The 109,267-nt window shown below is 71.5% G+C and carries 87 protein-coding genes, 1 pseudogene and 2 riboswitches; of the genes and pseudogenes, 65 read left to right on the forward strand and 23 right to left on the reverse strand.

All coding sequences use genetic code 11. From position 1 onward, the window contains the following. The 3 genes from ABEB00_RS29480 to ABEB00_RS29490 all read left to right on the forward strand — a co-directional run. The coding region (locus tag ABEB00_RS29480) for a thioesterase domain-containing protein (RefSeq protein ID WP_345623568.1) at positions 1–1,231 on the forward strand (1,231 nt) is incomplete at its 5' end. 10 nt (positions 1,232–1,241) lie between these two features. After that, positions 1,242–2,579, forward strand: coding sequence for a lysine N(6)-hydroxylase/L-ornithine N(5)-oxygenase family protein (locus ABEB00_RS29485; protein WP_345623569.1), 1,338 nt, complete (start codon positions 1,242–1,244; stop codon positions 2,577–2,579). Positions 2,580–2,619: 40 nt separating this feature from the next. Next, positions 2,620–2,847 carry an MbtH family protein gene (locus ABEB00_RS29490; RefSeq protein WP_345623570.1) on the forward strand — a complete coding sequence of 76 codons (228 nt, stop codon included), beginning with the start codon at positions 2,620–2,622 and terminating at the stop codon, positions 2,845–2,847. Positions 2,848–2,947: 100 nt separating this feature from the next. Here ABEB00_RS29490 and ABEB00_RS29495 read toward each other — a convergent pair whose 3' ends face one another. The 6 genes from ABEB00_RS29495 to ABEB00_RS29520 form a co-directional block, all read right to left on the reverse strand. After that, positions 2,948–4,150, reverse strand: coding sequence for a cytochrome P450 (locus tag ABEB00_RS29495; RefSeq protein ID WP_345623571.1), 1,203 nt, complete (start codon positions 4,148–4,150; stop codon positions 2,948–2,950). Between the two features lie 41 nt (positions 4,151–4,191). Further along, positions 4,192–5,562, reverse strand: coding sequence for a DoxX family protein (locus ABEB00_RS29500; protein WP_345623572.1), 1,371 nt, complete (start codon positions 5,560–5,562; stop codon positions 4,192–4,194). A gap of 382 nt (positions 5,563–5,944) precedes the next feature. After that, complete coding sequence (locus ABEB00_RS29505) at positions 5,945–6,736, reverse strand: ABC transporter permease (protein ID WP_345623573.1); 792 nt, start codon at positions 6,734–6,736, stop codon at positions 5,945–5,947. Further along, positions 6,733–7,713, reverse strand: a complete 981-nt coding sequence (locus ABEB00_RS29510; RefSeq protein ID WP_345623574.1) for an ATP-binding cassette domain-containing protein — start codon at positions 7,711–7,713, stop codon at positions 6,733–6,735. Before ABEB00_RS29510 ends, ABEB00_RS29505 begins: the two co-directional genes overlap by 4 nt. A 52-nt stretch (positions 7,714–7,765) precedes the next feature. Beyond that, positions 7,766–8,638, reverse strand: a complete 873-nt coding sequence (locus tag ABEB00_RS29515) for a DUF4097 family beta strand repeat-containing protein (RefSeq protein WP_345623575.1) — start codon at positions 8,636–8,638, stop codon at positions 7,766–7,768. 35 nt (positions 8,639–8,673) lie between these two features. After that, the gene (locus ABEB00_RS29520) at positions 8,674–9,201 is read right to left on the reverse strand and encodes a hypothetical protein (RefSeq protein ID WP_345623577.1); all 528 of its coding nucleotides are present in this window, start codon (positions 9,199–9,201) and stop codon (positions 8,674–8,676) included. 255 nt (positions 9,202–9,456) lie between these two features. Here ABEB00_RS29520 and ABEB00_RS29525 point away from each other — a divergent pair, with 255 nt between their 5' ends. From ABEB00_RS29525 to ABEB00_RS29555, 7 genes are all read left to right on the forward strand, one after another. Then, on the forward strand, positions 9,457–10,656 hold the full coding sequence (locus ABEB00_RS29525) for a cytochrome P450 (protein WP_345623578.1): 1,200 nt from the start codon (positions 9,457–9,459) through the stop codon (positions 10,654–10,656). 12 nt (positions 10,657–10,668) lie between these two features. Continuing rightward, positions 10,669–12,960: a S9 family peptidase gene (locus ABEB00_RS29530; protein ID WP_345623580.1), complete on the forward strand. Its 2,292-nt coding sequence runs from the start codon at positions 10,669–10,671 to the stop codon at positions 12,958–12,960. Between the two features lie 21 nt (positions 12,961–12,981). Continuing rightward, on the forward strand, positions 12,982–13,758 hold the full coding sequence (locus ABEB00_RS29535; protein ID WP_345623582.1) for a thioesterase II family protein: 777 nt from the start codon (positions 12,982–12,984) through the stop codon (positions 13,756–13,758). Positions 13,759–13,896: 138 nt separating this feature from the next. After that, a complete protein-coding gene (locus ABEB00_RS29540; RefSeq protein ID WP_345623584.1) occupies positions 13,897–15,477 on the forward strand; it encodes an amino acid adenylation domain-containing protein in 1,581 nt (526 codons plus the stop codon). A gap of 27 nt (positions 15,478–15,504) precedes the next feature. Next, positions 15,505–15,816 (forward strand): acyl carrier protein, encoded by a 312-nt coding sequence (locus ABEB00_RS29545; protein WP_345623586.1) that lies wholly within the window; start codon positions 15,505–15,507, stop codon positions 15,814–15,816. 2 nt (positions 15,817–15,818) lie between these two features. Then, complete coding sequence (locus ABEB00_RS29550; RefSeq protein WP_345623588.1) at positions 15,819–16,766, forward strand: chlorinating enzyme; 948 nt, start codon at positions 15,819–15,821, stop codon at positions 16,764–16,766. Positions 16,767–16,799: 33 nt separating this feature from the next. Then, on the forward strand, positions 16,800–18,008 hold the full coding sequence (locus ABEB00_RS29555; protein ID WP_345623589.1) for an alpha/beta fold hydrolase: 1,209 nt from the start codon (positions 16,800–16,802) through the stop codon (positions 18,006–18,008). On the opposite strand, the gene ABEB00_RS29560 is transcribed toward ABEB00_RS29555, so the two are convergent. Then, a complete protein-coding gene (locus ABEB00_RS29560) occupies positions 18,003–19,178 on the reverse strand; it encodes an IS701 family transposase (protein WP_345623591.1) in 1,176 nt (391 codons plus the stop codon). The two genes, ABEB00_RS29555 and ABEB00_RS29560, sit on opposite strands and share 6 nt — an antisense overlap. Positions 19,179–19,834: 656 nt before the next feature. Between ABEB00_RS29560 and ABEB00_RS29565 the strand changes: the two genes are divergently transcribed. The 3 genes from ABEB00_RS29565 to ABEB00_RS29575 all read left to right on the forward strand — a co-directional run bounded on the left by ABEB00_RS29565 (position 19,835) and on the right by ABEB00_RS29575 (position 22,479). Then, on the forward strand, positions 19,835–20,494 hold the full coding sequence (locus tag ABEB00_RS29565) for an LmbU family transcriptional regulator (RefSeq protein WP_345623593.1): 660 nt from the start codon (positions 19,835–19,837) through the stop codon (positions 20,492–20,494). A 41-nt stretch (positions 20,495–20,535) separates the two neighbouring features. Beyond that, complete coding sequence (locus ABEB00_RS29570; RefSeq protein ID WP_345623594.1) at positions 20,536–21,216, forward strand: FMN-binding negative transcriptional regulator; 681 nt, start codon at positions 20,536–20,538, stop codon at positions 21,214–21,216. A 114-nt stretch (positions 21,217–21,330) separates the two neighbouring features. Further along, on the forward strand, positions 21,331–22,479 hold the full coding sequence (locus tag ABEB00_RS29575; protein WP_345623595.1) for an acyltransferase family protein: 1,149 nt from the start codon (positions 21,331–21,333) through the stop codon (positions 22,477–22,479). Between the two features lie 63 nt (positions 22,480–22,542). Here ABEB00_RS29575 and ABEB00_RS29580 read toward each other — a convergent pair whose 3' ends face one another. From ABEB00_RS29580 to ABEB00_RS29595, 4 genes are all read right to left on the reverse strand, one after another. Then, positions 22,543–23,910, reverse strand: a complete 1,368-nt coding sequence (locus ABEB00_RS29580) for an L-serine ammonia-lyase (RefSeq protein ID WP_345623596.1) — start codon at positions 23,908–23,910, stop codon at positions 22,543–22,545. A gap of 103 nt (positions 23,911–24,013) precedes the next feature. Then, a complete protein-coding gene (gene glyA / locus ABEB00_RS29585; protein ID WP_345623597.1) occupies positions 24,014–25,276 on the reverse strand; it encodes a serine hydroxymethyltransferase in 1,263 nt (420 codons plus the stop codon). A gap of 14 nt (positions 25,277–25,290) precedes the next feature. Further along, positions 25,291–25,668: a glycine cleavage system protein GcvH gene (gcvH, locus tag ABEB00_RS29590; RefSeq protein ID WP_345623598.1), complete on the reverse strand. Its 378-nt coding sequence runs from the start codon at positions 25,666–25,668 to the stop codon at positions 25,291–25,293. 223 nt (positions 25,669–25,891) lie between these two features. After that, on the reverse strand, positions 25,892–27,211 hold the full coding sequence (locus ABEB00_RS29595; protein ID WP_345623599.1) for a glycine cleavage system aminomethyltransferase GcvT: 1,320 nt from the start codon (positions 27,209–27,211) through the stop codon (positions 25,892–25,894). Then, positions 27,195–27,306, reverse strand: a riboswitch (glycine riboswitch). Its footprint overlaps the gene before it by 17 nt. Next, positions 27,307–27,402: riboswitch (glycine riboswitch) on the reverse strand. Between the two features lie 177 nt (positions 27,403–27,579). On the opposite strand from ABEB00_RS29595, the gene ABEB00_RS29600 reads away from it, so the two are divergent. From ABEB00_RS29600 to ABEB00_RS29645, 10 genes are all read left to right on the forward strand, one after another. After that, the gene (locus tag ABEB00_RS29600; protein ID WP_345623601.1) at positions 27,580–28,248 is read left to right on the forward strand and encodes an AAA family ATPase; all 669 of its coding nucleotides are present in this window, start codon (positions 27,580–27,582) and stop codon (positions 28,246–28,248) included. Between the two features lie 105 nt (positions 28,249–28,353). Then, entirely contained in the window at positions 28,354–29,145 is a 792-nt protein-coding gene (locus ABEB00_RS29605) for an enhanced serine sensitivity protein SseB (RefSeq protein ID WP_345623603.1), read from the forward strand. 127 nt (positions 29,146–29,272) lie between these two features. Beyond that, positions 29,273–30,070 (forward strand): enhanced serine sensitivity protein SseB C-terminal domain-containing protein, encoded by a 798-nt coding sequence (locus tag ABEB00_RS29610; protein WP_345623604.1) that lies wholly within the window; start codon positions 29,273–29,275, stop codon positions 30,068–30,070. Positions 30,071–30,381: 311 nt separating this feature from the next. After that, positions 30,382–31,389, forward strand: coding sequence for an ABC transporter permease (locus tag ABEB00_RS29615; RefSeq protein WP_345623605.1), 1,008 nt, complete (start codon positions 30,382–30,384; stop codon positions 31,387–31,389). Between the two features lie 71 nt (positions 31,390–31,460). Then, the gene (locus tag ABEB00_RS29620; protein ID WP_345623606.1) at positions 31,461–33,254 is read left to right on the forward strand and encodes an ABC transporter substrate-binding protein; all 1,794 of its coding nucleotides are present in this window, start codon (positions 31,461–31,463) and stop codon (positions 33,252–33,254) included. 140 nt (positions 33,255–33,394) lie between these two features. After that, positions 33,395–34,393: an ABC transporter permease gene (locus ABEB00_RS29625; protein WP_345623607.1), complete on the forward strand. Its 999-nt coding sequence runs from the start codon at positions 33,395–33,397 to the stop codon at positions 34,391–34,393. Further along, positions 34,390–35,487 carry an ABC transporter ATP-binding protein gene (locus tag ABEB00_RS29630; protein WP_345623608.1) on the forward strand — a complete coding sequence of 366 codons (1,098 nt, stop codon included), beginning with the start codon at positions 34,390–34,392 and terminating at the stop codon, positions 35,485–35,487. Before ABEB00_RS29625 ends, ABEB00_RS29630 begins: the two co-directional genes overlap by 4 nt. Positions 35,488–35,510: 23 nt before the next feature. Then, complete coding sequence (locus ABEB00_RS29635; RefSeq protein ID WP_345623610.1) at positions 35,511–36,938, forward strand: dipeptide ABC transporter ATP-binding protein; 1,428 nt, start codon at positions 35,511–35,513, stop codon at positions 36,936–36,938. A gap of 164 nt (positions 36,939–37,102) precedes the next feature. Beyond that, the gene (locus ABEB00_RS29640) at positions 37,103–37,762 is read left to right on the forward strand and encodes a trimeric intracellular cation channel family protein (RefSeq protein WP_345623611.1); all 660 of its coding nucleotides are present in this window, start codon (positions 37,103–37,105) and stop codon (positions 37,760–37,762) included. Between the two features lie 59 nt (positions 37,763–37,821). Beyond that, positions 37,822–38,682: a thioesterase family protein gene (locus ABEB00_RS29645; protein WP_345623612.1), complete on the forward strand. Its 861-nt coding sequence runs from the start codon at positions 37,822–37,824 to the stop codon at positions 38,680–38,682. A gap of 99 nt (positions 38,683–38,781) precedes the next feature. Here the strand turns inward: ABEB00_RS29645 and ABEB00_RS29650 are convergent, their stop codons facing one another. Then, positions 38,782–39,408, reverse strand: a complete 627-nt coding sequence (locus ABEB00_RS29650; RefSeq protein WP_345623613.1) for a TetR family transcriptional regulator — start codon at positions 39,406–39,408, stop codon at positions 38,782–38,784. Positions 39,409–39,528: 120 nt separating this feature from the next. Between ABEB00_RS29650 and ABEB00_RS29655 the strand changes: the two genes are divergently transcribed. The 3 genes from ABEB00_RS29655 (at position 39,529) to ABEB00_RS29665 (ending at position 41,446) form a co-directional block, all read left to right on the forward strand. Beyond that, positions 39,529–39,702, forward strand: coding sequence for a hypothetical protein (locus ABEB00_RS29655; protein ID WP_345623615.1), 174 nt, complete (start codon positions 39,529–39,531; stop codon positions 39,700–39,702). Positions 39,703–39,787: 85 nt separating this feature from the next. Then, positions 39,788–40,054, forward strand: coding sequence for a DUF4190 domain-containing protein (locus tag ABEB00_RS29660; protein ID WP_345623617.1), 267 nt, complete (start codon positions 39,788–39,790; stop codon positions 40,052–40,054). 222 nt (positions 40,055–40,276) lie between these two features. Then, positions 40,277–41,446: a cysteine desulfurase family protein gene (locus ABEB00_RS29665; RefSeq protein ID WP_345623619.1), complete on the forward strand. Its 1,170-nt coding sequence runs from the start codon at positions 40,277–40,279 to the stop codon at positions 41,444–41,446. A gap of 86 nt (positions 41,447–41,532) precedes the next feature. On the opposite strand, the gene ABEB00_RS29670 is transcribed toward ABEB00_RS29665, so the two are convergent. Continuing rightward, positions 41,533–42,282 (reverse strand): N-acetylmuramoyl-L-alanine amidase, encoded by a 750-nt coding sequence (locus tag ABEB00_RS29670; protein WP_345623620.1) that lies wholly within the window; start codon positions 42,280–42,282, stop codon positions 41,533–41,535. Between the two features lie 60 nt (positions 42,283–42,342). On the opposite strand from ABEB00_RS29670, the gene mnmA reads away from it, so the two are divergent. Beyond that, entirely contained in the window at positions 42,343–43,476 is a 1,134-nt protein-coding gene (gene mnmA / locus ABEB00_RS29675; RefSeq protein WP_345623621.1) for a tRNA 2-thiouridine(34) synthase MnmA, read from the forward strand. A gap of 36 nt (positions 43,477–43,512) precedes the next feature. Here mnmA and ABEB00_RS29680 read toward each other — a convergent pair whose 3' ends face one another. Next, the gene (locus ABEB00_RS29680) at positions 43,513–43,836 is read right to left on the reverse strand and encodes a DUF427 domain-containing protein (RefSeq protein WP_345623622.1); all 324 of its coding nucleotides are present in this window, start codon (positions 43,834–43,836) and stop codon (positions 43,513–43,515) included. Positions 43,837–43,928: 92 nt separating this feature from the next. Here ABEB00_RS29680 and ABEB00_RS29685 point away from each other — a divergent pair, with 92 nt between their 5' ends. The 11 genes from ABEB00_RS29685 (at position 43,929) to ABEB00_RS29735 (ending at position 56,072) form a co-directional block, all read left to right on the forward strand. Continuing rightward, the gene (locus ABEB00_RS29685; RefSeq protein ID WP_345623623.1) at positions 43,929–44,468 is read left to right on the forward strand and encodes an LOG family protein; all 540 of its coding nucleotides are present in this window, start codon (positions 43,929–43,931) and stop codon (positions 44,466–44,468) included. Positions 44,469–44,546: 78 nt separating this feature from the next. After that, complete coding sequence (locus tag ABEB00_RS29690; protein ID WP_345623624.1) at positions 44,547–45,245, forward strand: SDR family oxidoreductase; 699 nt, start codon at positions 44,547–44,549, stop codon at positions 45,243–45,245. Positions 45,246–45,277: 32 nt separating this feature from the next. Then, complete coding sequence (locus ABEB00_RS29695; RefSeq protein WP_345623625.1) at positions 45,278–46,282, forward strand: methionine synthase; 1,005 nt, start codon at positions 45,278–45,280, stop codon at positions 46,280–46,282. Between the two features lie 16 nt (positions 46,283–46,298). After that, the gene (ligA, locus tag ABEB00_RS29700) at positions 46,299–48,494 is read left to right on the forward strand and encodes an NAD-dependent DNA ligase LigA (protein ID WP_345623627.1); all 2,196 of its coding nucleotides are present in this window, start codon (positions 46,299–46,301) and stop codon (positions 48,492–48,494) included. 260 nt (positions 48,495–48,754) lie between these two features. Further along, positions 48,755–50,992, forward strand: a complete 2,238-nt coding sequence (locus tag ABEB00_RS29705) for a putative bifunctional diguanylate cyclase/phosphodiesterase (RefSeq protein ID WP_345623628.1) — start codon at positions 48,755–48,757, stop codon at positions 50,990–50,992. Between the two features lie 201 nt (positions 50,993–51,193). Next, positions 51,194–51,490 (forward strand): Asp-tRNA(Asn)/Glu-tRNA(Gln) amidotransferase subunit GatC, encoded by a 297-nt coding sequence (gene gatC, locus ABEB00_RS29710; protein WP_055421830.1) that lies wholly within the window; start codon positions 51,194–51,196, stop codon positions 51,488–51,490. Positions 51,491–51,495: 5 nt separating this feature from the next. Beyond that, positions 51,496–52,989 (forward strand): Asp-tRNA(Asn)/Glu-tRNA(Gln) amidotransferase subunit GatA, encoded by a 1,494-nt coding sequence (gene gatA / locus ABEB00_RS29715; RefSeq protein ID WP_345623629.1) that lies wholly within the window; start codon positions 51,496–51,498, stop codon positions 52,987–52,989. Then, complete coding sequence (locus ABEB00_RS29720; RefSeq protein ID WP_345623630.1) at positions 52,986–53,225, forward strand: hypothetical protein; 240 nt, start codon at positions 52,986–52,988, stop codon at positions 53,223–53,225. Before gatA ends, ABEB00_RS29720 begins: the two co-directional genes overlap by 4 nt. A gap of 16 nt (positions 53,226–53,241) precedes the next feature. Beyond that, on the forward strand, positions 53,242–54,756 hold the full coding sequence (gene gatB, locus ABEB00_RS29725) for an Asp-tRNA(Asn)/Glu-tRNA(Gln) amidotransferase subunit GatB (protein WP_345623631.1): 1,515 nt from the start codon (positions 53,242–53,244) through the stop codon (positions 54,754–54,756). Between the two features lie 93 nt (positions 54,757–54,849). Then, complete coding sequence (locus ABEB00_RS29730; RefSeq protein WP_345623680.1) at positions 54,850–55,425, forward strand: GNAT family N-acetyltransferase; 576 nt, start codon at positions 54,850–54,852, stop codon at positions 55,423–55,425. Positions 55,426–55,460: 35 nt separating this feature from the next. Beyond that, entirely contained in the window at positions 55,461–56,072 is a 612-nt protein-coding gene (locus ABEB00_RS29735) for a hypothetical protein (protein WP_345623632.1), read from the forward strand. A gap of 73 nt (positions 56,073–56,145) precedes the next feature. Here ABEB00_RS29735 and ABEB00_RS29740 read toward each other — a convergent pair whose 3' ends face one another. Further along, positions 56,146–57,312, reverse strand: a complete 1,167-nt coding sequence (locus tag ABEB00_RS29740) for a PQQ-dependent sugar dehydrogenase (RefSeq protein WP_345623634.1) — start codon at positions 57,310–57,312, stop codon at positions 56,146–56,148. Between the two features lie 81 nt (positions 57,313–57,393). Next, positions 57,394–58,392: an aldo/keto reductase gene (locus ABEB00_RS29745; protein ID WP_345623635.1), complete on the reverse strand. Its 999-nt coding sequence runs from the start codon at positions 58,390–58,392 to the stop codon at positions 57,394–57,396. Positions 58,393–58,470: 78 nt separating this feature from the next. Between ABEB00_RS29745 and ABEB00_RS29750 the strand changes: the two genes are divergently transcribed. The 9 genes from ABEB00_RS29750 to ABEB00_RS29790 all read left to right on the forward strand — a co-directional run bounded on the left by ABEB00_RS29750 (position 58,471) and on the right by ABEB00_RS29790 (position 77,836). After that, entirely contained in the window at positions 58,471–59,424 is a 954-nt protein-coding gene (locus tag ABEB00_RS29750; RefSeq protein ID WP_345623636.1) for a 2-hydroxyacid dehydrogenase, read from the forward strand. A gap of 546 nt (positions 59,425–59,970) precedes the next feature. After that, positions 59,971–63,132 carry a putative bifunctional diguanylate cyclase/phosphodiesterase gene (locus ABEB00_RS29755; RefSeq protein WP_345623638.1) on the forward strand — a complete coding sequence of 1,054 codons (3,162 nt, stop codon included), beginning with the start codon at positions 59,971–59,973 and terminating at the stop codon, positions 63,130–63,132. Positions 63,133–63,429: 297 nt separating this feature from the next. After that, a complete protein-coding gene (locus ABEB00_RS29760) occupies positions 63,430–65,277 on the forward strand; it encodes an acetolactate synthase large subunit (RefSeq protein ID WP_345623639.1) in 1,848 nt (615 codons plus the stop codon). Positions 65,278–65,298: 21 nt separating this feature from the next. After that, positions 65,299–65,823 (forward strand): acetolactate synthase small subunit, encoded by a 525-nt coding sequence (gene ilvN / locus ABEB00_RS29765; protein ID WP_345623641.1) that lies wholly within the window; start codon positions 65,299–65,301, stop codon positions 65,821–65,823. A 127-nt stretch (positions 65,824–65,950) separates the two neighbouring features. Beyond that, a complete protein-coding gene (gene ilvC, locus ABEB00_RS29770; protein WP_345623642.1) occupies positions 65,951–66,949 on the forward strand; it encodes a ketol-acid reductoisomerase in 999 nt (332 codons plus the stop codon). A 265-nt stretch (positions 66,950–67,214) separates the two neighbouring features. Then, a complete protein-coding gene (serA, locus tag ABEB00_RS29775; protein WP_345623643.1) occupies positions 67,215–68,804 on the forward strand; it encodes a phosphoglycerate dehydrogenase in 1,590 nt (529 codons plus the stop codon). A 219-nt stretch (positions 68,805–69,023) separates the two neighbouring features. Next, on the forward strand, positions 69,024–72,806 hold the full coding sequence (locus ABEB00_RS29780; protein ID WP_345623645.1) for a hypothetical protein: 3,783 nt from the start codon (positions 69,024–69,026) through the stop codon (positions 72,804–72,806). Beyond that, positions 72,803–76,999, forward strand: coding sequence for a hypothetical protein (locus ABEB00_RS29785; protein WP_345623647.1), 4,197 nt, complete (start codon positions 72,803–72,805; stop codon positions 76,997–76,999). The genes ABEB00_RS29780 and ABEB00_RS29785 overlap by 4 nt, the downstream gene beginning before the upstream one ends. Before the next feature lie 36 nt (positions 77,000–77,035). After that, positions 77,036–77,836, forward strand: a complete 801-nt coding sequence (locus tag ABEB00_RS29790) for a chymotrypsin family serine protease (protein ID WP_345623649.1) — start codon at positions 77,036–77,038, stop codon at positions 77,834–77,836. A gap of 13 nt (positions 77,837–77,849) precedes the next feature. Here ABEB00_RS29790 and ABEB00_RS29795 read toward each other — a convergent pair whose 3' ends face one another. After that, the gene (locus ABEB00_RS29795; RefSeq protein ID WP_425586589.1) at positions 77,850–79,067 is read right to left on the reverse strand and encodes a PucR family transcriptional regulator; all 1,218 of its coding nucleotides are present in this window, start codon (positions 79,065–79,067) and stop codon (positions 77,850–77,852) included. Between the two features lie 134 nt (positions 79,068–79,201). Between ABEB00_RS29795 and ABEB00_RS29800 the strand changes: the two genes are divergently transcribed. The 4 genes from ABEB00_RS29800 (at position 79,202) to ABEB00_RS29815 (ending at position 82,405) form a co-directional block, all read left to right on the forward strand. Beyond that, positions 79,202–80,128: a proline dehydrogenase family protein gene (locus ABEB00_RS29800; RefSeq protein ID WP_345623654.1), complete on the forward strand. Its 927-nt coding sequence runs from the start codon at positions 79,202–79,204 to the stop codon at positions 80,126–80,128. Then, positions 80,121–80,261, forward strand: coding sequence for a hypothetical protein (locus tag ABEB00_RS29805; RefSeq protein WP_345623655.1), 141 nt, complete (start codon positions 80,121–80,123; stop codon positions 80,259–80,261). Before ABEB00_RS29800 ends, ABEB00_RS29805 begins: the two co-directional genes overlap by 8 nt. Positions 80,262–80,312: 51 nt before the next feature. Next, a complete protein-coding gene (gene pruA, locus ABEB00_RS29810; RefSeq protein WP_345623657.1) occupies positions 80,313–81,944 on the forward strand; it encodes an L-glutamate gamma-semialdehyde dehydrogenase in 1,632 nt (543 codons plus the stop codon). Between the two features lie 329 nt (positions 81,945–82,273). Then, entirely contained in the window at positions 82,274–82,405 is a 132-nt protein-coding gene (locus ABEB00_RS29815) for a hypothetical protein (protein ID WP_345623658.1), read from the forward strand. A gap of 10 nt (positions 82,406–82,415) precedes the next feature. Here ABEB00_RS29815 and ABEB00_RS29820 read toward each other — a convergent pair whose 3' ends face one another. Further along, positions 82,416–84,014, reverse strand: a complete 1,599-nt coding sequence (locus ABEB00_RS29820) for a purple acid phosphatase family protein (protein ID WP_345623659.1) — start codon at positions 84,012–84,014, stop codon at positions 82,416–82,418. 130 nt (positions 84,015–84,144) lie between these two features. Between ABEB00_RS29820 and ABEB00_RS29825 the strand changes: the two genes are divergently transcribed. The 9 genes from ABEB00_RS29825 to ABEB00_RS29865 all read left to right on the forward strand — a co-directional run bounded on the left by ABEB00_RS29825 (position 84,145) and on the right by ABEB00_RS29865 (position 97,675). Then, positions 84,145–85,197 carry a 3-isopropylmalate dehydrogenase gene (locus ABEB00_RS29825; RefSeq protein ID WP_345623661.1) on the forward strand — a complete coding sequence of 351 codons (1,053 nt, stop codon included), beginning with the start codon at positions 84,145–84,147 and terminating at the stop codon, positions 85,195–85,197. A gap of 260 nt (positions 85,198–85,457) precedes the next feature. Beyond that, positions 85,458–86,618, forward strand: coding sequence for a branched-chain amino acid aminotransferase (locus ABEB00_RS29830; RefSeq protein ID WP_345623662.1), 1,161 nt, complete (start codon positions 85,458–85,460; stop codon positions 86,616–86,618). A 190-nt stretch (positions 86,619–86,808) separates the two neighbouring features. Next, positions 86,809–87,630, forward strand: a complete 822-nt coding sequence (gene ureA / locus ABEB00_RS29835) for an urease subunit gamma (RefSeq protein ID WP_425586590.1) — start codon at positions 86,809–86,811, stop codon at positions 87,628–87,630. Beyond that, a complete protein-coding gene (locus ABEB00_RS29840) occupies positions 87,627–89,339 on the forward strand; it encodes an urease subunit alpha (protein ID WP_345623663.1) in 1,713 nt (570 codons plus the stop codon). The genes ureA and ABEB00_RS29840 overlap by 4 nt, the downstream gene beginning before the upstream one ends. 53 nt (positions 89,340–89,392) lie before the next feature. Continuing rightward, complete coding sequence (locus tag ABEB00_RS29845; RefSeq protein ID WP_345623684.1) at positions 89,393–90,400, forward strand: agmatine deiminase family protein; 1,008 nt, start codon at positions 89,393–89,395, stop codon at positions 90,398–90,400. Positions 90,401–90,415: 15 nt separating this feature from the next. Beyond that, positions 90,416–91,015: a TetR/AcrR family transcriptional regulator gene (locus ABEB00_RS29850; protein ID WP_345623664.1), complete on the forward strand. Its 600-nt coding sequence runs from the start codon at positions 90,416–90,418 to the stop codon at positions 91,013–91,015. Positions 91,016–91,395: 380 nt separating this feature from the next. Further along, positions 91,396–93,000 carry a citramalate synthase gene (cimA, locus tag ABEB00_RS29855; RefSeq protein WP_345623665.1) on the forward strand — a complete coding sequence of 535 codons (1,605 nt, stop codon included), beginning with the start codon at positions 91,396–91,398 and terminating at the stop codon, positions 92,998–93,000. 198 nt (positions 93,001–93,198) lie between these two features. After that, on the forward strand, positions 93,199–96,222 hold the full coding sequence (locus ABEB00_RS29860; RefSeq protein ID WP_345623666.1) for a glycoside hydrolase family 3 N-terminal domain-containing protein: 3,024 nt from the start codon (positions 93,199–93,201) through the stop codon (positions 96,220–96,222). Between the two features lie 91 nt (positions 96,223–96,313). Then, complete coding sequence (locus ABEB00_RS29865; RefSeq protein WP_345623668.1) at positions 96,314–97,675, forward strand: hypothetical protein; 1,362 nt, start codon at positions 96,314–96,316, stop codon at positions 97,673–97,675. Between the two features lie 5 nt (positions 97,676–97,680). On the opposite strand, the gene ABEB00_RS29870 is transcribed toward ABEB00_RS29865, so the two are convergent. Together ABEB00_RS29870 and ABEB00_RS29875 are read right to left on the reverse strand one after the other, a co-directional pair. Then, a complete protein-coding gene (locus ABEB00_RS29870) occupies positions 97,681–97,986 on the reverse strand; it encodes a DUF397 domain-containing protein (protein ID WP_345623669.1) in 306 nt (101 codons plus the stop codon). Then, complete coding sequence (locus tag ABEB00_RS29875) at positions 97,983–98,804, reverse strand: helix-turn-helix domain-containing protein (protein ID WP_345623670.1); 822 nt, start codon at positions 98,802–98,804, stop codon at positions 97,983–97,985. Before ABEB00_RS29875 ends, ABEB00_RS29870 begins: the two co-directional genes overlap by 4 nt. Positions 98,805–98,916: 112 nt before the next feature. On the opposite strand from ABEB00_RS29875, the pseudogene ABEB00_RS29880 reads away from it, so the two are divergent. Continuing rightward, a pseudogene (locus tag ABEB00_RS29880) lies at positions 98,917–99,324 on the forward strand (ATP-binding protein); the annotation flags it as partial. Here ABEB00_RS29880 and ABEB00_RS29885 read toward each other — a convergent pair. Next, entirely contained in the window at positions 99,245–100,207 is a 963-nt protein-coding gene (locus tag ABEB00_RS29885; protein WP_345623671.1) for a DMT family transporter, read from the reverse strand. The pseudogene ABEB00_RS29880 and the gene ABEB00_RS29885 sit on opposite strands and share 80 nt — an antisense overlap. A gap of 75 nt (positions 100,208–100,282) precedes the next feature. Here ABEB00_RS29885 and ABEB00_RS29890 point away from each other — a divergent pair, with 75 nt between their 5' ends. Continuing rightward, positions 100,283–100,891: a TetR/AcrR family transcriptional regulator gene (locus ABEB00_RS29890; protein ID WP_345623672.1), complete on the forward strand. Its 609-nt coding sequence runs from the start codon at positions 100,283–100,285 to the stop codon at positions 100,889–100,891. Positions 100,892–101,008: 117 nt separating this feature from the next. On the opposite strand, the gene ABEB00_RS29895 is transcribed toward ABEB00_RS29890, so the two are convergent. Continuing rightward, positions 101,009–101,623: a YceI family protein gene (locus ABEB00_RS29895; protein WP_345623685.1), complete on the reverse strand. Its 615-nt coding sequence runs from the start codon at positions 101,621–101,623 to the stop codon at positions 101,009–101,011. A 177-nt stretch (positions 101,624–101,800) separates the two neighbouring features. Here ABEB00_RS29895 and ABEB00_RS29900 point away from each other — a divergent pair, with 177 nt between their 5' ends. The 3 genes from ABEB00_RS29900 to ABEB00_RS29910 all read left to right on the forward strand — a co-directional run bounded on the left by ABEB00_RS29900 (position 101,801) and on the right by ABEB00_RS29910 (position 106,165). Next, complete coding sequence (locus ABEB00_RS29900; RefSeq protein WP_345623673.1) at positions 101,801–104,200, forward strand: polysaccharide lyase 8 family protein; 2,400 nt, start codon at positions 101,801–101,803, stop codon at positions 104,198–104,200. 154 nt (positions 104,201–104,354) lie between these two features. After that, positions 104,355–105,950 (forward strand): acyl-CoA carboxylase subunit beta, encoded by a 1,596-nt coding sequence (locus ABEB00_RS29905; protein ID WP_345623675.1) that lies wholly within the window; start codon positions 104,355–104,357, stop codon positions 105,948–105,950. A gap of 20 nt (positions 105,951–105,970) precedes the next feature. Further along, a complete protein-coding gene (locus ABEB00_RS29910) occupies positions 105,971–106,165 on the forward strand; it encodes an acyl-CoA carboxylase subunit epsilon (protein WP_345623677.1) in 195 nt (64 codons plus the stop codon). 1 nt (position 106,166) lies between these two features. Here the strand turns inward: ABEB00_RS29910 and ABEB00_RS29915 are convergent, their stop codons facing one another. Beyond that, a complete protein-coding gene (locus ABEB00_RS29915; RefSeq protein ID WP_345623678.1) occupies positions 106,167–109,172 on the reverse strand; it encodes an NACHT domain-containing protein in 3,006 nt (1,001 codons plus the stop codon). Between the last annotated feature and the right edge of the window lie 95 nt (positions 109,173–109,267).

Below are 109,267 nucleotides of genomic sequence, written 5' to 3' on the forward strand. Positions count from 1 at the left end.
GCATCCCGATGTCGCGCAGGCCGCCGTCATCAGCCACGACGTGCGCGACACCGGAGCGCAACTCATCGCCTACGCGGTCGCCCCCGCGGGCGACCCGACAGAACTGCGCGGCTATCTCGCCGAGCGGCTGCCGGGCTACCTGGTCCCCTCGGCCGTCGTGCTGCTGGACCGCATGCCGTTGACACCGCACCACAAGGTGGACCGGGCGGCCCTCCCGGAACCCGTGTTCGCGGAAAGGGCCTACCGAGCCCCGCGGACCGAGGACGAGACGGTACTGGCCGAGCTTTTCGAAGAGGTCCTCGGCACGGACCGCGTCGGGATCGACGACGACTTCTTCGCTCTGGGCGGCCATTCGCTCCTGGTCGTACGGCTGGTGAGCAGGATCGCCGCGGCCACGGGGGTCCCGGTGCCGATCCGGACCGTGTTCCAGCACTCCACCGTGGCCGGTCTCGCCACGAGATTCCGCGGCGCGGCCGGCCCGGCCGCGGCTGAGGACCCGCTTGCCCCCGTGTTCCCGCTCCGGACGGAAGGGCAGTACCCCCCACTGTGGATGATCCGCCCGGGAGCCGGACTGTGCTGGGCGTATCTGGGTTTCGTCGAGCACCTGCCGGAACGGCAGTTGTACGGCATCCAGGCGCGCGAGTACGACCCGGCGAAACCGCCGACGCGGTCCGTCCGGGAAATGGTCGACGACTACCTCGCCCACCTTCTGGAGATCCAGCCCGAAGGGCCGTACCACCTCCTCGGCTGGTCCGCCGGCGGGACCATAGCCCACGCCATGGCTGTCGAACTGCAGCGGCGCGGACACGAGGTGGCACTGCTGGCCATGCTGGACTCCGCGACGTCCGGCGGCCGTGGCGCCGAGAACGTCATCGAGGTGAACGACATCCTCGAAGACGTCAAGACGCGGGAACTCGTCAGGAACGTTCTCGGCGAGCGGAACCACGACAGTGCCTACCTGCCGCTTCTGCGGACCATGGCGACCATCACGGTCGAGCACGCCGCCTTGCTCGACCGCTTCACCACTCCCGTGTTCGACGGTGACCTGCTGTTCTTCACCGCCACGGTGAACAACCACAAGTTCGCGGCGCAGTGGACCCCGTACATCAGCGGCGCCGTCCACGAACACGAGATCCCGTGCGAGCACCGTGACATGGTCCAACCGGCGCACGCGGCCCTGATCGGGGCAGTGATCACCGCGGCGCTCGCTGACACCGAGAACTCACACTGAGAGGTGTTCCGTGGGCACGAACGATCCAGGCAGCTACGACGTGGTGGGCATCGGCTTCGGTCCGGCCAACCTGGCCTTGGCCATCGCCCTGGAGGAGCGGCAAGACGCCTTGACCGCGCGCTTCTTCGAGCGCAAGGCCGCCCTCGGCTGGCATCGGGACATGCTCGTTCCCTCGGCCAAGATGCAGGTCTCCTTCCTCAAGGACCTCGTCACGTTCCGCAACCCCGCATCACGCTTCAGCTTCGTGTCGTACCTGCACGCGAAGAACAGGCTGGCGCGCTTCGCGAACAAGCACGACTTCTTCCCCACGCGCATGGAGTTCCACGACTACCTGGAATGGGCCGAAACCCAGTTCCGGGACCGAGTCGTCTACAGCGCCGACGTACTGGGCCTGCGGCTCCCGGAGCGGGCGGAGCCGGGCGGGCCCGTCGACCGGCTCCGCGTCGACGTGCGCCGGAACGGACCGGACGGACCCGTCTCCACCGAGTACGCGCGCAACGTGGTCATCTCCACCGGACTGGTGCCCCGCATGCCGCTCGCCATCGAGCGCGACCGAAGCGTGTGGCACAGCTCCGAATTCCTCAGCCGGTTCAACGGCCGGGACAGGGCGTCGCTGCGGCGGGTGGCCGTTGTCGGGGCGGGACAGAGCGCCGCCGAGCTGACGCGTTTCCTCTACGACGAGCTGCCCGACTCCACCGTCTACGCCCTCATGCCGTCGTACGGCTACGCGATCGCCGACAACACCCCCTTCGCCAACGAGGTGTTCGACCCGGCGGCCGTCGACGACTACCACGCCGGCTCCCGGCGAGCGAAGGAGGCGACCTGGCGCTACCACAGCAACACCAACTACTCGGTGGTGGACGACGAGGTACTCGCTTCCCTGTATGCGCGCGCGTACGACGACGAGGTGAGTGAGCGGCACCGGCTCAGGTTCCTGAGGCTCAGCCGGGCGACCGGTGTGAAGCAGGTCGCCGACACCGCCGTGGTCACCTACCACTCGCTGGAGACCGAGCGGAGCGCTGATCTCACCGTCGACGCCGTGGTCTTCGCGACCGGGTACGAGGCGATGTCTCCGGAGCGCATCCTCGGGGAGGCCGAACCCTACTGCCTGCGCCATCCGGACGGCAGTCTGCTCGTCGGGCGGGACTACCGGCTGGTGACCTCGCCGGAGCTGCGCTGTGGCATCTACCTGCAAGGCGGCACGGAACACACCCACGGCCTCGCGTCGTCCCTGCTGTCGAACCTGGCCATGCGCGGGGGAGACATCGCCGAGTCCCTCGTCGAGCACTCCGCGCACCGCTCGCTCTCGGCGTCCCCCGGCCAGGCCGTGCCCAGCGGTCGACCGTGACCGCTGCTGCCATCCGATCGATACGAGGAGGAAGAGAAGAATGAGCACGAACCCGTTCGATGACAACGACGGTGAGTTCTACGTCCTGGTCAACGACGAAGAGATGTACTCCCTGTGGCCGTCTTTCGCCGAGGTGCCTGACGGGTGGCGGACGGTGCTCGGTCCGGACAGCCGTCAGGTCTGCTTCGACTATGTGGAGGAGAACTGGACCGACATGCGGCCCAAGAGTCTGCGACAGCAGATGGCGGCGGAGGCCGCGGCCGGCTGAGCGCGGCTTCCCGCGCTGCGGGGCGGTCCTTCTGGGACCGCCCCGCTTCCCGCGACGGGGTGCACCGCGGCACATGCCGTGGATCATGCGACAGGGCGTGTCACGCCCGGTCCCAGGCGACGGGGAGCTGCTGGACGCCCCGCACGATCCCGGTGCGCGGGAGCACCTCCTCGGGCGGCACGGCCAGGCGGAGCGTGGGGAACCGGGTGATCAGCGCGCGGTAGGCGACCTGCATCTCGACCCGCGCCAGTTGCTGGCCCAGGCACTGGTGGATGCCATGGCCGAAGGCCAGGTGACCAGTGGCGATACGGCGCAGGTCGAGGGAGTCCGGGGCGTCGAAGCGCCGCGGGTCGCGGTTGGCGGCGTGCAACGCGAGTGTCACCGAGTCGCCCGCCTCTATCCGATGTCCGCCCAACTCCACGTCGGCGGTCGCGGCCTTCACCGCGATGTCGACGACGCTCAGGTAGCGCAGCAGCTCCTCGACGGCACGGTCGGCAAGGGCCGGGTCGGCGCGCAGGGCGTCCCACTGGGCCGGGTTCCGCAGCAGAGCGTAGACGCCGAGGGCGAGCATGTTCGCGGTGGTGTCCAGGCCGGCGGCCAGCAGCACGGCTCCGATGCCCTCGATCTCCTCGTCGCTGAGGTCGCTGCCGACCAAGTCGCTGAGCACGTCATCGGTCGGCTCGGCACGCTTGGCCGCGATCAGACCGCGCATGTGTTCCTGGAGCGCGGTCATCGCGGCCATCACCTCCTCCTCGGAGGCGTCCAGCGAGTTGGTGGTCAGCACCTCCTGCTGGAACAGACCATGGTCCTCGCCGGGCACACCGAGCAGTTCGCAGATGGTGAGCGCGGGAAGGGGAAACGCGAAGGCCTGCACCAGATCGACCGGCGGGCCTGCCGCTTCCATGGCGTCGAGGCAGCGGGTGGTGATGCCTTCGATCCTCGCCGCGAGCAGGTTCATCCGGCGCACCGTGAACTTCCCGGCCAGCAGCTTCCGGTAGCGGCTGTGCTCGGGCGGGTCCATCGCGGTGAAGAGCCCCGGGGTCGCGGGGCTCAGCTTGACGTCACCCATGCCCGGGAAGGGGATGTGCATCAGCTCACGGCGTGAACTGAAACGCCGGTCGGCGAGCACCTCCCGTGCCAGGGCGTGGCCGGTCACCAGCCATCCCCGGTGCCCGTCGGGATAGGACATCCGGCTGATCGGGTGCTGGTCGTTCAGCTCTCGGAACTTCGGCGGCGGGGCGAAGGGGCAGCCGTCGGGCCGCTCGATGGGCAGTTCCGTCACGTGGGGGGAGGCGTCCGTCATGGTGTTCCTCACGGTTGACAGGGCGAGTGCGGTCGGCTGACTCAGCGCGCGGTCCGTGGTTGGTACGGCTCTTCCTGGACCCAGTGGAATCCCGGCCTGAGCACGGGGAAGTCATCGGCATTCGCGGCCTTCAGGTGCATCCGGACCTGGTGGCCGTCGACTTGGCCGGACAGACTCAGGCGCCCGGGTCCGGGCCGGCGGAAGGCCAGCGTGGCGGACCAGGTCGGGTCGTCGGCCTTGGCCAGCGTGATCACGGCCTGTCGCGGGTCGACAGCCGCGACGTAGTCGACGATGGAGCCGTCCATCCGCTGCGAGGACACCGTGTTGAGCTGGTACGCGTGTGTCGTGTCGACGATGAGGCGCCGCCAGCGGTCGGCGTCGTCGATCCGTGGCGGGAGGTCCTTCCCGTCCCGGGTGAACGCGGTGACGTCCCACAGGCCGTACAGCGGTGGCTTGGGGCCGGGGTCGCCGATCTGGTTCCAGAGCTTCCAGTCCTGGTGCACCTGGGAGCCCGCGAGCCACAGACCGAAGACGATCTGCGCGCACAGCGCGATGCGCGACGCACGGCGACCGCGGGCCAGGGGCGGCTGCGTCGAGGGGCCGACCTCGCGGTCGGAGACGAAGAACCGCGCCAGCCTGGAGGCGTCCGGGGCGAGCAGGACGGCGGCGAGCAGGAGCAGATGGAACGTGAGGATCTTCAGCGGTACGTCGTAGGCCAGGTTCAGGATGAAGACCTGGGTCATCTCGACGAGGGCGAGCAGGGCTCCCAGCGTCGTCGTGCGCGGGAAGATCAGCAGGAAGCCGGCACAGACCTCGGCGCAGCCGAGCAGTATCTCGTACGGCTGGGAGAGCCCCACCTGTGTCCACAGCACGTTCATGGGACTGAAGTCACCGAACGGCTCGACCAGCCTGGTCAGAGGAAGGGACATCTGCAGGGGGAGCACCTTGGCGAATCCGAACGCGAAGAGCTGTCCGGCGAGGCAGAACCGGACGACGAGCCGCAGCCAGGCGTGCACCGTCACGTATTCCGGGCGCCTGCGGTCCACCGCCGACCACAGCACCGTCGCCAGGACCGCCGCCACGAGCAGGCAGAACGTCAGCACCCAGAAGAACTTCTGGTCGCCGCTCTGGATGGGCTCCCGCAGCGTGGCCTCGGTACCGAAGACGTGTGTCGCCGTCCAGTCGACGACCGGCTGGACGGTGTGCTGCTGCCATGTCCAGGCCTCAGGCGGTAGGTGTTTGCCGATGACCCCCAGCGGCGCCAGCGTGACCCGCGGCTCGGTGAGGAAGAACAGGCAGCAGTACGAGAAGGTGAACCTGAACGCCACGCGGGTGAGGAGCTGCCGGCGGGGGGAATCGACGGCGGTGTCGGTGCTGGGGGGATCGACGGTCTGCACAGCGTCTGTGGCCATGTCTACTCCTGCCGGATGTGGCCGACGCGCCCTTGACGGCGCTGTCGGGCCGGCCGGCCCGCGCACAGCGAAAGGACGTGGAGCCCCGGAGCCGGGGCGAGGTGCGGCGGGCGGCACGACGGTGAAGTCCGAATGAGGTGGCTGCCCGGACCGGCGGCTGTGGGTGTCCTGGCGACGGGACAGCTATGACGCGGCCACGGACATCGTCCATGGCTCCACGGCGGGCATGGTGCCACAGCGTAGCGTCTTGCGCCCCGTGTCACATGGGACAGACCCTACGAGGGTGGAGCATGCCGGATCCGCTTCGACGGAGCCGGCGACACGGGCCCGCGGACCGAGGTCGATGCGTGCCCGTGCGACGGCCGACCCGCCCCGAGTCGTGTCACGTGGTGCGTGGGTCGCGTCGGAAGAGCCGCTGGGCCCACAGGAAGCCGACCAGCGCGAGACCGAGGCACCAGGCGACCGCGGTGATCCAGTCGTGGCCGGCGGTGGTGCCCAGCAGCAGCCCGCGGAGGGTGTCCGCGATCGGGGTGAAGGGCTGGTACTCGGCGAACCAGCGCAGACCTGACGCCATCGAGTCGGCCGGGACGAAACCGCTGGACAGGAAGGGCAGGATCTGAAGGATCATGGGGGTGTTGCTCGCCCCCTCGACGGTCTTGGCCAGCAGGCCGAGGGCCACGGCGATCCAGGTCAGGGCGAAGCTGAGGAGTGCCATCAGGCCGATGGCAGCGAGCCAGTCCGCGACGCCGGCGGACGGCCGGAACCCGGCGAGGAGAGCGACGGCGAGCACCACGGCGACGCTGACCATCGCCTGGATCACGCTGCCGAAGACGTGTCCGGTGATGACGGACGTCCGGGAGATGGGCATGGTGCGAAACCTGTTGATGATGCCCTTGGTCATGTCCATCGCCACCGCGATGGAGGTGGTCATCGCGCCCATGACCAGCGCCAGGAGGAAGATGCCCGGTGCCAGGTAGTCGACGTACGCCATCCCCTCGTGGCCGGCGGTGAGGCCGCTGCCCAGCGTTCCGCCGAAGGCGAAGACGAAGAGCAGCAGAAGCATCGACGGCATGACGACGGTGCCCAGAGCCATCGAGGGGTAGCGCGTGGCATGCCGCAGGTTTCGGCGCAGCATGGTGACCGAGTCGTTCAGGGCGTACGAGAGCGAGCTCATCGGGCGTCCTCGCTCTCCGGCTGCGTCGAGTGCTGTTCCCCGGTCGGGGCCTGACCGGTGAGGGTGAGGAAGACGTCGTCCAGGTCGGGGGTGTGGACAGCGAGGTTCTGCGGGGCGATCGCCTCCCGGTCCAGCTCGTCGAGAAGCCCGCGCATGGACTGGAGACTCCCGTCGCTCGGCACGCGCAGGGAGAGGGCCGGGTCGTCAGGTGCGGAACCGTCGAGCAGTCGTGCGGCGGCGTGCAGAGCCGACGCGCTGTCGAACTTGAGCACGATGTGCGCGCCGGGGACGAGGCGCTTGAGTTCGTCGGGTGTGCCCTCGGCGACCAGTCTGCCGTGATCGAGCACGGCTATCCGGTCCGCGAGCTGGTCCGCCTCTTCGAGGTACTGCGTGGTGAGGAAGATCGTCACCCCGTCGGCGACCTGTTCGCGGATCATCGACCACATGGCGTGCCGGCTGCGCGGATCGAGCCCCGTCGTGGGCTCGTCGAGGAAGATGATCTTCGGCCTGCCGACCAGGGTCATCGCCAGGTCGAGCTTGCGGCGCATGCCCCCCGAGTAGGTGCCGGCGACCTTCCGCGCGGCGTCGACGAGGTCGAACTGCGCCAGCAGTTCACGGACGCGCGCTCTGCTCGTGCGGCGGTTCAGATGGTGCAGGTCGCCCATCAGGAGAAGGTTCTCCTCGCCCGTGAGCATCTCGTCCACCGCCGCGAACTGCCCCGTCACTCCGATCGCCCGCCGGACGGCGTCGGCTTCCCTCGTGAGGTCATGGCCCGCGACCTCGACGGTCCCGGCGTCCGGGCGGATGAGGGTGGACAGGATCTGCACGGCGGTGGTCTTGCCGGCGCCGTTCGGGCCCAGGAGCGACCAGACCTGACCTGCCGGTACCTCTAAGTCGATGCCGTCGAGGACGAGCTTGTCGCCGTACGACTTGCGCAGTCCGGTGACTTTCACCGCTGGTTCAACGGTAGTCGTCATCGCTCCCTTCCCTTCGTGAGTGCGGTGCGGTGCGGAGGGGGATTCCAGGTGGTCACTCCTGCTCGGTGCCGGGCCGGCCCGCACGGTGGACCACCACATCGCCGGAGTGGGTGTGGGCGCGCACCTCGACGGTCCGCTCGAAGTCGCCGGGACCGTCGTGCACCGCGAGGGAGTTGCGGACGCTGCCGGTCTTGCTCTGGGCGTCGATCCAGGCCGCGGAGCCCTCGGCGATGCCGACCTCGACGTTCCCGGTGGCCGTCATGAGTTCGGCCTTCCCCTGCCGCAACCGGCCGATACGGATGCTGCCGTCCGCCGTCACCGCCGAGACGCCGGCATCCGCGCGGTCGACCAGAATCTCGCCGTTCGCCGTGCTGAGGTTCAGCTCTCCGGCCGCGTGACCGATCCAGAGCGCGCCACTGGCGCTCTGGATCGCTCCACCGCCGTCGATCCGGTGGATACGGATGCTGCCCGAGGCTCCGTCGATGTCGGCACCTCCCGCCACGTGCCCGACGACGAGGTCGCCTTCGGACGTCGCCGCCTGGAGTGTGCCGGTGCGGTCGAGTTCCACCCGGCCTCCCGCGGTCTCCACCCGGCATTCGCCGAGTGCGCCCTCGGCGCGCAGCGCGGCGTGCGTGGCCGTGGCGGTCAGACTGGAACCGGCCGGCAACTCGATCCGGATCGCGACCGAGCCGACCGCTCCGACCAGGCCCTTCAGCCCGTGGAGCTGAGGAGTTCGGACGAGCAGCTCTCCGTCGGTGAAGTCGACCTCGGTCCGTTCCACGGCCTTGGTGTCGGCGGAGTTCGAGGTGTCGGCCGGGCCGACCCGGACCGTGGTGTCGGCACGGTCGCCGGCCGCGATCACCACCTGGTCTCCAGCGACCTCAAGGGTGACGGCGATGGGCTCTGGCGTTGCGTACGTGGGCATGTGACGCCTCTCGTGGTGGCCTGATGGCTGGGTGGTCAGCCGACCCAACCGGTGAAATGTCCGCCGCGCCCGGCGTCCCGGCGTCCCCTGCGGGGGCTCCGGCCGCCCTCGACGGCGGCACTGGACGCCCGGATCAGCCAGGCGTTCACGGACAGTCCCTGCTCGGCGGCGACCGTTTCGATGCGGTCCATCAGATGCTGCGGCGGTCGGAAGTTGATCCGTGCCACGGGACCGCTGTCCTTGCCGAGGAGAGGAAGCGGGGAGGGCGCGCCGCTGCCGCTGCCGGGGGGCTCGGTGTCCTCCGCGGCATCGGACTCGTCGTGGGAGCAGGGGGATACGACCACGAAGTGGGGATCGCGGCCGCGCAGGCGGACCTCCACCGAGCCGGGAGCGAGGTCCCTGGTGATCTCTTCGGCCGCGTCTGTCAGGGCTTCGAGGAGGGTCAGCCGGGTCGCGGACGTCAGGGTGGCGGAGAGGCGTTCGGCGACAGCCGCCGCGTCGCCCGTGTCCGCAGCGGTGACCAGTTCCCGCCGGAGGCTCTCGACATAGGGGTTGAGGTCCATGGCTCTCATCGTGGCGCCACTGTGGCGCCACGTCAAGCCAGTGTGGCACCAGAACGAGCCAGGGTGGGACGGAGTTGCGGCCGGTCATATGCGGGTGTTGTCCCGTCGCCGGGACAAGGCCGTCCCGCCAAAATGAAGGCACCGCAAGGCGGGCTGACTCCGCTTGCCCCGCCGTATTGCGGAGGATTAAAGTTCCGGCTGAGTTTCATGAAATCATTTCCGCGCACTGTTGGGTCGTTGACTGCGGGAGTCGCCATGTCTGCGTTGGCTGAGCGATGGAATCTGGATGAGCGACGTTTCTCCTGGCTGTACGGAGAAAAGCACTCCGAGGAACGTGTCACGTTCGATGAGAAGACAGGTTTCTGGAACGTCCACACATATGCGGATGCACTCCACGTCCTGAACAGTCCGCATGTTTTTTCTTCCGGAACCGGTCGTCTCATACCCGAGCGGAGCGAATTCGACGAGGGCACCATTACGCAGTTGGATCCGCCTCGGCACACCGCATTGCGGAAACTCGTCAGCAGCGCCTTCAGTCCCCGTGCGATCAACGATCTCGAACCCCGGGTGCACGCCATCGTGGACCACCTGTTGGACAAGCTTGCAGGTGCCCGGGAATTTGATGTGGCGACCGAGTTCGCCTACCCGCTCCCCATCACCCTGATCACGGAGATGCTCGGCGTTCCCGCGAGCGACCACTCCGTGATAAACGGCTGGGTGGACCAGATGCTGAGCGGTACCACGGAGTACTCACTCGTGGACCGTGACGGTGTGGACGAGGAACTCGGCGATGTCATGGCAGCGGCCCGGCACCTCACCGACTACCTCCGGGATCTCGTGCGGGAGCGGCGCGGCAGGTCCGGAGACGATCTCCTGACCCGCTTGACCGAGGCGGAGGTCGACGGTGAACGGCTCACCGAGAACGAAACCGTCAACTTCGCGAACACCATGCTGGTGGCGGGCCACATCACCACCACACTCCTCATCGGCAGCACCGTCCTGTGCCTGGACGCCTTCCCCGACGCACAACGAGCAGTACGCGAGGACCGCTCCCTGGTGCCGTCGCTGCTGGAGGAGTCGCTTCGCTATCTCCCTCCCATCGCGTCCGCGGTCCGGGTGACCAACAGCCCGGTCGAACTGGCCGGCACCACCATCGGGGCCGATCAGATGGTGGGCGTGTGGATCCCGTCGGTCAACCGCGACGAGGCCGTCTTCACCGACCCCTACACCTTCGACCCCGCCCGCCAGCCCAACCCGCACCTCTCCTTCGGGCACGGCATCCACTTCTGCATAGGTGCGGCGCTGGCGCGGCGCGAGGGGGTCATCGCCGTGAACGCCCTGCTGGACCGCTTCCCCGACCTGCGGTGCGACCCGGGTACCCCTCCCACGTTCATGACCAGCCCGAACCTCAACGGCGTGACGCGCCTTCCCGTCGTCGTCGGCCAGCCCCACTAGGAGGTGAGCACGGTGAGTCCGACCCACCTCGACGCCGCCGCCTACCGGACGGCGGAGCGGCTGTTGCGGCACAACCGGGGCAAGCTCGTGCGCGGAGGCGACGTCCGCCCCCGTTGGCTCCACGACGGAGCGCGCTTGTGGTACCCGCTCGACTCGGCGGCCGGCCGCCAGTTCGTCATGGCCGACCCGGCTGACGGGACCAGGGCGCCCGCGTTCGATCACCCACGGCTCGCCGCCTCACTGGCCGCGGCGTCCGGCACCGACGTCGACCCGGCCGGGCTTCCCTTCGCGGCCATCGACGTGACCGACGGGTCGGTCGAGTTCGACGCGTGGGGCGCACGGTGGCGGTGCGGGCTGGACGACTACACCTGCGTACGCGTCGGGAGTCCGCCTGCCCGCGGTGTGCTCGACGTCGTCGCTCCGGACGGCGCGCACGCGGTCTTCCGGGAAGGCCACGACATCCGGGCCCGCTCCCTGGCGGACGGCCGGCACTGGCCGCTGACCGAGGACGGCACCTACGACCGCGACTACGGCGCCAATCCCGACTACTTCATGTACTCCACGATCCTGCCCAGGTTCGGACTTGAGCAACTGCCCCCGGCGGCCGTGTGGTCCCCCGACTCCTCGCGCGTACTCACCCACCGCACGGACCAGCGAGACGTACGCCGGACCCATCTGGTGGACGCGGTGCCCGCCGACGGCGCGGAGCCCCGGCTGCACACCCAGCGCTTCGCCCACCCGGGCGACCCGCGGCTTCCCCTCGCCGAGTTCGTCGTCCTGCACATCGCCTCCGGAAAGGCGGTCTTCGCCCGGTCCGAGGCCGTCGAGATGCCGATGATGTCCCCCGTCAACCGGCGGTGGGCCTGGTGGGCACAGGACGGCTCGGCGGTGTACTACCTGGCGCAGGCCAGGGACATGCGGACGCTGAGCCTGCGCCGCATGGACCCGGAGACCGGAGAGGTACGCACTCTCGTGTCGGAGACGGGCACCACCCGGGTGGAGCCCGCCCAGCTCTTCACCCAGACGCCCATGGTCGAGGTGCTGCCGGGGGAGCGGGAGGTGGTGTGGTACTCGCAGCGCGACGGCTGGGGCCACCTCTACCTGTACGGAACCGAGAAGGGCGAACTACGCGGACAGATCACGTCCGGCCCCTGGGCCGTGCAGCGAATCCTGCACGTCGACGAGGCCCGCCGCACGGTGTACTTCCTGGCGTCCGGACTCTTCGCGGACGATCCCTACCGCCGGAGCGTGTGCCGGGTGGGGCTGGACGGCTCCGGATTCGCCCGCGTCACCGACGACGACCTCGATCACGTCGTCACCGTGCCGCCCGGGGCCGCGTACTTCGTCGATGCGGCCTCGGACAACGCCACCCCACCGGTGACGACAGTGCGCGGCTGGGCCGGCGAGGTGCTCGTCGAGCTGGAACGCGCCGACGCCACGGGGCTCGTGGCATCGGGCTGGAGCCCGCCCGAACGCTTCCGCGTCACGGCCGCCGACGGACGGACGCACGTCCACGGCATGCTCTACCGCCCCCATGGGTTCGACCCCGCCCGCCGGTACCCGGTGCTCGACCACCCGTACTGGTTCCCGAACGCACACCGCGTCAGCCCGTCCTTCGACCCCGGCCACTACGGCTATGAGGCCGAGGCCCTTGCCGCCCTGGGCTTCGTGGTGATCGCCGTCGACGGGCGGGGCGCTCCCGGGCGGAGCAAAGAATTCCACGACGCCTCGTTCGGCCGGCTCGCCGATGCCGTCGGCCTCGCCGACCATGCTGCCGCTCTGGAGGAACTCGGCCGCTCACGGCCGTGGATGGACCTCGGCAGGGTGGGGGCGGTCGGGGCCTCCGCGGGGGGATTCGCCGTGGTGCGCGCCATGCTCGACCACCCGCACCTGTTCAAGGTCGGCGTGGCCGAGGGAGGCATGCACGACCTGCGCTACGTGGAGGCGGGCGCCGCGGAGACCTACCAGGGCCCCTTCGAGGAGAAGGGGTACGCCGGCGTATCGAACGTGGACCGCGCGGACCGACTGGCCGGCGACCTGCTCCTGGTGCACGGCGGCATGGACGACAGCGTGTCTCCGCACCTCACTCTGCGGCTCGTCGAGCGCCTCATCGCGGCCGACAAGGACTTCGAACTCCTCATCGTGCCCGGCGCCGACCATTCCGGCATCGGCTACGAGCACTACGTCAATCGTCGGAAATGGGATTTCTTGGTACGCCATCTCATGGGCGTCGAGCCGCCGAGAGGCTACCGGCTCACGCCCGTGCCGATGGCCGCGGACGCCGTCGCCGGTCTGTTCGGATGACGGGAAAGGTTGCTCATGGCCATGGCGAAACCGTCGGTGTCCGAACTCTGGCTGCGCCCCTGCGGCAGAGTTCCCCTCGCACCGCGTCTGCGGCTGGTCTGTTTCCCGCACGCGGGCGGCACCGCCCAGGCGTTCCGGTCGTGGCCGGAGCGACTGCCGCCCGGCACGGGGATGTTCGCCGTGCAGTACCCGGGCCGGCAGGACCGCTTCTCCGAGCCGTTGATCGACGACATCGACGGCCTGACCGGCCCCCTCGTCGCGGCGTTGGAACCGTTCGTCGGGGAGCCGCTGGTACTGCTCGGCCACAGCATGGGCGCCTTCGTCGCCTACGAGACGACGGTCGAACTGGAGCGGCGCCATGGCCGGGTGGTCGACCAGCTCGTGGTCTCCGGTGTCTGCCCTCCGCACCGCAAGCCCCCGCACCAAGTGCACCGGCAGAGCGACGAAGCCCTCGTCGCGGATGTCAGGCGCGTCAACGCCTCCTTCGCCGACCTGCTGGCCAACCCCGAGCTGATGCGGGTTCTCCTGCCGATGATCCGCGCGGACTACCGGCTCAGCGAGACCTACCGACGTGATGAACCGGTACCGGTCGAGGCGAGGCTGCTGGCCGCCGGCGGCATCGAGGACTCCGAGGTCGGCCGGCAGGGCCTGCTGGCCTGGTCGTCATGTGCCGCCGGGCACTTCGAGGTGCTGGTGCAGCCCGGCGGTCACTTCTACCTGTTCGACGACGCGGACGCCTTCACCGCGTCGCTGGCCGAGCGCCTGCCCGGCGGGGCGCTGTGGAGCCCGGCAGGGTGAGCACCGGGCCCGCCGCCCCCCGGCCGGCGTCTCGCCCGACGAATGTCCTGGCGACGGGACGGACGGCGGCGGCGGGGCTGCCCGCCGGCTCACCCGCCGACCCCACCAAGCCCTGCCCGACGCGGAGGGAGCCCAGCGATGCTGCCCGGACGCACCTTGCACGAGATCTTCGCGAGCCGTGCCCGCGCGACCCCTCGACGCACGGCCCTGTCCACCCCGGACGGAGCCGTGTCGTACGGGGAACTCGACGCCCGCAGCGACCTGCTGGCCGCACGTCTTCGCGCACAAGGAGTGGGGCCGAACGTCCTGGTCGGACTCTGCGCCCGCCGCGGCACGGAAGCGATCGTCGCCATGCTCGGCATCCTCAAGGCGCGGGGAGCCTACGTACCGATCGACCCCGGCTACCCGACAGAGCGCATCGACTTCCTGCTGGCGGACTGCGGCGCACCGATCCTGGTGGCCGCCACCGACACGGCCGAGGTGATGACGGGGCGCCATCCCGCCATCGTGTGGACCGGACCCCACGGCGACGGCAGAACCGAGATCGCCGCGGCAGCGGCCCCGCCGGACGCCGGGGGACCCGCGGCACAACCGGGCGAGAACCACCTGGCCTACGTCATCTACACCTCGGGATCGACCGGGGAGCCCAAAGGCGTCGCCGTCGAACACCGCAACGCGGTGAGCCTCTTCGAGCAGACCGCACCCCTCTTCGGCATCGACCACCGCGACACCTGGGCACTCTTCCACTCGATCAGCTTCGACTTCTCCGTGTGGGAGATCTGGGGAGCGCTGCTGTTCGGCGGACGGCTCGTGCTGCTGCCGGAAGCGGCCACCAGATGGCCTTCCCTGCTCGCTTCGTGGCTGCGCACGCAGCAGGTGACCGTCCTCAACCAGACCCCGTCGGCCTTCCACCAGTTCCTCGGTGCCCTCTTCCCCCGAGGCAGCGGAACCGAGGAGAAGATCGGTCCGTCCCTGCGGCTGGTGGTCTTCGGCGGTGAACGGCTCGACCCCCGACTGCTCAAGCCGTGGATCGAGACCTACGGCGACGACAAGCCCCGCCTTGTCAACATGTACGGGATCACGGAGACCACGGTGCACTGCACCTGGCGCCGCATCACCGCCGCGGACCTGGACAGCGACGGCGACAGCCCCATCGGTGTGCCCCTGCCCGCGGTGCGCGTGCACCTCCTGGACGGTGCGCGACAGGCCGTGCCCGACGGAGTGCCCGGCGAGATGTACATAGCCGGCTCCGGAGTCGCCCGCGGCTACCTGGGGCGCCCGGACCTCACGGCGGAACGCTTCGTGGCGGCACCGCCCGGCCTGGGTGAGGAGCGGCTCTACCGGTCGGGAGACCGCGCGGTCCGACTCCTGGGAGGCGCCCTCGTCTACCTGGGGCGGGCGGACGCACAACTGAAAGTCCGCGGTTACCGGATCGAGCCCGGCGAAATCGAGGAAGTTCTTTCGAGAATGCCCGGAATCACGGGAGCTGTTGTCACGGCGCGAGATTTCGGCAAGGGTGATGTCCGGTTGGTGGCCCATCTGCTGCCCGCCCCTGCGGCAGGTGTCGACGAGAAATCCGCTGCCGATTTGATCGCCGCTGCCGAACAGCGTGCGCGGGCGGCTCTGCCGAGACATCTCCGTCCCTCTTCCTACGAGATCATCCATGAAATGCCCATGACGCTACAGGGAAAGGTGAACCGTGATGCGCTGGGAGCATGAACCCGCGGTACCGACGGAGTCGACGTCATGACCGCGCCGCACCGATCGAGTGCTGAGGAGACCGACATACACAGGTCGGTCGAGAGCATCGCCAGTGAGGTACTGCAGCGAAACGACATCGATCCGGCCATGGACCTCTTCGATCAGGGCGCCACGTCGCTGGCCCTGATCCGTATCGTCGCTCAGATCAACGAAAGATTCGCCATCGAATTCGACGTGGCGATACTCGAAGAGGCGAGCGTCGACGCGATGTCGGAAATCGTGCGTGCGCAGACAGGAGATGCGCAGACAGAACGTGCGCAGACAGAAACGGAAGAACGGCTGACCGCGAAGGGCTGATCATGGCGAATGCAGTGCAGCAGACATTCACCCCCACACCCGACGAGGTGGCAACGTTCCACCAGCGCGGCTACCTGGGCCCGTTCAAGGTCTACGAGGAGGACGAGATGCGGCGCCTGTGGCGTCGCGAGCGGCTCCGGCTCATGGACCGCAGCAGCGCCGTCTACGACGAGGGCGAGGCACAGGCCGGGAACACGAACATCGCCAACTACGACCGGCACCTCGACTCCGCGTTCCTGGCCGACCACATCTGCCGGCCGGAGATCGTCGACCGCGTGACCGCCGTGCTGGGGCCCGACGTGCTGTGCTGGCGGACGGAGTTCTTCCCGAAGTACCAGGGGGACGAGGGCACCGACTGGCACCAGGCCGACACGTTCGCCTTCGCTTCCGGCCGGCCCCAGATCGTATGGCCCCAGGAGCAGAAGGAGTTCGGCGGCACCATCACCGTGTGGACCGCGTTCACGGAGGCCGCGGAGGACACCGGCTGTCTGCAGTTCATCCCGGGGTCGCACCGCACGATGCACTACGACGAGTCCAAGGGCATGCACTACCAGCCGGACAAGATCAACCACCAGAACAAGGACGGTGTCACCCGCGGTTTCTACGGCTACGACTACCGGGACCTGCAGAAGGACCCCAACTGGCGGCCGGACGAGGACCAGGCCGTGTCGATGGTCATGAAGCCCGGTGAGGCGATCCTGTTCTGGTCCACGCTCATGCACGCCTCGAAGCCGCACGTCGCCCCGGACAAGGAGATGCGGATGGGCTTCGCCGGCCGCTACGTGCCGACGTGCGTCGATGTCTACCCCGGCACCGAAGAGGTCGACGAGTACGGAGGCCGGGTGAGTCTGGAGGAGTACGGCGCGGTCCTCGTGGCGGGAAACGACACCTACACCCACAACCGCAAGGTGACCACCACGACGAAGGGGCACCGCTTCCCCGTCCGCTGACCCCGCACAGCTCGTAGTGGAGGAGACCGCCGGATGCTGGGCCGGAAGACACAGAGGGCCGTTGCGGACCTCGTGGCGCGCGTGCTGTCGGTGCGGCCGCTCGCCGAAGGACTCGACGTGCCCGCCCGGGTCGTTCCCGTGAACCGCGAAGGCGTCGTGGTGCCTCCCGGCATGCCGGCCGCACAAGGGAGGGCACTGGCGAAACTGCTGGAGAGGGTCGCGTCACGCGCCGGAGTCGCCGGTCTGGCACCGGCCTTCGACGCGGTCTTCGACGACCTCCAGGTGTTCGAGCGGGTCATCAGCCGGCGCCTGGCCCTCACGGAATGGGTGACCCGGGCCTCCGTCGTGCCGGTGGATCTGCTCCACGAGGTCGACCGGACAGTCGCCGAAGTGGTCCGGGGCAGCTTCGAGGCATTCGCCCGCAAGGAGACCGTCCTGTCTTCGGACGGAGTTCCGCTGAACGTGTACGCGGCGGGGGAAGGGGACGAGGCCGCCGTCCTCATCCCCGCCTGCGGCATGCCCGCAGTGCTGACGGAGACCTGGCTCAGATACCTGGCCCGCGACCGGCGGGTGCTGACCTGGGAGAGCCGGGGACTGTTCGGCGCCTCCGGCCATTGCGGTGATCACCGCGTCGACATCGCCGCGCAGGCCTCGGATCTGTTCACGACGCTGGACCACCACGGCGTCTCCCGCGCCCACGTCGTCGGCCTGTGCGGAGGCGCGGTGATCGCGTTGGCGGCGGCGGCCGAACGGCCCGAAAGGGTCTCCTCGCTGAGTCTGTGGCACGGCGCGTACGGATTCGCCGACCGAAGCCTGGAGACCAAGCACCAGCACGACCTCATCGAGCTGATGACGACCGCGGCGCGCAGCCGCCCCTCCGCGCGAGTGGTGCACGCCGCCTTCTGCCAGGCCATGCTCACCAGCACACCCGCCGATGTCGCACACCTCGTGCTCTACCCGTATGCCACAGCCGAACTGCTCTACCGGTACTGCAGGCTCAACACCGGCATCACGAGCACGGACGTCGGGCCCTATCTGCCGAGGGTGGACCAGCCCACGTTGGTCGTCACCAGCAGGGACGACGACATCGCCCACCCGGCCGGCTCCGAACGCGTGGCCGCCCACCTGGCCGCCGGGCGACTGCGGGTGGAGCCCCATGGCGACCACATCGCCCTCTTCAGCGCGGCTGACGCACTGCTGAAGGTGGCGGCCGACTTCATGACGGAGCACCGGGCCTCATGAGCCGCCGGACGTGGCTCCGCACACCAGTCGGCTGTAGGCGTACGCCGCCGAAGCCAGCGTCATGTGGTGGTACCAGCCGGGATAGGAGCGGCCCTCGAAGTCGATCAGGCCGACGGAGTCCTCCATGTCGCTGATGACGGATGCGGTGCAGCGGGCCAGCGCCGTGAGCGATGCCGCATGGGCGAGCTTGTGCCGCGGGAAGGTGGTCACCCACAAAGAGAGCGGACCGCCGTCCGGACCGCACTCCCCGAAGAGCCGGTACGGCTCATTGTCGGCGGGGTCCACCTGCTGGCGCGGAAGCCGGACGGGAACGGACCGGACGCGTTTGCGCCGCAGCACCCCCTCGGGCCCCACCGGCACGAGTACCTCACTCACCGGACCGGTCGCCACGCACGTCCTGGCGTTCACGACTCCCGGCACTGGTTCGCGGACGGGGTCGTCGGGCCTGACCTTGAGGGTCGGCGGAACGGCGATGACCATGCGGTGGCCGCGTCGGCGGAGGGCGGGAAGCAGGAGCCTGACGTCCGGGTCGTGCCGCATGTCCAGGACAATGGGGACGGAGGCGGAGTGCTGGGCCTGGGAGTCCACCAGCTCCAGGGCGTGCTTGTACAACGGCCGGTGATGCTCGGTGTCCGGGATGCGGGTGCGTTTGCGGCGCGTGGGGTCATTGGCCCAGCTCCGGGGCAGGAACAGGCGCCAGTTGGTGGGGACCGGAGTCGCGCCGATCGTCAGGAACATGCCCAGCGCCACCTGGCAGTTGAAGATGCGTCCCGAGACCGGGTCCGTGTACGGGTGGACCCCTACCGACTGCTCACCCCGTTTGGGCTGCAGCGACCGGCCTATCGACCAGGCGCAAGCACGGCTGGACTCCTCCTGGGCCCACGCGGCGATCTCCTGCAGGGCCGGCTTCCAGTCCCAGGGACTGACGTTGATGAACTGGCGCAGCGCGTGCGCGGTCGAGGGCGAGGAACCGACACTCCGGGCCAGTCGGGGTATGGATTTCTTGCCCGGAGTGACTAGTAATCCGGCGAGATAAGTTTGGGCCCACCGATGCTGATCGGCTCGCAGCAGGTGTCTGAAAAGCTGTGAGGTGAACCTCTTGAATGAGGTCTCTGCCGCTGCGGATGCCACTGACCCTGCGATATCTGGACCGTCTGCGCAGTGCACCACCGTTTGTCACCTTTCGTGAACCACAGGAGTCAAGATTTTCTGCGCGTAAACCACGAGGAGGGACGGTAGATGCAGCCAGCATACGGCTGGTTGCATGTGCGTGGATCTTAACCGCATCTTGATTCGGTGGCGCGGTTTGCGCGGCGAGTGGCTGATATCGATCGGGGTGGGTGCAGGTCTGGCTGCGTCAGCCCTGTAAGAGGGTGAAGTGGCCGCTGATAGGGCCGGTCCGGCTGGCCGGAAAACGGCACCTGCTGCTCGACTGGCATCGGCCGCGAAAGCGCGTGAGCAAACATATCACTCGCGGTGATTACCGTATACACACGGTGACAGACTCGTGTAAGTCGTGGTGCGCCGTTGTACTTGGTCTTGCCAGTGCAACGCCTATGGTCTTGACTAGCGTTGAGCAAATTTCCTCGAATGGTGGGCCACTGGCGCGTTCTCCGCACTCCCGAGAATGCCGTTGCCGTGCCGCTGCCATGCCGAATAAGTGCATCTCTCACCCTTTCGGGACTGACAGTTACTTGAAGATCGGTGAGTCGTCGGGTGCGGAACGTGGGGCCACCCGGCGCGCGGTCTGCTGCAGAGATTATTCGTGGCTGAGGGGCCTCTTGAGGGTTTGCCCCTTTGTGCCGTTCTCACGGGGAGGTGTCCTGATGAACACGACCACCGACGTCAATGGCAGCCGGGCCACGAGAACTCCCCGGTCGTCCCCCCTCGAGCAACCGCGCCGCAGGCCGCCCGGTGAGGGGGCGTCACGCGGGTCCGGGGTCGTGACGACGCGAGTGGGGCTGCAGATTCCGAGCGACCTCAGTTTCGAGGAATGGGAGCATGCCGGCTCCCAGATCGCGGGGCTGCTGGACTCCTCCTCGTGGTGGCTGGGCGACTGGCTCGTCTACGGGAAGGACCACTACGACGACAGGTATCAGCGCGGCATCCGCGCGGTGGGCCTCAAGTACCAGACGCTGCGCAACTACGCGTGGGTGTCACGCCGGTTCGAGATGCGCCGGCGGCGTGCCAAGCTGACCTTCCAGCACCATGCCGAAGTCGCCTCGCTCCCGGTCGACGAGCAGGAGGAGCTGCTCAGTCGCGCTGAGGTGCTCAACTGGACCACAAAGCAGTTGCGTCACTTCATCAGGGAATCCGGCGAGACCGAGAAGGCCTTGGATGTGACACGACGTCTCGAATTCCCTGGCACGCGGGTCCAGCGCTGGTGCAAAGCCGCGGAGCAGTCGGGCATCGAGTTCGAGAAGTGGGTGTCGCTCAGTCTCGACGATGCGGCCGCCCGGGCCTTGGCGGAGAGCGAGGAGCTGTGACAGGGGGATCGGGTCAGGAAAGTGAGAGGGGCGCTCACCCGGTGTCCGAAGAGGGCAGGCCCTGCCTTTTTGTTCCGGATCTCTACCGCGAGCCGGCCGACGCATGGATAGACGATCTGATCCGCCGTTACCCGCTGGCCTTGCTCGTCAGCAATGGTGGTGCGGGCCATGGGCCGTTCGCCACCAACGTACCCGTGATTCGCGATCCGGGAGCGAAAGCCAAGAGTGCTGCCGAGACGTCGGAAGACATTCTGCTGGGGCATATGAATCGACAGAACCCGCACTGGGAGAAGCTGCGGTCGGGAAACCCGGTACTGCTTGCTTTCAGCGGGCCCAACGCTTACGTCTCACCGTCGATCTACCGCCTGACGCCGGCGGCGCCGACGTGGGACTTCGCGACGGTGCATGTGCGTGGTGTGCTGGAGAAGATCACTTCTGTGGAAGAGACACTGGAAGTCGTCAAGTCCACGGTCGGGGATTTCGAGGGGGAATTCGGGGGCGACTGGGACATGTCGGAATCTCTCGACTACTTCCGGAAGATCGTTCCCGGCGTCGGAGCGTTCCGAGTGGTGGTGTCGAGAGCCGACGGCATGTTCAAGCTGAGCCAGGAGCAGGAACCCGAGGTCAGAGATCGGGTCCTCAAGGAATTCACACAGCGCGACTGCGGTCCGCACCGTGAAGTGGCTGCCCTCATGGGCCGACTGCAGCCGCCTGCCACCTGAGAGCGTCCCTCGGCCCGCGCCTCGTGAGGCCGTTCCTGATGCGCACCGTCGAGCCCCGCTCAGAACCGGAAGGCAGAACCGATGCCGTCACCAGGGCAGCCCTACGCCGCCAGATTGCCCTCTCTGACCGGATTACGATTCATCGCGGCCCTGCTCGTGTTCGCCTTCCACGCCACGGCGCAAGGCAGGTACCTCGGTGGCTCCGTCGGAGAGGGACTGGAAAAGATCTTCGTCAGCGCCGGCTCCTACGGTGTCACTTTCTTCTTCGTCCTCAGCGGCTTCGTGCTGACGTGGTCGGCGCGACCGAACGACACCGCTCCGCGCATCTGGCGACGCCGGCTCGTGAAGATTTTTCCCAACCATCTCGTGACGTTCGCGCTGGCGGCGGCGCTGATGCTCGCCATGGCCCGACCGTTCGCCGTCCCGGACACCCTCGCGAGCCTTCTCCTCGTGCAGGCGTGGGTCCCCAGCATGACGGTTCCGACCGCCATGAACACCGTCAGTTGGTCGCTCTCCTGCGAACTGTTCTTCTACCTGTGCTTCCCGGCGCTGCTGCGGGTACTGAGGCGGGCGCCGGTGCGGATGCTCCGGGTACTGGCCGGTGCGCTGGCCACACTCACCCTGCTGGTGCCGGTGATCGCGCGGTACCTGATCGGCGGTGTCGCCCTGCCGCCCGTCGCGGACGGTTCGCTGTCTTTCGAGCAGATCTGGTTCGTCTACTTCTTCCCGCCGGTCAGGGCGATCGAGTTCGTCCTGGGCATGGCGGTCGCGCTGCTGGTGTGCGCGGACGCCTGGCCACGGCTGGGTGTGCTGCCGGCATTCCTGATTGCCGCCGGCGGTTATGCGGTCAGCTCCCATCTCCCCTATCTGTACTACATGGGTGGTACGGCGGCGCTCTGGCTCACGCCACTGGTGGTGGCCGCCGCTGAAGCCGACCGAAAGGGAACGACATCACACTTCCGAGGAAAGACACTGGTCCGTCTCGGAGAACTCTCGTTCGCCTTCTACATGGTGCACGAATTGGTCCTGACGTACGCACACACGTGGTTCGTCGCGGACGACCCTCCGTCACAGGCCGCCCGCGCCGGGATCCTGCTGGTCGCGCTCGCGGTTTCGCTGCTTCTCGCCCATCTCCTTTTCACCCTGGCCGAATCACCCCTCGTCCGCAGATTCAGCACCGCACGACATCGGGGCCCGGGCCACCCGCCCGCGGCCCCGGTTCCACAGCCCGGTCCGCAGACCAGGGAACAGCCGGGGCCGTAGCCACGTCCGCTGGGTCCCACCTGCGTGGAACGCAGGGAAACGTGCGGATCAGGCCCCATCCGCCTAGCACTCGATGATGTTCACCGCGAGCCCGCCCCGCGCCGTCTCCTTGTACTTGACGGACATGTCGGCGCCGGTCTCCTTCATGGTCTTGATGACCTTGTCGAGGGAGACCTTGTGGCTGCCGTCGCCGCGCATCGCCATCCGGGCGGCGGTGACCGCCTTCACCGCGGCCATGCCGTTGCGCTCGATGCACGGGATCTGGACCAGACCGCCCACCGGGTCGCAGGTCAGGCCGAGGTTGTGCTCCATGCCGATCTCGGCCGCGTTCTCCACCTGCTCGGGGGAGCCGCCCAGCACCTCCGCCAGCGCGCCCGCCGCCATCGAGCAGGCCGAGCCGACCTCGCCCTGGCAGCCGACCTCGGCGCCGGAGATGGAGGCGTTCTCCTTGAAGAGCATGCCGATCGCGCCGGCCGCGAGCAGGAAGCGGACCACGCCCTCCTCGTCGGCGCCGGGCACGAAGTTCATGTAGTAGTGCAGGACGGCCGGGATGATGCCCGCCGCGCCGTTGGTGGGGGCGGTCACGACCCGGCCGCCGGCCGCGTTCTCCTCGTTCACGGCCATCGCGTACAGCGTGATCCACTCCATCGCGAGGGCCAGCGGGTCGCCCTCGGAGCGCAGTTTGCGGGCGGTGTTCGCGGCCCGGCGGCGCACCTTCAGACCGCCCGGCAGGATGCCCTCGCGGGACATGCCGCGCGACACGCACGCCCGCATCGCCTGCCAGATCTCCAGCAGCCCCGCGCGGATCTCGTCCTCGGTGCGCCAGGCGCGCTCGTTCTCCAGCATCAGCGCGGAGATCGACAGGCCGGTCTCCCGGGTCAGGCGCAGCAGCTCGTCGCCGGTGCGGAAGGGGTGCTTCAGCACCGTGTCGTCGAGCACGATCCGGTCCGCGCCCACCGCGTCCTCGTCCACGACGAACCCGCCGCCGACCGAGTAGTACGTCTTGGAGAGCAGCTCCGTGCCCTCGGCGTCGTACGCCCACAGCGTCATGCCGTTGGCGTGGTACGGGAGTGTCTCGCGGCGGTGCAGGACCAGGTCGTCGTCGAAGGAGAAGGGGATCTCGTGGTCGCCGAGCAGGCGCAGGCGGCCCGTCTCCCTGATCGCCTCGACGCGGTCGTCGGCCCGTTCCACGTCCACCGTGCGCGGGGAGTCGCCCTCCAGGCCCAGCAGCACCGCCTTCGGGGTGCCGTGGCCGTGGCCGGTCGCGCCCAGCGAGCCGTACAGCTCGGCCCGGACGGCGGCGACGCGAGGCAGGAGTTCCTCGTTGCGCAGGCGGCGGGCGAAGATGCGGGCCGCGCGCATCGGGCCGACCGTGTGCGAACTCGACGGACCGATGCCGATCGAGAACAGGTCGAAGACCGAGATGGCCACGGGGAACTCCTCAATACGGGGGTGGTGCAGAGGGGCGTGCGGGGTGGGGCGCCGCGCTCACTTGTGGCGGGCGGGCGCCCCGGGTGCTGCGGTGGCCGGGGTCCTACTTGTTCAGGCCCGGGTACAGCGGGTGCTTGTCGGCCAGGGCCTTCACCCGGGCGCTCAGCGCCGATGCCTCGTACGACGGCTTCAGCGCCTCGGCGATCACGTCCGCGACCTCGGTGAAGTCCTCGGCGGTGAAGCCGCGGGTGGCCAGCGCCGGCGTACCGATGCGCAGACCGGAGGTCACCATCGGCGGCCGCGGGTCGTTCGGGACGGCGTTGCGGTTGACCGTGATGCCGACCTCGTGGAGACGGTCCTCGGCCTGCTGTCCGTCCAGCTCGGAGTCGCGCAGGTCGACCAGGACCAGGTGGACGTCGGTGCCGCCGGAGAGGACGGAGACGCCCGCCGCCCTGGTGTCGTCCCGTACCAGGCGCTCGGCCAGGATGCGTGCGCCTTCCAGCGTACGGCGCTGGCGGTCGGCGAACTCCTCGCCGGCCGCGACCTTGAAGGCGACCGCCTTGGCGGCGATCACGTGCTCCAGCGGGCCGCCCTGCTGACCGGGGAAGACAGCGGAGTTGATCTTCTTGGCCAGTTCGGCCGTGGAGAGGATCACACCGCCGCGCGGGCCGCCCAGCGTCTTGTGCGTGGTGGTCGTCACGACGTGCGCGTGCGGGACCGGGTTCGGGTGCAGGCCCGCCGCGACCAGACCGGCGAAGTGCGCCATGTCGACCATCAGGTACGCGCCGACCTCGTCCGCGATCCGGCGGAACGCGGCGAAGTCGAGCTGCCGGGGATAGGCGGACCAGCCGGCCACGATCAGCTTCGGCTGCTTCTCCTTGGCGAGGCGCTCGACCTCGGCCATGTCGACCCGGCCGTCGTCACCGACGTGGTAGGCGACCACGTCGTAGAGCTTGCCGGAGAAGTTGATCTTCATGCCGTGGGTCAGGTGACCGCCGTGGGCGAGATTCAGGCCCATGATCGTGTCGCCCGGCTTGAGCAGCGCGAACATCGCCGCCGCGTTGGCCTGGGCGCCCGAGTGCGGCTGCACGTTGGCGTGCTCGGCGCCGAAGAGCGCCTTCACCCGGTCGATCGCGATCTGCTCGATCACGTCGACGTGCTCGCAGCCGCCGTAGTAGCGGCGGCCCGGGTAGCCCTCGGCGTACTTGTTGGTCAGGACCGAGCCCTGGGCCTCCATGACCGCCACCGGGGCGAAGTTCTCGGAGGCGATCATCTCCAGGGTGGACTGCTGGCGGTGCAGCTCGGCGTCGACGGCGGCGGCGACGTCCGGGTCCAGCTCGTGCAGGGACGTGTTCAGGAGGGTCATCGTGTCCTCGCCCGTCAGCCGGCCGAGAAGGCGGTGTACTCGTCGGCGGAGAGCAGGTCGCCCGGCTCCTCGGTGACGCGCACCTTGAACAGCCAGCCGCCCTCGAAGGGCGCGGAGTTCACCAGCGACGGGTCGTCGACGACGTCCTCGTTGACCTCGGTGACCTCACCGGAGACGGGGGAGTACAGGTCGGAGACGGACTTGGTCGACTCCAGCTCGCCGCAGGTCTCGCCCGCCGAGACGACGGCGCCGACCTCGGGGAGCTGGACGAAGACGACGTCACCGAGCGCGTTGGCCGCGTGCTCCGTGATGCCGACCGCCGAGACGCCGTCCTCGGCGACCGACAGCCACTCGTGCTCCTTGCTGTAACGCAGCTCATGGGGGTTGCTCATGGCCTGAATTCTCCTGTATGCGGGGGAGTGCTGGTGAAGGGGGGAGTACTGGGGAGTATCGGGGACCCGGCCGAGCGGCGGAAATGTGCGCGGGGTCACCTTCGGCACCCCGCGCGCGGCCCCACCGGCCGGTGCCGTCCGGGACTGCCGGGCGGCCCAGGTCGAGCGGGATGCCCGCTCTGCCCGCACCGGCCGGATCGCGTCCGGACCGTCCGGGCCGGCGCTACTTCTGGCGCTTGTAGAACGGCAGCGCCACGACCTCGTACGGCTCGTGGGTGCCGCGGATGTCCACGCCGACGCCCGGGGTGCCCGGGGCGGCGAACTCGGCGTCGACGTACGCCATGGCGATCGGCTTGCCGAGGGTCGGGGACGGGGCGCCGGAGGTGACCTCGCCGACCTCCTCGCCGCCGGCGACGACCGCGTACCCGGCGCGCGGCACCCGGCGGCCCTCGGCGACCAGGCCGACGAGCACCCGGGGCGGGCTGTGCTCGGCCCGGGCGGCGGCCTCGGCGAGCGCGGCGCGGCCCACGAAGTCGCCGTCCTTCTCGAACTTGACCACCCGGCCGAGCCCCGCGTCGAAGGGCGTCAGCGTGGTGGTCAGCTCGTGCCCGTACAGCGGCATGCCCGCCTCCAGGCGGAGCGTGTCGCGGCAGGACAGGCCGCACGGCACCAGCCCGGCCGGGGCGCCCGCCTCGGTCAGCGCCCGCCACAGCGGCTCGGCGTCGGCCGGCGCGACGAACAGCTCGAAGCCGTCCTCGCCGGTGTAACCGGTGCGGGCGATCAGCGCGGGGACGCCGGCGACGGTGCCGGGCAGGCCCGCGTAGTACTTCAGACCGTCCAGGTCGGCGTCGGTGAGCCCCTTGAGGATGCCCGCGGACTCCGGGCCCTGCACGGCGAGGAGCGCGTAGGCGTCGCGGTCGTCGCGGACCTCGGCGTCGAAGCCGGCCGCCCGCTCGGTCAGCGCGTCCAGGACCACCTGGGCGTTGGAGGCGTTGGCGACGACCAGATAACGGGCGGACCCGGCCCCGGCCCCCGCCCCGGCCCCCGCCTCGGCCGCCGCCCCGGCCCCCGCCTCGGCCGCCGCCCCGGCCCCAGCCTCCGCCCCGGCCCCCGCGCCGGCCTCCACCTCGGCCGGCGCCCCGGCCTCCGCCCCGGTCCCCGCCAGGCGGTAGACGATCAGGTCGTCCAGGATGCCGCCGTCCGCGCGGCAGATCATGGTGTACCGGGCGCGGCCGGGCCGCACCGCGCCGATGTTGCCGACCAGCGCGTGGTCCAGCAGGCGGGCCGCCTCGGGGCCGGTGACCGTGATCTCGCCCATGTGGGAGAGGTCGAAGAGCCCGGCGCGGGTGCGCACCGCGGTGTGCTCGTCGCGTTCGGAGCCGTAGCGCAGGGGCATGTCCCAGCCGGCGAAGTCGGTCATGCTCGCGCCCAGCGAACGGTGCAGCGCGTCGAGCGCGGTGCGGCGCGGGCGCCGGGGGTCGGTACTGCTCATCGGTCGTCTCCCAGGGCAGGACGGGCGAGGTCGGTCCTCCCCATCTGTCATCGGAACCTGAGAGGTTCGCCTCGGCCACCGGAGCGCGGCGGCCGGGACTTGCACCTTGGGTGGGGCCACCGGGGCGGCCCGCTTTTCAGATGTGCCTCGCCCGCGCGGTAATGGGGGCCTGAGAGATTCAAGGGAGGGACTTGCTCCTTCGGCGCCCCGGTGCGGACCGGGGACTCTCCCGCGCGGATTCGAACGGCCGGTATGCAGTTGGCGTCGCCATCATTGCACGGCGGGCCCGCTCACGGCAGGCCCGCGATCTGTAACCGGCTTGTGGCAGTAAGCGAACGAAAACACGAGACCTCCGCATTACCTTCTCTTTACACTCGACGGGGAGGGGACTCGTACCGCCCCAGGGGAGGACGATCACGGTGAACAGGACCACGGCGTACGCCACGACCTCGGGTCTCGCACTGCCCGAGCAGCCCGGCGCACCGGCCCGGGAGGTGTGCGCCGAACTGCCCGCGTCCGTCGTCCGCGATCTGCGGGACAGAGACGGCCACAGCCCGCACGCCTTGCTGTTCGGACCCCGGGACCTGGTGGTCGTCACCGGCCTGCCCGGCAGCGGCAAGTCCACGCTGATGGAGCGCACGGTGCGCGGCCGGCGCATCGACTCCCAGGACACCCGCGACCGCTGGGACCGGCGGATGCCGCGCTTACTGCCGTACGGGCTCTACCGCCCGCTCGTCCGTCTCGCCCACTTCGCCGGGCTGCGCCGGGCGCTGCGCTCCGGCGAGGGCGTGGTCGTGCACGACTGCGGCACGCAGGCGTGGGTGCGCGGCTGGCTGGCCCGCGAGGCCCGCCGCCGGGAGGGCACCCTGCACCTGCTGCTCCTCGACGTCGGCGCCGAACGGGCGCTGGCCGGGCAGCGCGAGCGCGGCCGGGGCGTCTCCCGGTACGCGTTCCTCCGGCACCGCGCGGCCACCACCCGCCTGGTGCGCGGCGCGGAGCAGGGCTCCCTGCCGGCCGGGTGCACCTCGGCGATCCTCCTGGACCGGGCGGCGGCGGACACCCTGAGCCGCATCGCCTTCACAGGCTGACCGGCCCCCGGCGAGGGGAGCGGGACACCGGCGGGCCGCGGGAGGGCCGGCCGTACGGGTTAGCCTTTCCAGCCCCAGCAGCGGTTCCACACAGGCGGTAGGCAGATGGACTTCCCGGCGGACTTCTCCGCGGACTTCCCGGCGCGGGCACATCCCCACGCGCACGGCGGCTGGCCCGGCAACGAGCTGGAAGAGGTGCTCTCGGCCTCCCTCGGCGTGCCGGGCGCCGGCGGCCGGATAGTCGAGGTGCTCGGCCGCGGCCTCGTCTGGGTCCCGCTGCCCCAGGGCGGCGGTCCGCACAGCGGGCCCCTCGACCTGCCCACGCTGGAGATCGAGGGCCAGGCGTACGTACCGGTGTTCAGCTCCGAGGAGCAGCTCCGGCAGGTCGCGGGCGCGCACATGGCGTTCACCGTCGCCCCGGCGGTCGAGTTCGCCCGCGGTCTGCCCCCGCACGTCGGCATCGCCGTCAACCCGGACGGTGTCGTCGGCATCCCGCTGCCGCCGCCGGCCGTGGCCGAGCTGTGCCGGGCCGGGCGCACCCCGCTGGACGGGCCGGCGAGCGGCGGCCGGGTCCGGCTCTACGAGCCCGACTGGCAGGAGGACCCGGTCGACTTCCTCGCCGCGGCCGGTGCCGAGTTCGCCGCCATCGGCGTCGTACGCAGCGCCCGCCGCTGTCTGGCCGCCGTCGAGACCGCGGCGCCGGTCCTGTTCGTCGGCGTCGAACTGACCCACTGGGAGGGTGACGCGCGGACCCTGCCGCTGGAGGCCCTGGGCCGCGCCCTGGGACGGGCGCCGGTCCCGTGGCCGGTCAACCTCATCCTGCTGGAGGCGGCCCAGGACCCGGTCTGCGACTGGCTGCGCGAGCGGGTGCGGCCGTTCTACCAAGGGGAGTTGTAGCCGCCGCCCGGCCGGCCGGCGTCACGCCCGGCACCGAGGCGCGTCCCGGCACGCACGCGCCCTCCGGTGCCGGGGCGCCCTAAGCTGGTCCCCAACCAGGGGACGATTCTCGAAGGGTCGGTAACAGGTGAGCGCGAGCGGGACCGCCGCAGCCGGGCACGTCGAGCACATGCTGCGCCAGGTGACGCCCGGGCGCTACGACGCCTACGAGGCGCTCCTGCGCGCCCTGTCGGCCCCGGCCTCCGGGCAGGTGTGGATGCTGCTGTGGCACGGCCAGGCCGGCTCCGCGGACGCCCAGTACGGGAAGATGGAGGTCGACGGCTACGGCTACGCGCCCTGCGTCACCTCCGCCCAGGAACTGTCGGCCAGCGGCTGGAACAGGTCGTACGAGGTCGTCGACGGCCTGGAGGTGGCCCGCGCCCTCTACCCCGACCGCTACGGCCTCTGGCTCAACCCGCACGCCCCGGGCGGCGGCGTCGGCATCCCCTGGCTCGACCTGCGCCGCATCGCCACCGGCCTGGACCGCCAGCCCGCGGGGCCGCTGCGGCTGTCCGATCCGGCCATCGAGATCCCGCAGTTCTACGCCCTGCTCACGCAGAACGCCCACCGCACCCCGGCCGTCCGCTCGCTGCGCCGCGCCTGGGTGCAGCCCGCCCTCGGCGCGCCGTACCTCGCCATCGGCCTGGACGTGTACGACACCTCCCCGCCGGCCGTGGAGGCGGTGCGCGCGATGATGCGCGGTTCGGTCGGCGCGGTGCCGGACGGGCTGCCGGTCTCCACCGTGGCGATCTCCGACGCGCTCGACCCGGTCGCCATGTGGCTGCGCTCGCACGCCCGGCCGTTCTACGACCGCGAGGCCCACGCGGCTCCCGCCCAGGCCCCCGCCGGCGGGTACGGCTATCCTCCGGCGAGTGGCCGGCACTGAAAAACGGAGCGAATGGTTCCGCAGTCGGAATGAACCGGTCTCCGCGCGTAGAGTCGGATCATAACCACCAGTAAGAACGTGATGTCCCAGTTTGCCCGTGTCCGGACCCCGTTACCCACTGTCCGTATAACGGAAATCCTCAAACCGCATCACGGTTGCGCATCCATTCACCGCCAAGTCTGGCAACAGATCGCCAAACCATTGAAGACTCCGGCACAAAGGGGCGTCCGCCCTGAGTACGACGGACTGATCACGCCGCTACAGCGGCAAGTGCGGGCCGGCTACCGCCGGTTGAGAGGGGTCCCTGCCAGATGACGGCACCATTGCACGAGCCGACCGCGGAAGCGGCCCCCAGTGCGGCCGAGGAAGCGGCGGTTGCCGGCGCCGAGTCGAAGTCGGTACAGGGGCGTTCCCTGGGCCGGATCGCCTGGGAGCGCCTGAAGCGGGACAAGCTCGCCCTCGCGGGCGGTGTGGTGGTGCTCGTCCTGATCGCGATCGCCCTGCTCGCGCCCGTGATCGCCCACCTCGTGGGGCAGGACCCCGAGGCCCACAACGAGGACATGATCGACCCGCTGTTCGGTACGCCGATCGGCTCCCTCGGCGGCATCAGCGGCGACCACCTGTTGGGCGTCGAGCCCGTCAACGGCCGCGACATCTTCGCCCGCATCGTCTACGGGGCCCGGATCTCGCTGCTGGTGGGCTTCCTGTCCGCCGTCGTCGCCGTCGTCATCGGCACCGTCCTCGGCGTGCTGGCCGGCTTCTTCGGCGGCTGGGTCGACTCCCTCGTCAGCCGGGTCATGGACGGCCTGCTGGCTTTCCCGCAGTTGCTCTTCATCATCGCGCTGGTCTCCGTGATGCCGAACGAACTGCTGGGCCTCAGTGGCACCGGCGTGCGTCTGTTCGTGATGATCCTGGTCATCGGATTCTTCGGCTGGCCCTACATCGGGCGGGTGGTACGCGGCCAGACCATCTCGATGCGAGAACGGGAGTACGTGGAGGCGGCCAGGTCACTGGGCGCGGGGCGGTTCTACATCCTGTTCAAGGAACTGCTGCCCAACCTGGTCGCGCCGATCATCGTCTACACGACGATGATGATCCCCACCAACATCCTCACCGAGGCGGCGCTCAGCTTCCTGGGCGTGGGCGTCAAGCCGCCCACCGCCTCCTGGGGACAGATGCTCTCCAGCGCGATCGACTACTACGACTCGGACCCGATGTACATGGTGGTCCCGGGCGTGGCGATCTTCATCACCGTTCTTGCCTTCAACCTCTTCGGCGACGGCGTACGAGACGCGCTGGACCCGAAGGGCTCCCGCTGAACCTGCCGTACCGCAAGGCGACCCGTGGTTTCCGCACGGTGTCTCTCATCTAATCCGGAGGATCCGAGATCGTGACTACCCAACGCACCTCAGGGCGGCGCAAGCAGATCATGGCGGCTGCCGCCGTGGTCGCCGCGCTGCTGACCACGGCAGCGTGCGGCGGCGGTGACAGCGACAACGGGGGATCGAAGAACGGCGCCGCCGGCTTCGACGCCGCGAACAACAAGGTCGCCCAGGCTTCGCTGGCCAAGAAGGGCGGCGAGCTGAAGTTCGCCAGCACCTCTGACGCCGACTCGTGGGACACCACGCGCGGCTACTACGGCTTCATGTGGAACTTCTCCCGCTACTACAGCCGTCAGCTCGTCACCAACAAGACCGAGCCGGGCAAGGCGGGCGCGGAGGTCACCCCCGACCTCGCCACCTCGGTCGCCGAGGTCTCGGACGACGGCAAGACCTACACGTACAAGCTGCGTGAGGGCGTCACCTGGGAGGACGGCAAGCCGATCACCTCCAAGGACGTCAAGTACGGCATCGAGCGCGTCTGGGCGCAGGACGTGCTGTCCGGCGGTCCGACGTACCTCAAGGAGGTGCTCGACCCCAAGGACGAGTACAAGGGCCCGTACAAGGACAAGGCCAAGGACAAGCTGGGCCTGAAGGCCATCGAGACGCCGGACGACACCACGATCGTCTTCAAGCTGCCGAAGGCCAACTCGGACTTCGAGGAGATGCTGGCGCTCACCTCGGCCTCCCCGGTCCGCCAGGACAAGGACACCAAGTCCAAGTACAGCCTGCACCCGTTCTCCTCCGGCCCGTACAAGTTCCAGTCGTACACCCCGGGCAAGAACCTGGTCCTGGTCCGCAACCCGGAGTGGAAGCAGGCTTCCGACCCGGTCCGCAAGGCGTACCCGGACAAGATCTCGATCAAGTTCTTCACCAACGCCAACGACCTGGACGCCCGTCTGATCGCCGGCGACTACGACGTGGACCTGGCCCAGACCGGTCTCTCCCCGCAGGGCCGCACCACCGCCCTGAAGCAGCACAAGGAGAACCTGGACAACCCGGTCTCCGGCTACATCCGGTACGCGGCCTTCGCGCAGAACGTCGCCCCGTTCGACAACGAGGCGTGCCGCAAGGCCCTGATCTACGGCGCCGACCACGTCTCGCTGCAGACCGCGCGCGGTGGCCCGGTCGCCGGTGGTGACATCGGCACCAACATGCTGCCGCCGTCCGTCCCGGGCGCCGAGGGCCAGAAGTACGACCCGTACGAGATCGCCGGCGCCAACAAGAGCGGCAACGCCACCAAGGCCAAGGAAGAGCTGAAGGCCTGCGGCAAGCCCAACGGCTTCAAGACCAACATCGCGGTCCGCAACAACAAGCCCGTCGAGATCGCGACCGCCGAGTCGCTCCAGGCGTCGCTGAAGAAGATCGGCGTCGACGCCGAGATCGAGCAGTACGACGGCGCGCAGTACGCCAGCATCATCGGCGCACCCGCGAACGTGGCGAAGAAGAAGTACGGCATCATCATCATGGGCTGGGGCCCGGACTTCCCGTCCGTGCAGGGCTACGGCCTGCCGCTGTGGCACAGCGACTACATCCTGGAGAGCGGGAACAACAACTTCTCGCTCATCAAGGACAAGGAGATCGACGGTCTCTTCGACGACTACCTGACCACGCTGGACGACGCCGGCAAGGCCAAGGTCGCCACCGAGATCAACCACAAGGTGATGGACGGCGCCTACTACCTGCCCTTCACCTTCGAGAAGTTCATCAACTGGCGCTCCAGCCGGCTGGCGAACGTCTACACGACGGACGGGTACAGCGGCATGTACGACTTCGTCAACCTCGGCCTGAAGTCCTCGAAGTAACCGGCACACCCGCCGTACGGCACGAAAGGCAGGTGAAGGCCGGCGCGGCGTGAGCGCGGGCCACCTGGGGGAACCTCCCACGTCCATAAGACAGTGGGGGAGACCGTAGGTGGCCCGCGGTCCGCAGCGGGCCGTTAGCTGTGCTCGCTTACCTCATCAGGCGGCTGTTCGCCGCCGTAGTGATGCTCGTGGTCATCGTCATCGTTGTCTTCAGCATCTTCTTCCTGATCCCCAAGTGGGCCGGCGTCGACATCGCCCAGAGCTTCGTGGGCAAGCAGGCCGACCCCGCCTCGGTGGCCGCGGTGGCGGACAAGCTGGGTCTGAACGACCCGATCTACGCCCAGGTCTGGGAGTTCTTCAAGGGCATCTTCACCGGCCGCACCTACTCGGGCGGCGGTGACGTCACCGAGTGCGCCGCCCCGTGCTTCGGCTACTCCTTCCGGACCGAGCAGGCCATCTGGCCGGTGCTCACCGACCGCTTCCCGGTGACCCTGGGTCTCGCGCTCGGTGCCGCCGTGCTGTGGCTGATCTTCGGCCTGGCGGCGGGTGTCCTCTCCGCGCTCAAGCGCGGCACCCTGTGGGACCGCGGCGCCATGGTCGTCGCCCTCGCGGGTGTCTCCCTCCCCATCTACTTCACCGGTCTGCTCAGCCTCGCGGTCTTCTCCTACGGACTGGGCTGGCTCGACGCCCAGTACGTGCCCCTGGAGGAGAGCGTCGGCGGCTGGATCGGCGGCATGATCCTGCCCTGGGTCACGCTGGCCTTCCTCTACGCCGCGATGTACGCCCGCATCACCCGGGCCACGATGATGGAGATCCTCGGCGAGGACTACATCCGCACCGCGCGCGCCAAGGGCCTCACGGAGCCCGTGGTCATCGGCAAGCACGCGATGCGCTCGACGATGACGCCCATCCTGACCATGCTCGGCATGGACCTCGGCGCCCTCATCGGCGGAGCTATCCTGACCGAGACGACGTTCAGCCTCCCCGGCCTCGGCCAGGCGGTGCTCAACGCGATCAAGACCCAGGACCTGCCCGTCATTCTGGGCGTCACCCTGATCACTTCTCTCGCGGTGCTCATCGCCAACCTCGTGGTGGACGTCCTGTACGCCGTGATCGACCCCCGAGTGAGGCTCGCATGACCGAACTGAGCAAGAGCGGGGCCGCGGTGGGCGAGCCCGCCGCCGCCTCGCCCGCGCCGAACGCCTTCCTGGAAGTACGCGACCTGAAGGTGCACTTCCCCACCGACGACGGCCTGGTCAAGTCCGTCGACGGCCTCACCTTCCAGTTGGAGAAGGGCAAGACCCTCGGCATCGTGGGCGAGTCCGGCTCCGGCAAGTCGGTGACCTCGCTGGGCATCATGGGCCTGCACACCGCCGGCCAGTACGGCAAGCGCAAGGCCCAGATCTCCGGCGAGATCTGGCTGGACGGCACCGAGCTGCTCTCCGCCGACCCCGACGAGGTGCGCAAGCTGCGCGGCCGCCAGATGGCGATGATCTTCCAGGACCCGCTGTCGGCGCTGCACCCGTACTACACGATCGGCCAGCAGATCGTGGAGGCGTACCGGGTCCACCACAAGGTGGACAAGAAGGCCGCCAAGCGCCGCGCGGTGGAGATGCTCGACCGGGTCGGCATCCCGCAGCCGGACAAGCGGGTGGACAACTACCCGCACGAGTTCTCCGGCGGTATGCGCCAGCGCGCGATGATCGCGATGTCGCTGGTGAACAACCCCGAACTGCTGATCGCGGACGAGCCGACCACCGCCCTGGACGTGACCGTCCAGGCGCAGATCCTCGACCTGATCCGGGACCTGCAGAAGGAGTTCGGCTCCGCGGTCATCGTCATCACCCACGACCTCGGCGTCGTCGCCGAACTCGCCGACGACCTGCTGGTGATGTACGGCGGCCGCTGCGTCGAGCGCGGCCCGGCCGAGAAGGTGTTCTACGAGCCCCGCCACCCCTACACCTGGGGCCTGCTCGGCTCGATGCCGCGTCTCGACCGCGACCAGCAGGAGCGCCTGATCCCGGTCAAGGGCTCGCCGCCCTCCCTCATCAACGTCCCGTCCGGCTGCGCCTTCAACCCGCGCTGCCCGTACGCCGACGTGCCCAAGGACAACGTCACCCGCACGGTCCGCCCGGAGCTGTCCGAGGTCGGAGCCAAGCACTGGGCCGCCTGCCACATGTCGCAGGAGCAGCGGGAGCGTATCTGGATCGAAGAGATTGCGCCGAAGCTGTGAGCGAGAACGCGGGAGACAAAGCAGTGGCCATCCCTGCACAGAGCGGCGGCGCCACTCTCACCAAGGGCGCCGCCCCCGGCGAGACCCTGCTGAAGGTGACGGGGCTGCAGAAGCACTTCCCGATCAAGAAGGGGCTGCTGCAGCGCCAGGTCGGCGCGGTCCGCGCGGTCGACGGCCTCGACTTCGAGGTGAAGTCCGGCGAGACCCTGGGCGTCGTCGGCGAGTCCGGCTGCGGCAAGTCGACCATGGGCCGGCTGATCACCCGGCTCCTGGAGCCCACGGCCGGCACGGTCGAGTTCGAGGGCCAGGACATCACGCACCTCGGCGTCGGCCCGATGCGCCCGCTCCGCCGCGACGTGCAGATGATCTTCCAGGACCCGTACTCCTCGCTGAACCCGCGCCACACCATCGGCACGATCATCAGCGCCCCCTTCAAGCTCCAGGGCGTCGAGCCCGAGGGCGGGGTGAAGAAGGAGGTGCAGCGGCTGCTGTCGGTGGTCGGTCTCAACCCCGAGCACTACAACCGCTACCCGCACGAGTTCTCCGGCGGTCAGCGCCAGCGCATCGGCATCGCCCGCGCCCTCGCGCTCAACCCCAAGCTGGTCGTGGCCGACGAGCCGGTCTCCGCGCTGGACGTCTCGATCCAGGCCCAGGTCGTCAACCTCCTCGACGACCTCCAGCAGGAGCTGGGCCTGACGTACGTGATCATCGCGCACGACCTGTCGGTCGTCCGGCACGTCTCGGACCGGATCGCGGTGATGTACCTCGGCAAGATCGTGGAACTGGCCGACCGCGACCAGCTCTACAAGTCGCCGATGCACCCGTACACCAAGGCGCTGCTGTCGGCGGTGCCGATCCCGGACCCGGCGCGGCGCGGGGTCAAGAGCGAGCGCATCCTGCTCAAGGGCGACGTGCCCTCGCCGATCTCGCCGCCCACCGGCTGCCGCTTCCACACCCGGTGCTGGAAGGCGACACAGATCTGCACGACCGTCGAGCCGCCGCTGAAGGAGCTGCGTCCGGGCCAGCAGGCCGCCTGCCACCACCCGGAGAACTTCGCGGACCAGGCCCCGCAGGACGTCGTCCTGCTCTCCGACGCCAAGGCGGCGGCGGAACTGGTCTCCGAGGAGGCGCTGGCCGCCTCGGCGCAGACCTCGGCGGCGGTCGCCGCAGAGGTGGAGGCCGGGGAACTGACCGTGGGCGGCCCCACCGCCGGCGCGGGTCCGGAGGCCGGTGCGGTCTCCGAGGCCGGTGCGATCCCGGAGGCCGACGAGGTCCCGGCGGCCGGTGAATCCTCCGACTCCGGCAAGACCGTGACGGAGGTGGCCGAGTCCGGGGCGACGCAGAGCGCCGCCGTGCGGCCCGCCCCGTCGGACACCGCGGCCACCACACCGCCGGCGACCGGTTCCGACACCCCGGAGTCCGGCCCGGAGGCCACGGCCGACGAGAAGTAGCCACGGCGCGGTGAGCCGCGGTGAGCGATCACGGCGGCAATCCCGGTAAGTGATCACGGTAAGTGATCCCGGCAAGCGATCACGGCAAGTGATGACGAACCCGCTCGACGAGCCCCCGCCTTGCGAACGAAGGCGGGGGCTCGCTGCCGGGTGAGAATGTCGGGGTGTACGAGCAACTCTTCAGCCCGTCCGTCCAGCACACCCTCGATCTCGTCGGCATCTTCGTCTTCGCGATCTCCGGTGCGCTGCTGGCCGTCCGCAAGAACTTCGACGTCTTCGGCATCGCCGTCCTCGCCGAGGTCACCGCGCTCGGCGGCGGGCTGCTCCGGGACCTGATCATCGGGGCGGTGCCGCCCGCGGCCTTCACCGACCTCGGGTACTTCGTGACCCCGCTCCTCGCCACCCTGCTGGTCTTCTTCCTGCACCCGCACGTCGAGCGCCTGCAGACCGGCGTCAACGTCTTCGACGCGGCCGGCCTCGGCCTGTTCTGCGTCGCCGGGACGACCAAGGCGTACGACCACGGACTCGGCCTCACCGCCTCCGCCTGCCTGGGACTCGCCACGGCGGTGGGCGGCGGCGTCCTGCGGGACGTCCTCGCCAACGAGGTGCCCTCGCTGCTGCGCTGGGACCGCGACCTGTACGCCGTGCCGGCGATGGTCGGCGCCACCATGGTCGCCCTGTGCATCCGCTTCGACACCCTCACCCCGCTCACCAGCGCGCTGGCGGTGGTGACCGCGTTCGTGCTGCGGCTGTGCGCGATGCGGTTCCACTGGCGGGCACCGCGGGCGTGGAACCGGCGGTCGACGGTGCTGGAGGCGGAGTGAGCGCACCTCCCACCGGGGCAAGCTACCGCTTAGTAGCCTTTCTGTTGTAGCGTGCGGTCATGTCAGAAGCAGCCTCCGCACCGGCCGTGCGGGCCACCGTCGGCGACAGTGAGTTCGACCGGGACACCGCGGTCACCCGGCGCTCCCCGGGCGTCTACGACCTCGACCTCTCCGCCGGCTGGACCATCATTAACGCCGTCAACGGCGGCTATCTGCTGGCGGTCGTCGGCCGCGCCCTCGCGGACGCGCTTCCGCACTCCGACCCCTTCACCATCTCCGCGCACTACCTGACGGCGTCCCGGCCGGGCCCGGCCACCGTGCGCACCGAGACCGTGCGCACCGGGCGGACCCTCTCCACCGGCCAGGCGTCGCTGCTCCAGTACGACGAGGACGGCAAGGAGGTCGAACGCATCCGCGTCCTCGCCTCCTACGGCGACCTCGACGCCCTGCCCGACGACGTCCGCACCTCCGCGAAGCCGCCGCCGTTGCCCCCGCTCGACCAGTGCCTCGGCCCGGCGGACGGCCCGGCGCCCGTCGAGGGCAGCTCCGCCATCGCGGACCGGCTGCTGCTCAAGCTGGACCCCGCCACGGTGGGCTGGGCCCTCGGGCAGCCCTCGGGCAACGGCGAGATACGGGGCTGGTTCGGGCTCGCCGACGGACGCGACGCCGACCCCCTCTCGCTGCTGCTGGCCGTGGACGCGCTGCCGCCGACCGCGTTCGAACTGGGGCTGAAGGGCTGGGTGCCGACGGTCGAGCTGACCGTGCACGTGCGCTGCCGCCCGGCGCCGGGCCCGCTGCGCGTCTTCCTCACCACCCGCAACCTCGCCGGGGGCTTCCTGGAGGAGGACGCCGAGGTCTGGGACAGCGCCGACCGGCTGGTCGCGCAGTCCCGGCAGCTCGCGCGGGTGCGGCTCGGCTGACCCCGCGCCACCCGGGCCGCTCGTGCCACCCGCACCACCCGGGCCGCTCGTGCCACCCGTTCCCACCCGGGTGCGCGGGGCCGGGGACGGCGCCCCGGGTCAGTCCAGCCAGTGGCCGCGGCCGATGCTGATCAGCCGCAGCCGGCGGGCCGCCAGTTCGGCCACCCGCCGCCGTTCCCGCTCGGGGGCGTTCAGCGCCTCCAGGAACAGCGAGGCCGTGCTCAGCATCTGGTCGACGTAGAGACCGGCGAGCATCAGCAGGTCGCCGTCGTCCCAGCCGGCCGCCCCGGGGTCCCCGGCCAGCTCGTCCCGGACCTCCTCGGCGAACCTGCCCAGTTGGTCCCGTATCGCCTCCCGCACCGGCTGGACCCCGCCGTGCCGCTCCCGGGCGATGAACCGGACGTGCGCCGGGTGCGCGGCCACATGACCGGCGATCAGCTCGACGGCGCGGGCGATGCGCTCGTCACTGTGCTGCTCCGGGGAGACCGTGGTCCGGATCATCGGGTGCAGACTGCCCAGCGCCTCCTCCACCAAGGCCACGCCGAGGTCGGCGGTGGAGTGGAAGTGCCGGTAGAAGGCGGTGGGGGCGACGCCGACCGCGCGGGTGACCTCACGCAGTCCGAGACTGCTCAGGCTCTGCTCCTCCAGCAGTGCGAGCGCCGCGTCCAGCAGCGCCTGCCGGGTCCGCTGCTTCTGTGCCTGCCGGACACCGAGGGTGTGACTCATGCCATGCAGTTAACAACTGTTCTCCCGGAGAGGAAAGCCATGGCCCGCGCTAGAGTGGGAACTCAGTGGACAAGTGTTACTACAAGCGTTCACCGAATCGAACCCTGGGGGACCGACTCCATGCTGTTCATCGTTGCCGCACTGCTGCTGCTCGGCGTCGCGCTGGGCACCGTCGCCCACGCCCCGCTCGGCCTCTCCCTCGCCGTCGGCGCGGTCATCGCCGTCTGGCTCGGCGTCTTCGCGCTCCGCGAGCGGCACGGCCGCCGCCGGCGCGGCGCCACCTCCGCCCACTGAGCGCCGCCCACTGAGCCCCGCCCACGCCCCGTCCGCGGGGCCCTGCCCACCGGCAGACCGACCCGGGAAGATCTGGGAGATCACCATGCAGCTCACCGCACCGGCCACCCGCCGGGCCGGCGTCCGGGACACCGACGGCATGGCCGTCGCCTCCTTCGTCCTGGGCCTGCTCGGCCTGCTCGTCCTCAACGTCGTCCTCGGCCCGATCGCCATCGTGCTGGCCTCCGTCGCCCTGTGGCGGGGCACCGCCCGCCGCGGCCGGGCCCTCCTCGGACTGGGTCTGGGCGTCGCCGACCTGCTCGTCCTGGTGGCGGTCGTGCAGAGCGACGGCACCCTCTCGTGGAGCGTCTGAACCGCCCGCGACGCAGGGCCCCGCGACAACGGCCGGGCCCGCTCCGGAGTGGCGGACACGGCCCGCTCAGGCGTGGCGGACACGGCCCCTCCCGCGAGGCGGACACGGCCCCTCCCGCGAGGCGGGCGGAGTGCCTCCCGCGAGGCGGGCGGAGCATCCCCCCTGCGGCGGCCGGACTTGCTCCGGGGGCAGCCGGGGGCGCCCCGTAGAATCGGCGGCACCATGGCTTACCTCGACCACGCCGCGACCACCCCGATGCTCCCCGAGGCGGTCGAGGCACTCACCGCGCACCTCGGCGTCACGGGCAACGCCTCCTCCCTCCACGCGTCCGGCCGCCGTGCCCGGCGCACCGTCGAGGAGGCCCGCGAGGCCCTCGCCGAGGCCCTGGGTGCCCGGCCGAGCGAGGTGGTGTTCACCTCCGGCGGCACCGAGGCCGACAACCTCGCCGTCAAGGGCCTGTACTGGGCCCGCCGCGACGCCGACCCGGCCCGCACCCGGGTCCTGGCCAGCCCCGTCGAGCACCACGCGGTCCTCGACGCCGTCCACTGGCTCGGCGAGCACGAGGGCGCGACCGTCGAGTACCTCCCCGTCGACGCCCACGGCCGCGTCCACCCCGAGGTGCTGCGCGAGGCGATCGCCCGCAACCCCGACGACGTGGCCCTGGCCACCGTCATGTGGGCGAACAACGAGATCGGCACCGTGATGCCGGTCCGCGAACTCGCCGACGCCGCCGCCGGATACGGGGTGCCGCTGCACGCCGACGCGGTACAGGCGCTCGGCCAGCTCCCGGTCGACTTCGCCGCCTCCGGGCTCGCCGCGATGACCGTCTCCGGACACAAGGTCGGCGGCCCCTACGGCATCGGTGCCCTGCTCCTGGGCCGCGAGTACACCCCCGTGCCCGTGCTGCACGGCGGCGGCCAGGAACGCCACGTCCGCTCCGGCACCCTCGACGTCCCCGCGATCGCCTCCTTCGCCGTGGCCGGCCGGATCGCCGCCGAGCGGAGCGAGTGGTTCGCCCGCGAGATCGGCGCCCTGCGCGACGACCTGGCCGACGCGGTCCGCTCGGCGGTCCCCGACGCGGTCCTCGGCGGCGACACCGCGCCCGGCGGCCGGCTGCCCGCCAACGCCCACTTCACCTTCCCCGGCTGCGAGGGCGACTCCCTGCTGCTCCTCCTCGACGCCCAGGGCATCGAGTGCTCCACCGGCTCGGCCTGCACCGCGGGCGTCGCCCAGCCCAGCCACGTCCTGCTGGCCACCGGGACCGACCCCGACCTGGCCCGCGGCACCCTGCGCTTCTCGCTGGGCCACACCTCCACGGAGGCCGACGTCAAGGCGGTCGCCAAGGCGATCGGCCCCGCGGTGGAACGGGCCCGGGCGGCGGGACTGACGTAAGCCCTGGGCCCGCTGTAAGCCCTGGACGACCCGCGTAAGCCCTGGACCCGCCCCCGAACCCGCGGCGAGCCGGCCCTGTGCCGACCCTAGGCCCCGGTCCGGCTGCTCGACGGCGACGGCGACGGCGACGACGACGGCGGGCGGGACGGTGAGGCGGACGGCGTGCTCGTGGCCGCCCGCCGGACCAGTCCCAGGTACCGGTCCCAGTCCCAGTGCGGTCCCGGGTCGGTGTGGTCGGTGCCCGGCACCTCGACGTGGCCGATGAGGTGCTCGCGGTCCAGGGGTATGTCGTACCGGGCGCAGATCTGGGCGGTCAGACGCGCGGAGGCGGCGTACATCGCGTCCGTGAAGTCCTGCGGCCGGTCCACGAACCCCTCGTGCTCTATGCCGACACTGCGCTCGTTGTACGACCGGTTGCCCGCGTGGTACGCCACGTCCAGCTCACGGATCATCTGCGTGACCCGGCCGTCCTGACCGACGATGTAGTGCGCGGCCGCCTGGTGCGCCGGGTCCTGGAACGCCCTGACCGCGCCGGTGAAACTGCCCTGGGTGACATGGACGACCACCATGTCGATGCCGAAGTCGTCGGGACGGTCCGCCCGCCGCCAGTTCGCGTCGGAGGCCGCCACCCAGCGGGCCGTCGCGTAGTCGACCACGCCCTCTTCGCGCGGCTTCTCCACCCCGGGCGTGCGCCACCACAGGCGGCCCAGCTCGTCGCGTGCCAGCACCGCGGTGCCGACGGCCGCCGCGGCGCCGCCCACGATCAGCGCCCGCCGCCCGATGCGCCGGTCGTCGTCCTTGGATGATCCGTTCCCGGATCGGCTGCTTGCCCCCATACGATCTTCAACGGATATCCGGGGCCCCTGGTTCCCGCGCACCCGTACCCTGGAGTGGTTATGACTGACGACACTCCGCAGCGCTCCCGTCCGCTCCGCGTCCTCGCCGCCATGTCGGGCGGGGTCGACTCCGCCGTCGCCGCCGCCCGCGCGGCCGAGGCGGGGCACGACGTGACCGGCGTCCACCTCGCGCTCTCCGCCAACCCGCAGTCGTTCCGGACCGGCGCGCGCGGCTGTTGCACCATCGAGGACTCGCGCGACGCCCGCCGCGCCGCGGACGTCATCGGCATCCCGTTCTACGTCTGGGACCTCGCCGACCGCTTCCGCGAGGACGTCGTGGAGGACTTCGTCGCCGAGTACGAGGCCGGGCGCACCCCCAACCCCTGCCTGCGCTGCAACGAGAAGATCAAGTTCGCCGCGCTCCTGGACAAGGCGCTCGCCCTGGGCTTCGACGCGGTCTGCACCGGCCACTACGCCCAGGTGATCACCCGCGCCGACGGCACGCGTGAACTGCACCGCGCCTCCGACATGGCCAAGGACCAGAGCTACGTCCTCGGCGTCCTGGACGACCGCCAGCTCGCGCACGCCCTGTTCCCGCTCGGCGACACCGTCACCACCAAGGACGAGATCCGGGCGGAGGCCGAGCGCCGGGGCCTGGCCGTCGCCAAGAAGCCCGACTCGCACGACATCTGCTTCATCGCCGACGGCGACACCCAGGGCTTCCTCGCCGACCGCCTGGGCCGCGCCGAGGGCGACATCGTCGACGAGGCCGGCAACGCGCTCGGCACCCACGAGGGCGCGTACGGCTTCACCATCGGCCAGCGCAAGGGCCTGCGGATCGGCACGCCCGCCCCCGACGGCAAGCCCCGCTACGTCCTCGACATCTCGCCGGTGACCAACACGGTCACCGTCGGCCCGGCGGCCTCCCTGGACGTCAGCGCCCTGCGCGCGCTCCGGCCCCGCTGGTGCGGCGCCGCCCCGGCCGGCCCCGGCACCTACACCGCCCAGCTCCGCGCCCACGGCGGCGAGACCGGGGTGCGGGCCGAGATGGTCGACGGCGCCCTTGAGGTCACCTTCACCGAACCGGTCCGCGGTGTCGCCCCCGGCCAGGCGATCGTGCTGTACGACGGCACACGCGTGGTGGGTTCGGCGACGATCGCGTCCACCACGCGTGCGACGGCCGGGGCGGCCTGAGCCCCCCGGGGGCTCTCCCGCAGGGCGGGTTCCGCCCTAGACCTCCTCTACTTCGTAGAAGCACAGGTGGTCCTTGATCGCCCGGACGTCCGGCTTCGGGTCCGGGTAGGCCCACGCGAGGTCCGGCGCGTCCGGCAGCGACCAGTAGGACGCGTCGCCCTTGAAGGGGCAGTGGGTCCGGGTCGCCGACTCGGTGAGCAGGTCGAGGCGTACGTCCCGCGGGGGGATGTAGTAGCGGTCCGGGCAGCCCGTCTCCTTCAGTACGAGCGCCTCGTCGCTCTCGGCCAGGACCTGCCCGCCGTGCGCCGCGCGTACCCGCCGTGCGCTGGGCTCGACGGTGATGCGGTGTCCATGGGTCACGATCGTCCTCCTCGGATCGGCCGGCTGTTCCTCGTTCCAGCACCGCCGGGAACCGAGTTCTTCCCCGCAGGACGCCGCCGTACCGTGGCCGTATGAACATCTGCGTCTTCCTCTCCGCCGCCGACCTCGACGAGCGCTACACCCGTCCCGCGAAGGAATTCGCCACCCTGCTCGGCAAGGGCGGCCACACGCTCGTCTGGGGCGGCTCCGACACGGGACTGATGAAGGTGGTCGCCGACGGCGTGCAGGAGGCCGGAGGGCGGCTCCTGGGCGTCTCCGTGGCGTTCCTGGCGGCGAAGGCGCGCGAGGGCGTCGAGGAGATGGTGATCGCCGCCGACCTCGCCGAGCGCAAGCGGCTGCTGCTGGAGCGGGCCGACGCCGTGGTGATCATGGTGGGCGGCACCGGCACGCTGGACGAGGCGACCGAGATCCTGGAGCTGAAGAAGCACGGACACACCGACATGCCGGTCGTCCTGCTCAACACCGCGGGCTTCTACGACGGCCTCAAGGAGCAGTTCCGCCGCATGGAGACGGAGGGCTTCCTCCCGCGTCCCCTCACCGAACTGGTCCTCTTCGCCGAGGAACCGGTCGGCGCGCTGGCCCACCTGGAGGAGAGCCACGGCGTGAGGTGAGCCACGGCGTGAGGTGAGCCGCCGGTGAGCCGGGCCGGGGCGGGCCGGGGCGGGGAGCGGGCGCCTGGTGATGCGAGCATGGCGGACATGGCTACACATGTGATCACCGGAGCCGGCTCCGGCATCGGCGCGGCCGTCGCCCGCCGCCTGCACACGCGCGGCGACCAGCTCGTCCTGCACGCGCGCGACGCGGGCCGCGCCAAGGAACTGGCGGCCGGGTTCCCCGGCGCGCACACCCTCGTCGGCGACCTCGCGGAGCCGGACCGGCTCTCCTGGGCGCTCTCCCACCAGTCGCCCCCGGACCGCGTGGACTCGCTGCTGCACATCGCCGGAGTGGTCGACCTCGGCCCGGTCGGCGAACTCACCCCCAAGGCCTGGCGCCACCAGCTCGACGTCAACCTCGTCGCGCCCGCCGAGCTGACCCGCCTCCTGCTGCCGCAGCTCCGCGTCGCCCAGGGGCATGTGATCTTCGTCAACTCCGGCTCCGGCCTCACCGCGCACGCCGAGTGGGCCGCGTACGCCGCCTCCAAGCACGGCCTGAAGGCCCTCGCCGACTCGCTGCGCCACGAGGAGCACGGCAACGGGGTGCGCGTCACCTCCGTCTACCCCGGGCGCACCGCCAGCCCCATGCAGGCCAAGGTGCACCAGCAGGAGGGCAAGGAGTACGACGCGACGCGGTGGATCGACCCCGAGTCGGTCGCCACGGCCCTCGTGATGGCCCTGGACCTGCCCCGGGACGCCGAGGTCAACGACCTGACGGTGCGCCCCGGGCGGTGACCGCGGCGGCGGGCGCTGCGTAGGCTGCCGCCGTGAGCGAAAACAGCCAGTTCAGGTTCGGAGCCGCCACCGGCATCGGGTCCATGCCGGGTCAGGACGCGCGCGAGGCCGCCAAGACCGTCACCGGCTCCTTCGAGGATTTCCCGTTCCTGCCCGAACTGCCCGCCCGCGGACCCGGCGCGGACATGATCGGGCGGAGCGCCGGAATGCTCGTCGAGATGTACGCCCGCGTGGAGCCCAGCGGATGGCGGCTCGGGGACCGGCCGGGCCGGGACACCAAACGGGCCCGCTCCTGGCTCCGGGAGGACATCGACGCCCTGGAGGAGTTCACCCAGGGCTACCAGGGCGCGCTGAAGGTGCAGGCGGTCGGCCCCTGGACGCTGGCCGCCGCCCTGGAACTGCGCGGCGGCGAGGCGGTCCTCTCCGACGCCGGTGCCGCCCGGGACCTCACCGCCTCCCTCGCCGAGGGTCTGCGGCTGCACCTCGCGGAGGTGGCCCGCCGGGTGCCCGGCGCCACCCTCGTGCTCCAGCTCGACGAGCCCTCCCTCACCACCGTGCTGCGCGGCCAGGTGCGTTCCGCGAGCGGCTACCGCACCTACCGGGCCGTCGACCGGCAGGTCGTCGAGGGCGCGCTGCGCGCCGTCGCCGGCGTCCACGACGGCCCGGTGGTGGTCCACTCCTGTGCGCCGGACGTCCCCTTCGCCCTGCTGCGCCGCGCGGGCATGGCCGGCGTCTCGTTCGACTTCTCGCTTCTCACCGAGCGTGACGACGACGTGATCGGTGAGGCGGTGGAGGGCGGCACCCGGCTGTTCGCCGGTGTGGTGCCGGGCACCGACGGCCCATTGTCAGACCCTGCCGGTAGCGTCATGGGTGTCAGAACGCTGTGGCGCAGGCTGGGGCTGGATCCGGGGCTTCTCACGGAGACGGTCACCCTCACCCCGTCGTGCGGACTCGCGGGCGCGTCCCCCGAGTACGCGCGCCGGGCGCTCGCCCACTGCGGCCAGGCGGCGAGATCCCTCGCGGACAACCCAGAGTAACGGGAGGACGAATACGGTGGCCGGCGACAAGCAGGCGGAGACCACGAGCGTGCCCGCCGAGGCACGGGAGCAGCACGCGCAGCTCGCTGAGCGGATCGAGGAGCACCGCTTCCGGTACTACGTGAAGGACGCCCCCGTCGTCAGCGACGCGGAGTTCGACCGGCTGCTGCGCTCCCTGGAGGCGCTGGAGGAGGAGTACCCGCCGCTGCGCACGCCCCAGTCGCCGACCCAGAAGGTCGCCGGTTCCTACGCGACGGAGTTCACGGCCGTCGAGCACCGCTCGCGCATGCTCTCCCTCGACAACACCTTCAACGACGAGGAACTCGCCGCCTGGGCCGAGCGCATCCACAAGGAGCTGGGCGAGCAGGAGTTCCACTTCCTGTGCGAGCTGAAGGTCGACGGCCTCGCCGTCAACCTCACCTACGAGCGCGGCCGCCTGGTCCGCGCCGCCACCCGCGGCGACGGCCGCACCGGCGAGGACATCACCCCGAACGTCCGCACCATCGCCGGCATCCCCGAGCGCCTGACGGGCGAGCGGGTCCCCGACCTGGTGGAGATCCGCGGCGAGGTCTACTTCCCGATGGAGAAGTTCGAGGGCCTCAACCGCCGCCTGGTCGAGGCCGGCGACAAGCCCTTCGCCAACCCGCGCAACGCGGCGGCCGGCTCGCTGCGCCAGAAGGACCCGCGCGTCACCGCCGGCCGCCCGCTGCACATGGTCGTCCACGGCATCGGCGCCCTGGAGGGCTACACCGGCCTGACCCGCCTCTCCCAGGGCTACGACCTGCTCAAGACCTGGGGCCTGCCCACCTCCCCGCACAACAGGGTCGTCGACGGCCTCGACGGCGTACGGGAGTTCATCGCCCACTACGGCGAGAACCGGCACTCGGTGGCGCACGAGATCGACGGCGCCGTCGTCAAGCTCGACGAGATCCGCCTCCAGGGACGGCTCGGCTCCACCGCCCGCGCGCCCCGCTGGGCCATCGCCTACAAGTACGCGCCGGAGGAGGTCAACACCAAGCTCCTCGACATCAAGGTCGCCGTCGGCCGCACCGGCCGCGTCACGCCCTACGCGCAGGTCGAACCGGTCACGGTGGCCGGCAGCGAGGTCGAGTTCGCCACCCTGCACAACCAGGAGGTCGTCAAGGCCAAGGGCGTGCTCATCGGCGACACCGTGGTGCTGCGCAAGGCCGGTGACGTCATCCCGGAGATCCTCGGACCCGTCGCCGACCTGCGGGACGGCGGCGAGCGGGAGTTCGTGATGCCGGCCGACTGCCCCGAGTGCGGGACGCCGCTGCGCGCGATGAAGGAGGGCGACATCGACCTGCGCTGCCCGAACGCCCGCACCTGCCCGGCCCAGTTGCGCGGCCGGGTCTCCTACCTCGCGGGCCGGGAGTGCCTCGACATCGAGCACTTCGGCGACGTCGTGGCGGCCGCGCTGACCCAGCCGCTGGAGCCCGCAGACCCGCCGCTCGTCGACGAGGGCGACCTCTTCGGCCTCACCGTGGAGAAGCTGCTCCCCATCAGGGCCTACGTCCTCGATCCCGCCAGCGGGCTGCCCAAGCGCGACCCGAAGACCGGCGAGGAGAAGATCGCCACGGTCTTCGCCAACCAGAAGGGCGAGCCGAAGAAGAACACCCTGGCCCTGCTGCGGAACATCGAGGAGGCGAAGAGCCGCCCCCTCGCCCGGTTCCTCAACGGCCTCTCCATCCGGCACGTCGGACCGGTCGCCGCCCAGGAACTCGCCCGCCAGTTCCGGTCCGTGGACCGTATCGAGCGCGCCACCGAGCAGGAACTGGCCGACACCGACGGCGTCGGACCGATCATCGCCGCCGCGCTCAAGGAGTGGTTCGCCGAGGAGTGGCACCGCGAGATCGTCCGCAAGTGGACGGCGGCCGGCGTAACGCTGGAGGAGCGGTCGACCGGTGAGGACGAGGGCCCGCGGCCGCTCGAAGGGCTCACCGTCGTCGTCACCGGCACCCTCGAACGCTTCACCCGGGACGGGGCCAAGGAGGCCCTCCAGAGCCGGGGCGCGAAGGTGACCGGATCGGTGTCGAAGAAGACCGCGTTCGTCGTGGTGGGGGAGAACCCCGGATCGAAATACGACAAGGCCGTGCAGGCGAAGGTCCCGGTCCTCGACGAGGACGGCTTCGACATCCTGCTCGAACAGGGTCCCGAGGCGGCTCGGGAAGCCGCGCTTTCGGCCGAGGAATAGCGGTTGAAGGCCACCCGATCGGCGCATATCAGAAGCATAAGGGTGGCCTGGGCGCATTCGGGCAACCGCCGACGACCGGTGCCCGGGGAAGCCTTCCGCGGCCTACTGTTGAGGGGTGCGCCTGCCGCGCCCAGCCGCGGCCGGAGCATCCCCGTGCTCCGAAGGAGCGGGAGGACGGGTTCTCCCGCACGGAGTCGTCGAGGGCTGCCGGGCATTCGGGCCGCGTGGTGTGGGTACCGCCGGCCGTGAGAGGGACGGGAATGGAACCGACCGAGAGCGCCGCCCCGGGCTCACGGCTGCGCCTGCGTCGCCTGGCCGACGCGGTGCGCACCGGCCCGTGGACCGGCCGGCCCGCACCGGGCGGCAGCGCTCGGGGGCGCGACGCCGTACCGCGACCGGCGCAGGCCGGAGCGCACGCCCCCGGCCCGACCGGCGGCGACGCCGAACGGCACCTGGCCCGGCCCCCGTTGCCCACGGCCGTCGTCGCGGCGGCCGGCCTGGTCCTGGGCGCCGGTTTCTTCCGGGCCTTCTCCGACGGCCACGCCCTCTTCCCGTCCGGCCCGGTCGGCTGGTCGCTGGCCGTGCTGACCGGCGTCATCGTCGGCCACCTCGTCATGCTCGGCCGCTCCCGCTGGTCGGGCGGCACCGGCTCGGGCGCCGCCCTCACCCTCGCCGTCCTGCTGCTCTACGGCTGGATCCCGGCCGGCATGGTCAGCCTCACCGTCGTCGTCCTGGTCGGCGTCGCCCGTCGGGGCCACTGGCGGCAGGGCATCCTGCACGGCGCCGTCGACATCCTCGGCATCGCCGCCGGAGCCGCCCTGCTGGGCGCCTGCCGCTCCGTCCCCTCCGTCGAGTCCCCCTGGGACCCGGACACCTGGACGCTCTACACCGCCCCCGAGGTGGTGCTGGTCGCCGTCGCCTACCTCGCCGTCACCCGCACCCTGCTGTGGTACCTCCAGGCACCCCGCTCCGGGCTGCCCACCGTCGCCCGCACCGCCCTGGTCCGACAGGGCCTGATGGCGGTGGCACTGCTCGGCATCGCGCCGCTGGTCTGCGTGGTCGCCTTCGCCCAGCCGGTGCTGCTGCCGCTGTTCGCCATCCCGCTGATCGCCCTCGACTCCACCCTGTGGATCGCCCGCGCCCGCGCCGAGGAACAACTGCGCGACCCGCTGACCGGGCTGCCCAACCGGCAGTGGCTCCAGGAGCGCATCTGGACCGCGCTGGACGACGCCGAACGCATCGGCGCCCGCGCCGCCCTGATGCTGATCGACCTCGACCGGTTCCGGTCGGTCAACGACACCCTGGGGCACCTGGCGGGCGACCGGCTGCTGCTCCAGATCGCCGACCGGCTCCGGCTGGCACTGCCGCGCGGCGCCGAGGCCGCGCGGCTCGGCGGCGACGAGTTCGCCGTCCTGCTGCCGGTCGCCGACTCCACGACCTCCGCGACCCGCATCGCCCGCTCCCTGGTCGCCGACCTCAGCTCCCCGCTCGACCTGGACGGACTCACCCTCGTCCTGGAGGCCAGCGCCGGGGTCGCCGTCTTCCCCGACCACGCCATGGACGCCGACGGGCTGCTGCGCCGGGCCGACGTGGCGATGTACCAGGCCAAGCGGGACCGTACGGGCGTCGAGGTCTACGAGTCCAAGCGGGACTCCAACACCCCGGACCGGCTCGGCCTCCTCGGCGATCTGCGCCGCGCCCTGGACGCCCGCGAGGTCGAACTGCACTACCAGCCCAAGGTCCGCTTCGACGGGCAGGTCGCCGGCCTGGAGGCCCTGGTGCGCTGGGTGCACCCGGAGCGGGGCAAGGTGCCGCCGGACGAGTTCATAGCGATCGCCGAGTCCTCCGGGCTGATGCCGCACCTCACCGAGTACGTGCTGGACACGGCGCTCGCCCAGGTCGCCCGGTGGCGCGCCCAGAGCCTGTTCGTGCCGGTCGCGGTCAACGTCTCCCCGCGTGACGTGCACACCCCCGGCTTCGCCGGCTCGGTCGCCGCCCGGCTGGCCCGGCACGGCGTCCCCGCCGGATCGCTGCAACTGGAGATCACCGAACACGTCCTCCTGGAGGACCCGCAGCGCGCCGCCGACACCCTGGCCGGACTGACCGCCCACGGCGTGAAGATGTCCCTCGACGACTTCGGCACCGGCTACTCCTCCCTCGTCCACCTGCGCCGGCTCCCCGTCAGCGAGCTGAAGATCGACCGTTCCTTCGTCGCCCGGCTGGCCGTCGACACCGAGGACGCGGAGATCGTGCGCTGCACGGTCGACCTGGCGCACTCCCTCGGCCTGCTGGTCGTCGCCGAGGGCGTGGAGGACGACGAGACCTGGGAGCGGCTGCGCGACCTCGGCTGCGACGCGGTGCAGGGCTGGCTGGTCGCGGCGGCGATGCCGCCGGAGGAGATGACCGCGTGGCTGCGGGCGCGTGGCTCGCGGGGGTGGCAGCGGCCGACGGCCGCGCTCCCCGCCGCCGCGGCGGACGACCCGGGCCGGGTGGGCTGACCCCGGGCCCGACCCGGGCCGGGGCGGGCTGACCCCGGGGCCCGGCGCGCCGCGGCTCCGCCGGGTGCCGGTGCCCATGCCGGTGTCGGTGCCGGGTACGGCGAGAGGGCTGTCGGGCGGCCGCGGGAAGCCGTTTCACGCCCACGGGTCCCGACCCATAGGATTGGGCCAAACCAACACTCTCACCCAGAGGAACGCTGCATGCCTGGCATCACGCGCGAGGAGGTCGCCCACCTCGCCCGGCTGGCGCGTCTGGAGCTGAAGCCCGAGGAGCTTGAACACTTCGCGGGACAGCTCGACGACATCATCGGCGCGGTCGCCCGCGTCAGCGAGGTCGCCGACCAAGACGTACCGCCGACCTCGCACCCGCTCCCGCTGACGAACGTCATGCGGCCGGACGAGGTCCGTCCCTCGCTCACGCCCGCGCAGGCGCTCTCCGGCGCCCCGGCCCAGGAGCAGCAGCGTTTCAAGGTGCCGCAGATCCTGGGGGAGGAGTAACCGCCATGAGCGACATCATCAGGCTCACCGCGGCCGAGATCGCCGAGAAGATCGCCTCCGGCGAACTGACGGCCGTCGAGGTCACCGAGGCCCACCTGGCCCGCATCGAGGCCGTCGACGAGAAGGTGCACGCCTTCCTGCACGTCGACCGGGAGGGCGCGCTCGCCCAGGCCCGTGCCGTGGACGCCAAGCGGGAGCGCGGCGAACAGCTCGGCCCGCTGGCCGGCGTACCGCTCGCGCTGAAGGACATCTTCACCACCGAGGGCGTGCCGACCACCGTCGGCTCCAAGATCCTCGAAGGCTGGATCCCGCCGTACGACGCGACCGTCACCAAGCGGCTGAAGGCCGCCGACGTCGTCATCCTCGGCAAGACCAACATGGACGAGTTCGCCATGGGGTCGTCGACGGAGAACAGCGCCTACGGGCCGACCGGCAACCCCTGGGACCTCACCAAGATCCCCGGCGGTTCCGGCGGCGGTTCCTCCGCCGCCCTCGCCGCGTTCCAGGCGCCGCTCGCCATCGGCACCGACACCGGCGGTTCCATCCGCCAGCCCGCGGCCGTCACCGGCACGGTCGGCGTCAAGCCGACGTACGGCGGCGTCTCCCGCTACGGCATGGTCGCCTTCTCCTCCTCCCTCGACCAGGGCGGCCCGTGCGCCCGTACGGTCCTGGACGCGGCGCTGCTGCACGAGGTGATCGCCGGACACGACCCGATGGACTCCACCTCCGTCGACGCCCCGGTCCCCGCGGTCGTCGAGGCCGCCCGCAACGGCAGTGTCGCCGGGATGCGCGTCGGCGTCGTCAAGCAGTTCCGCGGCGAGGGCTACCAGGCCGGCGTCATCCAGCGGTTCGACGAGTCCGTCACGCTGCTCAAGGAGCTGGGCGCCGAGATCGTCGAACTGGACTGCCCGTCCTTCGACCTCGCGCTGTCGGCTTACTACCTGATCGCCCCCTCCGAGTGCTCCTCCAACCTCGCCCGCTTCGACGGCCTGCGCTACGGCGCGCGCGTCGGCGACGACGGCACCCACTCCGCGGAGGAGGTCACCTCGCTGACCCGCGAGGCCGGCTTCGGCCCCGAGGTCAAGCGCCGCATCATGCTCGGCACGTACGCCCTGTCGAGCGGCTACTACGACGCCTACTACGGCAGCGCCCAGAAGGTCCGCACCCTCATCACGCGGGACTTCGAGAAGGCGTTCGAGCAGGTCGACGTGATCGTCTCCCCGACGACCCCGACCACCGCCTTCGCGATCGGCGAGCGCGCCGACGACCCGATGGCGATGTACCTCGCCGACCTGTGCACCATCCCCACCAACCTGGCGGGCAACGCGGCCATGTCGCTGCCCTGCGGCCTCGCTCCCGAGGACAACCTGCCGGTGGGTCTGCAGATCATCGCCCCCGCCATGAAGGACGACCGGCTGTACCGGGTCGGCGCCGCCGTAGAGGCCGCCTTCGTGGAAAAGTGGGGCCACCCGCTGATCGAGGAGGCACCGTCGCTGTGAGCGCACTGTCCAAGGCCAAGGGCTTCAAGAGTTCCAAGTCCGGCCTGTACATCTCGATGGCCACGTCGGCGTTCGGCGCCGTCGGGGTGTACAAGCAGATCAAGAAGTCCCGCGGTGACAACGACACGCTCCGGCTGCTCGACGCCGTCGTGACCGGTGCCGCGGTCGTCACCAACCTCGCCATCCTCTACCGCGAGCTGAAGCGGCTGGGCGACGACGACGTCCTGCTGGGCTGAGAGGGAAGTTTTCACCGTGACCACCACGACCGAACTGGTGTCGTACGAGGACGCGCTGGCGTCGTACGACCCCGTCATGGGCCTTGAGGTCCATGTCGAACTCGGCACGCACACCAAGATGTTCTGCGGCTGCTCGACCACGCTCGGCGCCGGCCCGAACACCCAGACCTGCCCGGTCTGCCTCGGCATGCCCGGCGCGCTCCCGGTCGTCAACGCGACCGGGGTCGAGTCGGCCATCAGGATCGGTCTCGCGCTGAACTGCGAGATCGCCGAGTGGTGCCGCTTCGCCCGGAAGAACTACTTCTATCCGGACATGCCGAAGAACTTCCAGACCTCCCAGTACGACGAGCCGATCGCCTTCGACGGCTACCTCGACGTGCAGTTGGAGGACGGCGAGACCTTCCGGGTGCAGATCGAACGCGCCCACATGGAGGAGGACACCGGCAAGTCGACCCACGTCGGCGGCGCGACGGGCCGTATCCACGGCGCCTCGCACTCCCTGCTCGACTACAACCGCGCCGGCATCCCGCTGATCGAGATCGTCACCAGGCCGATCGAGGGCGCGGGCGAGCGGGCCCCCGAGGTCGCGCGGGCCTACGTCCGCGAACTGCGCGAGGTCATCCGCGCGCTCGGCGTCTCCGAGGCCCGGATGGAGATGGGCCAGATGCGCTGCGACGTCAACCTGTCGCTGCGCCCGCACGGCCGGGAGAAGTTCGGCACCCGCTCGGAGACGAAGAACGTCAACTCGCTGCGCTCCGTCGAGCGCGCGGCGCGCTTCGAGATCCAGCGGCACGCCGCCGTGCTCGACGGCGGCGGCACCATCATCCAGGAGACCCGCCACTTCCACGAGGACACCGGGTCCACGACCTCGGGCCGTGTGAAGGAGGAGGCCGAGGACTACCGGTACTTCCCGGAGCCCGACCTGGTCCCGGTCGCCCCCTCGCGCGAGTGGGTCGAGGAGATCCGGGGTTCGCTGCCCGAGCTGCCGCTGGTGCGCCGCAACCGGCTCCGCGAGGAGTGGGGGATCTCCGCGGTCGACATGCAGTCGATCCTCAACGCCGGCGCCCTGGACCCGATCGTCGCCACGATCGACGCCGGTGCCGACGCGGCCGCCGCCCGCAAGTGGTGGATGGGCGAGCTGGCCCGCAGTGCCAACGAGTCCCAGAAGTCGCTGGACGAGCTGGCCATCACGCCCCGGCAGGTGGCCCGGGTCACCGAGCTGGTCGCCAAGGGTGACCTGAACGACAAGCTGGCCCGCCAGGTCATCGAGGGCGTACTCGCCGGCGAGGGCACGCCGGACGAGGTCGTCGACAAGCGCGGCCTGAAGGTCGTCTCCGACGAGGGCGCGCTGACCACCGCCGTGGACGAGGCCATCGCCGGCAACCCGGCCGTCGCGGACAAGATCCGCGGCGGCAAGGTGGCTGCGGCCGGCGCCCTGGTCGGCGCGGTCATGAAGGCCACCCGCGGCCAGGCCGACGCCGCCCGCGTCAAGGAGCTGATCCTCCGGCGGCTGGGCGCGGCAGAGGGCTGACCTGCGGCCCGTTGAGTCCCACGAGGGGGCGCGTCGACCACGACGCGCCCCCCTCGATCGTTCGTGAGCGCGCCGAAGAAGGAGCTGGTGGGGATGTACGCGATACCGCTGGGCGAGGACGGGGCCGAGCTGCGCCCGCTGGAGCCCTGGCACGCCCGGGAGTTCCTCGACCACCTGGACCGGGGCCGGGAGTTCATCGGGCGGTTCATCCCGTTCGGCTCCAAGGCGACGGACCTCGACTCCGCGCGGGCGATGCTCCAGCGCTACGCCGACCTGCGCGCCGCCGACACCGCGTCCCTGCACGGTCTGTGGCTGGGCGGCACCCTCGTCGGCGGAGTCCTCTTCCTGAACTTCGACGCGGCCCGCGGCAACTGCGAGGTCGGCTGCTGGCTGGAACCCGCCGGTACCGGACGCGGCCTGGTGACCCGCGCGATGCGGGTGCTCATCGACTGGGCCGTCGGGGAACGCGGCATCCACCGCGTCGAGTGGGTCGCCGCCGCCGGCAACACACCGAGCGTGAACACCGCCCGGCGCCTGGGCATGACCCGCGACGGCGTCCGGCGCGAGGCGCACCCCTATGGTGGGGTACGGCACGACCTGGAGGTCTGGTCCGTGCTGGCGCCCGAGTGGCGCGAGGCACGCGCGCGTGCCGCCCACAGCGATCATTAAGAAACCTCTCAGACAGCGTCCGTACGGTGCGAGACATGGGAACGAAGACAGTGGACGAGACCGGCACCCCCGCCAAGGCCGACCAGACCGCCAAGGATGAGGAGAACGTGATCGTCACCGACGGCGACGCCGCCGCCGAGGAGCAGCAGACCGCCGGGACCACCGAGCCCGGCGAAACCACCGAGCCCGGCGAGGCCACCGGGGACGGAGCCGACGCCGAGGCGGCCGCGACGCCCGTCGAGGAGACCGGGGCCACCGGCGTCGGCCAGGGCGCGGGCGCGGTCGTCTCCGCCGGACTCGGCATCGTGTCCCTCACCGGGAGCTGGGTCGGCACCGTCGCCTCCGCCCGTGAATCGCTGATCGGACAGCTCTCCACCTCCTCGTCCTCGGACGTCTCCGTCCTGATCGAGAAGGGCTACGGCAACGCCTGGCACGCCACCGCGCTCTGGGGCGGCGTCTTCGCCCTGGTCGCGCTGATCGTCGGCGTCGTCGTACTGGCCCGGCCCGCGTTCGGCGCGCCGGGCCGGCCGCAGGCCCCGTGGATCAAGTCGGTCTCCTGGGCGGGCGTCGCGCTGGGCGTGATCGGCCTGATCCTGGCGGTCCTGAAGTACACCGACGTCCTGCTCGGCCTGCCCGCCGCGGGCTGAACCCGACACGCCCTGAGGGGTCCCGGGGCATCCGCGCGCCGTCCCGCGCCCGCCCTCGGACCCCTCTCGCGCGTCACTTCACCGTCAACTCGACTATCCGGTCGTCGCCGCGCTTCGGCTCACCCCGGCCGTCCGTGTTGCTGGTCACCAGCCACAGCTTGTCGCCGCCCGCCGCGACCACCGTGCGCAGCCGCCCGTACTCGCCCGCCAGGAAGGACTGCGGGTCGGCCGCGGCCTTCGTGCCCTTCAGCGGGACGCGCCACAGCCGCTCGCCGCGCAGGCCCGCCAGCCAGAGCGAACCCCCGGCCTCGGCGATGCCGCTCGGGGACGCCTCGTCGGTCTTCCACTGGGCGAGCGGGTCCTGGAAGGCGTCGTCGTCGGAGCGGCCCTCGGCCTCGGGCCAGCCGTAGTTGCCGCCCGGCGTGATCGCGTTCAGCTCGTCCCAGGTGTCCTGCCCGAACTCGGCGGCGAACAGCCGCTCCTCGGAGTCCCAAGCCAGACCCTGCACATTGCGGTGCCCGTAGGAGTAGACCGGGGAGTCCGGGAAGGGGTTGCCGCGCGCGGGCTCGCCCTCCGGGGTCAGGCGCAGGATCTTGCCGCCCAGGCTCTCCTTGTCCTGGGAGAGACCGGTCTCGCCGCTCTCACCGGTGCCGACGTACAGCATCTTGTCCGGGCCGAAGGCGATCCGGCCGCCGTTGTGGACGAACCCCTTGGGGATGCCCTTGAAGACCGTGTCCGGGGCGCCCAACTGCTCACCGGACGGCTTCTTCGGGTCGTAGAGCATGCGCACGACGCGGTTGTCCGAGGCGGAGGTGAAGTACGCGTAGACCATGCGGTCCGCGGCGAAGCCGGGGGAGAGGGCGAGACCCAGCAGGCCGCCCTCGCCGGCCGGCGAGACCCCCGGCACCTCGCCCAGCACCGTCTTCCGGCCGGACTTCTCGTCGATCCGGGTGATCGTGCCGGTGTCCCGGGAGGAGACCAGCAGACCGCCCCCGCCGGGCAGCGCGGCCAGGCCCCAGGGGCTCTTGAGGCCGGTGGCGACCGTACGGCCGACCTCGACGGAGCCCTTCGCGGGCGGCGGCCGCTCACCGGCCGGCCCGGACGAGGACGGTGACGAGGCGCGGCTCGGCGGAGCGCTGCCGGCCGCCGCCGGTCCGCCTCCGTCGCCGGCGGAGCAGCCGGCCGTCAGCAGAAGTGCGGCGGCCACCACGGCCGGCCCGGCTCGACGTCGCACGATCATGGTCCCTTCGACACGGCGGGTCCTACCTGTCTTACGCCGCACACGCCGCACAGGTTCCCGGTCGGACGAACCCGAACCGCCTCACTCCCAGGAACCGAGCGCCCGCGGCAGCGCGCCCACCTCCGCGAGGTCCGCCGGCGTCAGCCGCAGCCCGGCCGCGGCGGCGTTCTCCTCGACCCAGTGCTCCTGCTTGGTGCCCGGCACCGGAACCACGTGGCGGCCCTGCGCCAGCACCCAGGCCAGCGCCACCTGCGCGGGCGTGACCGCCTCGCCGTACCGGGCCGCGACCCGGCGCAGGCCCACCACTATCGGCTGGTTGGCGGCCATCATCTCGGCGGTGAAGCGCGGATGCCGGGCCCGCAGGTCGTCCGGTTCGAAGCCCTCGCCCGGCGTCAGCGTGCCGGTGAGGAACCCGCTGCCGAGCGGCATCGCGGCGAGGAATCCGATCCCGCGCGCCGCGCACCACGGCAGCAGCGACTCCAGCGCGTCCGGTGACCACACCGACAGCTCCGCCTCCACCGCACTCACCGGGAAGACCTGCTGCACCCGCGCGAGCTGCCGGATCGTGGCGTCGTGCAGTTTCGCCCCGGACCGCCGCGCGGAGCGCGCGCCCACCGCGCTCAGCCCGAGCGCCCGCACCTTCCCGGCCCGCACCAGATCGGCCATCGCCCCCCAGGTCTCCTCGACGGGGATCTCCGGGTCGGCGCGGTGCAACTGGTAGAGGTCGATGACGTCCGTCTGCAGCCGGCGCAGCGAGGCGTCGCAGGCCCGGCGGACATATCCGGGGCGGCCGTTGGCCACGACGTGCTGGTCACCGACGAGCAGCCCCACCTTCGTCGACACGAAGGCGTCCGGCCGCCGCTCCCGCAACACCCGCCCCAGCAGCAGCTCGTTGGTGAACGGGCCGTACATGTCGGCGGTGTCCAGCAGGGAACAGCCCAGGTCGAGCGCCCGGTGCACCGCCCTGAGCGAGGCGTCACCCCGCTGCCGGGACGCGCTGTACGCCCAGCTCATCGGCATGCACCCCAGTCCGACGGCCCCCACCGTGAGTGCCGCCGCGCCGATCGTCCTGCGCTCCACCTGTGCGTGACCCTCCCTCGTTAGGCCACCCCAAACCTAACCTCTGCCGCCGCGACCTCCTGACATAGCCTCCTGACCATGACTGCTGACGTATGGCTGCCCATCCCGCCGGACGAGCTGACGGGCCTCCCCGAGGGCCCCGCGTACCGCTTCTGGGACGGCGCCGAGGACTTCCCCGCGGACCCCGCCGACTGCGCCTACTACGTCGTTCCCTACATGAAGCCCGCCGGGATCGGCGTACGCCCGCTGGCGTCGATGCGCTCGGTCCAGGTCGTCCAGACTCTGTCGGCAGGCGTCGACAGCGTGGAGCCGGGGCTGCGGGACCTGCCCGCCGGCGTGCGGCTCTGCAACGCCCGCGGGGTGCACGAGGCCAGCACCGCGGAGCTGGCCCTGACGCTGATACTGGCCTCCCTGCGCGGCGTCCCCGACTTCGTGCGGGCCCAGGACCGGGGCGAGTGGCGCGGCGGTTTCCGGCCCGCGCTGGCCGACCGGAACGTGCTCGTCGTGGGGTACGGCTCGATCGGCGCCGCCATCGAGGACCGGCTCGTACCCTTCGAGGTGGCGCGGGTGGCGCGCGTCGCGCGCTCCGCTCGCACCTCCGCACGCGGGCCGGTGCATCCGCTCACCGAACTGCCCGGACTGCTCCCGGAGGCCGACGTCGTCGTGGTCTCCACACCGCTCACCGAGACCACCCGCGGCCTGGTCGGCGCCGACTTCCTGGCCCGCATGAAGGACGGCGCCCTGCTGGTCAACGTGGCCCGCGGGCCGGTGGTCGACACCGGGGCGCTGCTCGCCGAGCTGGCGACCGGCCGCCTCACCGCGGCCCTCGACGTCACCGACCCCGAGCCGCTGCCCGCGGACCACCCGCTGTGGCGGGCGCCAGGGGTACTGATCAGCCCGCACGTCGGCGGACCGACCTCCGCCTTCCTGCCGCGCGCCAAGCGGCTGCTGACCGACCAGTTGACGCGTTTCGTGAACCGGGAGCCGCTGCGCAACGTGATCCTGACGACAGGAACCACTCCCCGCGCGTGATCGGCATCCGAGGCGAACGCGGGCCGGACGACCGGCGCACGCGCCGCGTTCCGGAAGCATGATCCGTACGACCGGCGCACGCGCCGCGACAACCGCCAGATCCGTTTCAGGTACCCTCCGCGACCTTCCGGGCGCAGTGGGTACCGGCATATCCACTGATCGTTACGGAGCGTAGAGAAGGTATGTCCCTGAGTGACGAGACTGGTGTATCGTCCCGACAGGGGCAGCGCCGCGCACACTTCGGCGCCGGGGACGGACATGGAGACTGCGAGGGGGGCGACGGGCGATGCACGGCCTTTGGACGAACGATCCGACGCGGCGGAGCCGCCTGCGGCGGCCCTGGTGCCGGGCCGCACGCGGACGCGGTCAGCACGGCCACCGAGGCGGCCAGCACCACCAGGGCCACCATCACCACGGCCATCATCACCACGGCAACCACCGTCACGGCCCGCACCAGCGCAGGCACGGCGGCAGCCGCCGGGGCCATGCCCATCCAGCGCCCGCGGCCTCGCGGGCGACGGGCACCGCGTGGACGGGGAGGCTCCGGTGACCTCGCCACCGCCTTCCGCACCCGCGCTCGACGGAGCACCGCGCACCCGGTCCGCGCCGGGGCCGCTGCCGCTCCGTCCGCCGGCCGGGGCCGGCGGATCGGGCCTGGCCCGGCAGTTGACGCTGATCCTGCTCTGCGCGGGATACGGCATCGGGTCCGCGCTCGGCTGGGGCTCTCCCCGTCTGGCCACCGTCATGGGTGACTTCGGGCTGGGCGCCGCGGCCGGGGCCGCCGCCGTCTCCTGCTTCCTCTACGCGCGCAGCCGCCGGGTCTGCTTCCGGCCGGCCTGGCTGCTCTTCGCCGTCTCCTCGGCGATGGCGGCCCTGGGCAACATCGTCTGGGGGTGGTACGAGGTCGTGCTGGAGCAGCCCGTACCCAGCCCCAGCTACGCGGACCTGTTCTTCCTGTGCTTCGCGCCGCCGGCCATCGTGGGCCTGCTGGTCTTCGCCAAACGGCCGGTGACCCGGGCGGGCTGGGTCTGCCTCGGCCTGGACGCCTGGCTGATCGGCGGTTCGCTGCTGACGCTGGCCTGGAGCCTGGCGCTCGCCCAGGCCGCCAAGGTCGACGGGTCGAGCGTGGCGCACACCGCGCTGTCGCTCGCCTATCCGCTGCTCGACATCGCGCTGGTCAGCATCGTGCTCGCGCTGCACTTCCGGCGCACCCCCGTGTACCGCTCCGCGGTGAACACCGCGATCGGCGCGCTCGCGCTGACCGTGATGTGCGACGCCCTGTTCACCTCGCCGCTGCTGCACCACGACTACCGCTCCGGACAGCTCCTGGACGCCGGCTGGTTCGCCGGCTCGCTGCTGCTGGCGTACGCGCCGTGGGCCGCGCGCCGGGCCGGCGCGCGGCAGGACACCGCCGGGCCCGCCGCCGGACCCGGCGGACACACCCGCGTGGTGCACGAGCACGTACCCGGACAGCGCGGCGCCGCCGCCCGCCAGCCGGTGCCGTCCGCGCCGGGCGACGAGCCGGGCCGCTACCCGGCCGCCCGGCCCATCGCCGGTTCGCTGGGCGCGCTCACGCCCTACCTCGCCGCCGCCGTCTGCACCCTGGGCATCCTCTACAACGTCCTCAACGGCCGCAGCGTCGACCGCGTGGTGCTGCTGACCGGCGGCACGGTCGTGCTGGCGCTCGTCGTGCGCCAGGGCATCATGCTGCTCGACAACATCACCCTCACCCAGGAACTGGCGCAGAAGGAGAACCACTTCCGCTCCCTGGTGCAGGGCTCCAGCGACGTCATCATGATCGCCGCGCCCAACGGCATCCTGCGCTACGTCTCCCCGGCCGCCGCCGGGGTCTACGGACGCTCCGCCGAGGACCTCGTCGGCAGCGAACTGGCCGGCCTCATCCACCCGGAGGACCTGGGCTGCGTGGTGCACGAGGTGCGCCGCTTCCTCGCCGCCACCCCCGGCGAGGAACCCACCACCCGCATCGAGTGCCGCTTCCGCTCCGGCGACGACGGCTGGCTCAACGTCGAGTCCACCGTCAACCGCCACCACGGCGGCCTCATCTTCAACAGCCGGGACGTCACCGAGCGAGTCCGCCTCCAGGCACAGCTCCAGCACAACGCCGAACACGACCCGCTCACCGACCTGCCCAACCGAGCCCTGTTCACCAAGCGCGTCCAGCAGGCCCTGTCCGGCCGCCGCGCCTCCGACCGGGGCGCCGCCCTGCGCGGCACCGCGGTCCTCTTCATCGACCTCGACGGCTTCAAGGCCGTCAACGACACCATCGGGCACCAGGCCGGGGACGAACTGCTGATCCACGCCGCCCGCCGGCTCCACGAGGCGGTCCGCCAGGGCGACACCGCCTCCCGGCTCGGCGGCGACGAGTTCGCGGCGCTGATCGTCGGCGACGGCACCCGCGACCGCACCGCCCGGGAACGGCACATCGTGGAGCTGGCCGACCGCCTCCGGCTGACGCTGTCCCAGCCCTACCTCATCGACGGCAACGACGTCCGGGTCAACGCCTCCATCGGCGTCGCCTTCGCCGAACCCGGCCTCGGCGCGGGTGAACTGCTGCGCAACGCCGACCTCGCGATGTACCGCGCCAAGGCGGGCGGCAAGGGCCGCGTCGAGCTGTACAAGCCGCAGATGCAGCAGGACGTCGTACGCAAGGCCGAGCTGGCCACGCGTCTGCGGGCCGCGCTGCACGACGGCGAGTTCGCGCTGCTGCACCAGCCCGTGGTGTGCCTGGAGGACGGCCGGATCACGGCGGTCAGTGCCCAGGCGCGCTGGCGCTCCTCCCAGGGGGTGCTCTTCACCCCGGCCGAGTTCGTGCGGGTGGCCGAGGACGGGGACAAGACCGCCGAACTCGACCGCTGGGTGCTCCAGGAAGCGGTCGAGCAGGCCGCCGAGCGGGCGGCGACCGGCCTGGGCGCCCCCGTCGCCGTCCGGATCGGCGCCCGCCGCCTGCTGGACCGCTCGATGCCGTTCAGCTCGGTGGAGGCGCTGCTGACCCGGCACTGCCTGCCGCCCGGCTCCCTGGTGATAGAGGTGTCCGACCTCGACCCCCGGCTCGGCATGGACGAGCTGGAGCGCCGGCTGAACGCGCTCAGGCGGGCCGGCGTGCACATCGCGCTCGACGGCTTCGGCAGCGGCTACGCGGCTCTCACGGCCCTGCGCAGGCTCCCGGTCGACGTCCTCAAGCTCGACCGCGGGCTGGTCGAGGGGGTCGTCGAGTCCGCCCGGCTGCACAAGATCACCAGTGGGCTGCTCCGGATCGCCGCCGACCTCGGCCTGAAGTCCGTGGCCGACGGGGTGGACCTGCCCGAGCAGGTCGTCGCCCTGCGCGCGATGGGCTGTACGCACGGGCAGGGCATGGCGTTCTCCGGCCCGCTGGACGAGCACCGGCTGCGCCGGGTGCTCGGCACCGGCCGCTACGAGGTGCCGCGCGGACCGGCCGAGCCCGCCTTCGCGGGCGGCTCCGGCGGCTACCCCGTCGCGGCCTCCGGCGGCCTGGCGAGCGGCGTTCCCACAGGTGTCAACGCCGGGGTCAACGGTGCGGTCAACAGCGGGGTCGGCGGGGTCGGCGGGGGCGTCGCGGGGGGCCTCGCCAGCGGTGTCGGCACCGGTGTGCCCGCCCCGATGCCGATGGCTTTCGGCGGCGGCACGACACTGCGCTCACATAATGAGACTCCCGTCCCACCCACTTGACAGTGGGTGCGTGCCGGGGGGAGGGTCAGTGCCATGCGCACCCGAATTCTCGTACTTGGAAAGCGCGTCGGCTGAAGCTGGTGACGTCCGGACAACCCGGAACTCCCAGCGACCCACACCCGGCGCGCTCCCCTCGCTTGCCTTTTGGCACGAGGGGTTTTTTGTTGCACAGGCACCTGTCGCACGATGCTCACACACCGCGCGAAACCCACTGAAACCGCAGCTCCACCTCTCAGCCGCACACCCTCAGCTCAAAACCCTCAGCTTCACACCCTCAGCATCGAGAAGAGAATGCCGATGACCGAGCAGGCCACCGGGGCCCCTCACCCGCAGCCGCGGCCCCGTTCCGGAGGACAGCAGTCCGCCCCCGAGCACGTCACGGGCGCGCAGTCCCTCATCCGCTCTCTCGAGGAGGTCGGCGCCGACACGGTATTCGGCATTCCCGGTGGCTGCATCCTCCCGGCGTACGACCCGCTGATGGACTCCACCCGCGTCCGCCACATCCTGGTCCGGCACGAGCAGGGCGCCGGCCACGCGGCCGAGGGCTACGCGCTGGCCACCGGCAAGGTCGGGGTCTGCATGGCGACCTCCGGGCCCGGCGCGACCAACCTGGTCACACCGCTCGCCGACGCCCACATGGACTCCGTGCCGATGGTCGCGATCACCGGCCAGGTCGCCTCCAAGGCGATCGGCACGGACGCCTTCCAGGAGGCGGACATCGTCGGCATCAGCATGCCGATCACCAAGCACAACTTCCTGGTCACCAAGGCCGACGACATCCCGCGGGTGATCGCGCAGGCGTTCCACATCGCCTCCACCGGCCGCCCCGGCCCGGTCCTGGTCGACATCGCCAAGGACGCCCTCCAGGCGAAGACGACCTTCTCCTGGCCGCCCGTCATGGACCTGCCCGGCTACCGCCCGGTGACCAAGCCGCACGCCAAGCAGATCCGCGAGGCCGCCAAGCTGATCACCGCCGCCCAGCGGCCGGTCCTCTACGTCGGCGGCGGCGTCCTCAAGGCCGGCGCCACCGCCGAGCTGAAGGTCCTCGCCGAGCTGACCGGCGCGCCCGTCACCACCACCCTGATGGCGCTGGGCGCCTTCCCCGACAGCCACCCCCAGCACCTGGGGATGCCGGGCATGCACGGCTCCGTCGCCGCCGTCACCGCGCTGCAGAAGGCCGACCTGATCGTCGCCCTCGGCGCCCGCTTCGACGACCGCGTCACCGGCAAGCTGGACAGCTTCGCCCCGCACGCCAGGATCGTGCACGCCGACATCGACCCGGCGGAGATCGGCAAGAACCGCGAGGCCGACGTGCCGATCGTGGGCGACGCCCGCGAGGTCCTCGCCGACCTGGTGCAGGCCGTGCAGAAGGAGCACAGCGAGGGCCAGCGGGGCGACTACGCGGCCTGGTGGAAGGACCTGAACCGCTGGCGCGAGACCTACCCGCTCGGCTACGAGCAGCCCGACGACGGCTCGCTCTCCCCGCAGCAGGTCATCGAGCGCATCGGACAGCTCGCCCCCGAGGACACGGTCTTCACGGCGGGCGTCGGCCAGCACCAGATGTGGGCCGCGCACTTCATCCAGTACGACAAGCCCGCCACCTGGCTCAACTCCGGCGGCGCCGGAACCATGGGCTACGCCGTCCCGGCCGCCCTGGGCGCCAAGGCGGGGGCCCCGTCGAAGACCGTCTGGGCCATCGACGGCGACGGCTGCTTCCAGATGACCAACCAGGAGCTGACCACCGCCGCCCTGAACAACATCCCGATCAAGGTCGCCATCATCAACAACGGCGCCCTCGGGATGGTCCGCCAGTGGCAGACCCTCTTCTACAACCAGCGGTACTCCAACACGGTGCTGCACTCCGGCCCCGACGACGCCGGCCGGGCGGCCCGCGGCACCCGCGTCCCCGACTTCGTCAAGCTGTCGGAGGCCATGGGCTGCTACGCCATCCGCTGCGAGGACCCGGCCGACCTCGACAAGGTCATCGAGGAGGCGAACTCCGTCAACGACCGGCCGGTCGTCGTGGACTTCATCGTCCACGAGGACGCGATGGTCTGGCCGATGGTCGCCGCCGGCACCTCCAACGACGAGATCATGGCCGCGCGGGACGTCCGCCCCGACTTCGACGACAACGAAGACGACTGAGAGCCGTAAAGGAAGCAGCCCATGTCCAAGCACACGCTCTCCGTCCTGGTGGAGAACAAGCCGGGCATCCTGGCCCGGATCGCCGCCCTCTTCTCCCGCCGCGGCTTCAACATCGACTCGCTCGCCGTCGGCGTCACCGAGCATCCCGACATCTCCCGCATCACCATCGTCGTGGGGGTGGAGGAACTGCCGCTGGAGCAGGTCACCAAGCAGCTCAACAAGCTGGTCGAGGTGCTGAAGATCGTCGAGCTGGAGCCGGACCACGCCGTCCAGCGCGAACTCGTCCTGGTGAAGGTGCGCGCCGACAACGAGACGCGCTCCCAGATCGTCGAGATCGTCCAGCTCTTCCGCGCCAAGACCGTCGACGTCTCCCCGGAGGCCGTGACGATCGAGGCCACCGGCTCGGGCGACAAGCTCTCCGCCATGCTCAAGATGCTGGAACCGTACGGCATCAAGGAGCTGGTCCAGTCCGGCACGATCGCCATCGGCCGCGGTGCCCGTTCGATCACGGACCGCTCGCTGCGCGCGCTCGACCGTTCCGCGTAGGACACCAGGAAAACCGGGCGGCCGGCCCCGATCCGGCGGCCGCCCGTATGCCGAGACCCCGAAACTTCCCGTCCCCCCACCGGCATACGGTGGGACGCGACACCCGCACACAAGGAGTGAACCCAAAGTGGCCGAGCTGTTCTACGACGCCGACGCCGACCTGTCCATCATCCAGGGCCGCAAGGTCGCGGTCATCGGTTACGGCAGCCAGGGCCACGCCCACGCCCTGTCGCTGCGCGACTCCGGCGTCGACGTGCGCGTCGGTCTGCACGAGGGCTCCAAGTCCAAGGCCAAGGCCGAGGAGCAGGGCCTGCGCGTGGTGAGCCCCGCCGAGGCCGCCGCCGAGGCCGACGTCATCATGATCCTCGTCCCGGACCCGATCCAGGGCCAGGTCTACGAGGAGCACATCAAGGACAACCTGAAGGACGGCGACGCCCTGTTCTTCGGCCACGGCCTGAACATCCGCTACGGCTTCATCAAGCCGCCGGCCGGCGTGGACGTCTGCATGGTCGCCCCGAAGGGTCCGGGCCACCTGGTGCGCCGCCAGTACGAGGAGGGCCGCGGCGTTCCCTGTATCGCCGCCGTCGAGCAGGACGCCACCGGCAACGCCTTCGAGCTGGCCCTGTCGTACGCCAAGGGCATCGGCGGCACCCGCGCCGGCGTCATCAAGACGACCTTCACCGAGGAGACCGAGACCGACCTCTTCGGCGAGCAGGCCGTCCTCTGCGGTGGCACCGCGGCCCTGGTCAAGGCGGGCTTCGAGACGCTGACCGAGGCCGGCTACCAGCCGGAGATCGCCTACTTCGAGTGCCTGCACGAGCTGAAGCTGATCGTGGACCTCATGTACGAGGGCGGCCTGGAGAAGATGCGCTGGTCGATCTCCGAGACCGCCGAGTGGGGCGACTACGTCACCGGCCCGCGGATCATCACCGACGCCACCAAGGCCGAGATGAAGAAGGTCCTCGCCGAGATCCAGGACGGCACCTTCGCCAAGAACTGGATGGACGAGTACCACGGCGGTCTGAAGAAGTACAACGAGTACAAGAAGCAGGACTCCGAGCACCTGCTGGAGACCACCGGCAAGGAGCTGCGCAAGCTCATGAGCTGGGTCGACGAGGAGGCGTAAGCCGCCCGCCCGAGGGGCCGGAGCAACCCGCTCCGGCCCCTTCGGCGAACCCCGGGTAACGTCGTGGGTGCGGCGTTGTCCATCCCGTCCGGCCACGGACGGGTGATCCTTCCGCAGAGGCGCAAGACGACCTGGGTCGCGCCACTACACTGCGGGACTACATACGCGTCAGGCCCACAGTGTCGTGCGTCTTCCACGCGGTAGCCAACCTCCACCGCCTGCGGCCGTCGGGACGGCCGTCCGCATTGGACCTGTGAGGACTCACGTGAGCTCGAAACCTGTCGTACTCATCGCTGAAGAGCTGTCGCCCGCGACCGTGGACGCGCTTGGCCCCGACTTCGAGATCCGCCACTGCAACGGCGCGGACCGGGCCGAGCTGCTGCCCGCCCTCGCCGACGTGGACGCGATCCTGGTCCGCTCCGCCACCAAGGTCGACGCCGAGGCCATCGCCGCCGCGGGCCGGCTCAAGGTCGTCGCGCGGGCCGGCGTCGGTCTGGACAACGTCGACGTCTCCGCCGCCACCAAGGCCGGCGTGATGGTCGTCAACGCCCCGACCTCCAACATCGTGACCGCCGCCGAACTGGCCTGCGGTCTGATCGTCGCCACCGCCCGCAACATCCCGCAGGCCAACGCCGCGCTGAAGAACGGCGAGTGGAAGCGGAGCAAGTACACCGGTGTCGAGCTGGCCGAGAAGACCCTCGGCGTGGTGGGCCTGGGCCGCATCGGCGCCCTCGTCGCGCAGCGCATGTCCGCCTTCGGCATGAAGGTCGTCGCCTACGACCCCTACGTGCAGCCCGCGCGGGCCGCCCAGATGGGCGTCAAGGTGCTCTCCCTGGACGAGCTGCTCGAGGTCTCCGACTTCATCACCGTCCACCTGCCCAAGACCCCCGAGACCCTCGGTCTGATCGGCGACGAGGCGCTGCGCAAGGTCAAGCCGAGCGTCCGCATCGTCAACGCCGCGCGCGGCGGCATCGTCGACGAGGAGGCGCTGTACTCGGCGCTCAAGGAGGGCCGCGTCGCCGGCGCCGGCCTCGACGTGTACGCCAAGGAGCCCTGCACGGACTCGCCGCTGTTCGAGTTCGACCAGGTCGTCGCCACCCCGCACCTCGGTGCCTCCACCGACGAGGCGCAGGAGAAGGCGGGCATCGCCGTCGCCAGGTCGGTCCGCCTCGCCCTCGCCGGTGAACTGGTCCCCGACGCGGTCAACGTCCAGGGCGGGGTCATCGCCGAGGACGTCAAGCCCGGCCTGCCGCTCGCCGAGCGCCTCGGCCGCATCTTCACCGCGCTCGCCGGTGAGGTCGCCGTCCGCCTCGACGTCGAGGTCTACGGCGAGATCACCCAGCACGACGTGAAGGTGCTGGAGCTCTCCGCGCTCAAGGGCGTCTTCGAGGACGTCGTCGAGGAGACCGTCTCCTACGTCAACGCCCCGCTCTTCGCCCAGGAGCGCGGCGTCGAGGTGCGGCTGACGACCAGCTCCGAGTCGGCCGAGCACCGCAACGTGGTCACCGTGCGCGGCACCCTCTCCAGCGGCGAGGAGGTGTCGGTCTCCGGCACCCTGGCCGGCCCGAAGCACCTGCAGAAGCTGGTCGCCGTCGGCGAGTACGACATCGACCTCGCGCTCACCGACCACATGGTCGTCCTGCGCTACGAGGACCGCCCCGGTGTGGTCGGCACCGTCGGCCGCATCCTCGGCGAGGCCGGTCTCAACATCGCCGGCATGCAGGTCGCCCGCGCGGCGGTCGGCGGCGAGGCGCTCGCCGTGCTCACCGTCGACGACACGGTGGGCCCCGCGGTGCTGAGCGAGGTAGCGGCGGAGATCGGGGCGACCTCCGCCCGCTCCGTCAACCTGGTCTGACGACCGCCCTCGGACGCCGGACGGGCTGAACTCCACAGCCCGTCCGGCGTTCTCGCGTATCCGGACGGTGCGCGGCGCGCGTACCGCCATGGTCGCGACCTCGCTTCCGGAGCGTCAACGGAGGGTGCGGCAAACCACCCTTGCGAAGGAACCTCCGCAGCGCCATCTTCGCTACTCTCTGTAATTGAGTGAGCGCTTGATGCGAGGCAAGGAGCCCCGGTGACCTCTACGAATCCACTTCCGGCCCCCGTCAGGCTGCTGCGCAAAGAAGACCTCCTGGATCTGCACATCAGCTTCGTCGGGCTGCGGCTCAGGGACCCGGTGCTCGGCCGGCGCACCCTGCTCCGCGACGACCCGGCCGTCGAGGGCCGGCTGATCGTGACCCTGGGACCCCAGCACCTCACCGAACGGGCGTACTTCGAGAGCGCGGGGGACGAACTGCCCGCGGCGGGCGAGCCGGGAACGGGCGAGCCCCATGAGCCGCCGCCGGTGCCGGCGCGGATCGGCGGGCGCAGCGCGCTGGTGTTCGCGGTAGGCGAGCAGGACGTCATCGAGTACTCGTCCACCGGGCTGCTGACCGCCATGCGGACCCTGCCGCTGCGCGTGGTCGACGCCGCCCGAGCGCGGCTCGTGCCCTCCGCCGCCGCGCTGTTGGGGGAGGCGGTCGCGGATCGCGACGCCCTGTCCGTGCTGCGGGCGGTGCGCGCACTGGCCGAACTCAGTGCCCGGTACGGCGAGAGGACGGCGCTCGGGGCCGTCCTCGGCAGGCGGGCCGCCACCTCCGCGTCTCTCGCCGGCACGGCCACCGCCTCGCCGGTGGCCGGTTCCCCGTCGGCCGGTTCCCCGTCGGCCGCTGCCGGGTCCGACCCGAAGCCGGTCCCCGAGAACCCGCTCGCCGACCCGGCCGACCTCCGCACCGGTATCGAGTTGCCCTACCGGCTGCTGCTCTCTCCCACCGAGGACGCGCGGTGGACGCACACCACCGAGCCGCCCGCGCCGCAGCCGCAGGACCGGGTTCCGCTGTGGCACACCAGTCTGCGCCACGAGACCGCGCGGGTGGTGTGGACCCGGGAACCCGGCTTCGCCCCGCCGGAGGTCGAGCTGCCGGATCCGCGTCAGTACGAGTTCCGGATGGCGCTGGACTCCCGGGACCGGCATCAGCTCACGCATCTGACCTCGAACCACACCCTCACCGGTGATAAGGACCCCGCACCCCTGGACGTGCGGAATCTGACCCTGTCCAGCCTCGGCGGCTGGCTGGACTCGAACGGCCGGTGGCCGGTGCCACCGGCAGGGCTGGACGTCACCCAGTGGCGGCACCGCGCGGCCCAGGGCCGGGACCACTACGTGCGCGTGATGTACGCCGGGCTGCTGTGCCCGTTCGGGCACCGGGCCGAGCTGGTCAAGATCACTGAGCGTGCGTTCGACCACGACCGCCCGGACAGCGGGGCGTACTTGCGCCAGCGGATGTTCGTCGTGGTGCGCGAGCCGGTCATCGACTACGAGGACGAGGTGCTCGGCGGCGGCGCCCCGCCGCAGGAGCGGCTGGATCTGCTGTTCCCGTTCACCAGCGTGCAGTTGCTCACCGCGGTGACCCCGGAGCTTGCCGATCCGGTCAACCTGGACGGCGTCCTGCCGCACGGCCACGCGTTCTTCCCGGTACCGAGCGGAAAGAACCCGGCCGAGCCGCGCGACGCCTTCCGGTTCGGGGTCAGCGCGCTGGACCGGGACGGGCGGCTGCTGGAGTTCCGGATGCCGCTGCTGTTCCTGGGGAAGACCGCGCACGAGGTCCCGGCCGACCTGAGCACCGTCATCCAGCAGTACAACGAGCAGGACGGCGGCCCCACCTCGCAGCCACCGGATCCGGGCGCCCCGGTCGCGCGGGTGGCCGCCGAACTGCGCGGTCAGTCGGTGGCACTGGCGCCGAGCACGGTGCCGGGCGACACCGCGCTGAACGTCACCGACGTGGTGTGGGGTATGGAGACCACCGAGGCGCTCCAGGGCAGGAACAGCGACACCGACCCCCGGTTCGTGCCCCGGCTGCGCTGGGCGCGGGCCGAGCTGCCGCAGGTCGGCCGCCTCAGCGCGAGCGGCATCGTCGGGCCGGTGCCGGTGCGCTACCCGTCCCCGTACGCGCGGCATGGCATCGACGGTGACGGCAACCGCGGTGAGCTGTTCGTGGAGCTGGTCGACACCGTGCCGATGAACTTCCACCAGGGCGGCGAGAAGTCCGGTGCGCTCGTGACACCGAGCTTCACCGTGGCCGGGGTCTCCCGGCTGACCGGGCCGGTCGCGGCACCCGAGCGGACCCGGCCGGCCGGCCGGGCCGGTCCCCTCCCGCTGGACGTCGACAAGTTCGACTGGGCGACGATCGCGCAGGGCGGGTTCGACCCGAAGGCGTTCTTCGGTGGGTTCTTCGGCGAGGACGCCAAGCTCTTCGGCATCATCCGGCTGGAGGAGCTGCTGGAGGCGACGGGTCTGAGCCTGGACAATCTCCAGGCACCCAACTTCTTCACCGAGACGGTCGACGCGGTGACCGGCTTCCTGGGCGATCTGCGCCGCACCCGCGGGCTCACCGCCGCGCTGGAGGGGCTGTTCCCGGAGATCGCCGACCTGGTGATCAGGACCACCGACGCGGCAGCGATCTTCGCCGAGACGCTGGTGGCGTTCATCGCCGGACAGCTCAAGGGCGACGAGGGGGCACCGGCTCTGGCGGACGTGGAAAATGCGTTCGAGGCGATTTCGGCGGCGCTGACCACGCTGCTCGACCATCTGCCCGCCGAGGCGGACCCGGGTGTCCGGGGCGTACTGGAGCGGGTGCGGCAGCAGGTGGCGACCTGGGAGGACGCGGTGGGCGGCGCACTGGCGCTCAAGCAGGCCGTGGAACTTGCCGCGCTCGGCGCCAAGCTGCCCGACGTGGTCAACGCCCGCATGGAATGGGCCCCCGAGCTGAACGACTGGCCGCCCCCGCCCAAAGCCCCGGTCTTCCGGCTCCGCAACGGCCGAGCCGGGCATCTGACCCTGGTGGTGGACAAGCGGGGCGCGCTGCGTCCGGACGTGCCCCAGGGCGCCGAGGTGACCTGCACACTGTCCGACTTCGAGCTGCTGCTGGTGCCCGGTGTCCTCCAGGGGCTGGAGCTGCACTTCGAGCGGATCCGGTTCAGCATGAGGGCCGGCCGGAAGCCGGACATCGAGGTGAAGTTCGGCGGGGTCAGATTCGTCAACGAGCTGTCCTTCGTGGAGACCCTGCGCGAGCTGATCCCGCTGGACGGGTTCAGCGACCCGCCGTCGGTCGACGTGACGGCCGCGGGTATCACCGCCACCTACTCCATGCCGCTGCCGAGCGCCGCCGTCGGTGTGTTCAGCCTGGAGAACATCGCGCTGAACGCCTCTCTCCAGGTGCCGTTCCTCGGCGGTTCACTGGAGGTGGGGTTCGCCTTCTGCCGCCGGGAGGCACCCTTCAGGCTGACCGTCTCGATGCTGGGCGGCGGCGGGTACTTCGGGATCGTGCTGTCTCCGAAGGGGATCGTCGTCCTGGACGCGGCGCTGGAGTTCGGCGCGGCGGTCTCCCTCGACTTCGGCGTGGCCAGTGGCAGCCTGTCGGTGATGGCCGGGGTGTACTTCCGCCTGGAGGCCGGCAAGGACGTCAAGCTGGTCGGCTATCTCCGGGCCCGCGGCGAGGTGGACGTCCTCGGGATCGTGTCCGCCTCGATCGAGCTGTACATGGAGATCGGCTACGACCAGGGCTACGCCGTCGGCCGGGCCACCCTCACCATCAGCATCGAGATCGGTTTCTTCTCCGAGTCGGTGGAGATTTCCTGCGAGAAGCGGTTCGCGGGCTCGGGAGCCGGTACGGCGTCCCCGCCGCCGCTCGCCGCCGAGCCGGCCGTCGTGCCGCCGACGTTCGCCGACCTGATGTCGCCGTATCCCGATCCGGTGACCGGAGCGGAACGCGATCCGGCGTTCGAGTACTGCACGGCTTTCGCGGGGGTGACCGGATGACCGGGACGCGCACACTGCGCTGGACCGTCCTGCCGGACGGAGTGGTCGGCAAGGACGCCGCCGGCCGGGACCGCATCCGGTTCTCGGTCCTGATCACCCCGGTGCTGACGGGGTCGGACCGGCTCGACGGCTACGCCGGGCTGACCGACTGGCCGCGGACCCTGCGGGGCCTGACGCCGAGTCTGGCGCTGAACGTCCTGGACGGGGACACGGTCGTCGCCACCGTCACCTCTCTCACCCCGGACGACCGCTACCCGTCGGCCGACAGCGACGACTGGACGAGTCTGTTCCGCGCCGGCACCCCGGTGCGGCAGCCGAGGCGGCTGCAGGCCGGGGCCGTCGCCCCGGTCCGCAGGACGCTCCGCTCCTACCCGGGTTCGGCCGTGCACGAGCATGTCACCGCCCTGTACCGGGAGGTGGGGGTCGAGATGACCTCCCGGCGCATCGGTGTGGAGGCTGCCCTGCGCGAAGCGCGGGAGTGCGAGCCGCCCGCCCCCGACCCCGACGTCCACCAGGGCTGGCGGTTCCCGTCCGCCCACCTGGCCGGCCTGCTGATCGGCGAGGAGGTGCAGGACTTCGCGGCCGACCCGCGGCCGATGTACGAGCAGCTCGACGAACTCCTCGGTCCCGCCGGCGACGGAGGCGGAGGCGGCGGAGGTCCGCGGGTGGCGGCGGACCCCGGACCCGACGCGCTCACCCCGCGGGTGATGCACCGCGACGGCAACCCGGCGTACGAGCCGCTGGCCAAGCCCTTCGCCTTCGCCGAGGCCCACCGCTTCTTCGACCGGCGGTCCGCGCCGGGCGAGCGGACCGCGGCCCCGGCCGCGCCCGAGGCCCACCGCATCGACTTCCACCAGGCCTGCGGCCTGCTCGGTGACTATCCCGAACTGCAGCGCCGGTTCGGCCTGGTCGTCGACCTCGTGTGCAGCGTGCCCGACGCGCTGGCGGACGGGCGGTCGCTCCAGGTCGGTTTCGACACCCACCCCGACCACCACACGCTGAACGCCCCCGGACTGCGTCCGCGGACCAGGGTGCGGTACGTGCCCGGCAGCAGGTTCGAGCCGCTGCCCGCCGACGAGGACACCCTCCGCACCGGGGTGCTCAACCTCGGCTCGGACGCCTGGCAGGTGACCGACCTCGACCTCGACGGCTCCGCCCTCAAGTACGTCGACTACGCCAGGGCGATCAAGGCGCTGCGGCAGGGCGACGTCAGCGACCAGGAGCCCGCGCGCAAACAGGTCGGCACGGGCACCCCGGCGGCTCGCGGCGGTGGACTCACCGTGCTGTGCAGGGCCGGTGACCGCAGGCTGGCAGACCGGATCGGCGCGGACGGACAACGCGGCGCCGCCGCCGTGGACGCGGAACTGCACGCCGAGGACCTGGTCCGGGGCTACCGGATCGACGTCGGCGTCGCGTCCCCCGCCGGAGAGGTCGACCGCTGGCACTCCCTGTGCCGGCGGCAGGGCGTCTACACCGTCCGCCACCCCGGTGAGCCGCCCGTCGCGCTCACCGTCGAACCGGACGAAGGCCACGTCAAAGCCAGCGCGGTGACCGCGACCGCGCCGGACGCCGACGAGATCTACGGCCACCAGGCCCTGTTCGGCTGGGAGGGCTGGAGCCTGGTCGCACCACGCCCCGGCAAGACGATCGGCCTGCGGGACCAGCCGGAGGCGGCCGACCCGCCGGTCTCCGCGGACATCCCGCTGGAGACCAGGTTCACCGCCCGGCCCGGCAGCCTGCCGGCGCTGCGCTACGGCCATACCTACCGGCTCCGGGCCAGGGTCGCCGACCTCGCGGGCAACGGACTCGACCACACCGCGGCCGTCCCCGAGGACCTGGTGACCCCGGCCGTCACCTACCTGCGCTGGGAACCCGTACCGCAGCCGGTGATCGTGCCGACGAAACCCTTCAACGAGGGCGAGTCCGCCGAGCGGCTGGTCATCCGCAGTACCGTCGAGGACGACGGCACCGAGATCTCCGCCCGGCTCTACAGCGCGCTGCGCGCGGACGTCCCCGACCACGGCACCCGGTCCGGCGTCGACGGACTGGACCGCGGCTACCGCCACCGCGACGAACGGCACCTCGCGCCCCCCAAGTGCGCGGTGCGGATGGCGGAGGAGCACGGCTGTTACGAACCGGCGTTCGGGCCGGACGTGCCCGAGCGGGTACGGCGCCGGTACTTCGCCTCGGCGGCCCGCGAGGCGGGGTCGTTCCTGGACACGGTGGTCACCGACCCCGAGAACCCCGGCCTCAGCACCGACCTGCTGCTGCGCCGCGAGATCCACGTGGCCAAGCACACCGTCCAGGACACCGAGCCGCTGACCCGGCTGCCGCTCGCGCACCGGGGTGCCGGGCTGAAGACGGGCGAGTTCGTCGTGCACGACGGTGACCGGCTGCTGCTGCCGTATCTGCCCGATCCGCTGGCCCGCGGCGTGTGCCTGCGCGGCCTGCCCGGCACCACCGGCAACACCCTCGTCCCCTTCTCCGGACCGTGGCCGCAGGCGAAGCCGTTCACCCTGCGCGTCGAGGAGGGCGAGGACGAGCCGCGGTTCCAGGACACCCCGCTGTGGCGGCGGCTCACGGTCTTCCTGGCGAAGAGCGAGACCGCCCGCGTCTACCTGAGCTGCTACCTCGACGCCGCGGACCTCGGCCTGCTCAATCAGTGGAGGCTGCTGACCCGCTCCGACTACTGGGCCGCTCTGGCCCAGCCGGACCGGGACTTCATCGCCCAGGCTTCGGCCGCCGGCGAGAACTGGCTGCTCACTCCGTGGGTGCGGCTCGACCTCGTCCACGCCGTCGAGAAGCCCCTGCGGGCACCGGAGCTGTCCCGGGCGGACATCTTCCGCTCCCAGGGGGAGACGACGGCCCGGCTCTCGGCCGAACTGGACACCCACGCGGACAGCACCGGCCAGGTGGACGTGCACGCCACCTGGAGCGAGTGGACCGACGACGTCACCCAGCCGGGGCCCCGGCGCTTCAGCCACGCGGCCCAACTGGACGAGACCACCGTGTCGCCCGGAGACGACCGGTCGAGCCTCTTCCTGCCCCACGAGTTCGGCGACACCCGGCACCGCGAACTCGTCTGCACACCGGTCGCCACGACCCGCTTCCGTGAGTACTTCCACCCCACGCTCACCGCCGACCCGAAACTGATCACCCGGACCGGCCCCGGTACCGGCGTCTCGGTACCGAGTTCCCGGCGTCCCGAACCACCGGACCCGGTCCTCCTCGTGCCCACCTTCCGCTGGTCGAGGACCGTGGACCGGCAGCGGGGGCGCGTCACCCAGACCCGCACCCACGCCGGCCTGCGGCTCTACCTGAACCGCCCGTGGTTCTCCTCGGGCGACGACGAACTGCTCGGTGTGCTCCTGGACCCGGACCGCGCACTGTCCGACCAGTACGCCACCCGCTGGGGCATCGACCCGGTATGGGCGGACACCACACCCATGCCCGCCCCGTCCGCGGCCAACTTCCCGAACGCCACCACGAAAGTCACCGGCGTCCCCCTCGCCGAGTCCACCGACACCGTCCCCCTCTCCACGTCCGTGGCCGCCTTCACCCCGGTTTTCGACGAGGACCGCCGCCTCTGGTACGCCGACATCGACATCGATCCGGGCACCGCCGACGCCACCGCCTACTTCCCGTTCCTCCGCCTGGCCGTGGCCCGCTACCAGCCCTTCGCCCTGCCCGGCCAGGAACTCTCCCCCGTCGTACCGGCCGAGTTCGCCCAACTGCCGCCCGACCGCACCCTCACCGCCGGCACCGTCGGCAACCGGCCCCGGCTGCGTCTGTCCGGACCGACCACCTTCAACCACCTCGGCGGGCGCGCCGGCACCGGCCTCGCCGCCGTGGCCGGCAGCCGGCGGGTGCGGGCCACATTGCAGAAGCGGACCGGCGGCGACGATCTCGACTGGCAGCCGGTCGGCGATCCCGTCGACCTGACCTGTGTGCCGGACGGCACCGGCTACGCCTGGACCGTCGACTTCCCCGACCGCCCCACCGAACTCCTGGCCCGCTACCGGTTCCTGGTCGAGGAACACGAGCTGTACCAGAGCGACGAGGACACCGCGACGGACACGGTGGTGGTGGCCGGCCTGCCGGTCCCGGCCGCGCGGCGCCTGATCCACGCCGACCATCTGCCGGTCGGAGGCGGGCTGCTGGGCGGAATCGTCATCGACACCGACGACCCGTGAGACACACACCGTGAGACACGAACCGTGGGAGCCACCATGCCGGCCTTCCTCCGCCGCATCGTCCTCGTTCTGCTGCTGATCCTCGGCGCCACGGCCCCGGCGGCCGCGGCGCCCCGTACCGCGGAACCGCCCCCGCCGCCGCCCGACCGCCGGCGCGACACCCAGCCCCACTGGGGCGGCGCGGCCCTCGCCAGGTTCGCCACCCCGGTGCGGTACTGGTGCACCTCCGGGTTCGCCGTGCGCACCAGAGACGGAAAGCAGGGCATGGTCACCGCCGGCCACTGCTTCGGCCAGGGCGTCCGCGTCGCCTCGGGCCGCACCCCCCTGGGCGAACCCAACGACTACGGCACCGTCAGCGAACGCAAGAACGACACCGCTCACGACATGGAGGTGATCACCGGCGTCAGCGCACCGCAGCTCTACGCACCCGGGATCTGGGTGGAGCCCCGCCTTCCCCGGTCCATCCGCGTGGTCGGCCGGGCCCCGGCCGCGACCGGCGACAAGGTGTGCTTCAGCGGCATGATGAGCAAGGAGGTCTGCGGTTTCGAGGTCATCAACCTGGACCGGGGTACCGCCTGCTCGGACCCGGAGCATCCCACCGACTGCACCGGCGGTCTCGCCCAGGCCCACCACCCGGACTTCGCCGGCTCGGACGGCGGTGACTCCGGCTCACCGGTCTACAAGCGGGACGCCAAGGGCAACGCGACCATCGTGGGCATGCTCATCGGCGGGGCTCCCAGAGATCCCACGCACCCCGCGCTCATTGTCTTCCACACCGTTCAGCAGCTCGAAGCCAGCGACGGCCTCGGCATCACCGTGCTCACCCAGAGACCCTGAACGCGGCACCGCGCTACAGGCGGTGCGCCTTGAGCGCCATGTGCAGCAGCAGCCGGTCCTCGCCGTCGTCCAGGTCCAGGGCGGTGAGCCGTTCGACGCGGGAGAGGCGGTAGTACAGGGTCTGGCGGTGGATGCCCAGTTCGGCGGCGGCGCGACCGGCCTGGCCGGCGCGGTCGAGGTAGACCTCGGCGGTGCGGGCCAGCTCGCGGTGGGCGGGGGAGAGCAGCTCCCGTACGGCCGGGTCCCGCGCCGCCTCCGGCGGTACCGCGGTGAGCAGGCGGAACGGGCCGATCGACGTCCATTCGGCGACCGGCGCGAAGCGGGGCTCCGCGAGCGCCGTCCGCGCCGCGGCCGACGCCTCCCGCCAGGCCGTGCCCAGCCCGGCGAGCCCGGTGCGCGCCGCGGAGATCCCGGCCGCCGGGCCGGGCGCGCCCGGCGCGGGGGAGCCGCCGAGGCCCGGCGCCCGCTCCAGCAGCCGGCCCGCCGCCGCCACCGCCGGGGCCGAAAGGTCCACCGAGCGGAGCCGGACCAGCAGCGCCAGGGAGTGTTCCGACGCTCCCCACGGCACCGTGCACAGCGCCGTCGCCCCCTGCACGGTACGGACCGAGGGCGCGTCCTGGGGGTCGGCGGACGGCCACGGCGCGACGCACACCACCATGTGCGGTCCCTCGGCGCGCGGGCCGAGGGCGGTGCGCAGCTCCGCGACGGCCATGTCCCGCTGCCAGTCCGGTCCGGCGGTGAGGACGGCCCGCAGTTCCCGGCTGAGACCGGCGCCCTGCCGGGCCTCGTCCGCGAGCAGGGCGCCGATCCGCCCCGCGACCCCCATGGCCGCCGTGAGCCGCCGTTCGGTCGGCCCCGGCTCGGACTCCAGCAGCCACACATAGCCGAGGACGACCCCGCGGTGGCGTACCGGCAGACAGATGCGGCCCCGGTGCACGCCCGCCTCCGGCGTCGGCGGGATGCGGACCGGACCGGTGGCCCGGGTGATGCCGAACCCCTCGAACCAGGCGCGGACGGCCGGTGTCGAGCGCCGGGTCAGGATCGAACGGGCCCGCACCGGGTCCAGGGCGGAGGCGTCCAGCGCCCCCTCGCTGTCGTACGCGCCGAAGGCGATCAGCTCGAAGTCACGGTTCTCCAGGGTCGCCGGAGCGCCCAGCAGCTCCGAGATCTCGTCGACCAGCTCCTGGTAGTCACCCGTGGAATCCGACGTCATCCGGGCATTCTCCCGCATTCCCGCGTGGTCTTCATACATCTGTCTGAGATATCCGGCACGGATGCGTGACAGGTGTCGATGGCCCGGGGTCCGAGGGATCCCTAGGTTTCGAGGTGGCTGAGCTTGTTCTTTTCGGTAAGTGGAGGTGGCCCGTGCTGGGTCCCGTGATTCTCGCCGCGTCGCGCAGCGACCGGATGCGACGCCTGGTGTCGGCGGCCCCGGTGACCAAGCAGGTCGTCGACCGCTTCATCCCCGGCGAGGACGTCGACGCGATCGTCCCGATCATCCGGGACCTCACCGGCCAGGGCCTGGAACTGACGATGGACGTCGTCGGCGAGGACATCACCACCCCCGCCCAGGCGGCGGCCGCCCGCGACGCCTACCTGGAGCTGATCGACCGGCTCAAGCCGCTGGACCTGGGCCCGCGCGCGGAGATGTCCGTGAAGCTGTCCATGTTCGGCCAGGCGCTGGACGGCGGCCACGAGCTGGCCCTCGCCAACGTCCGCCCGGTCGTCGAGGCCGCCGCCGGGATCGGCACCACGGTCACCCTGGACGCCGAGGACCACACCACCCTCGACTCGATGTTCGCCATCCACGGCGAGCTGCGCAAGGACTTCCCGCAGACCGGCTGCGTGATCCAGGCGTACCTGTTCCGCACCGAGGCCGACGCACGCCGGCTCGCCGCCGAGGGCAGTCGCGTACGGTTGGTGAAGGGCGCCTACAAGGAGCCCGCCGAAGTCGCGCACCAGGACAAGCACGAGATCGACAAGGCGTACGTCCGCGTCCTGCGCACGCTGATGCAGGGCGAGGGCTACCCGATGATCGGGTCCCACGACCCGCGCCTGATCACCATCGCGCAGGACCTCGCCCACCGCGCCGGGCGCAAGCCGGACGAGTACGAGTTCCAGATGCTCTACGGCATCCGCGGCGACGAGCACCTGCGGCTGGCCGCCGAGGGCCACCGGATGCGCGTCTACACCGCTTACGGAACCGACTGGTACGGCTACTTCATGCGGCGTCTCGCCGAGAAGCCCGCGAACCTGCGGTTCTTCGTCCGGAGCATGATCGGCCATGGCTGAACCGACCGAGCTGTGCCGCGGTGACTGCCGGGGGTCCGGGGGTCGCCCCCCGGGAAAGCACAGCATGCGGCGTCTCGCCGAGAAGCCCGCGAACCTGCGGTTCTTCGTCCGCTCGATGGTCAGCAAGGGCTGAGCCGCCCGCACCACCGCTCGCAACCGCTCAAGTCAAGGAGTCCCGGAACCCATGGACGCTGTGACCCAGGTCCCCACCCCCGTCAACGAGCCGGTGCACGGCTACGCCCCCGGCTCGCCCGAACGCGCCCGGCTGGAGGCCAAGCTCAAGGAGCTGGCCGACAACCCGATCGACCTGACCTGCACCATCGGCGGCGAGCGGCGGATGGGCGGCGGCGAGCGCTTCGACGTCGTGCAGCCGCACAACCACCAGGCCCGCCTGGGCACCTACGCCAACGCCACCGAGCAGGACGCGCAGGACGCGATCGACGCCGCCCTCGCCGCCGCCCCGGCCTGGCGCGCGATGTCCTTCGACGACCGCGCGGCGATCATCCTGCGCGCCGCCGAACTGCTCTCCGGCCCGTGGCGCGAGACGCTGGCCGCCTCCACGATGCTCGGCCAGTCCAAGACCGCCCAGCAGGCCGAGATCGACACGCCCTGCGAGCTGGTCGACTTCTGGCGCTTCAACGTCTCCTACGCCCGCCAGATCCTGGCCGAGCAGCCCCCGGCCCACGCCCCGGGCGTCTGGAACCGGCTGGACCACCGCCCGCTGGAGGGGTTCGTCTACGCGATCACGCCGTTCAACTTCACGGCGATCGCCGCCAACCTGCCCACCGCCCCCGCCCTCATGGGCAACGTGGTGGTCTGGAAGCCGTCCCCGACGCAGACCCACGCCGCCGTGCTGATGATGCGCCTCCTGGAGGAGGCGGGCCTGCCCAAGGGCGTCATCAACCTGGTGACCGGCGACGGCATCGCCGTCTCCGAGGTGGCGCTGAGCCACCGCGACCTGGCCGGCATCCACTTCACCGGCTCCACCAAGACCTTCCAGCACCTGTGGAAGACGGTCGGCGAGAACATCGAGAAGTACCGCACCTACCCGCGTCTGGTCGGCGAGACCGGCGGCAAGGACTTCGTCGTCGCCCACCCGAGCGCCGACCGCGCGGTGCTGAAGACCGCCCTGACCCGCGGCGCCTTCGAGTACCAGGGCCAGAAGTGCAGCGCCACCTCCCGCGCCTACCTCCCGGCGTCCCTGTGGAACGACGGCTTCAAGGAGGAGTTCGCGGCCGAGATCGACGGCCTCACCATGGGTGACGTCACCGACCTGTCGCACTTCCTCGGCGCCCTCATCGACGAGCGGTCCTTCGCCAAGAACAAGGCCGCCATCGACCGGGCCGGGCAGGACCCCACCTGCACGATCGTCGCGGGCGGCAGCTACGACGACTCGGTGGGCTACTTCGTCCGCCCGACCGTCATCGAGTGCACCGACCCGGAGAACGAGGTCTTCACGACCGAGTACTTCGGCCCGATCCTCGCCGTCCACGTCTACGAGGACGACAAGTACGAGGAGATGCTGACGCAGATGGAGTCGGCGTCCGACTACGCCCTCACCGGCTCGGTCATCTCCAGCGACCGCGCGGCCACGGCGTACACGATGGACAAGCTCCGCTACGCGGCCGGCAACTTCTACATCAACGACAAGTCGACCGGCGCGGTCGTCGGCCAGCAGCCCTTCGGCGGCGGCCGGGCCTCCGGCACCAACGACAAGGCCGGCGCCCCGCAGAACCTGATGCGCTGGACGCTGACCCGCACCATCAAGGAGTCGCTGCTCTCGCCGACCGAGTACGGCTACCCCCACATGGGCTGACGCCCACCCCGAGCAGGACGGGCCAGGTCTCCCCCCGGACCTGGCCCGTCCGCGTTCCCGCAGCACACGGCGGAAGGCGAAGCGCAGGTCACGGCGGTGTGACGCACTCCACCGTCTCAGATAGTAGGAAGTCCGAGTAATTGTGGAGACAGACGCTCCGCACTCGCTTAGCGTTGTAGGAGCCGAACGAAATCGCTCCACCCAGCGAACGGCGGTCGTGAGCCGGGCAACGCGCAGGCAACCCCTGCGGCCCGCGGCTCCCCGCCCCTTCCGGCATCTGGAATTCCGTCTTCCGTGTTCCCGCCTGCTGCCGAAGGAGTCGATCCCCCATGGCCGAGACGACCGCCCGCCGCCGTGTCCGTCACGTCTCCCGCACGAGCGACGCCGACCGCAAGAACGCCGCCGCCGCCCTCCAGCGCGCCCTCGACCTCCGCGACAACGGCGGGTCGACCGGCCACTGACGCCGTCGGATCAGCGCCCGCGCCGCACCTCGAAGTGGTCGACGCGGGTGCCGTCCGGCGTCAGCGCCGAGACCTTCAGCGCCGGTGCGGCGCCCGCCTCCACCTCCACCCGGAGGAACGAGAAACCCCGGTAGCGCACCCGCGACCACTCCACCCGCTCCGCCTTGCGGTCCCGTGACCGGGTCCAGCGAAAGCTGCTGACCGAGTCGGGCTCGGCGAGCCGCCCCTCGTGGCTCTCGGGGACGCCGGCCGGGAAGCCGTACAGGTCCTTGCCGCCGCCGCCCGCGGTGACGTACACGATCCCGTCGCGGCGGGGGTCGGTCTCGCCGCCGACCGGGACCGGCCTGCCCACCTCCCCGTTCCGCACGGCGTCGGTGCGCTCGTACACGTGGTTGTGGCCGTTGATCACCAGGTCCACCTGGAACCGGGCGAACAGCGGCACCCACTCGGCGCGCACCCCGCCGTCCGAGGCGTGGGTCGAGGTCGAGTACGCGCAGTGGTGGAAGAAGACGATCACGAACTCCACCTCCGGGTCGGCCCGCAGCCCGGTGAGGGTCCGCTCCAGCCAGCGCGTCTGCCGGCCCTCGGTGTAGCCGCGGTTGGCGGGGATCTCGTACGAGACGTCGTTGGCGTCCAGCGCCACGACGCCGACGTTTCCGTAGGTGAACGCGTAGACACCCGGTGCGGTCCGCGGATCGAAGCCGTTCTCCGGCAGGGAGAACCGGGCCAGTTGGCCGCCGTAGCCGTCCGGCGAGTACCACGCCTCCATGTCGTGGTTGCCGGTCGTCACCATCCACGGCACCGCACGCGCCACCGGCTCGGTCTGCTTCAGGAACAGGTCCCAGCGGGTGGCGTCGTAGGTGTCCGTCGTCTCGCCGCGGCCCTTGTCGTCCGCGTAGCAGATGTCGCCCGCGTGCAGGTGGAACGCGGGGTCGTGGCGGAGCAGTTCGCTGTTGTTGCCCAGTGCCTCGGGGCCGACGCCCTGGTCGCCGAAGGCGGTGAAGACGAAGCGTTCCGGGGCCGCGGGCGCGGTGCGGAAGGAGGCCACGGTGGAGCGGTGCGGGGGCGTCGCCGGGTCGAAGCCCTCGTGGCCGACGCCGTAGTAGTACGTCGTACCGGGGCGCAGCCCGTCCAGGGCGGCGTGCAGGTAGTACTGCTCGACCGCGCCCAGCCCCCGCAGCGCGGGCGTGGCCAGGTCGCGGACCTCCGCCTCGATCCGCCGGTCCAGGTCGTCGGGGCGCAGCCCCACCCGGACGAACGGCCGGCGCACCGCGAGCGGCACCTGCCAGGAGATCCGCATCTGCCGCCGCGGCTCGGCGCCGAAGGCGAGATGGCGGCCGAAGGGGGTGACCACCGAGCCGGACACGGTCGCCGCCGCCGGCGGCGCGGGGTGCGCGGTCCGCGCGGCCCCGGCGGCCGTGCCGCCCGCCGCCTGCGTGCCGCCCGCCCCCCTCGGGCCGGAACAGCCCGTCAGCAGCCCGCTCGCCACCGCCCCCGCCGTCACCAGGGTGCGGCGGCGGGTCGGCCGGGTGCGCAGGTACTCGTACTGCTCCGCCATGCTCATCCGGCGGGCCAGTTCGGGCGGGACGCCGAAGTCGGGTATCTCCATGGTCCCGAACATCCCCCCGCCGGCCAACGCCCGCACCGCGTACGGGTGAACGCGGACCGACGGGAAAGCACCGCGTCCGCATGCCGGACATCGCGTGTCATCCCATGGGACGAGGAGTAGGGTGCCGCACATGTCGGCTAGCTCTCGCATCCTCAATCTCGCAGTCATTCCCGGTGACGGCATCGGCCAGGAGGTCGTGGCCGAAGGCCTCAAGGTGCTCTCCGCCGTCCTGCCGCAGGATGTGAAGCTGGAGACCGAGGAGTTCGACTTCGGCGCCAGGCGTTACCACGCCACCGGTGAGACCCTCACCGACGCCGACCTCGACGCCCTCAAGCGGCACGACGCCATCCTGCTCGGCGCCATCGGCGACCCGTCGGTGCCCTCCGGCGTCCTGGAGCGCGGCTTCCTGCTCAAGCTCCGCTTCGCCTTCGACCACCACGTCAACCTGCGGCCGTCGAAGCTGCTGCCGGGTGTCGCCACCCCCCTGGCCGGCCAGCCGGAGATCGACTTCGTCGTGGTCCGCGAGGGCACCGAGGGCCCGTACACCGGCAACGGCGGCACCATCCGCAAGGGCACGCCGCACGAGGTGGCCACCGAGGTCTCCGTCAACACCGCCTTCGGTGTCGAGCGCGTGGTCCGGGACGCCTTCGCCCGCGCCCAGGCCCGCCCGCGCAAGAAGCTCACGCTGGTCCACAAGAACAACGTGCTGACCTTCGCCGGCCACCTGTGGACCGACGTCTTCCACAAGGTGGCCGCGGAGTTCCCCGAGGTCGCCACCGACTACATCCACGTCGACGCGGCGACGATCTACCTCGTCACCGACCCGGCCCGCTTCGACGTGATCGTCACCGACAACCTCTTCGGCGACATCATCACCGACCTCGCCGCGGCCGTCTCCGGCGGCATCGGCGTCGCCGCCAGCGGGAACATCAACCCCTCCGGCGAGTTCCCCTCGATGTTCGAGCCGGTGCACGGCTCCGCGCCCGACATCGCCGGCCAGGGCAAGGCCGACCCGAGCGCCACCGTGCTCTCCGTCGCCCTGCTGCTGCGCCACCTCGGTCACGAGTCCGAGGCCGCCCGGATCGAGGAGGCGGTCGCCGCCGACCTCGCCGAGCGGGTCGGCAAGCCCGCGCGCTCCACCTCCGAGATCGGCGACGCGCTCGCTGTACGAGTAGCCGGCTGACCGGCCGCGCACTCGAAACCACACCTTTCGAAGCCGCCGGGTCCAGAAAACAAGGCATCCGGCGGCTTTCACCTGTCCCCGCCGGGTGCGACCATCGACCCTGAGCCGCATTCACCCCGTTTCATCCGTCCCGGACCGCGCGCGATAATCGAACGCGGAGCCGCGACATGAGGGAATGCTCGGACGTTCTGGCACTGGCCACTGGCAGTACGGGCGTGAGCGCGGCCCGTCACGACAACCGGTGAAGGACAACGCCCCCAATGACAACGCCCACGACGCCCACCACACCCAATGCGCCCACGACTCCCGCGGCCTCCACGACGGGCGGGACGGGCCCGACGTCGACGATCGAGCTGAAGCCGACCGCCGGCCCGCTCTCCGCCGCCGAGCGCGACGCGATCCTGGCCAACCCGGGGTTCGGCCGCCACTTCACCGACCACATGGTGACGATCAAGTGGACCGAGGGCCGCGGCTGGCACGACGGCCGGCTCGTGCCGTACGCCCCGCTCTCCCTCGACCCGGCCACCATGGTCCTGCACTACGCGCAGGAGATCTTCGAGGGGCTCAAGGCGTACCGCAGGCCCGACGGGTCGGTCGCCACCTTCCGCCCGGAGAAGAACGCCGCCCGCTTCCAGGCGTCCGCCCGCCGGCTCGGCATGCCGGAGCTTCCGGTGGACACCTTCATCGAGGCATGTGACGCACTCGTCAAGCAGGACCAGGCGTGGGTCCCGGCGCACGGCGGCGAGGAGTCCCTCTACCTGCGCCCGTTCATGATCGCCACCGAGGTCGGCCTGGGCGTCAAGCCGGCCAACGAGTACCTCTTCCTGATCATCGCCTCCCCGGCCGGCGCATATTTCCCCGGTGGGGTGAAGCCGGTCTCCATCTGGGTCTCGGAGGACCGCGTCCGCGCCGTCCCCGGCGGCATGGGCGACGCCAAGACCGGCGGCAACTACGCCGCCTCCCTGCTCGCCCAGGCCGAGGCCGCCGCCAAGGGCTGCGACCAGGTCTGCTACCTCGACGCGATCGAGCGCCAGTGGGTCGAGGAGCTGGGCGGCATGAACCTGTACTTCGTGTACGGGGACCGGATCGTCACCCCCACCCTCACCGGCTCCATCCTGGAGGGCGTCACCCGCGACTCCCTGCTCACCGTCGCCCGTGATCTCGGCTACCGGGCCGAGGAGGGCCGGATCTCCGTGGAGCAGTGGCAGCGCGACTCGGAGAACGGCTCCCTGACCGAGGTCTTCGCCTGCGGTACGGCCGCGGTGATCACGCCCGTCGGCACGGTCAAGCGGGCCGGTACCGAGTGGCGGCAGGGCGGTGGCGAGCCCGGCGAGGTGACCCTCCGGCTCCGCCAGGCGCTGCTCGACATCCAGCGCGGCACCGCCGAGGACACCCACGGCTGGATGCGCACGCTGGCCTGATCCCGCACCGCGTACGGCCGCCGGGGCCGCCCGGGACGATCCGTCCCGAGCGGCCCTGACGCATATCTTCGAGCGCCACTCAAAGCAAAAACTCGGCCTTCTTGTCCTGCGTACGGCTTTCTCTTAGAGTGCTGCTCTAACAGAGTGCTGCTCTGACAAGCTGTACGGGGAACGCGAGGAGGTGCCCGCCGTGCGACTGACTCCCACGGAACGCGACCGGCTGCTGCTGTTCTCGGCCGCCGAACTGGCCCGCGGCCGCCGGGCGCGCGGGCTGCGGCTCAACGTGCCGGAGGCGACCGCGCTGATCGCCGACACCGTCTGCGAGGCGGCCCGCGACGGCGTCCGGCTGGCCGAGGCGGTCACGCGGGCGCGGTCGGTGCTGGGCCCGGACGACGTGCTGCCGGGTGTCGCCGACATCGTCACCGAGGTGCATGTCGAGGCCGTCTTCGACGACGGCTCCCGGCTCGCGGTGGTCTCCGATCCGATCGGCGGGGGCCTGGGGGAACGGGCCCCGGGCGCACTGCTGCCGGGACCCGAGCCGGGACCGGAGCCCGAGCCGCAGCAGGAGCCGGGACCGGAGCCCGAGCCCGAGCAGGAGCCGGGACCGGAGTCGCCACGGGAGCCGGGAGGGCAGTACGCCGAGCCCGTACCGGCCCTGCGCCTACCGGTCGCCAACACGGCTGCCGTGCCCGTCTCGGTCACCTCCCACTTCCACTTCTTCGAGGCCAACCCGCGGCTGGACTTCGACCGCGCCGCCGCCTACGGCATGCGGCTCGCCGTCCCGGCTGGGTCCTCGGTGCGGTTCGGGCCCGGCGAGAGCGCCGAGGTGGGTCTCGTGCCGCTGGGCGGCGACCGGATCGCCATCGGTTTCGCCGGCCTGGTCGACGGCCCGCTCGACGCGCCCGGCGCCCGCGAGGAGGCCCTGCGCCGCGCCGCCGCCTGCGGCTACCTCGGAGTGCCGGGGAGCCCGGCGCCCGCCCTGGACGTCCCGGCCCCCGAGGAGGACCGATGAGCCGCCCCGGCGGACACCCCGTCGAGGCGCGGCGCCTCACCCCGCACGAGTACGCCGCCACCCACGGCCCCCGGGCCGGTGACCGGCTCCGGCTCGGTGACTCGGGGCTGGTGATCCGGGTCGAGTCCGACGCGCAGCGCCACGGCGACGAGTTCCTGGCCGGGTTCGGCAAGACCGCCCGCGACGGGCTGCACCTGAAGGCGGCGGCCGTCCGCGCCACCTGCGACGTCGTGGTCAGCAACGTCGTCGTGATCGACGCGGCGCTGGGCATCCGGAAGGTGTCCATCGGTATCCGGGAAGGGCGTATCCACGCCATCGGGCGGGCCGGCAACCCCGACACCCTCGACGGCGTCGACGTCGTCGTCGGCACCGGTACGTCGATCGTCTCCGGTGAGGGCCTGATCGCCACCGCCGGTGCCGTCGACACCCACGTCCACCTGCTCTCCCCGCGCGTCATGGAGGCGTCCCTGGCGTCCGGCGTGACCACGGTCATCGGCCAGGAGTTCGGGCCGGTGTGGGGCGTCGGCGTCAACTCGCCCTGGGCGCTGAAGCACGCCTTCGCCGCGTTCGACGCCTGGCCGGTCAACATCGGCTTCCTCGGCCGGGGCTCCTCGTCCCACCCCGCCCCGCTGACCGAGGCCCTCGCGGAGGGCGGCGCCTGCGGTTTCAAGGTGCACGAGGACATGGGCGCCCACACCCGCGCCCTGGACACCGCCCTGCGCGCCGCCGAGGAGCACGACGTGCAGGTCGCCCTGCACAGCGACGGCCTGAACGAGTGCCTGTCGGTCGAGGACACCCTCCAGGTCCTCGACGGCCGCACCATCCACGCCTTCCACATCGAGGGCTGCGGCGGCGGACACGTCCCGAACGTCCTGAAGATGGCCGGTGTGCCGAACGTCATCGGTTCCTCCACCAACCCCACCCTGCCCTTCGGCCGGGACGCGGTCGCCGAGCACTACGGCATGATCGTCTCCGTCCACGACCTGAAGACCGACCTGCCGGGCGACGCCGCCATGGCCCGCGACCGCATCCGCGCCGGGACCATGGGCGCCGAGGACGTGCTGCACGACCTGGGCGTGATCGGCATCACCTCCTCCGACGCCCAGGGCATGGGACGGGCGGGCGAGACGGTCCGCCGCACCTTCGCCATGGCCGGGAAGATGAAGGCCGAGTCCGGCGCCCCCGACGTCGGCCACGACAACGAGCGGGTGCTGCGGTACATCGCCAAGCTGACCCTCAACCCCGCGATCGCCCACGGCCTCGCCCACGAGGTCGGCTCCATCGAGGTGGGCAAGCTCGCCGACCTCGTGCTCTGGCGCCCGGAGTACTTCGGCGCCAAACCGCAGCTCGTCCTCAAGTCCGGTTTCCCGGCGTACGGGGTGGTGGGCGACCCCAACGCGGCCACCGACACCTGCGAGCCGCTGGTCCTCGGCCCGCAGTTCGGGGCGCACGGCGCCACCCCCGCCGAGATCTCCGTGGCCTTCGTCGCGCGGGCCGCCCTCGACCAGGGCGGCGACCGGATGCCGACCCGCCGCCGCCGGGTCGCGGTGCGCGGCACCCGCGGTATCGGCCCGGCCGACCTGCGCCTGAACTCCCGTACCGGCACGGTCGACGTCGACGGGCGCACCGGACTGGTCACCCTCGACGGCGAACCGATCCGCTCCGCGCCGGCCGACTCCGTCCCCCTCAACCGCCTGTACTTCCTGTGAGGAACCCCGTGAAGACGGCCCCCCCGAACACCCCCGCCGCCGACGGCTTCCGGATGCCCGCCGAGTGGGCTCCGCACGAGCGCACCTGGATGGCGTGGCCCGGCCCCAACCTCACCTTCGACGACCCCGGCGACCTGGCCGGGGCCCGCCGCGCCTGGGCCTCGGTGGCCCGCGCGGTGCGCCGCTTCGAGCCGGTCACGGTGGTGTGCGGGCCGGGCCGGTCGGCCGGCGCGCGGGAACTGCTGGGTCCGGGCGTCGACACGGTGGAACGCGCGCTGGACGACGCCTGGATGCGGGACATCGGCCCGACCTTCCTGACCGACGGCCGCGAACTGGCCGCCGTCGACTGGACGTTCAACGGCTGGGGCGCCCAGCCCTGGGCCCGCTGGGAGCACGACGCGAGGATCGGCGCGCAGGTGGCCGCGCTCGCGGGCGCCCGGACGTACGCCTCGAAGCTGGTCAACGAGGGCGGCGGCCTCCACGTCGACGGCGAGGGCACGGTCCTGCTGACCGAGACGGTCCAGCTCGGCCCCGAGCGCAACCCCGGCTGGACCCGCGCACAGGTGGAGGCGGAGATCCACGCCCACCTCGGCACCCGCAAGGCGATCTGGCTGCCGCGCGGCCTGACCGCCGACTATCCCCCGCACGGTTACGGCACCCTCGGCCACGTCGACATCGTCGCCGCCTTCGCCGGCCCCGGCGTGGTCGTCGCCCACCACCAGCCGGACCCCGCCCACCCCGACCACGAGGTCACCAAGGAGGCCATCGGCGTCCTGCGGGCCGCCACCGACGCCCGGGGCCGCCGCCTGGAGGTGGTGGAGGTCGCCGCCCCGACCGCGCTGGAAGCGGACGGCCACTGGTCCGACCACTCCTACATCAACCACTACGTCTGCAACGGCGGCGTCGTCCTGTGCGCCTTCGACGACCCGCGCGACGAACTCGCCGCGGGCCTGTTCCGGCGGCTCTATCCGGGCCGCACGGTGACCCTGGTCGACGCGCGTACGATCTTCGCGGGCGGCGGCGGCATCCACTGCATCACGCAGCAGCAGCCGAGGATCTAGACCGGGGAGCAGCAGATGGCCGGTGGGCGCAGGCAGGCGCCGCCGCGCGAGGACCTCCTCGCCGCCGCCATGGAGATGATCGCGCAGCGCGGTCTGGAGAAGCTGACCATGGCCGCGCTCGGCCGCGAGGTCGGCATGAGCAGCGGGCACCTCCTCTATTACTTCCACTCCAAGGACGAGCTGCTGCTGCGGACTCTGGAGTGGAGCGAGGGCCGCCTCGGCGCCGAGCGCGCCCGGTTGCTCGCCCGGCCCGGCCCGGCCCGCGAACGGCTCGGCGCCTACGTCGGCCTGTACGTCCCGGTCGGCCACCGCGACCCGCACTGGACGCTGTGGCTGGAGGTGTGGAACCGCTCGCAGAACGCCGCCGACGACGCCCGCGACCGGCAGGCCGCGATCGAGGGCGCCTGGCACCGCGACCTGGTCGCGCTGCTCGCGGAGGGTGTCTCACGCGGTGAGTTCCGCGCCGTCGACCCGGACCGCTTCGCCACCCGGCTGCGCGCCCTCCTCGACGGTTTCGCCCTCCAGGTGGTGATCGGGCTGCGCGGGACGGACCGGGAGAAGGTGCTCGGCCACGTCCGTGAGTTCCTGGACGAGCGCCTGCTCGCGGACGCGTGACCAGGACCGCGAGCGGGCCTCGGACGCGTGACCAGGCCCGCGAACGGACCTCGGGCGGCTGCCCGGGGCCCGCAGGCAGCCGCGGCCCGTATCGTGAGACGGCCGTCCGGGGCGGGGGTGGTCTGTGGTTGACTCCCTGCGTGCTCTCGTTCGCCACGATTATTGGCAGCAGGCGCGCCGGTCCGCAGTGACCGCCACGTACGACCAGGTACGGGCGGACACCGTCGTCCTCGACCCGCGCGCAGACCTCTCGCACCCGCGAGGGGTTTTTCGTTTTCCTGGCCCACCCCAAGCCGGGAAGAGAGCGCGAGGGATCATAGAAGGACGGTGGAGCCGGTCATTCCGGTAGACCGAGATTCCCCACAGGAGCCCTGAAGATCATGACCGTAACCAGCGAGCTGGACGATTCGTTCCACGTCTTCGACACCACCCTGCGCGACGGCGCGCAGCGCGAGGGCATCAACCTCACCGTCGCGGACAAACTGGCCATCGCGCGGCACCTGGACGATTACGGCGTGGGCTTCATCGAGGGCGGCTGGCCCGGCGCGAACCCGCGGGACACCGAGTTCTTCGCCCGCGCCCGCAAGGAGATCGACTTCCGGCACGCCCAACTCGTCGCTTTCGGCGCCACCCGCCGCGCGGGCGCGAAGGCCGCCGAGGACCCGCAGGTCAGGGCGTTGCTGGAGTCCGGCGCCGAGGTGATCACCCTGGTCGCCAAGTCTCATGACCGGCACGTCGAACTCGCCCTGCGCACCACCCTGGACGAGAACCTCGCGATGGTCCGCGACACCGTCTCCCACCTGCGCGCCGAGGGCCGCCGGGTCTTCGTCGACTGCGAGCACTTCTTCGACGGCTACCGCGCCAACCCCGAGTACGCCAAGGCCGTGGTCCGTACGGCCGCCGAGGCCGGCGCCGACGTCGTCGTGCTCTGCGACACCAACGGCGGCATGCTCCCCGCCCAGATCCAGGCCGTGGTCGCCACCGTGCTCGCCGACACCGGCGCCCGGCTCGGCATCCACACCCAGGACGACACCGGCTGCGCGGTCGCCAACACCCTCGCCGCCGTCGACGCGGGCGCCACCCACGTCCAGTGCACGGCCAACGGCTACGGCGAGCGGGTCGGCAACGCCAACCTCTTCCCGGTCGTCGCCGCCCTGGAGCTGAAGTACGGCATGCGGGTACTGCCCGAGGGCAGGCTGCGCGAGACCACCCGCATCTCGCACGCCATCGCCGAGGTGGTCAACCTCACCCCCTCCACCCACCAGCCCTACGTCGGTGTCTCCGCCTTCGCCCACAAGGCCGGCCTGCACGCCTCCGCCATCAAGGTCGACCCGGACCTCTACCAGCACACCGACCCGGCGCTGGTCGGCAACACCATGCGGATGCTGGTCTCCGACATGGCGGGCCGCGCCTCCATCGAGCTGAAGGGCAAGGAACTCGGCATCGACCTCGGCGGCGACCGCGAGCTGGTCGGCCGGGTCGTGGAGCGCGTCAAGGAACGCGAACTGAGGGGCTACACCTACGAGGCCGCCGACGCCTCCTTCGAACTGCTGCTCCGCGCCGAGGTGGAGGGCGCCCCGCTCAGCTACTTCTCCGTGGAGTCCTGGCGGGCCATCGTCGAGGACCGCCCCGACGGCTCCCACGCCAACGAGGCCACCGTGAAGCTGTGGGCGAAGGGCGAGCGGATCGTCGCGACCGCCGAGGGCAACGGCCCGGTGAACGCCCTCGACCGCGCCCTGCGCGTCGCCCTGGAGAAGATCTACCCGCAGCTCGCCAAGCTGGAGCTGGTCGACTACAAGGTCCGCATCCTGGAGGGCGTCCACGGCACCCAGTCCACCACCCGCGTCCTGATCTCGACGGGCGACGGCACGGGGGAGTGGTCCACGGTCGGCGTCGCGGAGAACGTGATCGCCGCGTCCTGGCAGGCCCTGGAGGACGCCTACACGTACGGGCTGCTCCGGGCCGGGGTGACCCCGGCCCCCTGACACCCCCGCGCCTTGCACCGGCCGACCCGCCCCTCCGACAGGCCCCGCCCCTCCGACAGGCCCCGCCCGTCGGAGGGGTGACGTCTGTGGCGGGGCGACGCGGGGAGTCTTGACGGCCACAGGGGCTCCCAGTTAACTCACGCTTTGATCTAAGTCGCGAGTTTGCTATGAGTCGAGAGTCGAGAGTCGAGGACTTCCATGCGAAGAACCGCCTTGCTCGCCTGTGCCACCCTGCTCACCGGACTGCTCCCGCTGACCACGGCCGCCGCCGGTGCGTCGGCGGCCGACGACCCGGCACCGGTCGCCGTCGACCGGTTCGAGGGCGAGGTGCCGTTCGCCTCCCCGCCCGCCGAGGGCCTCTCCACCTGGGGCGGCGACGCCGACGACCCGCCCGCCCTGGAACTGGCCGCCCGCGCCGACGCCCCCGAGGGCGCGAAGGTGCTGGCCGGCACCTACGACATCAGCGGCTACGGCGGCTTCACCCACCAGTTCGCGAACGCCGGGCCCGCCCACGACTGGTCGGCCCACCGGGGCGTCCGCTTCTGGTGGGAGGGGCACGACAGCGGCAAGCGGATCGCCTACGAGATCAAGGACGGCGGCGCGAACGGCGACGCCTCAGAGCTGTGGACGACCTCCTTCGCCGACGACTTCACCGGCTGGAAGCAGATCGAGCTGCCGTTCTCCGACTTCGCGTACCGCACCGACTACCAGCCGGTCGGCGGCATCGACCAGCTCCTCGGCCTGACCGAGATGTGGGGGTACGCGGTCACGCTCCCGGTCGGCGTCAAGGGCGAGTTCGCCATGGACGGCGTCGAACTGTACGGCCGCGCCGACCAGTCGCTGCGCGCCTCCGTCAGCACCGGCGCCGCGGTGTACCCCGTGCCGGAGGGCAGGTCCGCCTCGGTCGGGATCACCGTCGGCACCACCGGTTCCGCCCCGCTGGAGGAACCCGTCACGGTCGCCTACGAGACCGCCGGTGACGGCACGGCGGCGGCGGGCGAGGACTTCGCTCCCGTCAGCGGCACGGTCACCTTCCCGGCCGGTACCGCCTCCGGCACCACCCGCGCCGTGCGGGTCGCCACCCTCAGGGACCGGTCCGCCGAGCCGGCCGAGACGATCCCGCTGAAGCTGACCGTCACCGGCGCCAAGGCCCCCGCCGAGAACCCGAGCGTCGTCGTGGACGCCCACGGACTGCCGTATCTCGACGAGCGGCTGCCGGTGAAGAAGCGGGTGGCGGACCTGCTGTCCCGGCTGAGCCTCGCGGAGAAGGCCGGGCAGATGACCCAGGCCGAGCGCGGCGCGATGACCGCCCCCGGTGACATCGCCACCCACGGCCTGGGCTCGCTGCTCTCCGGCGGCGGCTCCACACCGACCCCCAACACCCCCGCCGCGTGGGCGAGGATGGTCGACTCCTTCCAGCTCAGGGCGCAGGCCACCCGGTTCCAGATCCCGCTGGTCTACGGCGTGGACGCGGTGCACGGCCACAACAACGTCACCGGTGCGACCGTCACCCCCCACAACATCGGCCTCGGCGCCACCCGCGACCCGGACCTGGCCCGCCGCACCGCGGAGGTGACCGCCGGCGAGACCCGCGCCACCGGCGTCCCGTGGACCTTCGCGCCCTGCCTCTGCGTCGCCCGCGACGAACGCTGGGGCCGCACCTACGAGTCCTTCGGTGAGGACCCGGCGCTGGTGGAGTCGCTGGAGACGGTGATCCAGGGCCTCCAGGGCCGCGCCGACGGCAGCGACCTGGACCGTTCCGACAAGGTGCTGGCCACCGCCAAGCACTTCGTCGGCGACGGCGGCACCACCTTCGGCTCCTCCACCACCGGCAGCTACACCATCGACCAGGGCGTCACCGAGGTCACCCGGCGGGAACTGGAGGCCGTCCACCTCTCGCCGTACCGGGACGCCGTGGACCGGGGCGTCGGCACGGTCATGCCGTCCTACTCCTCGCTCGACCTCGGCGACGGACAGGGCCCGGTGAAGATGCACGCCCGCGCCGACCTGCTCACCGGCGTCCTCAAGGACCGGATGGGCTTCGACGGCTTCGTCATCAGCGACTGGAACGCCATCGACCAGCTCCCCGGCGACTACGCCGCCCAGGTCCGCACCTCGGTCAACGCGGGCCTGGACATGATGATGGTGCCGTACACGTACAAGGAGTTCAGCGGCACGCTCATCGAGGAGGCGCGGGCCGGGCGGGTCACCGAGCGGCGGATCGACGACGCCGTCTCGCGCATCCTCACCCAGAAGTTCCGCCTCGGCCTTTTCGAGCAGCCGTACGCCGACACGCGCGCCGCCTCGACGATCGGCTCCGCCGCGCACCGGGCCGTGGCCCGCGAGGCGGTCGCCGAGTCCCAGACGCTGCTGAAGAACACCGGCGGCCTGCTCCCGCTGAAGAAGAGCCAGCGGGTCTACGTCGCCGGGTCGAACGCCGACGACATCGGCAACCAGTCCGGCGGCTGGACCGTCACCTGGCAGGGCTCCTCCGGCGACATCACCCCCGGCACCACGGTCCTGGAGGGCCTGCGCGAGGCGGGCGGCCCCCTCACGTTCAGCGAGGACGCCTCCGCGCCGACCACCGGGTACGACGTCGGCGTGGTCGTGGTCGGGGAGACCCCGTACGCGGAAGGCGCCGGGGACGTCGGCAACGGCAACGACCTGGAGCTGACGGCCGCAGACAAGGCGGCCGTGGACAAGGTCTGCGCCGCGATGAGGTGCGCGGTGCTCGTCGTCTCGGGGCGCCCGCAGCTCATCGGCGACCGGCTCGGCGAGATCGACGCGCTGGTCGCCTCCTGGCTGCCCGGCACCGAGGGCGGCGGCGTGGCCGACGTCCTCTACGGCGAGCGGCCCTTCACCGGGCAGTTGCCGGTGACCTGGCCGAAGTCACAGGCGCAACTGCCGATCAACGTCGGTGACCCGTCGTACGACCCGCAGTTCCCCTACGGCTGGGGCCTGACCACCCGCACCCGCGTCCCCGCGGGCGGTGAGCGCACCCTCGCGGCCCTCGCCGCGGCCGCCCGCGCGGCCGAACGGACCGGCGCCGACGCGGCGGGCCGGAAACTGGTCACCCAGGCCCGGCTGCTCGTCCAGCGCGCGGCGGACGGCCACCTCTCCGAGGCGGTCGCCAAACCCTTCGCGGACGCCGACCACCTGGCCCTGACCGGCAGGTACGGGGCCGCCGTGGCTAAACTGACGGCCGCGTACAAGGCCGCCTGACCGCACCGCTCGCAGCACCCTTCGATCCCGGTGGCGATATCGCCACCGGGATCGATGTCCTTTCCGTCCCCCTTCAGGTATTTTCGAACATATGAGGCCCGCATTGGTGCGCACATTCGTCCGTCTGCTGCTCGTGCCGGTCGCCGCAGCGCTGGCGGTGCTGTCGCTGGGCGTGTCGGGGGCGCAGGCGCAGACCGACCTGTCCCGGGTCGCCGAGTCGCTGCGCGAGTCCCCCGTCTACGTGGACCCGGCCGCCTCCGACCTGCTCTCCGAGGCGGACGCCGAGGCGCTCGCCGACAAGATCGAGGACGCCGACAAACCCGTCTTCGTCGCGGTCCTCCCCGAGGGCTACCCGACCGAGAACCTCTTCCAGAACCTGCGCACCGAGACCGGCGTCACCGGTCTGTACGGCGTCCGCCTCGGCGACCGTTTCGACGCGCGCGCCGACAGCCGGGTGCTCAGCCCCCAGGGCGTGTCCAACCTGGTCACCGCCGTGCAGGACGCGGGCGACCCCAAGGCCCAGCTCAACGACTTCGTGGACGACGCGCTGCGCGGCGGTGTGCGCGGCTCGGCGCCGAGCGGGTGGAGCGACGGCGGCGACGGCGTGCCCGTCGGCGGGCTGATCGCCACCGGCGCGGTGGTCGCGGTCGGCGGCGCGGGCGCGTACGCCCTGGTCCGGCGCAACCGCCGCCGCCAGGAGGCGGAGCAGCGGGCCGCGCTGGAGAAGCTGCGGGTGGTCGTGGACGAGGACATCACGGCCTTCGGCGAGGAACTGGACCGCCTCGACTTCCAGCCCGGCGAACCGGGCGCGGACGACGCGATGCGGGCCGACTACGCGCGCTCACTGGACGCCTACGAACAGGCCAAGAACCTCATGGCCCAGGCCGGCCGGCCGGAGGACGTCCGCGCGGTCACCCAGGCCGTGGAGGACGGCCGCTTCGCGCTGGCCACCCTCGCCGCCCGGCGCGGCGGCCACCCCCTGCCCGAGCGTCGCCCGCCGTGCTTCTTCGACCCCCGGCACGGGCCCTCGGTCGAGGACGTCACCTGGACGCCGGTCGGCGGCGCCACCCGTCAGGTGCCGGTCTGCGCCGCCGACCGGGCCCGGCTGGCCGACGGCCAGGACCCGATGATCCGCGAGGTCGACACCGAGTACGGCCGCCGCCCCTACTGGGACGCGGGCCCCGCCTACGGCCCCTGGGCGGGCGGCTACTTCGGCGGCGGCATCCTGCCCGGCCTGCTGGTCGGCACGATGCTCGGCGGCATGATGGCCGGCCCCGCCTACGGGGCCGGCTACGGCGACGGATACGGCGACTTCGGCGGCGGCGACGCCTCCGGCGCGGACTTCAACAGCGACGACTTCTCGGGCGGCTTCGGCGGCGGCGGAGACTTCGGCGGTGGCGGTGACTTCGGCGGCGGAGGCGGTGGCGGAGGGGACTTCGGCGGCGGCTTCTGATCAGCTCAGAACGCGTGCCGCCCGAGGAACCCGGCCCAGGTGGCGGGGGCGACGGTGAGGATGCCTCCGCCGGGGTTCTTGGAATCCCGGACATGCACGGCGGCGGGATGGGCGGCGACTTCTACGCAATTGCCGCCCTCGCTGCTGCTGTGGCTTGACCTGTGCCAGTCGTAGGCGACCTCGACGCAGTTGCCACCTTCACTGCCGCTGTAGCTCGACTTGCGCCAGTCGTAGGCGACCTCTATGCAGTTGCCGCCCTCATTGCTGCTGTAGCTGGATTTGTGCCACGTCAGGTCGGCTGCGGTGTTCATGTCTCTCCTAGCAGTCCCTTTAGGAGGCGCGCACTCTCATCGGGTGAGAGGGCTTGGGACCGCAGCATTCCATACTTGTGGTGATAGCCGCTGATCTCGTCGGGATCTTCGACGAGGAAGCTGGCGCGTTGCACCTCCAGGTAGGTGAGCCGCTCGTGCTCGGGCGTCTCCAGCAGCAACATGGGCCCGTCGAGACTCGCGTGCGGGGTCCGATCCATCGGCATGATCTGGAAGCTCATGTGGATGGGCTCGGTGACCTCCAGGATCTGCCGGAATTGCTGCCGCATCACTTCCGGCCCACCGACCACGCGCCGGAGAAGACTCTCTTCCAGGACGAAGTGCCCGACAGGCGGCCGGTCGCGCTGCCAGATCAACTGCCGTTCCATCCGGGCGTTCACCCACTGCTCGGCCGTCTCGCTCTCGATCGCCGGGTACCGATAGTCGAAGACGGCACGGCAGTAGTCCCTGGTCTGCAACTGCCCCGGTACCACCTGGGTCTCGTACGACAGGATGCTCAGCGCCTCCTGCTCATGATCGACCAACCCCTGCGCGAACTGGACGATCCGTTCCCGCACCGGCATCTTCCGGATCAGGATCGTCAGCGTCCCGCCCGTGTCCAGCAGCTCATCGAACTGCTCGGCCCGGTCGGGCTGGAGAGCCAGCCGCCCCTGCTCGATGGACCCGATCGTGTCCACGTGCATGTTCGCCAGCTCGGCGAACTGCTCCTGCGTCAAACCACGCCGCTTCCGGTAGTGGGCGACCAGTGCCCCCACCGCTTGCCACGACCCGACCTTCTTCGGCCTCTTCGCCACATGCATGGCTGGTCCTTTCCCCCACGCACACCCGAATCCCTCGTAGTGGAGTCGTAGCAATCAGGACTACGACCTCACTCACTGAACCACTGTAATCACACACAGTGACACTGGTCTCATGAACGTGGATACCCAAGCCCCGACCGCCCGCTGGGCGTTCCACCGCCGCGACCGGCGATCCGTACGGCAGGCGCGGGAGTTCGCCCGCGCCGCGCTCGCGGACTGGGGCCTCACCGCCCGCACGGACGACGTGCTGCTCGTCGTGAGCGAGCTGGCGACCAACGCGTTGCTGCACGGAGCGCCTCCCGGCCGGGGTTTCGCCGTGCACCTCGCCCTGCGCCCCGACGGAGTCCTCCGCGTCGAGGTGCACGACAGCGGGGGCGGCGCCGTGCACCTCCCCGACGTCCCGGCGCCGGAGTCCGAGTCCGGCCGTGGGCTGCTGCTGGTCACCGCGCTCGCTGATGCGTGGGGGGTCGGGGAACGGAACCCCGGGAAGACCGTGTGGGCGGAGTTCGCGACGCGCGGGCCCCGCTCCCGCCCCCGCCCCCGCCCCCGCGACGGACGATGACGACGGCGGCGATGCCGACGGCCAGGCCGAGGGCGGTCATCACGCCGAACGGTTCGCCGAACATCAGGGCGCCCCAGACCGCCGTGACCGGGGCGATCAGGAACATGAGGGTGTTGACCTCGGTGACCCCGGAGCGCCGCAGGATCAGCCAGTACAGCCCGTAGCCGCCGAACGTGGGCAGGACCACGAGCCAGGCGGTCGCCAGCCAGAACGAGGAGCCGGCCGGCGGGGCGGCGGCCCCGAACGCCAGCGCGAGGACGCCGAAGACGACCGCGCTGGTCACGCAGTGGACGGTGAGGGCCACCCGGGGCGCGACCGGAACCCGGGTGCGCCCCTCCAGGAAGGTGGCCGCCACCAGCGACAGCATGCCGAGGAACGGCACCAGGTACGCCCACCAGGCCACGTCCGACCCCGCCGCGGCGGCGTCGGCGAGGGTGACCGTGGCGACCCCGGCCAGTCCCAGGCCGAGACCGAGCCACTGCCGCCGCGAGACGTACTGCCGCAGCAGCGGTCCGGCGAGCGCGCCGGCGACGAGCGGCTGGACGCCGTCGATGAGGGCGGTGGTGCCGCTGGAGACGCCGAGCTGGATGGCGTGGTAGACGCTGAGCAGATAGCCGCTCTGGGAGAGCAGGCCGATCGCGGCCTGCCGCCCCAGGTCCCGCCGGGACAGGCCCCGCCAGGCGGCCCGGGAGACGGCCGAGACCGCGAGCAGGGCGACGGCGAGCGGCAGGAACCGCCACAGCAGCAGCGTGAGGACGGGCGCGCTGTCGGCGCCGAGCTTGGCGCCGATGAACCCGGAGCTCCAGCAGAGCACGAAGGCGACGGGGAGCAGGACGGACACGGGAACCACCTAAAGTAAACAGATCGGTTTACTCGTCTTGGGTGCCCACTATACAGATCGGTATACTTTCGTCTCATGAAGCCCGCAGAGCACCCGCCCCGCGTCCGGATGACCCCCGCAGCCCGCCGCGTCCTGGCGGCGGCCGAGCGGCTGTTCTACGCCCACGGCATCCACGCGGTCGGCGTGGACCTGATCGCCGCCGAGTCGGGGGTGACGAAGAAGACGCTCTACGACCGGTTCGGTTCGAAGGAACAGATCGTCGTGGAGTACCTGGCGGGCCGGGACGAGCGGTGGCGGGTGTTCCTCGGCGGACGCCTGGACGCCGTACCGGAGGGGGAGCCGGCCGCCCGCGTCCTCGCGGTCTTCGACGCCTCGCGGGCGTGGGCGGCGGAACAGGGGTCCAGGGGCTGCGCCATGATCAACGCCCATGCCGAGATCGGCGACCCCGCGCACCCGGCGTACCCGGTCATCGCGGGCCAGAAGGCGTGGATGCTGGACCTGTTCACCACCCTCGCCGGTCAGGTCGAAGCCGGTGACGCGGACGGCGTGGAGGGTGCGGAACGCCTCGCGCGGGCGCTCATGCTGCTGCACGAGGGCGCGCTCGTCGCCCACGGCCTCGGCGTCTTCCCGGAGCCCTTCGCGCGGGCCCGCGAGGAGGCCCGGCGGCTGCTGACCGGGGGGTGACCTGGGGGGATGGCCCAGGAATGACCTGGGGGGATGACCGGGGGGCTGATCGCGGCCGGAAACGCCGAGCGCCCGCCCTTCCACCGGGGGGAGTGGAGGGCGGGCGCGCTCAGGGGGTCAGGCGTTCTTGATCGCCGAGATGTCGAAGTTCAGCTTGATCTTGTCGGAGACCAGCACGCCGCCGGTCTCCAGCGCGGCGTTCCAGGTCAGGCCGTACTCCGAGCGCAGGATCTCGGCCTTGCCCTCGAACCCGGCGCGCTCGTTGCCGAACGGGTCCTTGGCGACGCCGTTGAACTCCAGGACGATGGTGAGCGGCTTGGTGGTGCCGAGGACCGTGAGGTCGCCGGTGACGCGGTAGTCGTCGCCGCCGAGAGCCTCGACCGAGGTGGACCGGAAGGTCATCTTCGGGTGCTGGTCGATCGTGAAGAAGTCGGCGCTCTTGAGGTGGCCGTCACGGTCGGCGTTGCCGGTGTCGATGGACTCCATCGCGACGTCGAAGGAGGCGGTGGAGTTCGACGGGACGGCGCCGTCCAGGTGCAGGCTGCCGGTGAAGTCGCGGAACTGGCCCTTCACGTTGGTGACCATGGCGTGGCGGGCGGTGAAGCCGAGCGTGGTGTGGGTCGGGTCGATCGTGTACTCGCCGGTCAGCGCGGCCAGCTCCGGGCTCACCGGGGTGGCGGTGGCGGTGGTGGTGGCTTCGGCGGTGCTGTTGCCGCGGTTGAAGATACCCATGACGTACTCCCAGGGGACGGGGTCGCGGGCCCTGCGGGTCACGACCGGTGTGTTGTCGTTGAATGTTCAACGAGTTCAACGAGCACGACAGTAGCCCTATTCCGTTCAATGTTCAACCTCTTGGTTCGTGTGCGGCGGTGTTCCCGTCCGGCGGCCGGCGTGGTAGACGCCATGTGCATGACCTCACTGTGGCCGTCGCGACGCCCACTCCGCCCCACCCGCCGGGCGGTCCTGCTCACCGCGGCCCTGGCCGCCGCCCTCACCCCGGCGCCCGCCGCCCGCGCCGCCGCCGACCCCTACGACGCCCTCCGCCGCCGCTGGACCGACCTCGCCCTCGGCACGGGCTACGACCCGGCCGCCGAGCCGTACGCCGCCCGCCTCGCCGAGACCGGCAGGCTCGCCCGCGCCCACCGGGCGGCCATGGCCCCCGCGCCCGGCTCCCTCTGGCCCGGCCACCCCTTCGACCCGCCCGCCGGCATCACCTTCAGCTACGGCCGCCTGTGGACGATGACCCAGGCGTACGCCCAGCAGGGCACCGGCTGCACCGGCGACGAGACGCTCCTCGCCGACGTCCTGCGCGGCCTCGACCACCTCGCCGCCACCGTCTACCACCCTGGCACCACCCGCTACGGCAACTGGTGGGAGTGGCAGATCGGCAGCCCCCGCCTGCTCACCGACATCACCGCCGTCCTTCACGAGCACCTGGGCGCCGAGCGGATCGCGGCGGCCTGCGCGGCCGTCGACCACTTCGTGCCCGACGCGATGCTCGGCGACTACACCGGCACCTCCACCGGCGCCAACCGCGTCGACCTGTGCCGCTCGGTCGCCCTGCGCGGCGTCCTGGGCCGGGCCCCCGCCAAGATCGCCCTCGCCCGCGACGCCCTCTCCCCGGTCTTCCCGTACGTCACCGAAGGGGACGGCCTGTACGCCGACGGCTCCTACCTCCAGCACACCTGGGTGGCGTACTCGGGGACGTACGGACAGGTCCTCCTCGACGGGCTCGGCCGCCTGTTCACGCTGCTCGCCGGGTCGGAGTGGGAGGTACGGGACCCGGCGCGGCAGATCGTCCTGGACAGTGTCGAGCACGCCTTCGCGCCGCTGATCCACGACGGGCTCGCCATGGACTGCGTCAACGGCCGCGCGATCAGCCGGGGCCTGTCCAAGAGCGAGGACCGGCCGCTCCTGCGCGGCGACCACTTCCACGGCCAACAGATCATCGCCGCCGTCGCCGTCCTCGCGGGCGGCGCGAGCCCGGCGGAACGCGACCGGTGGCACGCCCTGATCAAGGGCTGGATCGAACGGTCCGCGCAGGCCGCCGACTCGGGTCGCGCGGGCGAGGTGGCCTCCCGGGGCCGGGCGGCGGAGGCCGTCTCGCCGATCCTGACCGCACCCCAGTTCGGCGTGGCCGACCTGGCCCGGCTGCGGGCCGTCGCCGACTCGCCCGTACGGACCGCGCCCGAGCCCGTCGGCCACCGCCTCTTCGCCGCCATGGACCGCGCGGTCCACCGCCGTCCCGGCTTCACCGCCGCCCTGGCCATGGCCAGCGACCGCATCGCGCACTACGAGTGCGGCAACGGCGAGAACCCGCGCGGCTGGCACACCGGCGCCGGAATGCTCTCCTGGTGGCCGGCGGGCACCCGGACCGACCAGTACACGGACTGGTTCTGGCCGACCGTCGACTGGTACCGCCTCCCCGGCACCACCGTCTCCACCCGGCGCCTCGCCGACCGGGCGGGCGGCGAGTGGGGGGCGGCCCGGCCCGACGCGCGGGCGGTCGGCGGCACGACCGACGGCACCTACGCGGTGGTCTCCCAGCACCTGAAGGGCCTCGGCTCGACGCTCCAGGCCCGCAAGTCCTGGTTCTTCCTCGACGACCGCGTGGTCTGCCTCGGCGCCGGGATCACCTGCGCGGACGGGGTCCCGGTCGAGACGGTCGTGGACAACCGCAACCTGGGCGAGGCCGGCACCGCCGCCTTCACACGCGGCCACGACTGGGCGCACCTGGAGGGCCACGGCGGCTGGATCGTCCTCGACGGCGACCTGCGCGCCCTGCGCGAGGACCGCACCGGCGCCTGGTCCGACATCAACACCGGCTCCAGCACCGAACGCCGCACCCGCCGCTGGCAGACCCTCTGGCTCGACCACGGCACCGACCCGGCCGACGCGGCCTACGCCTACGCCGTGCTCCCCGGCGCCTCCCGCCGCGTAACCGCCCGCCGGGCCGTCGACCGCCGCCGGCTCAGGATTCTCGCCAACGACCCCGGGTGCCAGGCGGTCGCCGTCCCCGCCCGGGGACTGACGGCGGCGGCGTTCTGGCGGGCCGGTACGGTGGGGCCGCTCACCGCGCCGGCCGGGACGAGTGTGCTGGTCCGCCGTCGGCACCGTACCGCCACGCTCCACATCTCCGAATTCACCCGAATGGGCGAACCGCTGGAGATCGTCTGGGACCGGCCCGTGCGCGCCCCGGTCCGGGCCGACAGCACCGTCGAAATCCTCTCGACGGCACCCCGGTTGCGCCTGCGCGTCGCTCCGGGGACGGTGGGCGCCACCCATGAATGTGAGGTGGCTCTCAGATGACGGCTTTGTGCGACCTCAACAATGACAGGACCCCCTGAGCAGTCGAAAAGGCTGCATGGCGTCGTGGTTCTGTTCAGTGCTACCAGGAAAACGCTCCGGAGACTGTGAGGAGTCGACGGCTGGCTTTCCGCGGTGCACTTCGTAGAGTCGCTACATGACCGTTTTGGATGAGGCGCCGGGTGAGTCGACGGGCGAACCCGCGGACGCGCGCGGGCGGGTGGCCGAGCTGCACGAGATCCGTGCGCAGGCGCTCGCCGGACCGAGTGAGCAGGCGACGGCGGCGCAGCACGCCAAGGGCAAGCTGACCGCGCGCGAGCGGATCGAGCTGCTGCTCGACCCGGACTCCTTCCGCGAGGTCGAGCAGTTGCGCCGGCACCGGGCGACCGGCTTCGGCCTGGAGGCCAAGAAGCCCTACACGGACGGTGTCATCACCGGCTGGGGCACGGTGGAGGGCCGGACGGTCTTCGTCTACGCCCACGACTTCCGGATCTTCGGCGGCGCGCTGGGCGAGGCCCACGCCACCAAGATCCACAAGATCATGGACATGGCCATCGCGGCCGGTGCCCCGCTGGTCTCCCTGAACGACGGCGCCGGCGCCCGTATCCAGGAGGGCGTCTCGGCGCTGGCCGGCTACGGCGGCATCTTCCAGCGCAACACCAAGGCGTCCGGCGTCATCCCGCAGATCAGCGTGATGCTCGGCCCCTGCGCGGGCGGCGCGGCCTACAGCCCCGCCCTCACCGACTTCGTCTTCATGGTCCGCGAGACCTCGCAGATGTTCATCACCGGCCCGGACGTCGTCAAGGCGGTCACCGGCGAGGAGATCACCCAGAACGGCCTCGGCGGCGCCGACGTGCACGCCGAGACCTCCGGCGTGTGCCACTTCGCCTACGACGACGAGGAGACGTGCATCGCCGAGGTGCGCTACCTCCTCTCCCTGCTCCCGCAGAACAACCGGGAGAACCCGCCGCGCGCCGAGTCCTCCGACCCCGCCGGGCGCCGCTCCGACGTCCTGCTCGACCTGGTCCCGGCCGACGGCAACCGCCCGTACGACATGGCCAAGGTCATCGAGGAGATCGTCGACGACGGCGAGTACCTGGAGGTCCACGAGCGCTGGGCGCGGAACATCATCTGCGCGCTGGCCCGCCTGGACGGCCAGGTCGTCGGCATCGTCGCCAACCAGCCGCAGTCCCTCGCCGGTGTCCTCGACATCGAGGCCAGCGAGAAGGCCGCCCGCTTCGTGCAGATGTGCGACGCCTTCAACATCCCGATCGTCACCTTCCTGGACGTCCCCGGCTTCCTGCCCGGCGTCGACCAGGAGCACGGCGGCATCATCCGGCACGGCGCCAAGCTGCTCTACGCCTACTGCAACGCCACCGTGCCGCGGATCTCCCTGATCCTGCGCAAGGCGTACGGCGGCGCGTACATCGTCATGGACTCCCAGTCCATCGGCGCCGACCTCACCTACGCCTGGCCCACCAACGAGATCGCCGTGATGGGCGCGGAGGGCGCCGCGGGCGTCATCTTCCGGCGGCAGATCGCCGCCGCCGAGGACCCCGAGGCGATGCGGCAGAAGATGGTCAAGGAGTACAAGGCCGAGCTGATGCACCCGTACTACGCGGCCGAGCGCGGCCTCGTGGACGACGTCATCGACCCCGCCGAGACCCGCGAGGTGCTGATCAGCTCGCTGGCGATGCTCCAGACCAAGCACGCCGACCTGCCCTCCCGCAAGCACGGCAACCCCCCGCAGTGACCCCCCAAGGAGCCCGCCCCATGTCCATGCCCGACATCCGCGTCGAGAAGGGCCACGCCGACCCCGAGGAAGTCGCCGCCATCACCGCCGTCCTGATGGCCCGCGCGGCGGCCCGCCCCGCCGAGATCGCCCCCTCCCACGGCGGCCGCGTCCGCGCGGGCTGGCGCCGCCTGGAGCGCGAGCCCGGATTCCGCGCACCGCACAGTTGGCGGTAGCTCAGCGGGCGGTGACCTGGACGCCGGGCAGCTCCAGAGACGTGGGCAGCACGCAGTTGAGCAGCCTGAGCCGCTTGAGGGACGGTGGCAGCGGATCGGGCGAGTCCAGCCAGGCGGTCGCGTCGACGCTGTGCAGGGTCAGCGACTCCAGCCCCGGCAGCGCCGACAGTTGCCGCATGCCCTCCAGTGAGCAGGGCGTGCGGGCCATCAGCTCCAGTGTCCTGAGACCCGGGTGGCCCGCCAGTACCGACAGGTCGGTGGCCGGCGGCAGGAACCACAGCGACAGCGAGTCGAGGTCCGGACCCAGCCGCAGACCCTCCAGCCAGGAGGCGCTGGGGACGTTGAGATAGAGGCTTCGCAGGGCGGTCAGGTCGGCCACCGCCTCGGCTCCCGTCATCGGTCCGAAGCCCAGCAGGGCCAGAGTGTGGAGACCGGGATGGGCACGCAGCGTGCCGAGGTCGAGCCCAGCGCCGTATTCGAAGGCCAGCAGCCGCGTCAGCGGTGGCAGCTCGGTCGGGTCGCGGGGGAGCGGGGCCCTCGCGTACAGCCAGTCGGCGTGCTTCAGCCGCCGGAGCGCGCTCCACTGCCCGGAGTGGGTGACCGTGATCCACCTGCCCCTCAGCGTCAGGCGCGCCAGCACCTCGTCGGCGTAGGAGTCCGAGTCGAAGTAGGCCCACGCCTCGATCAGCTCCTCGATCACCTTGGGCCGCCCCTCCCCGACATACCCCGCCAACACCCCCAGCGCCTCCGCACCCCCGATCAGCGCCACCGTCCGTACCGTCTGCACCGCGGCCTTCTCGGTCAGCCCCGCCAGGGAGCGCGGGAGTCTGCGCAGCAGGCTCGGCCCGACCGCCGCCAGGGCCGGCGGGTCGGTCGGACGGCGGGCGGGCAGCAGGGCCGTCACCGCCGCGTCGAGCCGGGCGGCCAGCGCGTCCGGGACCTCCGGCAGCGTCTCCTGGCAGGAGGCGGCCAGCAGCCGCAGCGCCCGCGCGTGCCGGGGCTCGCGGTCGGCGCGGTCCAGGATGCCGCCGAGCAGCTCCTCCCGCTGCCGGGCGTGGGCATGGCCCGCCGCCATCATGACCGTCTCCCGCCACAGGTCCAGGTGCGCCCGCTCGACCAGGTTGCCCATCCGGTCCTCCTGCGCGGCCTCCTCCGCCGCCAGGTACTCCTGGAAGGTCCGGTGCACGAAGTCGAGCCGCCCCTCGGCGGGGGAGCGCAGCACCCCCGACCGGTCGCGCAACTGCGCCAGCACCCGGGCGCCGTCCAGCGGGTCCAGGTGCCGCATGGCACGCAGCTTCGCGGACACGTAACCGGCCGCCCGCTCCAGGTCGATGTCACTGCGGTTGTTGTCCGACAGCCGCCACGCCAGGTCCCGCAGCAGCACCAGCTTGTCGCCCAGACCGAGGGGGCTCTCCAGGGCGCTGGGCACGTTGCGGTCGGCGTCCCGCTCGTGCACCAGGGTATGCAGCGCGTCGCGGTACAGCTCCAGGCGGCTGTGCGGCAGCCGGCGGCCCCGGTTCAGGTGCATCGCGCAGAGCATCGCCGCCAGCAGCGGGGTGCCGGCCAGCGACCGCAGGTGCGGCCGGTCCTTCAGGCTGGTGAGCAGCGACTGCTCGTAACGCGGCAGTTCGTCCACCGGGCAGGGCAGTTCCGCGCCCACCTCGCGCACGGCCTGATGCCACTGCCGGACGAACGCGGCCAGGTCCGACGGGGTCATCCGGTCCAGGTGCAGCGCCGTGAAGTCCTCCCGGCGCAGCCAGTCCGCGCCGGCCGCGGCCGGACGGGAGGTGACGACCACCCTGACCGACCCGTACTCGCCGAGCAGCCGGCGCAGCCAGTCCCGTACCGCACGACGCTCCTTGTCGAGCAGCTCGTCCACCCCGTCGATCAGGAGCAGCACCCGGCCGGAGTCGAGCTGCCGCTCCACCCAGCCCCGCGGCATGATGCCCGTGATCTGCCCGGCGACCCCGTCGAGCAGCGCCCCGGGCGGGGGCGGCCGGCGCCCGCTGTACTCGCGCAGTTTGACGAAGACCGGGACCAGGCCGTTCCAGTCGGCCAGCTCCCCGGTGAAGGCGCCGCGGGCGGCGGTCACCGCGAGCCAGCGCAGCAGCGTCGTCTTGCCCGACCCGGCCTCGCCGCGCAGCAGCACCCGCGAGGCACCGCCCAGAGCGGCCTCCACGCGCATCCCCGAGCCCTCGTCCCGGGACTCCCAGTCGCTCATCTCCGGCCGCCGCGAGCGCGGCAGCGCCCGGCCCTCGCGGCGCCTGCCGTCGTCCCCGGAGGCCCGCAGACTCACGTACGCCACCGAGAGCCGCACCCGGGGCGACGAGGCCCGCGCGGCCGTCCGGCGGAACAGCTCCACCTCGTCCAGGTCCCGGCTGACCAGCTCCAGGTACCGGCGGCGAAACGCCGTGTCCTGGTCGCTGCCGTCCGGCGCGAGCAGCGAACGGTCCGGCAGCCGCTCCAGTATCCGCGCGATCTCGGCGCCCAGCGTGGCGGTGCGCACCAGGAGTTCGGCCGTCGCCCGCTCCTCGAAGACGGGCAGACCCCGCACGACCCGCACGTAGTACTCCACGCACTCGGCGAGCAGCAGCGCGTACAGGGCCTCCTCCGCCTCGCCGAGCCCGGCGGGCGCCGGTACCGCCCGGGTGATCCGGCGGATCAGCTCGGCGGCGTTCGCATCCGCGACGAGGAGGGCGTCGTCGCTCAGGTCGGCCCGCTCCAGCGTGCCGCACACCGCGTCGACCACGACGCGCCGGCTCTCCTCGTCCAGGTGCCGGAACTCCCGTGCCAGGAACGGTTCCAGCCGGTCGAAGACGGCGTCGGCGATCTGCCCGAACTGCCGGGCGACGCTGCGCTGCAGCCGGACCCCGCCGACCCGCACCCGGATCAGCTCCTCCATCGGCAGATGGCGTTCCTGCTCCCGCCGCCTGCCGCCCAGCCAGATCTGCGCCGCCGCCCGCGCCACGCTCGACCCCAGCCGCAACGCGGCCGCCTCAGCGCTCATCCCGTCCCCCGTCCGTCCCCCCTCCGGGGCCGCCCTACCTCAGGCGGGCCATCAACGCGTGCTCGACCAGCGTGATCAGCGCCGACTTCGCATCC

It is taken from the genome of Streptomyces ziwulingensis, assembly GCF_039542605.1.
Taxonomy (GTDB): Bacteria; Actinomycetota; Actinomycetes; order Streptomycetales; family Streptomycetaceae; genus Streptomyces; species Streptomyces ziwulingensis.

Excerpts from the sequence above, each read along its gene's own strand:
- ABEB00_RS29495 (WP_345623571.1), bottom strand. The coding sequence starts at position 4,150 with ATGACGGACGCCTCCCCCCACGTGACGGAACTGCCCATCGAGCGGCCC.
- ABEB00_RS29660 (WP_345623617.1), top strand. The coding sequence starts at position 39,788 with ATGCAGCTCACCGCACCGGCCACCCGCCGGGCCGGCGTCCGGGACACC.
- ABEB00_RS29895 (WP_345623685.1), bottom strand. The coding sequence starts at position 101,623 with ATGGGTATCTTCAACCGCGGCAACAGCACCGCCGAAGCCACCACCACC.
- ABEB00_RS29915 (WP_345623678.1), bottom strand. The coding sequence starts at position 109,172 with ATGAGCGCTGAGGCGGCCGCGTTGCGGCTGGGGTCGAGCGTGGCGCGG.
- ABEB00_RS29825 (WP_345623661.1), top strand. The coding sequence starts at position 84,145 with ATGTCGGCTAGCTCTCGCATCCTCAATCTCGCAGTCATTCCCGGTGAC.
- ABEB00_RS29630 (WP_345623608.1), top strand. The coding sequence starts at position 34,390 with ATGACCGAACTGAGCAAGAGCGGGGCCGCGGTGGGCGAGCCCGCCGCC.
- ABEB00_RS29750 (WP_345623636.1), top strand. The coding sequence starts at position 58,471 with ATGACTGCTGACGTATGGCTGCCCATCCCGCCGGACGAGCTGACGGGC.
- ABEB00_RS29900 (WP_345623673.1), top strand. The coding sequence starts at position 101,801 with ATGACCTCACTGTGGCCGTCGCGACGCCCACTCCGCCCCACCCGCCGG.
- ABEB00_RS29490 (WP_345623570.1), top strand. The coding sequence starts at position 2,620 with ATGAGCACGAACCCGTTCGATGACAACGACGGTGAGTTCTACGTCCTG.
- ABEB00_RS29830 (WP_345623662.1), top strand. The coding sequence starts at position 85,458 with ATGACAACGCCCACGACGCCCACCACACCCAATGCGCCCACGACTCCC.
- ABEB00_RS29740 (WP_345623634.1), bottom strand. The coding sequence starts at position 57,312 with ATGATCGTGCGACGTCGAGCCGGGCCGGCCGTGGTGGCCGCCGCACTT.
- ABEB00_RS29550 (WP_345623588.1), top strand. The coding sequence starts at position 15,819 with ATGGCGAATGCAGTGCAGCAGACATTCACCCCCACACCCGACGAGGTG.
- ilvN (WP_345623641.1), top strand. The coding sequence starts at position 65,299 with ATGTCCAAGCACACGCTCTCCGTCCTGGTGGAGAACAAGCCGGGCATC.
- ABEB00_RS29860 (WP_345623666.1), top strand. The coding sequence starts at position 93,199 with ATGCGAAGAACCGCCTTGCTCGCCTGTGCCACCCTGCTCACCGGACTG.
- ABEB00_RS29655 (WP_345623615.1), top strand. The coding sequence starts at position 39,529 with ATGCTGTTCATCGTTGCCGCACTGCTGCTGCTCGGCGTCGCGCTGGGC.
- ABEB00_RS29870 (WP_345623669.1), bottom strand. The coding sequence starts at position 97,986 with ATGAACACCGCAGCCGACCTGACGTGGCACAAATCCAGCTACAGCAGC.
- gatC (WP_055421830.1), top strand. The coding sequence starts at position 51,194 with ATGCCTGGCATCACGCGCGAGGAGGTCGCCCACCTCGCCCGGCTGGCG.
- ABEB00_RS29520 (WP_345623577.1), bottom strand. The coding sequence starts at position 9,201 with ATGGACCTCAACCCCTATGTCGAGAGCCTCCGGCGGGAACTGGTCACC.
- ABEB00_RS29535 (WP_345623582.1), top strand. The coding sequence starts at position 12,982 with ATGGCGAAACCGTCGGTGTCCGAACTCTGGCTGCGCCCCTGCGGCAGA.
- ABEB00_RS29730 (WP_345623680.1), top strand. The coding sequence starts at position 54,850 with ATGTACGCGATACCGCTGGGCGAGGACGGGGCCGAGCTGCGCCCGCTG.
- ABEB00_RS29690 (WP_345623624.1), top strand. The coding sequence starts at position 44,547 with ATGGCGGACATGGCTACACATGTGATCACCGGAGCCGGCTCCGGCATC.
- ABEB00_RS29565 (WP_345623593.1), top strand. The coding sequence starts at position 19,835 with ATGAACACGACCACCGACGTCAATGGCAGCCGGGCCACGAGAACTCCC.
- ABEB00_RS29805 (WP_345623655.1), top strand. The coding sequence starts at position 80,121 with ATGGCTGAACCGACCGAGCTGTGCCGCGGTGACTGCCGGGGGTCCGGG.
- ABEB00_RS29705 (WP_345623628.1), top strand. The coding sequence starts at position 48,755 with ATGGAACCGACCGAGAGCGCCGCCCCGGGCTCACGGCTGCGCCTGCGT.
- ABEB00_RS29840 (WP_345623663.1), top strand. The coding sequence starts at position 87,627 with ATGAGCCGCCCCGGCGGACACCCCGTCGAGGCGCGGCGCCTCACCCCG.
- mnmA (WP_345623621.1), top strand. The coding sequence starts at position 42,343 with ATGACTGACGACACTCCGCAGCGCTCCCGTCCGCTCCGCGTCCTCGCC.
- ABEB00_RS29555 (WP_345623589.1), top strand. The coding sequence starts at position 16,800 with ATGCTGGGCCGGAAGACACAGAGGGCCGTTGCGGACCTCGTGGCGCGC.
- ABEB00_RS29505 (WP_345623573.1), bottom strand. The coding sequence starts at position 6,736 with ATGAGCTCGCTCTCGTACGCCCTGAACGACTCGGTCACCATGCTGCGC.
- ABEB00_RS29615 (WP_345623605.1), top strand. The coding sequence starts at position 30,382 with ATGACGGCACCATTGCACGAGCCGACCGCGGAAGCGGCCCCCAGTGCG.
- ABEB00_RS29910 (WP_345623677.1), top strand. The coding sequence starts at position 105,971 with ATGTCCATGCCCGACATCCGCGTCGAGAAGGGCCACGCCGACCCCGAG.
- gatA (WP_345623629.1), top strand. The coding sequence starts at position 51,496 with ATGAGCGACATCATCAGGCTCACCGCGGCCGAGATCGCCGAGAAGATC.
- ABEB00_RS29865 (WP_345623668.1), top strand. The coding sequence starts at position 96,314 with ATGAGGCCCGCATTGGTGCGCACATTCGTCCGTCTGCTGCTCGTGCCG.
- gcvH (WP_345623598.1), bottom strand. The coding sequence starts at position 25,668 with ATGAGCAACCCCCATGAGCTGCGTTACAGCAAGGAGCACGAGTGGCTG.
- ABEB00_RS29785 (WP_345623647.1), top strand. The coding sequence starts at position 72,803 with ATGACCGGGACGCGCACACTGCGCTGGACCGTCCTGCCGGACGGAGTG.
- ABEB00_RS29665 (WP_345623619.1), top strand. The coding sequence starts at position 40,277 with ATGGCTTACCTCGACCACGCCGCGACCACCCCGATGCTCCCCGAGGCG.
- ABEB00_RS29645 (WP_345623612.1), top strand. The coding sequence starts at position 37,822 with ATGTCAGAAGCAGCCTCCGCACCGGCCGTGCGGGCCACCGTCGGCGAC.
- ABEB00_RS29545 (WP_345623586.1), top strand. The coding sequence starts at position 15,505 with ATGACCGCGCCGCACCGATCGAGTGCTGAGGAGACCGACATACACAGG.
- ABEB00_RS29815 (WP_345623658.1), top strand. The coding sequence starts at position 82,274 with ATGGCCGAGACGACCGCCCGCCGCCGTGTCCGTCACGTCTCCCGCACG.
- ABEB00_RS29850 (WP_345623664.1), top strand. The coding sequence starts at position 90,416 with ATGGCCGGTGGGCGCAGGCAGGCGCCGCCGCGCGAGGACCTCCTCGCC.
- ABEB00_RS29795 (WP_425586589.1), bottom strand. The coding sequence starts at position 79,067 with ATGCGGGAGAATGCCCGGATGACGTCGGATTCCACGGGTGACTACCAG.
- pruA (WP_345623657.1), top strand. The coding sequence starts at position 80,313 with ATGGACGCTGTGACCCAGGTCCCCACCCCCGTCAACGAGCCGGTGCAC.
- ABEB00_RS29650 (WP_345623613.1), bottom strand. The coding sequence starts at position 39,408 with ATGAGTCACACCCTCGGTGTCCGGCAGGCACAGAAGCAGCGGACCCGG.
- ABEB00_RS29845 (WP_345623684.1), top strand. The coding sequence starts at position 89,393 with ATGCCCGCCGAGTGGGCTCCGCACGAGCGCACCTGGATGGCGTGGCCC.
- ABEB00_RS29605 (WP_345623603.1), top strand. The coding sequence starts at position 28,354 with ATGGACTTCCCGGCGGACTTCTCCGCGGACTTCCCGGCGCGGGCACAT.
- ABEB00_RS29875 (WP_345623670.1), bottom strand. The coding sequence starts at position 98,804 with ATGCATGTGGCGAAGAGGCCGAAGAAGGTCGGGTCGTGGCAAGCGGTG.
- ABEB00_RS29760 (WP_345623639.1), top strand. The coding sequence starts at position 63,430 with ATGACCGAGCAGGCCACCGGGGCCCCTCACCCGCAGCCGCGGCCCCGT.
- ABEB00_RS29510 (WP_345623574.1), bottom strand. The coding sequence starts at position 7,713 with ATGACGACTACCGTTGAACCAGCGGTGAAAGTCACCGGACTGCGCAAG.
- cimA (WP_345623665.1), top strand. The coding sequence starts at position 91,396 with ATGACCGTAACCAGCGAGCTGGACGATTCGTTCCACGTCTTCGACACC.
- ABEB00_RS29595 (WP_345623599.1), bottom strand. The coding sequence starts at position 27,211 with ATGACAGATGGGGAGGACCGACCTCGCCCGTCCTGCCCTGGGAGACGA.
- ABEB00_RS29540 (WP_345623584.1), top strand. The coding sequence starts at position 13,897 with ATGCTGCCCGGACGCACCTTGCACGAGATCTTCGCGAGCCGTGCCCGC.
- ABEB00_RS29685 (WP_345623623.1), top strand. The coding sequence starts at position 43,929 with ATGAACATCTGCGTCTTCCTCTCCGCCGCCGACCTCGACGAGCGCTAC.
- ABEB00_RS29515 (WP_345623575.1), bottom strand. The coding sequence starts at position 8,638 with ATGCCCACGTACGCAACGCCAGAGCCCATCGCCGTCACCCTTGAGGTC.
- ABEB00_RS29500 (WP_345623572.1), bottom strand. The coding sequence starts at position 5,562 with ATGGCCACAGACGCTGTGCAGACCGTCGATCCCCCCAGCACCGACACC.
- ABEB00_RS29890 (WP_345623672.1), top strand. The coding sequence starts at position 100,283 with ATGAAGCCCGCAGAGCACCCGCCCCGCGTCCGGATGACCCCCGCAGCC.
- ABEB00_RS29670 (WP_345623620.1), bottom strand. The coding sequence starts at position 42,282 with ATGGGGGCAAGCAGCCGATCCGGGAACGGATCATCCAAGGACGACGAC.
- ABEB00_RS29820 (WP_345623659.1), bottom strand. The coding sequence starts at position 84,014 with ATGGAGATACCCGACTTCGGCGTCCCGCCCGAACTGGCCCGCCGGATG.
- ABEB00_RS29905 (WP_345623675.1), top strand. The coding sequence starts at position 104,355 with ATGACCGTTTTGGATGAGGCGCCGGGTGAGTCGACGGGCGAACCCGCG.
- ABEB00_RS29525 (WP_345623578.1), top strand. The coding sequence starts at position 9,457 with ATGTCTGCGTTGGCTGAGCGATGGAATCTGGATGAGCGACGTTTCTCC.
- ABEB00_RS29735 (WP_345623632.1), top strand. The coding sequence starts at position 55,461 with ATGGGAACGAAGACAGTGGACGAGACCGGCACCCCCGCCAAGGCCGAC.
- glyA (WP_345623597.1), bottom strand. The coding sequence starts at position 25,276 with ATGACCCTCCTGAACACGTCCCTGCACGAGCTGGACCCGGACGTCGCC.
- ABEB00_RS29790 (WP_345623649.1), top strand. The coding sequence starts at position 77,036 with ATGCCGGCCTTCCTCCGCCGCATCGTCCTCGTTCTGCTGCTGATCCTC.